We start from the raw sequence: 115,343 nt of genomic DNA on the forward strand, positions 1-115,343 counted from the left end.
GTAGACCAGCGTTGCCCCATCTTCCCCGATAAAATGAGTATTATCCTTGTTTATCCATAATCCTTGATTAAAATTAATGTAGTATCTGCCTTTCGGTAGGAAAACATTACCACCTAGATCTAATGCATTTTGAATTTTATTGGTTACGTTGTCAGATGGAGTTTCAGTTGTGTTTATTTCGTCGAGCGCTGTCACGTTCGGGAAAGCACCAAAATATCTTACATCAATTTCCGAGTTAAAATTGTGTTCCAGTGTTATTGTCCCTATTACAATTACGCTGCCTCCATTGTCAGTCGCCGTGGTGGTGGATGGATAATAGATGATAGGATCTGGAGTATCGCTGGCTAGATAATATCCTAGAAGTTGTATGCCATCATAGGTGTTATTTTGTAATCCAGTAATTTCAGCAGCAGATAACGCACGCATATCTGCCATTGTTTTTTTGATGAGAAGTTGATTTGCCATAATGTTTTTGTTTTTAAATGATAAACAAACATAGACTTTATGGAAGGCACGATTAAGTAAAAAGCAGGTTATCTTAGCGGTAAAAGCCAACAACCGAAAACTCCCCATGAGCAACGATTTAATGGAGGCTCCATTTCTTCAATATGATAGACATATACTTTTTTCGACCCATTTTGCTACACGCAGCTTGGACAGTACTTCTGAAGGGAGAACTTAAATCTTAAGCTTCGATACAGAGCAAAAAGCCGTTCCATAATAGCTTATGAGACGGCTTTTTCCCATCGAGAGACATTAGGATGCTAGTATTCCCGATGCACGCAATTTTAATTTTAGATCCCTCAGTTCCACTAAAATAGCTTGTATTTCTGCTTGAGTATATATCGCGGAGGGTGTACTTGCTGAATCTGGTGATGCAGCAGATTGTTTCACCCTTCCATAAGTTAAAGGACTGGCTGGTGCAAGCAGATCTCTCCATCCGTTATTGAAAAACCATTTCGGTCTTTCCTCATTAGCATCCCACACCATCTCACCATTTACTGCATTAGCGGTGGGTAAATTAATTGTATTGGCTACTTTAATGATTTGTAAATCTCTCCATAAACTATTTCCTGAAGCTGAATCTGATTTAAAGTTAATACCTACTCTTGAATTGACAGTTCTATTAGATTCTGCTACAGATGAAGGAGAATATATTCTCAGATCCCCAAAATCAGCATTCCCTGAATAAATTACATCAATGTTCTTCTGGATACTTGGTGCGCCCTTTTTATTGATTTTGAGTATATTGATAAGATTTCCGTTTATATAATTATCGCCAATGTATATGGCATCCATATCAACTGTGGTGCTCGGATCTGCACTTAAATGTAGGTAATACGTTGCAGTATTATTAATGTTTTCAAAACTGTTCCCTTGTATAGAAACATTTCTGACATCCGCGCCAGCGGGAATGTCCAATATTGTAGTTGTAGCCGCGTCCCTAAAGGTATTATTTCTAATTTTCAGACCATTAATATAAGAGAAGCGGAGGCATGGAGTTGATTTTCCCTGTTTAAATAGATTGTTTTCTATATGGACATTGATACACATTGTTGCCGATGGAATCCCACCGATAAAAGAAATAAAACCACCTTCTGTATATTTTTCAAAGATATTGTTGTTGATAATTATATCTTTAACACCATAAAGCAAAAATAGACGATCTCCCGTTCCTTCCTGTATCAAATTCCCTTCAAAAACAATATTATTAGATGGAGTGTTAGTGGTTTGATCTTTGGGGCTAGCTTTCATATCCACAAAAAATGAAAACTTATTTTTAGTTGTCCCGCCTCCTAAAATCTGATTATTCCTTATAAATATACTGTTTGGTTCAACAATTTTAGGATCGGGACTGCCATAACAACCTATCACACCTGCCATTCCACCAATATTACGTAAAATATTATTTTCAATAAAAATATTTCTAATTATGTAATTGGGTTTGTCATTGGGTTCTATGTCTATTCCGCCAGGCATATCTGCGCGTGTAAAATTTTGAATCGTATTATTAAAGATCCTAATACTTTCTCCATCTACTATACTTATACCATTTCGGTTTTGATTGTTTCTCCCATCTACGAAACAATCATGAATACTAACATTACTATTAAAAATTTTCTTTGTTAATTCCTCGGTTTGATTCGTGTTTCCTCCTAAACATATACCATCACCTAATGCACCAAATATTTTTACAGCATAGATATCTATATTTGAGCCACCTAATATATTAATGTGATGATAGAACTGATCTTGATCATTAATCCAGGCCTCTGCTTTACGTTCAAAGCAGAGGTCAAAAATTTTTACACTATCTACGTTTAAAGTATCAAAATTAACAATATTTAAAGTTCTATAATAAAACCCGTCAGATCTCCTATTTCTATTTCCTCCAACTAGTATAGATAATCCTTTATCACCATAAAAGTTTGTTCCACTTTTAGAAATAAAAAGCCCTTGATTAAAATTAATGTAGTATCTGCCTTTCGGTAGGAAAACATTACCACCTAGATCTAATGCATTTTGAATTTTATTGGTTACGTTGTCAGATGGAGTTTCAGTTGTGTTTATTTCGTCGAGCGCTGTCACGTTCGGGAAAGCACCAAAATATCTTACATCAATTTCCGAGTTAAAATTGTGTTCCAGTGTTATTGTCCCTATTACAATTACGCTGCCTCCATTGTCAGTCGCCGTGGTGGTGGATGGATAATAGATGATAGGATCTGGAGTATCGCCGGCTAGATAATATCCTAGAAGTTGTATGCCATCATAGGTGTTATTTTGTAATCCAGTAATTTCAGCAGCAGATAACGCACGCATATCTGCCATTGTTTTTTTGATGAGAAGTTGATTTGCCATAATGTTTTTGTTTTTAAATGATAAACAAACATAGACTTTATGGAAGGCACGATTAAGTAAAAAGCAGGTTATCTTAGCGGTAAACGCTAACAACCGAAAGCTGACGAAGAACCTGCTATATCTTGAGTTTTACCAACGAGCAGTTTTACGATCCTAAAAATTAAAAATTTAGGTTTGTCGACCTATTCAAAGCTTTTATATTTTTTGGGCATCTCATTGGTAGAAGGCGGACCAGCACTAATTTTGGAAGAAAGAGTTAGTCGGGTTTTCAAATGTCAAAAATTTGAAGAGTTTAATAATCTTGATAGAATCTACACAGAAAACAGTTACCGCTACTACTTAAATTATATCCAAAGGTTATATGATCTTACGAAACAAATGGAAGTCCGTCAGGATTAAATAGGGCTATTTCTTTTTACTTTTGGAAATAACCTTAAATAATCGGCCTTTCATTCCTAAACAATATTTCGGATATTTGGACAAAGGCCAGTTTTTAGTTAAAAGATTTTATCATGTCGGATATTCAGCAGTTAATAGCACAGATCAGAGCGTTCAGAGATGCAAAGAGATTGAGAGCAGTTTCACAATTCCAAGGATCTAGCGTTGGCATTGAGCATTGAGGCTTCCGAGCCACTGGAGCTTTTTCTTTGGAAAGGGAATGAGGATGCCAATCCTGATAAACTGAAGAACGAACTTGCAGATGTAATTATGTATGCGCTGTTGCTTGCCGATAAGCACGGACTTGATATTAAGCAGATCGTTGAGGACAAGATGAAACTTAACAACGAAAAATATCCAGTCGAAAAGGCCAAGGGAACGGCTAAAAAATATAACGAGTTATAGGGAAATCATAAAACTGAGTAAGGATATTATATTTAAGAAAAAGAACGATATGAGCATAGTTTTAATTGAGCTAGGTTGAATAAAATTGAGAACATATTCGTACGAGTATGAAATATATTCTCTGTTTAATATGTAATAATTTAAATGAATGGGATGATTAATGTATCAAATTAATCATCCCATTTTATTTTATACATAACTTATTACGGAAAACCGTAAAAATTATTAGTATAGATGCACTTATTTTGTTTCTGTACCTCTAATCGGGAAAATTATTAAAATAAGCTCATGTCATATGAAAAGTCTCTTATCTATACTATTGATCGTCTTCATCGCAGCTTGTGGAAGCACTGAGCCCGAGCCAACAAAAGAAATTTCATTAGCTATTCCCGAAGAATCAATAGCTGTTAGACCTGCCAGAAATTTAGTATACGACAGTTTGGACGTAGAATATAGAAAAAAAGGTTTCAATGGCTTTACCGATGCTATCGGGGAATTTAAAATGATCGATGCCATTGCAGCGTACTTGGCAAATCCGAATGACGGCAACTTCAATAGAAAAATCTTAGAAAGGGAAACTGAAATTAGAAATCAAATATATAAACAGTGGTTGGGTAAGCATAACTTACAGCAGCAATTATTTGAAAAAGATTCGTACAATGATGCAATCGAATGGGGTAACCTAGCCCATAAAAACTCACATGTGAGATATACAAGTTTTGGAGAAATTATAAGGAAAAAGCATTTTTCACCTTCAATGAGTATTCAAAGAGCTATTCAGTTGGTTGAAAGTAATTGATTCATTTTTTGATTTTTAGAAGGATCAATTTTTATTAATTAATTAATAAAAAATAATGCCTTTTTTTCATACAATATAGAGAGACTGCCATAAAGTCTTGAATGCCCACTTAAAATTTATGTCAATTCTTCTCTTTTTTAAAAAGGTCAGGTTTTTGTTTGTGTAATAATTTTAACCTAAAATATTATTATATATGAAAAAGTAATAATTATTCTCTCGCTGATGAGCCAGGTTCATATTGCGAGTTCAGAGTATTTTTATCTTTAAGTTTGGAAATGCAAAGGTAGGACTAAATCTGAAAAATCAAAATATATTTTATTCTGAATATTACTAACTAAATAATGAAAATAATGTCACTAAGTTTTACCAAGCATTATCAAATAAAAAAAGGAGTAGCCATAGGTTTCGCCAACATTCCAATCGATGAAAATGAGATACAAGCATTTATATGTCCATTCTTAATCGAAAAATATAAATATCAGCCTCTTATTTTGGAAATAAGTGAAAGAATGAAAAATTTTCTTAGAGAATTAAATAATAGTTATATTAAAAAAAATGATAAAATAAACGGTGTAAAGTTTCTGGATCACCTTCATGAGCCTAACGAATATCATTTAGGCTATTCCATAAGTAATAAGGGAAAGGCAGTTTCATCTTTCATTGCTAATGACATTTTTAGTTCTTTAAGAAACAATGCTTTTGCTAAACAGGGTTTTTCTATAACTAATGAAGCTCATAATGTATTATTGTTAGTGCACGGCATTGGTCAGGATATTATGTCTGATATTATAGCAAATGTATGTAGAGATATATTTGCTAAATTCACTCTAAACGAGTGTAATAGACTAAAAGTTCCCATTCAGATAGTTAATATTGAATTTTATAATGATAAGTCAAAACTCTGGGAAACTGCAAAAGTAGAGTTACCTGTTTTTGGGCGAAAAATTATTTTAGTGCCCTCTCAAATTCTAGCTGGAACACGTGCTTTTGTTAATAGGTATAATTGGTTTGTTTCTTCAAATTATATTTCCAAAGAAGTTATGAACATGGATAACCCGCCCAAAAAAATGGTTACTCAAATGAAAAATGGGACCAAAAAGGCTATTATTAAAGAAATATATAAACAATATAAGAAGCCCAAGAAAGAACTTGTTAATTTCGTTATAAAATATGTTAATTCTCTCGATGAATTTATTGAGTATGCAAAAATTAACTATCCAGAATTAGATTTGGATCATCTGAGGTAAAAAGAAAGAAGATTTAGTCGAAGAATACTTGTGAATTTTTCTGCCTAAATTAGTTTTCAGTTAAATTTAAATATATTTATTTTAAGTTTTGTTTATAGTGTTTATTTTTATTGTTTAGCCATAATGTATATCAACAGTATAAAAATTGAGGGATTTCGAAATTTTAAAGATAGTCAAATTAAATTCAATGAAGGTGTGAATGTTATTATTGGACATAATAACGCTGGAAAAACAAATCTATTAAGAGCACTGTCGCTTGTTCTGGACAATAAAACTTCAAGAAAACTAGAAATTGATGATTTTAATAAAAACATTCCAATTTCTGATTTACGTGCGCAACCTCCAAAAGTGACTATAACGTTGTCGATTTCAGAAAGTGAGAATGAAGATCTCGCGGCTGATGATTTGGTGACGGTGTCACCATGGTTGACAAAATTGGAATCGCCCTATAATGCAATGCTCACATACGTTTTCTTTTTACCCGAATCAGAGCACACTGAATATTTAGAAGCTTTGGCAGGTGAAACTGATATGAAGACAGCATGGTTAAAAATTAAACATGACTTTCTCAGGAAATATGTACATAAGATTTATGGAGGAAATCCCGTACTCCAAAGTCAAGCGGAATCAGAAAATCTACAAAAATTCGATTATCAATTTTTGCACGCAATAAGAGATGTTGAAAGAGATATGTTAACTGGTAGAACTTCTTTGCTCCGTGAAGTAATAGACTTTTTTATGGATTTTCAGATAAAAAATGACGTCTTAAAGGATAAAGCTGCTAAATACTCCGAAATAATAGCCCATAAGAAAACGTTTTCTGCTGATGCATTAAATCTGATAACCCAACTTCAGAATAGGATGAAAGAGGGGCGTGACCATATAATGAAATATGCAGATGAAACTGGAGCGGCATTCGATGGTGCAAAACCTGGCTTTGACGGACAGATATCTGAAATTGAAATGTACTCCGCTTTAAAATTGATAATAACCCATACAACAGGCATCGAAATACCTGCAACCCATAATGGATTGGGCTATAACAATTTGATTTACATGTCCCTCTTGTTAGCCAAAATGCAGGTGGATACCAATGGTGATTATCTTGGAAGCAATGCCAAAGTGTTTCCGGTATTAGTGATTGAAGAACCTGAAGCACATTTACACCCATCGTTACAATATAAACTGTTGCGATTTCTTCATTCAACAGAAACTCAGAATGCAAGACAAATTTTCATAACCAGTCATTCAACAAATATAACCGCTGCTGTTTCACTTGATCAGATCATCTGTCTAAGTGGCGATGCGGGAGGGAACGTAAACATAGGTTATCCGGGGAAGGTATTTACGAATGATGTAGCAGGAAATAATTCCAAAGCCTATGTTCAACGTTTCTTAGATGCGACGCGCTCTGATATGCTTTTTGCAAAGAATATTATATTGGTTGAAGGAATTGCCGAACAAATTTTGATACCTACGTTAGGTCGATACATCGGCAAAAATATCGAGGACACACACACCGTCGTAATCAATGTTGGCGGAAGATATTTTGATCATTTTCTTAAATTATTTGATTCGAATAATGCCTATACAATCTATAAAACTGTAGCGTGTATTACTGATCAAGATCCCTCCAGAAAAAAATTAGGCATTAACGAAAAGTATAAAAAATGCTACCCCTTTGAACTTAATCAAGATAATGCAAATTACGAATACAAGATATCCGGAGATCCACCGATTGCACAATATGCGACCCATCCAAATATTCGTTTTTTCTCTCAGGATGCTGTTTTTGGAAAGACCTTAGAATACGAGCTGATGTTTTCAAATCCTTCATGTGAAATGCTTATAACAGATAGCGTTTCAAATCAGGTAGAATTGACAGCAATATCAACACATATTGCCAAAGGTGAGAAGGTTGCTGACGTAGTAACAGCGAATACCATGCACAAAAGCGATGAAAATACTCGTATTACAGTTTCTCTGTTAAATTGTAATGCAGCCGGATGGGACGAACCTACTAAAATGAAAGCTCTACTGGCAGCAAGGTATTTGAACAGTTTGTCCAAAGGGGGAAATGCGCTAGAAATTGCCGCTAAATTAGAAGATAACCTGCAAAGCCAAACTCCTATTTCATTTGTTGTTCCAACCTATCTTAAAGATGCAATAATTTGGTCATGTCAGTAGTTATAGATTCAAATAGTATATTACAGAATATTGAAGAGCATTTCAAAGTATTTGCTGGGCCCGGCGCAGGAAAAACACAGTTTCTTGTAAATCATATAAAAAATATTCTGAATAACAGTAAGAGATTAAAAATTCAGGGAAAAATTGCTTGTATAACCTATACCAATATTGCCACTGAGACAATTCTTAAAAGAGTCGGCGATCATGGTGGAAGACTGGAGATAAGTACTATACATAGTTTCTTATATACGCATCTTATTAAACCATATATCCACATAATTGCCCATGATTATAATTTAGATGCGACGAACCTAAATGGACACGATGAAGTTGTTTTAAGCGGATATCAGACTATACAGGATTGGAAAGTAAGGACTGGTCAACAACGTTTGCGTGATGATGAAAAGATTGTTGAAACATGGCAGAGCCTGAAATGGAAATTTGACACAGCAAATCCAGAGCAGTTAATTATAAGACCTCCATATCCTGTACAATACTTCAGTAATGTTGGTTATCTGGAATATAAAAAAATGTTGTGGTCTAAGGGACTTCTGCATCATGATGATGTACTTTTTTTTAGCTACGAGCTGGTTAGAAAAAAACCATTCGTATTAAAAGTATTAAGGGCAAAATTTCCATATTTCTTGGTAGATGAATTTCAGGATACCAGTCCAATTCAAATTGCACTTCTGAAATTGATAGGTGTTGACGAAACCATTGTTGGTGTTGTCGGTGATGAAATTCAGTCGATATACTCTTTTTTAGGTGCCGTTCCTGGTCAGCTGAATAGTTTTTCATTACCAAACATAGTAGAATATGAGATCTCGGGAAATTGGAGAAGCACCAATCAAATAGTTGGACTACTAAATACAATCAGGCCAAATTTAACTCAACAACCTTTAAGGAATATATCCGGTTCAACTCCAACTATTATTGTCGGCGACAAACTTAGTGCCCTATCTACTATAGCCAATAGATATCCAGATCTTGAGGTGTTCTCGTTATGTAGAGAGAATACAACTGCTAATGCTTTACAGAGGGGCTTAGGTATTAACGTTCACAACGATCTTCTACAACAATTAAAATCTGCTGATAGTTCATCTGATAGGCGTCGAATAATTTCCGATTCGATCAAAGCGATAGAATATGCAAGACTTGGATATTTTAAAGATGCTCTTAAGACACTAGGACGATCGTTCAACAGAAATAAAACATTGGATAACCAGAAACAGACTTTAGAGGCTTTAAAAAAGCTGCTTAATAACTACGATAGCTTTGCCAACGATAATTTATCAGGTTTAGTAAATTTTGTTAGGACAAACATTAAAACAGTTTCGGCGCCCAGGTCAGGAGGCGCTTTCAATTTCTATTCATCAACACCTTACACACATGCTGCCATAGCAGTGAAAAACCTATATGAAACTGGTACATGTAGGACAATTCACAAATCCAAGGGAGATGAATTCGAATGTGTGCTTGTTGTTCTGGAAGCAAGGCGAGGTAGCGCTTTCAATGAGAATACAGTATTATCATTTTTATTAAATCCCAATTTACTTTCAAATGAAGAACATCGGGTAAATTACGTCGCCCTTAGTAGAGCCCAAAATCATTTATTCATATCTACTCCTTCTTTGTCTTCTGCAAATGAAATATCTTTAAAAGCTATAGGTATCGAAGTAGAGCGCCTTCCATAACTAAAGCTGTTATAAGAATTGGTTACGGAATAGTAGCGAATTAAAGGGAAGCATTAAATGATGAAAGAAGATAAAGAACTATACAAATAATATAAGGCTCTAAAGGACTATCAAAACAAGGGGTGCCGATACAATTGCAGGATCGCATTTGCTGGTTTTTTACGATGACGATAATTTTTTGCAGTATTTTTGTTTTGATTAGGTATTACATTTATCTTTATGAGCGTGAATTCCATAAATTAGCGATGAAATGGGGTACACATTTACAACCAATTGACCGGCATTATAAAAAGTGCTTTGAAATTCGGTCCATTTTACAAACAAGATCGTATGAGCAAAATTTCAATTTCCGTATATAAAATTACAATAAACAAAAAGAGAGTTACAGATGAGTTAGAGGTACTAAATGATTTTAATTCAGGGCAAGATCTTTTAGATCTATTGACAATGCTACCTGCCCAGTTTTTAAAAGCTAATTCTAACAAAAAGGTTCTTGATGAAGCAGAAACGAAGAGGAGAACAATAATATCAGATAATAATTTAGATACAACGGGACGGATAGTTTCTGGTTATATCGAATCAGGAGAATATGGGTTTGAGTCAGTAATTGTAGATGAAGAAGGTAAAAAAGTACATGACGTCCTAAAAGAACACTCTTTAATGAGACCCTTCTTTTTTCTAATATCTCTTCCGAAAGATAAAAGAGTTGGCTACTTGTTGATTCAGAGGTTTGAAAATTATGGTGTGTATACTATTCTTTCTAAGATGCTGAAAAGTACTTTTGCAAGTAAGTATTCAGATTATACATTATCTCTTAAACCAGATGGATTAGAAAGTTCCGAAGCATTACATTTTTTAAATGAAGGTAAAATTAGTAAGGCTTCATTTGCAATTTTTGATTCAGAAAGTATAGCCAATATATTTACCAATAATAACACAAATGATCAGTTTAATTACGAAGACATTAAAGCGGAGATAGTAATAAGCGCTAAGAGAAATAGATTTGTTGCGATGATGAATTCGGTTAAAGGAATGTTAAATAGCGGTAAGGATTTGAAAGTGAAGCTTACTGATAAAGATATCCCATATGAAAGACTAAAAATTTATGTAAAGGTTGGTAAAGAAGAAAAAGTTCTTGATCTATCCAAATGGGATACCTTTAGTCGAGATATAGATGTAACTCATAGGCTTGAATATGATAAAACAACTGGTCTTCCATTATCAAGTTCAATAAAGGAAGAATGTCATAAAATTATAGATCAACTGGATAAAAAGAATGATTAAGAAATTTACAACTATACTCGCCTGGATATTCATTTTTGTCGGATTGTCGCTGTCACTTTTGGTTATTTATACATTATTTGTTGAAGATAAGGTAAAGTTTGGTATTATTGATTGGGCATATGCTTCGAAATTGAATAATATAGCGAGCGTGTTGGCTTTTCTTTTTACTGGCGCAGGAACTTTTGCGATTTTTATTACATTAAGTAAACAACAAGAGCAATTTGAACAAGCTCAAAGGCAGGTTGTAACTCAACAATTTGAAACAACATTTTTCAATATGTTAAATCAACTCTTTAATATAAAAAATGTTGTACAGGGAAAAGTTGGTGGGGATAATTACACAGGGCAGATGTTTTTTCATCAAGTTATAGAAGAACTTAGAGAAAAATACAAAAATCACCTAAGTACTAAAGCGGATATCGTAGATATTCTAACTAGAATTGAAAAATTTGATATTTCATCAAAATCCCAAATTGATATGGTAAAAGATGATCTAAATAACATTTATTTGGAATCTTATAATTCCTATTACACCCAATTGAGCCACTACTTTAGATATTTCTATAATCTTGTTCGATTCGTTATAGAGAATCGTGAAATAGCTCCACATAATGATGCTTTGAAGTATATTCAGCTAATACAAGCGCAGCTATCTAATGATGAATTAGGATTAATTTTTTGTAATTCATTAAGCGATAAAGCTCTTAATAGCAATAAAGAAAATAAAATATTTTTATGGATAGAAAAATACAAGATACTTGAAAACTTAGATCAAAGTAGTTTATTGCATAGATCGCTTCATATGTTATATCCAAATACGTTGTTTAAGTTTTTAAATAGAGATGAGAAAAAAAATAAATCTTTAAATATATAGACAGTGTCTTTTAAAATGGCGTTACTCTTTAAGCTTCTGTTTCTATCTCGCTCCCAAGTCGGCTGCAATAGATTACTCTTTATATCTTTTTAAATCTATTGATCCAACGTTTGTTTTCGTACAAAGTGGATCTGTTTATCCTACTTTCTGGATTACCTTTAAGTCCTTTGAGATGATCTTTAATCGTCTTGTATATTGTGTCAGGCATTTGTTGACTTATCGTGATTTTGTTGATTATATCTAATGAGATGTCAATCTCTAGAAAGGTATCATTCATGTTGTTTGATACAGCGATTATTCTATACTCCTCTTCACACCTATAAGGCCACCTCTTTGTAAAGGGCATTTCTTCAATATCGATGATGCTATCTTTTTTTTCGATATCTCCAAGTTTTCTGTAAACTACTGCCTGATGTCTTAAATTCGGAATATTATCTAAAATTTCGAATAATGCTATCGCGTTGAATTCAATTACACATCCACTTGAACCTTGTGAAAATGCTTTCCAATTATGAATAGTTTCATCGGCATGAGACATGCATATCGCAAAAAGATTTCTAACTTTCTTTCTCTTTTTATACTCTAAAATAACTTCAGCATCATTTTTGTCTTCCCAAAGCTGTGGATTCAGCAGAGTTAACTTTTTGCGTTGTAATAGATCCAACAATATCGGAAGAGTTGTAAATCTATTTAGTCTCTTAATTGTCGGTTTTTTCATTATTAGGTTAATTGATTCTATTTTACTTTACTTTCAACCTCTTCACCTCTTCTGCCAAATCAGCAACAACTTTTGTCAAATCCAAAATCGCTTTGGTCTTAACAGCATCATCTTGAACGAGTTTTTCCAATAAGGCTTCTATTTTATTATCGGATTCATAAGTTATAGTAGGAAAATGGTTCAAATTATTTTGCTTAGAAGAGTCTCGATTATGCTGTATGTAATAGATAGCTTTTTCTTCATTGAAAGCTCGAATAAAATCAACCGTAACTCCTAAAGCATTCGCCAGTTCTTCTAAAGTAGGTTCAGGAATGGTCCATAAACTTTCAAAATTTGAAATCTTTCTTTGATCAAATTTGCTTTCGCATTTTTGTCCCAAAGCCTCCTGTTTCATACCCATGATTTCACGAATTCTTTTTAGATTTTTTCCTTCGTGTATTTTCTCTTCTTGAAATGCAACGCCCATTTTTTATAGATTTTAATACGTTCAGTAATTTACCGGTATTTTACCATTTTGCTCTAAATAATTGGTTCCTTACCTTTGATATAAAGATACGATTATTTGTCGATAAAATGAGGTTTATGTATAGTTTAAAGCCATTTTTAAAGTAAATTATTTGTCTTTAGTAGATTAAAACAATAAATTTGCACCATCTCATACAGGTGGATGCACTTATGAGTCTTGTCAGTGAAACCTGAGAAATTTCAATTTGGAACAAGGCGATAAGTGGATCAAAACGCCCGTCAGCAATGGCGTGGCGTCCGCTTACTCGTTCCAGGGCTTCTCAGGGCCTCATTGACAGTAGGTTGGATGTCACGCCATTGTTGGTTTCTCTACCTGCTAGAAGACTCGTTATAAACAAACGAGTTATGAACAAAAAGCAACGATCAAAAAACATCATCACTGCCCCCGAGTAGCTCGGCTGGTTTGGCCAAATAAGATTTGGTTCTCTTTGCCATGGATTGCGTAACGCCAATATTATACACCTTGTGACCCCTCAATCAAACGCGATCTGGCTTCCAGAATGAATTAATTATTACTAATGTGAACTGAGTAACATCAGGCTCCCAATAAAAAGCTGATTTCGATCGGATGGTGGACGCTATGTGCTTTCGGTTACGATTGACTTACTGAAAAATGAACAGGATTTTAGCGCTACAATTTTCTTTTGACTTGATGATTTATGATGTCCATAAGGTCGATTATGACCCTATAAAGGAGATTGAGGCATTCTGGAAACATTCTGCCTTAGAAGCTATTTCTGCTAACACACTACATCTTTTAAGCACGTATCTTGATGGTGGCGCAGGAGTGAATAGGCTCCTAAAAGATGAGGAAATGCAAGAATTTGCAACCGCATTGTATCGGGTGTTGATCGCTTATTGTATCGTCTATCATCGCAATATAGACCTGCGTAAAATGCAGATGTCAGCAGAAGCTGAAGAGCGCATCGGAAAAGAGCTAGAATTGAGCAAGAAAGTCGCTGAGTTTTTCGGTCGGTTGTCTGAATAACCACTAACAAAAAAATAATGAATATCCTGAAATTTTTAGCCTTTTTAAAGGGCTATATAACCTATATATTTCAAGTACCTGTGAAGCACTACTTAAGCACAGATATAGTACTAATTACGCAAAATTTGCGTAAGAAAATTAGACAAGGAAAAACGTACTTTAAAGGTACTGCGATCCTGCTAAAAAGGCGCTGTAAAATTAGCGCTCAGAACCTTCAAAAAAAAACAGATTCTTCGGGCAGCCTTCGGCTTTTGTTTGAGGATCGTTCGACACTGCGTCGTACCAGCGTCGCCTCTTCTTCGGGAACGCTTCGACTGTTGTTCGGCTGCGCTTCGGGTAGGAGTCGAAGCGTACTCGAAGCCCTGCCGAAGACGAGCCGAAGCGTAGCCGAACATGTCTCGAACAAGCCCCGAAGAGGTCCCGAAGCGTTGCCGAAGAGCACTCGAAGGCGAGCCGAAAGGCCATCTTCTTCTGACAATTTTCGAATTAACTTCGCCCCAACTTCTGCCTTTCATGCAGTGGGCTATCAGTTTTCTTCGAATTTTCCTTTGATTTTTCCCGAGGGTGACCCGAAGCCCACCCGAAGAAATTCCGAGCATCGCTGGGAGAAAGGCAGAAGTTGGTCAGGAGTTGGTAGGTACTTAAATGGTCTATTCCTCGGCGCAAAAGGTGCCGTTAGTTTACCGTTAAACTACCGGGAGTGTACCGAAAGGGTACCAAAAAGGTACTGTGAATGTACTAAAGAGCTACCGGAGATATACCAAAGAGGTACTAAACAGGTACGAGCTGTCAGGAGTTCAATGGTGGCTCTTGGGTATAAGTCTGATACTGCTGTAGCACAGCCGGCAAAAGGAGAGGATACCGAATTGGTCAATGGAAGAGGAGAGAGTTGTTTTAAATTTAATGGTTTTAAGACGATTTATGAGCGTGTTGTCTCTGTTATCGACTCTTTTGTTATCGATGGAATTTTAATGGCTCAGAGGGTTTTAAAATGCTTTGCTTATTTGTTTGGTTATAAAAATACTTTTCGCATGTCGCTGACATGCTTGGCTTTAGTTTTTAAATCATCTAATTTTTCTTTTAAGGCATTGAAGAGCATCAGAGCTCTTATGGTATTAGCTCTGATGGTTTCTATGTTTAGTTTATCGGCTCAGACGCCCCGCAAGGACAGCGGGGCCGATGGGCTATCCGGTGTCCTTGCACTAAAACCAGGGGACAAGATTCCTGATGCGGTATGGAGCCAGTCTCTCGAACTCAATTATTTCAATGGGAAGAAGAAAATAATTAAGTTCTCTGACCTGAAAGGGAAGCTGATATTGTTAGACTTCTGGTCTACAGGTTGCCCGAGCTGCATTGAAGGTATCCCCGACATGGAGTTGATCCAACAGCGCTTTAAGGATAAGGTACAAGTTGTCATGGTCAATAGTAAACGCAATAGGGATACTCCCGAGAAGATAAAAAGACGATTTAAAAAATATAAAGAGGACTTTGATTATACACCCGTATTGCCGACAATACTGAATGATACCTTGTTTACGTCGCTTTTTCCGCATAATACTTTACCAACGATAGGAATTATCAATCCTTCCGGGCAATTTTTGCTTAATTCATTTGCAAGTTCTATCACGGAGGATATTATTCAGGATTTTTTAAAAACGGGAGTTTCAAACAGATTTATTGAAAAATCAGAAATCAAAAATACTGCTCGGATAAACACGCAGCCTTTGGTGGATACCACAGGACTTATATTTTGCTCAGTGATGTCCGGGTATCGGGAAAATTATCTTGGTGTTTATCCAGCTGTGGCTTATAGCAAAGGGAATTCACTGTTTCAGGTGGGGAATTACTTTCTCAATACCTGCTATCAGTTGGCTTTTCCTGATGTCTTCCAAGGGGCACAATCGAGTCTTTTCGTTTTTGATGATCAGATCAATAAGGAATTTATAGATCTCATATACGATTTTAAAACAACAAAAGGACAGTTTTGGTATCAGCTGTACCTGCGTGATAGTATCACACAGGAGTTGGCATTCGATTATTTTAGAAATGCTTTGATTGAACGATTTAATGTTGCAGTTGAGCGAAAAAAAGGTATTGTTGCGGCATACGCGCTTTCGCTAGATGTATCTCGTCCGCTATGGAAAACCAAGGGCGGAATGTATATGAATAGTGTGGATAAAGGCAATGAGTCTTTGATCATGCAAAATATGCCCCTAAATGGTGTGATTGGTTTCATCAGGTCTATTCTGGATAAACCGGTAATTTTTGAAGTTAAAAGTGCTGAACGGATTGATCTGCGTTTGCCGGGAAACTTTCTTGATCTGTCTATCAAAGAAAAGATAGCTGCGCTGGAACAGCATGGCATAACGCTTACGCCAACACAATACACTGGTGAATATCCTTATTTCTACACAGTATCTACTAAACATACGAAGTAATGAGGGTGTTGTTGACGGCGCTTTTTACAAGCGTATTGTTTTTCATGAGCAAGGCTCAGGAAAAAATTTGGGTACAGGGTACAATTGTTTCAGCAAAAGATGGCAGGGAGCTAGTGGGGGCATCTATACGGAACAAAACGTTGCATAATCAGGCAGCAAGTTCACTGAAAGGAAAATTCGCTATTCAGGTAGGCAGTGAAAAAGATTCTTTATTGATCAGTTGTATTGGTTATCTAGATAGGACAGTAGCAGCCGGATTTTTTGAGAAGAATAAGGTGTTAGCCCTTTCTGTCAAAGAGACTTATCTCGAAGAGGCTATTGTCAGTACAGGTTATCAAACATTGAAAGCCAATGAGGTGACAGGTGCTATTGACGTGGTAGATAATAAGATGCTCAATCAGCAGGTGGGAACTAATATTTTGGATAGGCTCAATAACATGACATCAGCAATTCGTTTTGATAATCAGCCGATACAAAATGCTGACCTGCAGAAACTGAATATTTCCGTACGGGGACTGAGTACGATAAACGGAAATCTGGATCCGCTCATTGTGCTTGACGGCTTTATCTATGAGGGGGATATCAGTAATATTGACCCCAATAATATTGAAAGTGTCTCCATCCTGAAAGATGCTGCGGCGAGTGCCATATGGGGAGCACGCGCCGGGAACGGTGTTATCGTTATGACTTCAAAAAAGGGTGCTTTTTCTAAGGAGCAGAAGACAAAAATAACACTCGCAAATACGATAATCCTGAAAGAAAATAGCGATCTGAATAAAATCTATCAGCCCCAAAATGCTGATTTTATCGCACTCGAAAAATATCTTTTTGAAAAGGGGTACTACGATTCGGAATTGCTATACCAGCCGTATCTAGCACAGTCGCCAGTGATCGACCTATTGGATAGACGCAAGCGCAACCTTATTTCTGCAGCAGATTCGGCCAGCGGTATAGCTAAGCTCATGCGTCAAAATGGAAGACAAAACTATATGGATGCTTTTTATAATGTCCCATTTGTCAATCAGCACGCCTTGAATATCTCGGGCGGAGGGACACGCAGCTCGTATGGGTTTGGTATTGGATATACCGGGAATAAATCCGAACTGGATGCTTTCGATAGAAAGATCAATATCCAGCTGTCCAATAGTTTCAGACCTACCGACAATATACAGATAGACCTGCAGGTGCTTTATACCAATCAGGATAGCAGAAAAGGCAAACCTGAATTCTCATCGTTGAGCTATGGCAGTATGCAGACTCCATATCTTCAGTTTCTAAATGAGGATGGTACTGAAATCCCATTTGAAAAGGAATATAGGGGCAGTTATCTGAAAGAAAACTATGCGAAAGGTTATCTGCCATGGGATTACTATCCACTGTCAGAATATAAATATGCAAAAGACCGGCGGCAGAATAATGAATGGTTTTCGAGTCTGAACCTGAAATATAAGGTATTGCCTTACCTACACCTGAATGTCGGGGGACAGATTCAGCAGCAGCGTACAGAAAATAACGAATTGAATACCTTGGAAAGTTACGAAGCACGCAAGTGGATTAATCAGTTTACCACCGTCGGTACAGGAACCACAGCTACAAAATATAACATTCCCCTCGGTGGTATAAAACGCTACTCGGCTGCTGAGGGCAGGTCGTATACGCTACGTGGTCAAATTGATTTTAACAAATCGATTGATCGGCATCTGCTGGTCGGCATTCTTGGTGCCGAGGTACGGGAGAATAGGTCGAACACAAATTCTTATACGGCCTATGGGTACAATGAATTACCGATGTCAAGCACTTCGGTGGATTTTGTAACTCGCTTTCCAAAGATGCCGGATGATGATATGCGTCGGATACCGGGAGCGCCGCAATTTTTTAAAAATGTAAATCGATTCGTTTCGCTTTATACCAATATAAGCGACAGGTTTATGGACCGTTATGGCCTATCTATGAGTTTGAGAAAAGACGGGGCGAATATCTTTGGTGCTTCGACCAATGATAAATGGTCGCCGCTCTGGTCCATAGGCGGATCTTGGGATCTGCATAAGGAGGCTTTCTTTAAGCTGGCCCTGTTTGATTATCTAAAATTGAGGACAACTTACGGAACCAGTGGTAACGTAGATCTGCGACGATCGCCAGATCCAATTGCCTATATCGGTTCGGCAACTTATACCAGCTATCCAATGTATCAGATAAGTACCTTGAATGATCCTTTGCTAAAATGGGAAAGAGTGGCAACCACTAACTTTGGTCTGGATTTTTCATTAAGAAAAGGAAGATTGTCCGGACGTATGGACTACTATGTAAAGAAAGGCAAAGATTTATACGGACTGAGCGAATACGATTATACGGCATGGGGCTTACAGGGTACAGTTGTTAAGAATTTGGCAGGAATGCGGGGGCAAGGTTTTGACATTGACTTAAATTCAAAGAATATAAGCGGAAAGGTCAACTGGGATACGCGAATGATAATAAGCCTAAATAGGAACAAAACAACGCAATATTACAACCTACAAAATAGTGTCACATCCTTTCTCTCGGGAGGAAATACCATCACACCGATCGTCGGTAAACCGCTGAACGCATTGGCGGCCTATAAATGGATGGGGTTGAATGAATTTGGTGAAGGGCAGGGCTTGCTGGATGGGCAGCTAAGCACAGACTATACAGCCATACGTAATCAGGCCGATGCGTTACCAGAAGGAAATGAAAGTATCGTTTATTTTGGATCCTCCAAACCTCAGGTCTTTGGTAATGTAATCAATACCTTGGCTTGGAATTCTTTGATTTTTTCTTTCAACGTCAGTTTTAAGGGGGACTATTATGTAAGGCGTCCTGTGACGTCCTATTTTTCATTGTTTGCCAACGGTACGGCCTACCCGGACTTTGATCAAAGATGGCAGCAGCCGGGGGATGAACAGCATACGCAGGTTCCAGGTATGAAATATCCTATAAATTCAATGTCAGACACATTCTATCAATATGCTGATATCAATGTCTATAAAGGAGATCATTTGCGCCTAGAATATGTTTCGCTGACCTGGCAGGGTAAGTATACCGTCGGAAATCGTGCATTTAATATGGGGCTGTCGGCAAACGCGGCCAACCTAGGAGTACTATGGCGCGCAAACAAGATTGGTATCGATCCGGAATTTCCTTACCGATTAAGTCCACCGAAGACATTTTCCATCGGATTAAAAATTGATTATTGATCTAATATCATAAATGATGAAAAGATTTCTTAACATATTGTGGCTAGGAGTAGTTGTTTTCTCCTTGTCCGCCTGTCAAAAATATTTAGAAGTGCAGTCAAACTATGGTTTGGCTGTACCGACTAGTTTGGACGACTTACAAAAGCTATTGGATGATAGTCAGATCATGAATCTGAAGTTTCCTTCTTTTGGGGAAGCGTCGGCAGATAATTATTATCTGAGCCAATCCGTATATGATGCATTGCTTGACTATGGCCAGCAGACTTATGTCTGGCAGAATTATCATATGAATTTCGGAAATGACTGGTCCTCATCTTACAGCACTGTTTACAATAGTAACCTCGTGTTGGACCGTATAAAAAAGATCAATCGAGAGGAAAGTAATGCTAATCAATATGATGCCATTTATGCTTCTGCTAAATTTTATCGGGCGAGCCAATATCTGGTCTTATTATGGACCTATTCAAAAGCCTATACCCAAGAATCCAAAACAGATATGGGTATTGTGCTGCGAAATAATTCGGATTTTCATGAACAATCGTATCGGTCATCAATCGCGGAGTGTTACGAAAAAGTAATCACAGACCTGAAAGAATGTAGTCTTATGCTTCCTGAGAAAACCAGTCATGTCATGCGTCCGAATAAATATGCGGCTTATGCTACATTGGCTCGCGCTTACCTATCGATGCAAGTCTATGATTCGGCCCATTATTATGTTGATCTAGCCCTGAAATACAATGCTGAACTGCTTGATTTCAATAATTTATCGGAAGTAAAGATGACAGCGTCCTACCCGTTTACGCTTTTTAATAAAGAGACATTGTTTTACGCTGAATTATTAGTAAATATCAATTTGACTAGTTCGCGCGCTTTGACTGATACGCTCCTGTATCGCTCGTATGAAAGTAATGATCTGCGCAGGTCAGCATACTTCAAAGTAGCAGCCGATGGAACGACTACTTTCAAAGGCAGTTATGCGGGATCTTCTAAACTTTTTTCGGGAATAGCAACGGACGAGCTGTATCTTATGCGTGCGGAATGCAATGTGAGAATGGGAAATGTAGAGGCAGGAATGGCAGACCTAAACTATCTACTCGCGTACCGGTATAAAGTGGGCACATTTACTCCTTATGTGATAAAAGACAAAACAGAAGCACTAGCTATAATTCTAAAAGAACGAAGAAAGGAATTGCTGTATAGGGGGCTGAGATGGATGGATCTTAAACGGTTGAATGCAGAAGGAGGGGAGATTTCAATAACAAGGAAACTAAATGGGGAATTGATTACTTTACAGCCAAACTCCAACGCTTATGCACTTCCTCTTCCTGAAGATATTATTAGGTTGACGGGAATGCAGCAAAATCCGAAATAAAGAAAATGTAGGCACAAATAAGGAAGGGGCAGTCCGATCGGATTACCCCTTCCTTTCATTTATCCCCTATTGATTGGAGTAAATGTAGTTGAGCTGCTGCCACCGGTTCTAGATGGGATATAGTTTCCTCCAGAAGTTGCGGTAGCGCCAAGCTGAATCTTCGCTGGATTCAGCTGATCTGAAGAATTCAGATCAGATTCATCTACTACCTGAGAGCAAGCCATAACGTTTGCACTGTTACAGTCCTCATCATTGGGCGTGGTGTTCCAACGCGAGGCATCTTTAACCTGATCCTCATCTTGAGGATCACCATGGAAGTAAATAGTCACAGGATCTAGTTTTTTTCCTGCATAAGCCTCAGCACCTTTAAATGCTGAGAATCCGATAATCATGGCTCCGCCTAATATCATGTAGCCATAATTGTTTAAAAATTTGGTTAGCATGTAGCTACCCTCCTTTCTGTACTGCAAGCCAGCGATTGGTTGGTAAAAATACTGGCCTGCAAACTTTTGGTAAATAATTGTTGTCGGTACGGTTCTGTGTACCGATCGTATCTGAATGCCAGGCTGCCTACTATAGGCCTACTGACGTCGTTATGTGCTGGATCATAATATAGACTGTCTGGATATAGGCTGTCTGGCGTATACCACATATCTTTTGATTTTGTACCGCGGATATCCCGATAGCTGATGGCGCCGATTGCTATAAAGCCAATCAGAAATAATGCGATGTTTGTCTTGCCCGTGATTACTCGCTCGCCATAGTTAGCAACTATGCGATGCAACACCCATCCCGTTATAGAAAGCCCAAGAATCACGATATTTATCAATAGATGCGCAGTCCAGGAAATACGGCTCAGAAAGCTTGTGCACATACAGGGTTTCTGTGCATAAACATTGAATACGCCTAAGCCAATATAGATCGTAAAGGCGATGATCAATAGGGTGGAGGCTCTCCATCCCCAGGCACGCAGCCTTGCTAGTGGCATGGCCAGCAGTATCCCTACACCGATTTCCATAAGCGGAAGTGACCAAAAGAGTATTGGAGCCAGATCACTGATTACTGGCTGCTGCTCGAGGGCGATCCGAAACGCGCTCAGCTGCCAGATCTTGTCCATGCCTACATAGATCCAAAAGAGGATCATTATGCCCCTAAGGATTTTATACATTATGCTGCTTGTTTTATTCGCTTCCATAGCTTTAATTATTTGTACTGTGGTATTTATTATTTCTTTCCGCTGTTTTATTATTTCCGGTTGCGGTTTTATTATTTATTGCTTAGTTTAGGCTAACTATTTGTATTTCCCTTCTAACTATTTATATTCCGGTCGTAATTATTTGATTTGACCAGTTTACTATTCATGTTGTGCTCATCTTAATTATTTGTATTGCCGTGTTTATTATTTTTGAATGGGCTTTTATTATTTCTTTGCTTCTTTAAAAACAGGGCGCCGTACCTGCCCCTTCATGAGGTACAGCGGCCTGCCTGAGCGTCAGCTGCTACTTTCTCGTACGCCTTAAATCAAAGGTAGCCCAGATAATAGCGCAGTGTAGGGGTAGTATTTGAGTCTTGTCAAGGCTGCAAACAGGCTTAAAATAAATTTCAGGAAAGGGAAGGGGGTACTATGGGCGAAATGGTTGGAAATATGTTGGTAGGGGCGATCGGGTCTGGAAATAGTCTCGGCCAATATTTATGGCAGTGTTAGAAGGGACAATTGTAGGGGTACTCGGTGAATACCCCTACTTTTTATGATTTTTCTTTTTTTACCTTTTTAAATCGGGAAATAGCTCGCGTAGCTCGGCCTGCATGTTGTTTAATGTCCGGAGAATACGCACGGCAGCAGCATATTCCACACTTTTATCCATTTTCGTCAGGGTATGTGGCGTCAGCAAGATACCTTCTTTGGTCTTGATGAGTTTTGAAAACTCCGCAGCGACCTCCTTTTTCTCAGACGAACGTGTAATATTGGCTTTTACGCATAAATGTAACCAGAGCTTGAGCTCCTTGCCATTGAAGTTGCTATGTATAAATTGCTCATCATCTTTTTCTAATGATGTCTGCTGAGACTGGGATAGCTCCGTCTGCATATATTCGCACATCAGCTTCAGGAGACTACTGCGGTTACTATCGTAGGCAAAGCCCCGTATGCAGGAAAAATGTTTTGGAAACCGCAATAAATCTTCCATAAAGATGGGATCGGTCTGATAAAACTCCTTCCAACGATTGAAAAATCCCATGTGGTTAAAATTGAAATTGATCATCAGGATCAGAAAACGGCAATGCCAGTTTTTTCTTTGCCGGTTATCTTTGGCCAATTGCCTTAGTGCATCCAGCAACTGTATCAAATAGTCTTGATGACGGTATTGGATATAAGGGATCTTGCCCTCCTCAAATAGGCTGTCTATGGCTGAATGAATTTCATGAAGGTAGACCAGCGGAATATTTTTTTTAGCCAACTGTTCAACAAGAGCAGGAAGACGACTGTAGACATAGGTACTGATCTTGTCTTTATAGTGCCCGGGTAAGGTTGTAGCGGGATCGATATCATTTTTAAATAAAAATTCAACACGCTCCAGCAATTCCTCCAATGCATTTAGAGCACTCCGGTCTTCAATACCTTTCTCTGTACAGAATGCCATCAGCTTTTGGTGTAGCCGGAGCAACTGTAGATGATATAAACGTACGGTATTACTGGTGCTGTCGACTTTGCTGGCCTCTCTGTGGGCTTGCAGCGCTAAAGGAAAATTGTCCGAACAGGCTACTGATATACTATATAGCCGTGAAGGTATCTCCATCTGATCGACACGATACAGTGTTTCAATCATCAGGGTGAGCTGATATAGACTTACAATCATTTGTACCTCCTTTTGATATCTTTGTGGTACCAAGGCCAACCATATACACCGGGATGCAACTGGAGATTGAGCTTATCGCCTTCTTTTGCTTTTTCATAAAGTTTAGGATGTACGTCCATCGGTAGCTGATATTGTCGCCCTTCGTAAGAAAAAGAAAGTAGGAGCTCATGGATATCACAGCACAGAGGACATTTCTGAACGACAACAGCCGTAATCTGTACATTCTTGGCGTCCGCTGTATGCTGGCAATTATTGAGGATCAGAACCATGCGGATATACCAGGTACAGGCAATAAGCATAATGGGAAACTGGACGGTATATAGCTTTAAGATATTCACGTGCTTGAACAGAAGAACATTAGCTGCGGCACAACACAGTAGCGCGGCAGGAAGGGCATGTATAAAAGCTGGTCCAAAGGGCTGTGAGCTGAGCAGTAGCTCATAGGGCATACGGTCAAATAGTGCAATGCTACTGATCTGGATGCAGATAAAGAAAACAAAGAATAACTGGAGTACCACGCTTTGATTACGGATCTCTAAAAAAGGTATAAATAGTACAAGGACACCTATGCTATATACTCTTAATGGGAATGTTGGTGCAATGAATAGACCATATAGGGTAACGAGGACTGCTACACAGATCAGGATGTAATTGCGGGTGAACCGTTGTATCGTTGGCTTTGGGGTTTCCATACGCATGGCTTTTAATATCAGTAAATTGCTGTATGCTAAAATTACCTATAAAGGGGCTTATTCTGCCTGAAGATCATCTTTATTTCAACAAGCACATGTTTTCTACATTAAAGGATGTCTTTTTGCAACGAAGGATATTATCTGCACAATAAAGTACTCAATTTTCCTGTTTTAGCGTATTTTATTGACTTGCAAAAACCAGGTATGGGGGTAGTATTTCTACTTTTGTGGACTGATTATTAAAATATTGACTAAATTTATAATATAAATTCCTATTTGAAAGAAATTTTTGCTGGATTAAAATCTAACCTATTTTTTAGCTATGAGATCGGTAAGGTTTTTTGTCCTATATATATAAACGGAGATTATGGAAAGGATCCAACAGGTCAAGTATTCAAAAGATACGGAGGTGCATGTGCATTATCCGGATTTTATATGGGTATGCATTGCCTCGGTTCTTTTCGGGGGGATTTGTTGGTATATTGGCCACATCGCTGCGCTGTCGGACTGGTTTGAAGATAGTCCCTTGATCTTGAGTTATCTATTTTATGTGATGATCATTGCTGTTGCGCTCTTTTATACGCGCAGGGTGATAAAGCTATTGGACAAGCGGAAAAGCTGGCTGCATAATTTTGGTGACCGTTTGGGGGCACAGTTCTTCTTTTGCGTTTTGTTGCCTACGATATTTTTATTTGCAATCATAAGACCCGTTGCCCCGCCCAAAAGCGAGTGGATATGGCTACCGCTCCTGGTGATCTTGGGCGGGATGTTGTTTTTTAATATAGGCTATGCGATCTTTTTTTATTCGTCTGTGTATCGCAAAAGGGAGACTTATGTCAGGGAACTGGAAAATCGAGTGGAGCATCTGGAACAAAAATTATCAGAGGATAAAGAGCCGCAATCAGCACATTTGTCCGACAATCAGCTGGATGAAGAAGAGCCTTCCAAAACAGATGAGCACGAAAAAGAAGGGGATATGACCGAAGAAATTGATCTCGTACTGTTGAAAGGAATGGATACGCTTGAAGAAGAATTTTTGCTAAACAACAGATATCTCATAAAAAAGATTATGTACAATGAGCTAGGTATATTTTTATTCGAGAAGACCAATAATACGCCGATCGTCAAATTATTTTTGAATAGCGATATGAATGCGGGAATAGGCTGTGAGCAACGTAGTCTGAACGAGATTGTGCGCGATACGCACGGCTTTGTACAGAAAATAGACCGGCATCACGCGATCCCCTTGGATATGATTAAGGCCTGTTATCAATTGAAGGGCGGCCGGCTTCGGATCACTTTACATGTACCGTTTGGAGATAAAGACAGTTTTGTGGTTTCGTCGACCATCTCGCGTAGGATAAAAGACTGGGTAATGCTTCAGGTGCCCATTGAAAAGGATAATAGTACAAATCAATAATATAATATTGGCTATGGAAAATCTAAAAGGTAACACTTGGAAATGCCGTGCCACGGGTAAAGTAGCATTTCCGTCGTTGATCGAAGCAAAATGGAGGATGATCAATTTTAAATTCATGACACGCATCAGGAATAAAGACGGCAAACGTGTCAAACATCGCATGGGCAAACCGGCTTGCAAAAGAGCCTACTATTGTAAATTTTGTAAGGGGTACCACATTACGAAATGGGATAAAAGTCATTTCAAAAACTACAAAAATGTAGTGGTGACTTGGGATATCTCTGCTATAGTAAATGATTATAACTATTTATTGGAATAGTGTTATTAAAAAGGTTAAAACAGGCCTGTTAAGAGTTGAAAGGCCTCGGACAGTCCTTTTGGTCTTGCTATTTCGCAGGTTGATATTGCCAGAGGCTTTCTCTTCGTTAAGGTGGTTTTCCAGTTCGCCATCCATCATCGGTTCCAACATATGCTTCATTAATGGCGCTAGAACGTCATCATTAGGAGATAAACTTTTGCCTTCATAAAGACCTTACATAGCTCCTACCTTGAAGCGTTCAAAACGCCGAAGCTCTCTTGACTGCCTTTAAAAACAAACACTAACGAAAAATCGAATGGGCCCTTTTTTTCATGACCGTGCCTTTTGAATAATTGAAATTAAATAATCTTATTGAATTGTTTCTCTGACACAATTCATGTTACAGCCTCTATATAAGAGCGAAAATTTTTCTTTGTTAGTGCGGGAAATGAATATGTTTTAAGGTTGTACTTATTCAAAACTATTACTGTTTTTTAAATATGAAGTAAACATATGTTTGTTTCTGGTTAAAGTGTTTACTGTACACGAATACGTTTTCGCTATTAGCACAATCGATTGCGTTTGTTTTCGCTGATAACTGTTTGAATCTAATAAACTAATATTACAATAGAAATTCAAGCAAGGGGTTTGTTAATGCCGGTTTGGATTAAATAAGTTAATACCTGCTGGATGATCCAGGATTAAAAACCAATCGTATGTCAATTATGAAAAGAAAGAAGACTTTTTATACCTTATTTTTCCTATTTGGATTCAGCAATTCAAATTTGGTTTCTGTTTTTGCATCAGATGTCAAAAAGGTTATTTCCTTTAAGTTTATCAGATCTTTCATGTACTGTTTCAGAATCAAACAGATTTTTTTGTGCTTTCCTGGTCGCAGGCAAGTGATGGTTTTATAAAATTGAAAGCCTAAAAGGGAACATAAAAGTTTGAGTACATGCTATCTATAATCAAAATGCAGGATCTTTACTATATTTCAGCGCAACCCGTATCAGTTTATTTTATCTGGCAACTGGATTTATTAATTTTTAATTTTAAGAATCTGGGTTTAAACAAAGAAAATATCCATATACTTTTTGCATATAATGAGGAGGTTGACAAGAAGCAAATTTTAGAGGAATTCGTGAAGAGAAATTCTAAATATGCTTCCATCTTTTTGTATAATGATACAAGAAGCAAAAAGAACTATTTATCTTCTGTAAGGCCTCATATCATCGCCAAACATATTGCTCAACACCCTTATCTGGAGCAGTCTGTATTATTATACCACGATTCAGATCTATTGTTTAAAAGACTTCCAGATGTTAATCTTTTCATGGATGACGAGTACTGTTATGTTGCCAATACCAAATCCTATCTAGGGTATAATTATATAATGGATTGCCTCACTGAACGTGAATTCGGGAAAATGTGCAGTATTGTGGGGATTTCCTCAGAGCAGGTCAAAGGTCTGGATCAAAAATTTGTGGGGGGCGCTCAATATATCGTGAAAGGAACCTCTATTGATTTCTGGCAGAAAGTGGAAATAGATGCTGAAAATCTATTTAACTATATGACTGCGATTAATGAAAAAAAGAATAGAGATTTCCGTAGTAATAATGACGCCCTAGCCGGCAAAAAGATAGGCATACAGGCATGGTGCAGTGATATGTGGGCGATGCTCTGGAATCTCAGTCTAGGTGGAAAGGAAATTCGTGTTTTAGAGGATCTGAATCATTGTTGGCCCTGGGATCACATGAGCGAATGGGATAAGAAACCTATTCTGCATTATTCAGGCAGTATAACCAGTACAAGGTTTTTTAGAAAAGGCTTATATAATCTATTCCCGCCATACTATTCGAAAAACATCGCGGAAATAGACGTTGATACAGTAAGTTATGCGATGGCGCAAGGAATTAAAGATTTTGTAGAAGAGGAATTGAGGCCAAACACCTACACGGATAGTAAACATTCATTTATTCTGATCTATGACCATATCAGTGCCGACAGCTTAGATGTCAATTTGCTATGGTTTTATAAATATTTCAATATAAATCTCATCGTTTTGGATTTAGGTGCAAATTTTGGAAAGGAGCAGCTTGAGCTACTTTCCGGCTTAGGTTATGGATACTTTTCTTTCGATCATTATAAAAATGAAGAGTTGTTAATTGATGATCTGTCAGACGCCATAAAAACGCCATTTGTTGGCTGCATGCGCAATCATACAATACTCTCAGAACACCAGCTGATTTCCGCCATGAAATTCATGAGAAGTATGAAGGACAAGGAGGTAAAATCGGTCATTCCTTATAGTGAGAGTGCGGAAATTGCACAGGTGGACAGCTTATTTCATGCATTGTTTTCAGATTTTATAGATATAGATCTACTGGTTAAGAATTATGACAAATTTAATCTGGTGCAAAAAAACAAAAATGAAAGAATCGCAGCCTTCTTTACAACAACCGAAGAATTTCTGTCACAATTAAGGGGAGTTGATCTTAAGAATTCGGTGGATGATATTTTTAGTTGTCCTGTAGAATCCGGTTATATTGATGGACCTTGTTTTCAACTTTAATCAGAACACCGTGGAAAATACGATAATTAATCACCCGGCAAACAGGAGCTGCGAAAAATTACTGATCAAGGCGATCCAGACCGGCAAAACCAGAAGGAATAAAGATAGGGATCATCTGACGGAGAGTTTTCAAAAATTAATTGCCGAACTCTATGACGAAGAGAATACGACATTTGGTAGCGGGGTAGTCGGTATGGCCTGGAGGCTGGAATGGATCGTTAAGAAAAAGCTCTTTCTGGGGTTTGACCTGCATGAAGTTGAGGAAATTTTGGAAGACGTGGATAATTTTATCTATAAAAGAACGATTTATCAGAATGCATCTGATTTTTCACTGACAGATGGTCTTTTGGGAGACTTATATTATCTGGTTAATAGATTGGACAGGATCAGCCCGGAGGTTAAGAAAATTCCTATCGCAAAATGTATTTTTATCTTGATAGATAGGTTATCTACAGCCTTTTCTGCTATAGTTTCATCAAATGTCGGGAGCTCCAAAAACGTTAATGATTGGAGCAGTGATCAATTAAAATTCTTTTCTCAGCTGTTTCACATATTGTCTTTCGTACCATTCTTACCCTACACGGAATATGGAGTTATTCAGCAATTGATTGATAAGATGTCCAATTTCATAAAATATCTATTTATTGAATCATTGGATATGCATCCAGATGAAATCTCACAGGAGCGATATACCGACCTGTTAATGTTGAGTGTATGTTACCATAACGTCGGAAAGAAATTGAAGATTAGCAGATGGGAAAAAAGAGGAAAACAATATACCGCTCATTACATCGGCTTGATGAATTTTGATGAGATATATTCTGCAGCATTTTCGGAAAAATTTCTACGGATTTATGGTTTAATAGTAAGCAGCGGGATTACTATAGAAATTAACACTAAAGTTTTAATAGAAAAGTTATGGATTGAATACCAAAGTAATAATCAAGATAGGAGTGATTTGCTGGAGGCAATTATCGGTGGAAATACTAAACCTAGCCATGCTGCGATGATATCTGATTTACAAATAATATCCATATAGTGATAGTAAACCATCTGAAAAACAAAAAGGATAACATGCAAATAATTTCAATAGTAATTGCTACCTATAATAATGAGCATTCAATTGTCAACACTCTAATGTCGATCAAAAGACAGACATCTGATCTTTGGGAATGTGTTATTATTGATGATTGTTCCACAGATGGAACGGTAGCAACTGTAAGGGCAGAAATTGCAGGATATCAACGGTTCAGGCTATTTGAGAATCGAACAGTTAAAGGGGTAGGCTATTGTAGAAATCTAGGGGTAGATCATTGCCTGGGCGATTATCTCGTATTTTTAGAGCCTGGTAATTTTTTGTACAATACCTGTATCGAGAAAAGAAGTTATTTTATTAAAGGGTGGTCAAATATAGATGTTTTGGTTTCTCACACCACTTTGTTTAAGGACCAGGTAGACCATGTTATCGGTAGCATCAACCATAGTTTAATAGAAACGAATTACCATGATCTGATCAATAGTCTGATAAGATGCTGCCAGATATGGACAATGAGTTCAGTGACATGGGAAAAGAGATTTCTGTTAAAGATCGGAAAATGGTCCACTAAGTTTGAATCCTTTTCAGAAATGGATCTCTATATCAGGGGTCTTTTAGAGAGACCTAAGCTCCATTTTACTAAAATTGAAGATTCATTGATGAAAATAGAAACTAGTAAATCGGATGTTTTACAAGAAATTAGGGAACTTACTATGTTGCTCAATATATACTTTGAGGTAATTAATAGATTTTCGAACGGTAGGACGGTGCAAGATATTTATAATGCATCTTTTATGTTTCTTATCAAGAATATATTACGGTTGATCCTATCAAACGAGATCGAATTAGGAGAGGGTGATAAACAGCTGCTCTTTTCAATATTGGAAAAAATAACAGATGAGGAAGGTGTGCTCCAGGTAAGAGCAATTTTGCAATAAACATATCAAAATGAATCATATAAATAGTTATCTGTGTCCGTTTTGCTCTTTTTCTCTGCCGATAATGAATATTATTGGTACTGACTTTCCCGTGATTAAAGAAAAGAAGATTGTCGGAGGTGGAGAAAGGTACGGTGGGTGCCCCAATTGTCTCAGTACAGATAGAGACCGACTCGTTTTCGTCTATCTGAAATCCGTCTATAAGATATTTGAAAGAAATGACTGTAAAATTCTCCATATCGCTCCGGAGTTTAACCTATTGAGATCTTTGAATGATCGATTTGCTGCCTCAGATTACATATGTGGTGATCTTAATCCCGCTTACTATAACAGCGGTCGAAAGATGATCGAAAAAATTAATATTCTAGATATTCCTTATCCTGACAAATACTTTGATCTGGTTATTTGCAACCATGTACTGGAGCATATAGAGGAAGATATTTTGGCCATGAAAGAAATTTTTAGAGTGCTTAAAGCCAGCGGGCAGGCGATTCTGCAGACTCCGATTTCATTTGATCTGGATGTTACGTATGAAAATTTTGAGATTGTGAATGAAACCGACCGTGAGACTGCTTTTGGTCAGAAAGATCATGTTAGAATATATGGAAATGATTACGTGACAAGATTAGAAAGTGTTGGTTTTTCCGTTCAAAAGTTCAATCTATATCCGGATTACGACCTTTTTGGATTAAATAGTGAAGAGCGGTTATTTGTATGCAACCGAAATGATTAATGCAGCATGTATAAATAATATATGATGGAAAAAGTTTTTATTTCAATTGGCGAAAACTGTCTCGCAGATGCAATTTTAGCAAGGTTTGGTTTAAAATCATTCACGACTCCGTTTTCTCATGGTAAATCCAATATAGAATATCTATTGCAGCTTGAAAAAGAAAGGTATAAAGATATAGTCAATACCGATTATTTGGAGTATGGGGACCTAAACAATAATCCTTCCAGCAGAAAGGTTCCAGTGTTAAAAAAATATGTTAAAACCTGTAATGTATATCACGAGATGTTTATGGGCGGGGTGGTGTTTTCGCATAGTGATGTAATTGAAAGTGTGGTAATTAGGGATACCATCAAAAAACGCGCGGAGAGGTTAGTGGATATTAAAGGAAAAAAAGAGGTGTACGCCTTTTATCACCATAGATTTACGAATCATCGGTCTGATTTTGAAATGCTGATCGATGACCTGGATTCCTTTATACAATTATACTGTACGGATAAGGTTTCATCCAAATGCATATTGTTCACGCAGCATATTATTGAAAACGGCCAGGAAAGGGGGGTAAAGTATGCGTCTCACAATCATGTCCATATATTCATGTTTTACACGCTTCAGGAATGGGAGGGGACTGACGATGACGTTTTCTGGGCAAAATGTGATGAAGATTTAATTGCGCAAATGATTGCCCATGTCCATAATATCTAAAATTTGTATGAAATGTAATCAAATAGGTGAAGTCAAATACCACGAACAGTGTTGTTTGGGGTTTTCTTCCGATATAATAAGTTGTTAATTATTTTAAAAATGAAAAAAAACAGGATTCAAATTCTTTTAATGTTAGCTATGTTAACCCCGTTGAGTTTAGTTAAAGCGCAGTGGACCGGTAAAAGAGAAAAACCAACCAAGACCGTTGAAGTCAAATATGGTACGATTACTCCACCAAACAGAGCGGACTCCGCCATGGCGGCTTTCCGTAATTATGGGCTCGGACAATTTATCCATTGGGGATTGTATGCTATACCCGGCAACGAATGGAATGGCGTAAGTGCGAGACAGGGGGCTCCAGCATCTGAGTGGATCAGAACCTGGGGCGGACCGACTGCACCCAAAGACTGGCTGAACATCTATGATAACCTTTATAAGCAATTCAATCCAAAAAATTTTGATGCTAAAATCTGGGCTAAACGTGCGAAAGAAATGGGAGTCAAATATCTGATTTTTACTACAAAACACCATGATGGATTTTGTTTATGGCCTTCTAAATATTCTGACTATACAGTGGCTAACAGTCCCTATAAAAAAGATATAGTTAAACAAGTCGTAGACGCTTATACCGAGCAAGGTATTGATGTCTTCCTTTATTTTTCCGTGACGGAATGGACCAACAAAGATTGCATTACATCCATCCCGAAAACCGCCGATGAAAAAGCAAGGTTTGACCGTTTTCTAAAATATACCAAGAACCAATTACTGGAGCTGCAAACAAATTATCCCCAAGTAAAAGGGTTTTGGTTTGATGGCACCTGGGATAGGTCCTGGGTGAATTCCTACGAATTTACTTACAACTTGGAAAAAGAACTCAGGAAAAATAATCCAAATTTAATCATCGGGTCACGCTTTCGCAACGATGAACACGGAAGTAGACATTTTGATTCAAATGGGGTACTGTTAGGGGATTACGAACAGGGATGGGAACGTAAGATGCCTGCAAGTATGGACATTCTTGATGGGCATGATTGGGATTGTGTGATGACGATACCTCCAAATGGATGGGGCTATGTTAAGAACACCGATGGTATGTACCTTAAGTCCACCGATGATATTATCGACCTATTGATGAGGTCCCGTTCCATGAATGGTAATTTTGTTCTCAATTTCGGACCTGACGGGGATGGAAACATGAGCACGCACGAAAATGAACTCATCACAGATTTAGGAAAATGGACCAAGGTGAATGCCGAAGGTATCTATAATGTCAGTCACTTTCCACTTGAGAGTAAGTATGGATACTATACTGTCAGTAAAACCGATTCGACATCGTTGTTCTTAACCGTTATGAATAGGCCCGTCAATAATATTTTAAGAGTGGTCTTCCCCAAGAATTCCAAACTGATCCCTGCTTCAGCCGCACTGCTGGACTCCCACCAGGATTTAATTTTAAAAAAGGCAAATATTGGTTTCGATAGAGATAAAAATATGTATTTCGATATTATCATTCCCGAGAATTTGCAATCCAAACGAGCCTTTTTGGTAAAGATAAAATTGGGGAGTGCGAAAACTGTAGAAGACAAATTGATGGATGCAAAAATCTAAGATAAAGATATTATGAAACAATTATTGTTCTCTCGAAACTGTCGATAGTTTATATATTTTATTATTAATTATTTAAAAATTCAAAAAAAAATGAAAAAATTAAAATTAAATTTCATTAATCTAGGAGACGCAGAAGTCCTATCAAAAGATCAACTTAAAAAAGTCCTAGGTGGCGGCTATGGTGCAAATAGTGGAACTTATAATGGGGTTCCACCAACAGACCCTGGTTCAGTCACCAATCCTAGTAATCCTGTAACTGATCCTGTTACAAGTCGGTATGGTAATTTCTAGGCTTAAATTTTAAGTTTTAGTATTTCAGGGAAGCTGCCTCCTTTGATGGAGGCAGTTTTTTATTGATCATGACCTCTCAAAATAACAATGAAACCAATTTCGATTATAATTCCGACGCATAACAACGAAAATACGATTGTTGATACAATAGAATCTGTTCAAAAGCAGACCTCCCGATCCTGGAATTGTATCCTGGTAGATGACCATTCGAGTGATCGGACGATAGCGAATATAAAATCCAGGATTGTCAATGATGAACGGTTTCAATTGGTTGAAAACTCCGCCAATCGAGGCGCCAATTTTTGTAGAAATATAGGCTTAAAATTGTGTAAAGATGATCTTCTCATATTTTTGGATGGCGATGATATCTTGTATCCTAATTGTATTGAAACCCGAAGTTCTTTCCTGAGGGGGAGGATGGATCTGGATATGCTTGTTTCTCAGACAACGTATTTTAAGCATGATATCAATAACGTAATTGAAGTATTCCGGAACTCCGAATCGGACAATAATAAGGAAAAATTAATCGTATCATTTTTAAAGCATCAGATCATATGGACCACTACAGCCGTAACCTGGAATAAAAATTTTTTAGTAAGAATACAGGGCTGGAACGAGGATTATCCACGTCTTCAGGATGTTGAACTGAATATCCGCGCCCTTATGGAAAGTCCTGTGATAGCATTTACCGGAAGGGCGGATTCTTATCTGAGAAAAAGTGAATTCACTCAGGCAAAGAGGGTAGCTGCATTTTGGGGATTCACGAATCTGATTTCTTCGTTTTATGGAAAATTAATGGTCAGTACTGATGACGAAAAAACGTTAAATGACTATGGTGAAGCTTTTCAGCATCTTATACAGACGATCGTCAAGTACTATTTTCTAGATGAGAATAATTATGATGAAGAAATGAAAGCCTATTTTTTAAAAACGGTCCACATGATCTTGGATGAGAGTTCCTATGAACAAATCTTTGAGGCACTTTCCCTTCTTAGTGCTGATTGATTTTGATTGCGCATTTGAACTGGACCTTTACGATTTGAAATAAGTTTTTACAGCATCAGTTTATTTATATTATTTGTAGACTAGAATGAAAATTCGACTTACAACATTTGCCCGCCCCGATGACGACTTGTTAACCCGGTTTACTAACCGTTATCTTTCAGGAGGAAAAACATGGAAAGATCTTGAGTTTGTCTCTGATGAATCATATGATCGCTTGGTTATCTTAACGTATCCCCATAAAGATACCCTAGAAAAAGGCTATGAAAAAAATAAGGCACTTACATTCATGACAGAACCTACGCTTTCCTATTACGCGAAGAGTCATCCGACGGAAGTGAAGATGAAAATACATCTTCATCTGCCTTTTTTTCCTAAAAATTTTTCATTGTATCGGGAGATCGGCGAAAAAGTTGATATTGATATTATAGAACAGAAGAAAGATAAGCTTCTTTCTGTAGTTGTGAGTGAATTATCAGGGCTGCCGGGCCATAGGACCAGATTGGAGTTTGTTCATGTGATGGATCAGCTTATCGCTGATGGTTTAGATATCTATGGAAGACCATTTAATGGCAATTATTTTTCATTGTTAGCTAATTATCGAGGGTTCTTGCCGGATAAATACGATGGACTATGGCAATATCTTTATCATCTGGCCTGCGAGAATAGTTTTGAAAACGGTTATTTTACAGAGAAATTAATCGACCCGATTGTGACCGAAACACTATGCTTTTATGACGGGTGTCCAAATATAGAGGAATTCGTTGATCCCCGGGCTTACGTGAAAATTAACATTCACAACATTGAAGAAGCATTAGGTACGATAGTAAAAACGATAAATGATCAGGAGTGGAAAAAAAGATATCCTTTTATTGCTCGCCAGAAGACAAGATTTTTAACGGACTTACATCCGCTAAATTTAATTTGGATGGCCGTTCACGACCGGGATGTTGACAACATCTATACATGTTCTTAATCAAATGAAAAATTTTGCTCATTCAAGCCTACGTAGGTGTCATTCTGAATCTTATGTATATTTTGTTTCCGTTATCAATTAACCAACCATAATCACTAACTAAGCGTGCTAAAGAAATTTCCACATTATAAGCAGATGGATATGATGGATTGCGGGGCAACCTGTCTCCGTATGATTTTTAAATATTATGGACAGATGGTTTCTATCCACAAGATTCGAAAACTATGTCAGACCACCAAAAATGGCGTCAATCTGTTGGGTATTTCCGAAGCTGCGGAAAAGCTAGGGTTCCGTACCTATGGCGTTCGGTTAAGCCTTGAACAGCTGAAAGAAGTACAACTTCCCTGTGTCCTGCACTGGAATCAAAACCATTTTGTAGTTCTGTATCGAATGAAGAAAGGACGATATTCCATTGCAGACCCGGCAACCGGACTTGTTACTTTCCAGGAAAGGGAATTTTCAAAAAACTGGTATTCAACAAGGGAGCTACATTCAGGATTATCGCTTCTTTTGAGTCCCGGCCCCGATTTCTATCAGTTAGATGATGATGAAGCTTCGGTTGCTTTGAAGTGGGGTAAGATGTTTACTTATTTCTACCAGTACAAAAAGCTTTTCCTACAGCTGTTCCTTGGCATGATCTTAGGCACGATTTTGCAGCTGGTCACCCCATTTCTTACCCAATCAGTAGTAGACATAGGAATCAATACAAAAAATATCAGCTTTATAAATTTAATACTGATTGCTCAACTTATGCTTTTTATCGGCAGTGTGTCAGTTTCTTTTATTCGTTCATGGATTATGTTGCATATCAGTACACGAGTAAATATTTCAATTTTGACAGATTTACTGATCAAGATCATGAAGCTCCCAATGTCATTCTTTGATTTAAAAACACATGGAGACTTGATGCAGCGGATGTCAGATCAGCAGCGGATAGAATCTTTTCTAACAGGAAATACCTTAAATACCTTGTTTTCTTTAATCAATATGCTGATTTTCGGAACCTTGCTGATTATTTACAATAAGACAATTTTTTTGGTTTTTTTTATTGCAACAACATTGTATACGCTTTGGATCTTGTTTTTTATGAAATATAGAAAGGAACTTGACCATAGGAGGTTTAAGATAGGCTCGGAAAATCAAACCTATATGGTGGAAATGATCCAGAGTATCAAGGATATTAAGCTTAATAACGCTCAAAAGCAGAAACGCTGGGGCTGGGAGGCTCTACAGGCCAAGCTCTTCCAGTTCAAGGTAAAAAGTCTTGCATTGGCACAGTACCAGTCACTGGGGTCAATGGCAATCAACCAGACAAAAGGAATATTCATTACCTACATTAGCGCTAAAGCGGTTATCGATGGTGAAATTACATTAGGGGGAATGATGGCGATCCAGTACATTGTCGGAATGGTCAGCAATCCCGTAGAATCTTTATTAAGCTTTTTACAATCTTATCAGGATGCCAAGATTAGTATGGAACGACTGAATGAGATCTACGAAACCCCGGAGGAGGAGGATATCCAAAAGGACTACCTATCCAAATTGCCAACGCAAAAAGACATTGAAATTCGAAATCTAACATTCCGATATTATGGCGCCGGAAATGAACCTATATTTCAGAAGCTCAATCTGACTTTCCCTTCCGGAAAGACAACAGCCATAGTTGGAACCAGCGGTAGTGGGAAAACGACGATATTAAAGTTGTTATTGAGATTTTATGATTATGAAGAGGGGGAGATTCTTGTTGGAGGTAAGCGCCTGGAACAGATCGATTTTTCCCTATGGCGGGACAGTTGTGGTGCGGTGTTACAGGATAACTATATATATGCTGATACGATCCAACGCAATATAGCCATTAATGACGAATTCCCTGATGAGCAGCGACTGCAGAATGCCATCACCGTTGCCAATCTGGATGAATTTATCGCTGAACAGCCCTTTGGAATAGCAACGAAGATTGGGACCGGAGGGAAAGGGGTTAGCCAGGGGCAACGGCAACGTCTTATGATTGCAAGGGCTGTCTATAAGGAACCCGATTTTATCTTGTTGGACGAAGCTACCAATTCGCTTGATGCCAATAATGAGAAAGTAATTATTGAAAATCTGGATCGTTTTTTTCGAAATCGTACTGTGGTGGTGGTTGCTCATCGGCTGAGTACGGTAAAAAATGCGGATAACATTGTAGTGATTGAAAAAGGAGAAGTTGTGGAACATGGTACCCACTCGGCCCTAACCCAACTAAAAGGAAGATATTTTGAGCTCGTTAAAAATCAGTTGGAACTAGGGAATTAAAGATGAAAAAATTAAATTGGCTGGAAGAGGACCTTCATTCAGAAGACTTACAGGAGATTATCACCAAACCTCCATCTTGGTTATTGAAAAGAGGAATCTCCCTGATACTTGGAACTATTTTATTGATTTTGGGACTATCTGTGTTTATACGTTTTCCGGAAATAGTGACAAGTTCGATGAAATTCAATAGTGTCAATGCACCAAAGATTATCGTGAGCCGGAATAACGGCAACCTTGTAAAATTATTGGTAATGGATGGCGATTGGGTTGAACAAGGTACAGATGTGGCCTACTTGGAAAGTACGGCAGATCATGGTCAGGTGGCCATGTTACTGGAAAGATTGCTGAATTTGAGAAAAGTTGAAAACGAACGTTATAATTTAGAAAGCCTCATAGATCCTAATAAGTTAAATTTAGGGGAATTACAGAGCGGGTATCATAATTTTTACCTTGCTTATCTAAATTATATTGCTGCGAGTGAGAATGGCATCTACCAAAAACGGAAAGGAGCTCTGGAAGAGGAAAGGGCTAATTTGACCCGACAGCAGGAAAAAGCCTCCCAATCATTTAGACTTCAACAGCAACAATTAAAACTTGCAGAGGAAGAGTTCGAAAAGTATCAGTTTCTTGCTCAAAAGAAAATCATCAGTCCTTCTGAATTACGGGAGAAAGAAGCATTATTGCTTGCGAAGAAACAGACCATTCCTCAAATGGAAAATACCTTGATCAGTTATGAAGGAAATATGCTTTCTAAAAATAGGGAGCTGTCTGATCTTGGTAATCAGATCGATGAAGAACGTAAAAAGTTTAAACAGGCTTTAAACAGCTTTATAAGTGAAGCTGAAACCTGGAAAAGGCAGTATATATTAACAAGTCCAGTCAGTGGTAAACTCATTTATGGATCCTTTTTGCAGGAAAATCAACAGGTTAAGATTGATCAGCCTCTTTTTTACGTCAATCCAAAAAATGAGCAATACTATGGGGAGATGTTGCTCCCTCAGATTATATCTGCAAAAGTTAAAAAAGGACAGGATGTAATGATAAAAGTTCGGAGTTATCCCTACCAGGAGTATGGATATTTAAATGGAAGAATAGGCTATGTTTCAGATATCCCGATTCAGGATAGTGTATTTTTTGCTAAAGTGATCCTAATTCGATCTGTTAGAGATTCATCGATTATCTTGAAGCCAGGCATTTATGGTGATGCGGAAATCATTACGGAGGATAAATCCATTTTTAGAAGAATATGGGATAATCTAACCAAGAGTCTGAAGTTTTAGCTTAGATAACAAAACCTACAATAATTCCCAATAAAATTGTGAGTCATTTTCTCGAGTGTACTAACTTATTGATGTGTGTTAATTTGTTGGTTTTCAAGATGTTTAAAATTTAAACATCTTGATCCGTTTTGGTTGCAAAGAATTTATAACAGATGCTGAAGCTGCGGAGATTAAAAGAAAAGCTGTTCAAGATACCAAGGCTTGCCCATGTCCGTGATATCTTTGTTTTTATAGCGGACTTTCCTATGCAGATGTAAGGAAATTAAAATGGACAGACATTGCTGAGCGGGTGGATGGAAAGCTCCGGTTTTTCACAAGCAGGGAAAAGACCGAAATTTCATCAAATATTTCTTTGCTCCCTAAGGCACTTGAAATAAATGAAGGGCAAATGGTAGAATCTTAAAATTGCTTTAAACCCTTGTTAAATGGGAGCCATGTTGAAAAGGGCAGCCTATCTTTTAAGATAGGCTGCCTTTGGTTTTATGTAAAAAAGTTGCTCGAGGACTGTAAAATGAGGCAACCGCTACTTCGCTTCGATCTTATACACATAGATCGGTATCTCATCCCTTTGTCCTGAGGGTAAAACAAGATTTAAATTATCTCTGCCCTGTGTCCATTTCACCTTAGACCGGTCTCCGAGAAGGCTGATCGAACTGATCGCAAGTTTATTTTTCGCAAGCTCCGGAATATCAATCCTTGCCGTTGAGGGGCTCCGTACAAAGAGGTAGACAACATTACCTTTCTGGGTAAAACGGTAGTCCGACACAATTACTTTGGGAGTCGCATCATTGACGGCATCTTTCATCCCTCCTTTATCTTTTTCGGATTCTTTTTTTGCCACTTGCGCTGTAGCGACTTCCTTATTGCCGTTCCAAACGGTTGTGCCGTATAGGGCTTCGCCGTTGACCTTCATCCAGGCGCCTATGGCTTGTAGGTTTTGCTCACTTTCAGCCGGCCAGCTGCCGTCACCTTTGGGCCCCACATTGAGTAGGAGGTTGCCGCCTTTGCTGACTACTTCAATTAGATTGCGGATCAGCAGTTCGGGGCTTTTCCATTTCTGATCGTGCCGGTTATAGCCCCAATTTTCACTCATCGTAATGCAGGCCTCCCAGTTCTTCCGCGCTGTTGAAACCAGTGTTTGCTCGACCACGGCATAATCGCCCAGACCATTGCCAATCCGGCTATTGATAATACACTGGGGTTGAATGGAGTGGATCAGATCACGGATCTCCTGGCTCTGTTTTTTGGTAATCAGCTCGGGAGTGTCAAACCAAATAATACCAATGGGACCGTACTGTGTCAGCAGCTCACGAAGCTGCGGTTTGACCTTGTTCTCAACATACTTGTTCAGGTCTTTGGCATCTTCATCGGGGTAGTCCCAGGTATTGCTGCGGCCGGCTTTAGTCGGCCAGTTGGTCGGTACATCGGGGTTCTCCCAATCGCGGCCCAGGGAATAATAAAAACAGAGCTTTAAGCCATATTTCTTGCAGGCTGCTGCAAGTGCCAACATCGGATCTTTGGCCCAGGGGGTTCGCCTGACGATATTATAATCACTGACAGCCGAATTGTACATCGAAAAGCCATCGTGATGCTTGGCGGTGATCACAATATACTTCATGCCGGCATCATAGGCCATCCGCACCCAGCGGTCGGCATCAAAGCCGGTCGGGTTAAACTGATCGGCGATCTTGGCATAGGTCTTAACGGGGATCCGCTCGTAGAGCATAAAATGCTCACCGCCCTTGGTGGGGTGCCCATTCCAGTCCCCTGCCGTCTGGGAGTACAGCCCCCAGTGCAGAAACAGTCCAAATTTGCCATCGGTAAACCAGGGGGCGGGCTGGCCGAACAGGTTCAATCCTGCCAAAGCAAATAGCAGAAGCAGGATTGTTCTTATGTTATTAAAAATTAATGTATTCATCGTCGCTATCAGCCTTTTCTAACGGTTCTGTACTTTCATAGATGAAACTTTATCGTTGAAAGTCGAAAGGTAGGAAGACGTAGATGTAACGACGAGACTATCGCCAGTAAAATTATTTCCGTTGTATAACGTGACTTTAACATTGGCGCCAACTTTAATGGAAGAGATGCTATTGTCTGTCACGCCTTTTGCCAATAAATCCGATGTGGTATATTGCCCTTTACCAAAGCTTCCTTTCACGCCGGCATAGGATGCATTGGAATAGGTATACACCGAATCTTGATTGGTCGTCATGAGCCCGTTGACATAGTTGAAGTCGTAAACATTGGACGTGGTGTATCCATTTTGCAATAATAATTTTACTTTAAGTTCGTAAGGTGTATTGCCTTTGTAGTAAAGTTCATTGAGGTCTATTGTTCCTTGGATGCTACCTGAAGAAAGCGGCGTAAATTTCCATGTGACTGCATTGTAATCTTTGTTGGCTCCGGTACCTTCGTTGTTCGCATTGGGATCCATATAGACCAATATCTCGCTCACAGGTAAATTAGATGTATAATTTCCTGTAATAAAGATTTTTTGCTGACTGTTGTCAATGGCAAATTGAGGTTGTATGGAATAAGTAGGCGCTTGGTAAGGACTAGCTGTCGCCACGGCAGATTGAAAAACTTCATTTCTGCTGAGAATTGCTGCATCGGAGCCGGTTAGGAAAGTAGGCAGTCCCTTGCTAAAGCTCACATTGCCACTTCCCATCAGTGATGTGCCCAATGTAGGTTCTTCACTGACATATTTAGCATGGTTATGAGGTAGGTTTAATCCATGGCCCAATTCATGTAGCATACCGCCAAGGTAGTTTGAGCTTGGATTTGGAATTCCATTGACGGACATGGAGGAATTGTCCACCGCAAAGCAGTATTTGCCATAGCCATAGAATGGCTGGCTGCCATCGCCGTCTGTCCTTGCCGGCAAAAGGACTAAATAGTGATTGTTGGATGAAAATTGGCCCGGATGGCTGGTTTTGTACGCATTGATCTCATTGATAATTTTACCGGCTGATATCGCTGAGCTGTACGGGTAGTCCGCTTGAGCTCCTGCCGCCGGAATTTCAATAATGTTGACCAGACCTGTACTATCTTTTGCCAGGCCCAGATAATTGCTATAGCCATAGCGCCCCATTTCATTGTGTAGCCAGTCCTGAAAATGGACAAACAGCTGCGATAGCCGGGTTTTGTAGCCGGGTAAGGCTGGATTGTCTGTAGGTACAAACATAATGATATTGAGGTTTACTGGATTAGTTACAAATTGGAGATTGGCTAGGGAGGTGTCTATAACGCCACTCGAGGACGCCTTTGACCGTCGGATTTCTGTGGTATTTTGTTCTGACAATGGCTTTGAACAAGCGAAAAAAAGTGATAGGACTGTGGCGGACAATGCAATTCCTTGAATGATTTGCATCCATTTTTTTGTTTGTTTTTTCATAATTTTTGAAATAAGTATTTATAATTGTTGATGCGTATGGGTTACTTAGGATCTACCCAAACACAAATCTATAGTAGAGAATATATTTTGATTTATAGTGATTTGCGTTTAAGTCAAACGTTTGCGTAACTTACGAAAACGTTTAAATTGATGTACTTTATTCAGAGGACTTGCGTGTCAGGATAGAAGCTTGTAATTCAATGTTTTGATACTGTGTTGCAATCGCGTTATCCGAACTGTCCAAAATTTTATGGAGAATAGCGAAAGCCTGAGACCCGATTTCACGCGAAGGCTGTACAATGCTTGACAATGACGGCTGAAAAATATTTGTGTATTGAAAATTAGCGAAACCGATCAGGGCTAAACGATCCGGTACGGCTATTCCGATAGCCTGTAAAGCCTCTAAGGTTAAATAGGTGAGTTGATCTGAGGCGGTAAAAATTGCTTCGGGTGGGGTGCTTGAATTAACGAGATGTGTGAGCTGATTTTTTAATTGATCCAACACATCCGTTCTTTCGCTATTGGTTTCTATCGATAGGAGGTAATCCGAATTATAAGCGATGTCAAAATCCCGCAGACATTGAATATAACCACGTCGGCGCTCGGTTGATGTTCCTGGCGACAGATTGGAAATAAACAGAATTTTCCTTTTGCCCCGATTGATCAACTGAGAAATACCTTGGTAAACCACTTTAAAATTATCTATTCCAATTTTATACGTATTTATATTATAATTGGTCCGGTCAATAAGGACAATAGGGGTACCCTCATCTTTTAACCGCTGGAGATATTTTAACGAAATATTATTCCCTGTAGCTGCAATGACGACAGCGTCTGCACCCTTTTTAGATAACATTTCTAAATGTTTCAATTCAAGCTGCGGGTCGTCCGCGCTCTGCATAATGACCAGGTTATAATTCGTTTCGGACATCTCTCTTTCAATACCTTCGAGAATCTGCGAGAAAAATGGATTGCCGATCGAAGGAACAATCATACCGATAATATTTGTTCGCCCCTTACGCAATAGTTTAGCATATTGATTGGATTGATAACCATTCTCATTAGCAAATTGTTGAATTTCAGCTTTAGTTACCGGGCTGATTTCGTGACTATTCGAGAGCGCTTTGGATATAGTGCCTATGGAGTAGCCCATGGCCTTGGCAATATCTTTTATCGTTATTCTTTTCATGTGTTGGAATTGCTTTTATCCCTTTCATTTACTATCGCTTGTCTATCGTTAGTTTTTGGCGGTGCTATTTTCGGGGGTCAATAAAAGAAGACTATCAGGCCATCCGGCCTGATAGTCAAACTAAACACGCTAAATTAAAGCGATGGTCACCTCTACCATTTTTTTGACCGACTGTCGGCTATTAGTTCGTGACATTGACAATATACCAGACATTCAATTCGCCGGACTGTATGGTAACGGTATCTCTGCCAACGCTGAGGCCGGTAATAAGCCCTGTCGTACTATAGCTGGCAATTTCTGGATGTTTGTTGCTGTACGTGGCCGTGGTTACGGTACGGTTTCCAGGATTGACTGCCAGATTGATCTGCAGCGGTGTTCCGATTTTAACGGGAATCTGCATAAATCCTCCCGAAAGTATAGCTTCCCTTACGGTTAAATTGTCTTTGATGGGACCGAGGTCTTTTTTGCAGGAATGTAAACCCAGGCTTCCGCACAGGCAGCTTAGCAATAGGTATATATTTGATCTAATTTTCATGATATTATTTCTTTTTTATCCTCATTATTTTGCGCCCAACCATCCCGGATTCTGAACCAGCTGATTGCCCTCCAGGGTCAGGTCGTATAAAGGCAAGGGCCAATAGTAGCGGTAATCTGCCCACAGCGCGGTGCCATTGCTGATGTTCGGGCTCCTTGGATAGGCGATGATAAATCCATTGTTATCCAAAAAGATATCTTTATTGACTTCTTCTTTGAGGGCAATAATCGGTTTGGCGGTATGTGTACCATCGTATAGTTTTCCTTTTTCGGCTGTAAATTTCATTCCACGTAAGGGAACGGTCATCAGATTGCCGGCTTTCCAGCGCATCAGGTCTTCGTAACGGCGGTCTTCCAAGACCATTTCTACACGACGTTCACGCCTGATTTCACGGATGATAGGGCTAACGGCATAATCAAGTTTGGACGCGTAGATCTCATCAAGCCTGGGGTCTGCCGGCGGGTTGCCAAGCTCTAATTTGCTGCCAGGATATTTTGCAAAGTCAAATCCTGCGCGCTGGCGCAACAGGTTGACCGTCCGGTCCAGATCATTCTGAGTCAGCGTACCTAAGATTGCTTTGGCTTCCGCCAACATCAGTAGCACTTCGCCATAGCGAAATTCGATAGCTGTTTGCTGGCCGTTTGTTGTCGCTTCATTTTCGGTCCGGTCGCCCATCCAGTGTTTAATGGGAAGGTAGCCCGTTACTGTAGTGCCGCCGCCTACATTATAGGATAGTCGAGGATAGGTAATCCCATTTTTTTCGAGGCTGGTGGTCCCATCCGTTCTGTTAAACAGGGAGCGGTTTTCACCTGGATAATTAATGGTCTGCTTCAGGCGCGGATCGCGGTTTTCAAATTCGGACCATAGCCCGTCATATCCTTTGAATAGGGGACTGGCAGTGTAGTTGCCGGCCGAGCCCGAAGAATAAATCGGTTTGCCGTCGATACATAGATACTCGTCTACGAGACCTCGTGTGGCCCCGCCTGCTGGCCGTGCACCCGAAAGACTGTTGTTCTGGTCCCAATAACGTTGGGTCGCATGGCCTACCACAGTACCATCGTATACCCGGGCCAGGATGGCTTCTTTGTTACCGTCCGAAGTCGGGTCTTTCTTGAAAGTAAACATTTTCCAATAGGGGCTGTCACCTGTGGCATAGAGCTGATAACGTCCGGTGGCGATGATTTTTTCGCAGGCATCCACAGACGCTTCCAAGAAAGATTTTGCTGTACTTTGTAAAGACAATTCGTTATGATAGGTGCGGAAGGAACCTTCGAACAGACCTATCCGCGCTTTTAAAAACAAGGCCATGTCCTGATTGATGCGCCCATCTGGACGACCGGTAATGCCTTCCAGTCCAGCTATGGCCATATCGATGGTCTTCATTAATGAATCGGCAACTACAGTGCGCTTATCTCTCGGTTTGTATAATTCCTTGCTGTCAATGTTGAGGTCACTTGAAAACCAGGGCACATCCCCAAACAGCATAAGCTTGCGGTAGTAATCCATGGATTTGAAGAAATAGGCTTCCCCAAGATATTTGTTCAGTCGGGTAATGTCGTTATTGACCGCTGGCAATGCTTTGCGGTAGTTTTGGATAAAATAATTGACCGAACGCAGGTTTTCCCATGTCCAATCGACCGAGGTGCCTGAATTTGGCGGAATAAAGGTGTTGTCTAGTATACGGTCGATATTGCCATAGCGGACCATATTGTCGGTCATAAAATCGCTAGCCAGTAAATGGCTGCCACCGACTACATTGGGGTTTACCTTAGCATCTGCCCAGACCGTACCATGCCCTAGGATATATCGGCCATATAGGTTATTCAGGTATAAAGTTAATTCCGTTTCAGTAAATAATGAGTTGTCCTTCGACAGATCAGTTTCGGGACTTAGTTGTAAAAATTTATCGTTACAGGACTGGGTCAACAACAGGGATGATGCGGCAGCCATGACGATGAATCTGAATATGTTCTTTTTCATAATAGTTTAGTTAGAAGACAATTTGAGCACCAAAAGCAATAGACCGCTTTTGTGGATAATCGGCAGAGATCTGGTCGACGTCAAAAATTGTAGGTATTTTTGTGACTTCAAAGATATTGTAACCGGCAAGTGTGAAGCGTAATCGCTCGACGCCAAATCGTTTGGTCAGCTGATTGGGCAAGGTATAACCCAATACGGCCTGCTTAAGTCTGAGGTAGGCACCATTGATCAGGTACCGGTCCTGCACGTTTACCGAAGAGCCATACATCGGAAACTCAGCATCTGTACGCTCAGGCGTCCAGGACCGTTCATACATCCATTTTGACCCGGCGCCACCGCCCCAGTAAGATGATAGGCCTGCCCAGATATCACGCTTGAGTACACCCTGGAACAAGAAATCAAGATCAAAATTTTTGTACTGGACATTTCCGGTGATCCCGAAACGATAACGTGGCGTGGAATTTCCGATGACGACACGGTCACCCGGGTTGGCCAGGGTATTCAGTCCGGCATCTATTTTACCGTCAGGAATCCCTTCGGGGCCACCAAGATCCTGATACCAGATATAACCCGGAAAAACGTTGCCCTGATTAGCACCATTGTAGATCCAGTTGCCATTTGATTCGTTTCGTCCGGCAAAATCACTTTCCTGCAGTATGCCGCCGGTACGGTATCCCCATATTTCACCGATCGTCTTACCGTCATACATCACCTCCCGGCCCGAAGAATTGGCAATCATCATGCTGGTATTTGCAGCATAATGCTGTACTTTGGTCAGATAGTCAGAGAGGTTAAGGCCTACACGATAGCGGAGGTCACTGTCAATCGTCTGCTTCCAAAGGAAAGAAAGCTCGAAGCCTTTTGTTTCGAGTATCCCTGAATTTTCCAGAGGTGCTGCCGTCCCCAATGTCGTCGGAAATGAGGCGCTGCCATCGGTCAGGATATCAGTGGTCTTTCTGTTGTAGTATTCAAAAGTTACGTCAAGTCTGTTTTTGAGAAATGTACCATCTAAACCGATATTCCAGGTTCTGGCTTTCTCGAAGGTCAGGTAGGGCGATACAAGTCCCGGCGGATTGATATAGACGATCTGTTGCCCATTGATCAGGTAAGGAGCCTTTCCCGTACCCATTGTTGCCTGATACGGATAGATGGATGAGGGCTGATTGCCCAGTTTTCCCCAGCTTCCGCGCAGTTTAAGTTCGTTGAGCCAACTTTTTGTGCTTTCCATAAAATTCTCCTGCGATATCCGCCATCCGGCGGAGAAAGAAGGAAATGTTACAAATCGGTCTTCTTCAGTAAACTTCGCACTGCCGTCATAGCGCAGATTGCTCTCAAAGAAATACTTTTCGGCATAGTTGTAGTTCACCCGTCCAAATACTGCACGGCCGGCAAGCGTATATGCATTTCGGGATACGGTATGTAAAGATGGATCCTCTGCAGCATCAGGGTTCTGTATATCTGGAGAGATCAATTTTCGGAATGTATTGGTGATCTGATTAAATTTTGTCTGATCCTGATTGTAACCAACTACAGTGGAGAAATTATGTTTCCCGGCCCAGGTCTTCTTATAATCAGCATAGATATTAATTAAATATTTGTTGGTATTGTTGTTGTCAAAATAGGCGCGATTTTCCGCGGCTTCGGCCTGCTGGGAGGTATACTGCCAGGAGTCCACGACTTGGTTGAACTTGGGACTGTACCTGCTCAGGCTGTAAGACTGCGGCTGATAGCTGAGGTCTGCCTTTAATTTCAGGGCATTTGGAATTAAGGTAAATTCGGGCGAGATCAATAATGATACCCTTCTGTCCGTGGACTGATTGTTGGCACCATAACTCAGCCAGGCCAGGATATTATCGGTATAGGTATTAGGTAAAGGATCATTTGGCCCGGTTTGGATGGGCATATTGATATTTTTGTTTGTCTCACCCATCATGGCAGACCATATACTTCCTTTACCACCAACGATATACGGGCTATTGAAATTTGTCTGGTCAAAACCGATCTTTCCAAAAACACTGAACCAGCTATTCACTTTGGCATTGATATTCATCAGGGCATTGTAGCGTTTCAATTTGTCGGTGTTGATTTTGTACATCCCCGATTGATTCTGTAAGCCTCCGGAAATATAGTAGTTAATGGATTCGGCACCGCCGCTGAGGTTAAGCGTATGTTTTTGCATTGGAGTCCATTTTTTGACCGCTTCCTCAAATGGATTAACATTGGCTACCCAAATGATGCTGTTTCCCTCCTGATACCACGCATTTTCAGGCGTGGGATTATCCATATACTTTTGTATCATCTCCAGTTTTTTTTCATCTGCGGTACCGGGTTTACCATTTGTCCATAATGTTCTGTCCATGCCGGATTTCTGGATCTCATAGGCATTGAGGATATCAGGTAGCCCGGAGGGTGTATCAAAGTTGGAATCGAAGTTGTAGGCTATCTTGCCTTTTTGATTGAACTCCCCCCGTTTGGTGCGGACCAAGATGACCCCATAGGCGGCTTTGGTACCATAGATCGCAGCCGCAGAGGCGTCTTTGACAAAAGACATGTCCATGATATCATTCGGGTTGAGCTGATTGAGGGCACCTGTGGTGCTCTCAATCCCATCGATGATCACCAAAGGGTCGCCATTGACGGATTCAAAGACCTGCGTATTCGCGTTATAATTCATAGAGGTACCGCCTCTCAGGTTAAACCCCGGTGTGCTGTTCGGCGAACCATTCCCAAAGGTAATGTTCAAGTTGGGGACGAGGCCCTGTAAAGCCTGCCCGATATTGGCGACCGGACGATTCTCAAAAGCTTCTTTGCCTACATGTGAAATGGCCCCCGTTAAGTTGACTTTCTTTTGTGTACCGAAGCCGACAACAACAACTTCCTCCAGTGCGCTGTCGTTTTCTTCTAATGATATGTTCAAATCGCCGGCTGTCGTATTGTTGAAGGATACTTGCTGTGGCTTAAACGAAAGATGGGATATGGTCAAGGTTCCTGCTGGTTGTGCGGAGATTAAAGAAAAGTTTCCTTTGCTGTCAGAGGATGTTCTGCTTGTACTGCCATTTAAACTGATCGTGGCATTTTCAATAGGCGCTCCGTCTTTTTTGGACGTCAATCTGCCTTTAATGCTGTATTGTTGTTGCTGTTGCACCTGAACAGTTTTTTTTGGTGCATTGGGCAGCACGACAACATGTTTCTTGTGGATCTCAAACTGAAGCGGCAGCTCATCCGATAGTTCTTTAAGCACCGTTTCCAGCCGTTGATTGCTGGCATCGATGCTGACTGTCTTTAGTCCATTAAAGAGGCTTTCATCATAAAAGAAATGATAGCCGGTCTGTTTCTTGATTTCCTGAAAGATGGTTTTCAGGTCGCCTTTGTTGACATGCATGGTGACTTGCTGGGCTTCGGATTTACCGTATACGCCATAGGTAAAAAGTAATCCCAGAAACAGGGTTGCTTTGACTTTTTTTGAAATGAGGGGTGCAAAGCTAGGTTCGGTCATTCGACTCCCGAACAGGTAATCTTTACATTTGATAAAGTAATTCATATATTCAGCAATAGGGTTGGTTTTTTTTGGTTTTCATTTAGGTGCTCAGGCACCTTTGACTAGCCCGAATAACACGGTGGGGCTAAGTTTCATTAGGTAAATTTTAAATCATAAATAGGTCCTCCTTTAATAATTGCTTGTCTTACTTGTTTTTGTTCTTGACGGTGACGGTTTTCTTGTCGATGGTGAATTCAACACCGGCGCCACGTTTTATCAATTCCAAGGCCTCGGCCAGGCTCACGCTTCGGCTGATGCTGCCCCCAAAGGTTTTCTTGGTGATGGGCCCCTGATAGATGACTTGGATATCATACCATCTCGCCAGCTGTTCCATAATATCCTGGATCTGGTCATGCTCGAAGTAAAAGTAGCCCCGCTGCCAGGCAATTTCCTTTTCAATATTCGCCTGGGAAATACGCATGTCGCTGCCATCGAATTCAACTTTTTGCCCAGGTATAATTTGTTTTGTGGTCTTGTTTTTATTGGTTAGCTGGATACTTCCATTGATCAGGGTGACATTGGATGATGCATTGTTGTATGCCCTTAGGTTGAAAGCTGTCCCCAACACTTTTATATCACCATGGGCAGTGCTGACTAGGAATGGCCGGTTTTTTTCGTAGGCCACTTCAAAATAAGCTTCCCCGCGTAGCTCTACTTTGCGGATTGATTTGCCGAAGGCTAGCGGATAGCTCAGTTCTGAAGCTGAATTGACCCAGACTTTGGTGCCGTCTGGCAGCACCATGCGATAGAATCCCGATGCAGGTACGGTCAGGGTATTTTTTAAGGTAGCAAGTTCCGCTTGCCCATTGTTTGGTTTATAGTGTAGCTGTCCATCCGTAATTTGGAGCTGTTCACCATGCTGTTCGTTCAGTGTAGCCTGTTCCTGCGATAGCTCCACAGTTTTACCATTAGAAAGTGTGAGTGTCGCTTTCTGTCCACCCGGTAAAACGTCATTCTTATAATTATACACCTGATCGGCGACAATCTGCTTATCCTGCTGTGTTTTATTCAGGAACAGTGCGGCACCAATAATAAGGAGCAGGCTGGCGGCCAAGCCCACATAGATTTTTAGGTTTCGGATGCTGCGAATGCCGACTGATCGAATAGCGGATTTGGCCGATTCATGGGTTAAGATTTTAGTTCTTGCCTGATCCAGGTCTAGGCTATTCCAAAACTGGGCATCGCTGGATTTGACACCCTGGCTGATATAGCTGTCCCATTGATCGCGCAGGGTAGGATCATCTTCAAAGATCTTTTGGAGGGATTGTACATCAGTCTGACTTAATGTCCCACTAAAATGCTTTACTAAGTAATCTACTAGTATAAATTGGTGATCCTTCATGTTCTTCAATCGGTTGTTTGATTAAAAGAGCCACAAGGGATGCAAAAGGATGGAAGGAAAAATGGAAAAAAGTGTAAAATGTTGTTAGTCAGGGAGTAAAAATAGCAGGAGTGCTAGCATCCGGCTATCCAGGCGCGCGCGCAGAAGCTGTATCGCTCTTTTTTTCTGACTTTTGACCGTGTTAATGGAAATGGTCAGGTTATTGGCAATTTCATCGTTGGAGAGCTTTTCAAAAATTGCCATGTGCAGCACCTGCTTGCAGCCCTGAGGCAATTGATTGATCGCTTCCATCAGCTGGTTGATGACTTCGGCCTGCATCATGGCATCCATGATCGTCTGTTCTTCGATCATGTCCTTATCGAGCTGATCAAAGTACTTGCTTTTTATTTTTTCACTTCGGATCTGTTTGAGGCAGTTGTTGCGGACGGCAATAAAAAGATAGCCCTTGCGTGCAGCTTCATCTTCGGGCAAGGCATTCCGCCCCTCACAGAGTCCGGCGAAAAAGCTCTGGACAATATCTTCAGCCAACGCTTCGTCATTCAGCAGATTGTTTGCAAATAGACAGAGCTGTTTGTAATACTGCTGAAAAAGCGATTCGATATCATAAGGTAGAGATGTCTGCAAATTTTCCAAGTGATTTAAGATGTATTAAGCAATTGACATAACAGGAGCTCTTGGAGCATGGCATAAATATAGGAAAATATGCTAAGTTTTTGAATTGATAGAAAATTAGACTTAGATAGTCGTGTTGGGATCAACCGGAGGCATCAATATTTTCTTCGCTGATTTTCCTTTATGCGTTCAAGTACATATGCATAGATATAAGGCAACGAAACAATAATAGCCAATGCCACGATGACTTTTAAAAGCATGAGGATGATCTGAAAGGGAAGGGCGCCCCAAAAGCTAAAATAATCTAGGGGAATAAATAGTCTGGAACGATCCGCTCCATCAAACAGTATGTTATAGTTTTTATGCTTGACATAGTCCCTTACCTGGCTGTCAAGCGCCAAGTTATGGCCTTCGATATCGCTGTCTGTATTCCATAAGTTATTGGAGTAACGGCGGGTTGCCTCCGAAGCGTAAACTTGCCGCTCTTTGTCCCCGGCCCGGTACGTGTAGGTAATGGATGCGGTAGACGAAGCGGCAGACTGCTTTGTCGTTGGCGTCCAACGGATTTTGTAATCAATAATTTTGCCCTCCACTTCCGTCCATCGGGGATGAAAAAAAAGAAAGCTCCGGTATTGAAATCCCGGTAAGCAGGAGTAGATCGTTGACCCGGTCAGATAGACCACAAAGGAAAAAATAGCGAACTTTTTGCTGAAGATCTTGCGGTTAAAAAATAGTATAAACAACAGCGGGGACAAGACTATCGTAAAGATAAGAACAGGTGGCGGACTGACGCACAGGAATACAATATATAGCACCGGCATCAGAAATTTGTACGTAATTTTGTCGTACAATTTCCTTGTCTCTTTTAGATAACTTTCGTTTGAATTATTCATCGCTATTGATCATCATATTAGATTATTGGCCGTTTGACTTGCGACCAGACTGCCCAAAGAGACCGTTGAAAGATCCGCTAAATTTTAATCGTTCATGCCGTCGTAATATACATCTGTTTTGGTCAGAATATCCTGAACCTGTTCGTACTGTTTTTTGGTAAAGCCTGTCTCATACAGGAAGAACAGTCCGCTCCATTTTATCTTTTTGACGGAGGCCAGGAATGGCTCCCATTTCATGGGATTATTGGTAAAGGGGACATAGACCAGCTTGGGATTTGTAGCCAGTACTTCGGGAAACGATTTAAATTGGTTGTAGGAAAAATTAGCTTTTTCCAATTTTTTTAGTGTCGCGATAGATTTGGGCAGGGAAGATAATCCTGCATTTTGTATCCCCAGTTCTTTCAGTTCAGGTAGCTGCTGAAACAGGTCAGGTAGTTCCCCCAGTTTCGTTTCACTTTTGTAATTGCCTGATAGATATAATATGGAAAGTTTGCTCAGGCTAAAGATTTCTTTTGGAAAGGCCGTAAATAGGTGGCTGTTCAATCCGAGCTGCTGTAGATTTTTGAGCTGCGCAAATGATGCCGGCAGTGCTGTCAAGGGGTTGTTGCAATCGAAACCTTCGAGTACAGTAAGATTGGAAATACTGGCCGGAAGTATTTTTAACTTATTTTGACTTAAGGTCAGCTTTTTCAACCGATGATTGGGCGTTTTGATTTCCGGAAAAGCATCCAGGGCGAAATTTTCGATTGCCAAAACTTCCAATTGTATGCCCTCGTTTAGGATCTTCTGCAGAAGGCTACTTTCGATCGTTTTTCCCGAGACCATGGTACTAAAAGACAATTCTTTCAGCTTCGATAGATCTGCATTTTTAAATTCGTCGATATCCTGGAAGTGTATTTCCTTTCCGCCGGTTGTTGTGGCATGAATAGCAGGGGTACTCGTTGTGGGCATCGGCGCAGCAAAGATGGCAGGCTCTGTAGCGTGCTCCCCCTCATGCACGGGCAGCACTTCCGGAATGACCTCCACCTTTGGTGGTTCGGCGATAGCCTCCACTTTTGGTGGCGGGATCTGCTTTTTCTTCTTTTTCTGTGCGGAGACAGTAAGGGCGAAAAGTGATAGACTAAAAACGAGGATATATTTTTTCATGTTGATCTGCTTTTTGTTGAAGCAAATATGCGCATTAAGACTGGGCATTTTTTTGTCTATTTATATCCGTGAGACTTTGTTTACGATTCGTTTTGTTTGATGTGATATTTGCGCTAAATAATTCGATGGACAGTTTTATTTAATCTCAGGTAGAAAGGCTGCGGATAATGGCCTGTTTATGATGACATTTTTGGGATTGTAGGTTTTTGCAGTTGATTTGTAGTTAAAACATTACAAGTTCGAAATTTTATCGTATAATTCTGATTAAGAGTGGTTATGTCGTTCTTTAAAGAAGCGGAAAACCCCTACTTTTGAGCCATCTATTTATGTTATAATTAAACGCATGTTTTATGGTTACGGGTATTCTAGTTATTCTATTCATTTTTTTGGGAGCTTTTTTTTGGAGAAAAAAACAATTAGTACAACGGTTTAATGAAAATGTCAAGATCGCGATCGATTATATGATTCAGGAACACCCCGGACAATATAGCGGTGATCGAAATGCAAAAAGTGGCGTCTTTATTTTCAATGCCGAGCGTACAAACGATACATTGAAAAATGTCGTCATAAAAAAGGTAAAACCTTTACATTCGGCATTGGATGTCAATCTCGAACATATTCTACTGGTCTCATTAGAGGGAGCTGCTGCACCAAAAAATGTATCTGTCCGTTTTAAGGTCGTAAAGAAAGGGGCAAAGATTGAAGATCTAAAAGGTGTTCATATCCGCATATCTGGAGTGCTCAACTTTAAACACGGGAACCCAAAAGATTTTACGGCTGTTTTACCGATTGCGGGCCTGTATCAGGTGGCGCGCACAGCAAAAAGTGTTGATCTAAATGATACTCAGGTGTTGGGGGACATCGCCGAGCTCAATCTTTCGATATAAATTTTCCCAAGGCTGGAATTCTTTGGGTTTGCCTATTTGCTTTTCCAGATACTATAAATGTTGCTGGCCTAACCGACCTAGGGAAAGTCATGGGCCGGTAAGCAACTATGAGTCTCGAAAACCTCGCTGGCTAGACGGAACAGGGAGGTTATCTCCGTAAGAACTCTTCTAGGTCGACATCCTTATCCAGTCCGAACTTTTGTTTTAACCGGTATTTAAACATACGCACACTATGCTGCTCCACGTGAAGGACCTGTGCAATCTGTGTTGTATTCATTTGTAGATGTAAATAGGCACAGTATTTTAAATCAAGGGGTGTCAGTTTTTTGATGGCTTTGGCCGAAAGCTGACTGAAAAAATCGGGATGTAGCTGCTGAATCCGCTTCGTGATGTCTTCAAAATCGGCACTCAAGAGCATTTCCTCCTTCAACAGCTTTTTTATAGGGGTAGCATCATCAGCACTCAATTGTTTTTTGATCTGTTGCAGCGTTTCGTTTTTATGTTCAATCATCAACGAGTTGACCAGGGCCTCTTTTTCCAGTTGCTTGCGTTTGAGCTCTAATAATTCTTGTTCCGCCCGGAGGCGTGCTTGTTCCTCCTGATCCAACTGCAGCTGAATGGCTGCCCTTTTTTCGGTTTCTTCATTTTCCTGTTGCAGTTTTCGTTCACGCTCGATGGAATAACGTAGTTTAAAGTGATAGGAACGGAACATAAAACACAGCCCTGCGAGCAAAGCCAATGCAATGCCGCCATACAGGTAATTCTGTTTTTTGCGAAACTCCGACTGCTGGCTTAGCAATTTCAACTGTTGGTTTTTCTTTTCGCTTTCGTATTGCACCTCGAGTTTCTGTGCATTGAAAATCTGTTGCTGGTCGAAGGTGTTCTTCAGGAGCTGTTCGGCAGTCGTTTGGTAGTGGAGTGCAGCCCTTAGATCATTCTTTTTGTTGGCAATATCGGACAGTTGCTTGAATACTGTATATTCTGACCTGTAAAAGTTATTACCATCTTGCTTGATCTGGCTGATGCACTGCAGGAGGTAGCGCTCGGCAAGAGACAGGTTGTTTTCCTGTACGGCAAAGCCACTTTTGATGCCAAACACATTGACCCAATAATCTGCATCTGCATGATTCGTTTTAAGTTCTTTTTCAGCAAACCCCAGGTAATGGAATGCCTGCTTCCTACGTTCAGGTAACGGATCTTTGGAAAACTCAAAGTAAAAGTTGGCCAGATTGATGCAGGTAATCACAAAACTGTTTGCACTGATGTCAGAGGGGTATTGTTGATGAAGATCAAATGATTTTTGAAGATAGCTGAAACTACTGTCAAGTAAGGCCTGCTGTTGCTGTTTTTCATACCTGGCCTGAAACATACTTGATAAACCGTTGTTGACATTTACCAGCGCATTGTAATTGCTGTCTTGTAAAGCATACTGTTCGCACTTGCGAATATAATGATTCATTTTCCCGTCATCCCCCCAGCGGCTGTAGACGCCATAAAGGAGGTAGTTAAGTGCATATTTATTAGGGAGGTCTTTATCGCTTTTTTCCAATAACTGTAATCCTTTTAGGGCGCTTTTGGCGACTTCATCAGATAGCCCCAATTGACGGTTTAACGCTGCCTCTGCACGAAAAGCGATGGCTTTGGCTTCCTCTGTCTTGGCCTCCTGAGCAAAGCGCTGGCTATTGTCTAGACTTTTTTTGCTTAAGAGCAAACTGTCTATGTTACCATAGACCAGGCTCTGATGGGCATATAGATAGGCTAGTTCATCGGCTGTATTTTCTTTTTTTTCTATTGATTTTTCGAGAATATTCAGTACCTCCTTTGGTCGGTTCCGGATCCGGAGTGTTTCCAGCGATTCAAGTGTTTGCTGTATTGCAGGACGTAATTGTGCCTGGATGGTACTACCCAGCGACAGTATCGAGATCAGGATAAAGAAGTTCTTTAAATACATTTTTGCTTATACCATTAGTCGTTCTAAAGACCAAATTTAAGATTTATATCTGTAACCATTTTTTCAGAAGCTAAAATAAGTGGTTTATGAAAGGTGTTGGTTTTCAATGTTATGAACGATTTGTAGATGTTTTGTATATGCCGTTTTTTCGTGATGTAGATGTTTTGTGATTGCTTTTGGAGAGGTTTTTAATCTGGATTCTGACATATTTGTTCTGAACAAAAAAATATAAAATTATGAACCCAAAAGTGCAATCTATTCTTAGCTATATAGGTATCCTATGGCTCGTCGCTTATTTCGGCGGAAAATCTGAACGAAATGATTTCAGTATCTATCATCTCAAACAGGGATTAGGGCTTCTACTTTTTTCTTTTCTGTTTGGCGTGATGATCAACATTGTTGCTATCGTTTCATCATCGCTGGCAGGTATCCTGAGTTATGCGGGCATTTTGTTTTTTATCGTGATGGTATTAGGGATCATCAATGCCAGCAATGATGTAAAAAAGCCACTACCACTGCTAGGTGAAATGTTTGACCGGCAATTTCCATTTCTGGATAAGGAAAAAGATTTAAATTAAAAACAATCGCGGTTATGGGCAGGAAAGATATCGGCAATGGCTTTGCAGTCATTGATGACAAATTTATCTTGCATTTCGACAGCGAAGTGTACCGTAAATTTTATGGCATCATTGAATTTGCCAGCTTTGAGATCATACAGAGCAATGGATCTACGTTTCATTATTTTAGGGACCGGAACCATATTTATCTCGAGAGCTACATGAATGCGTTCTGCGTGCTGACAGATGCTGATGTCACGAATTTTCATATCATTGATTTTGAAAATGGCATGGCCTCATCGTTAGCGATGGACTATGTGTTTGATAAAAAGCTGACTTATCGCCTGGCAGATGTAAAGGAACTTGGAGGACTGTATCAGCAGGTGGGCGATGCCATTTACTGTGCATATTTCCAACAAGTAGAAAGTGCCGATGCTGAGACATTTGAGGTGCTTCATGGAGAACGTATCGGCAATCTGGCCAAGGATAAAAACCACATTTATTTCCGACAGGAAATTGTAGCGGATGCGGATGCAGCAAGTTTTCGAATATTGGAGCAATGTGTTTCGGGAAATTATTACCGCGAATGCGATCATACGTTCTATGCACTGGATAAGCAGCGGGCTTTTTATATTGATACGATTGCAAGATCCATAAAACCGATCAGAACAAAAAGTTTGGAACAGTTCCGTTTTGAGGTACGGGATGGACTGGGCTATGCGCTGGATGCGGAATATCGCTACATACATGGCAAAAGAAGCCGTTTGTAATGGGGAAACTAATGAGAACAATGTCAGCAAATAAATATTTGTTACTGCAATTGGAAAGGAGTAAGTAAGACTTAAATAAATAAGGATATGTCCAAAAGAAAAATAATGGGAATAATCGTATTAATCGGAATAACTGCGGTGTTTATATTTTGTTTTTTTCTGTATGCCTGCATCAAAACAAAATCTACTGGAATAAGCCAATACAGTCCATTTAAAGAGTGGATGGGTAAGACGGTGACAATGGATAAAGAGACCATTGTGCTTACCGAAAAGGTGAAGCAGTACAATGATAAGAATTATCCGTACTTGCTGCTGGACAGTTTACATCCTAGCTGGCCTTATCTTGATGAACGTATTGAATTGGGCGATTATATCCTGGTGGAAAAGTTTCCCGCAGGTGCAAAATTTCATATCGAGAAAGCCGTCCAGTTTACTGCTGGTGTGTCGGGGAATTCTACACCCTTTGTTTTTGGAACGATCAGCTACAACGGTAAAAACCACAAAATAGGCTACCAATGGGGAACAATGGATATCGCCAAGTTTATGGACAAGGTGAAGGCCTGTTGGCAGTTTCATCCAACCCCCTGGCAGTCCCTGGCTGATACAGCATATTACGAACTTCCAGAGGCTGAATGGTGGTAATATTTCCAGAAAATAATGGATGACCCAAATAATAAATATATGGAATCTCTTAACTTAAAAAAATGAAAATGGCAATAGCAATACACCTCATCTTACTCCTCATTGGGCTAGCGCTTTTAGTCATGGGGATACTAGCCTTCCTCAGCTCGCGAAGGTTAAATGTAAACGGTTATACGGTAGAGGCTACTGTGGTCGAAAATATCCCTTCGCATGAAAGTGAGGGTGGTACAATGTATACCGCATTGATGGAATACCATATCGGCGATAAGATAAAGACCTTTTCACCCAATGCGAGGTCCAATCCTCCAGCCTATAATATTGACGAAAAGGTAAGACTTATTTATGATCCAAATAATGCGAACGATGTGCGCATACTATCTTATTGGGGCTTGTACTTGGGCAGTATTATTCTACTGGCTTTCGCCTTGCCAATGTTGCTGATCGGTAGTGGTTATTTTTTGTTTAAAGCGGGAATTATTTAAAAGAATAACGGATGGAATTACATACACTTTACATTAACATTCAAATCAAAAAGGAGAAATTGAATGAGTTTTTCATCGCGAAGCCAATGACGAGTGGAATTGATGACAATTGGAAGCAATGGTGGGACAGTTGCGAGATGTACAATAGAACAGGCTTGAAAAATATTCCTACTTATACAAAAGAAAACAACCGCAATGTACTAGATGATTTGCTGAGCGATAGTTTTTTCTGCTCGAAAGAGCAATATGATGATAAAAGACAATATTGGGGCTTTACTTCGCTCAACTTCAGTGAAAACTATTACGAAATATTGCCTATGCTGGCATTTTTGAAACAGTTGGGGCTGTATGCTGAAAGTGGTTATGCCCTGATCTATGACTGGATGTGGGGGGATGAAACAGTCATGGCTTTTGTAGAATTCAGGGAGAAACAGTCATGGCTTGCACCAGTTACAACACATGCACAGATAGCGCCGAAGATTCTCGAAGAAGCAAATAATCATTTGCAGGAAGTGTCAGACAGCTTTTATATATAAAAAAGGGCAAGACTGAAGCATTTTTCCGAAAATGTTTCAAGAGTTAATCGTATAAAGAATAAAAAATCTTGACAATATGTTTTTCTTAATTCAACAATACCAAGCAGCTCGCTTTTCAGCGTCCGAACTGCAAAATCCGCAAACAGCCGGGCAAAACATGGATCTTGTTTTTCTGCGTACGGAGATGCGTATGGCGGTGTGTACCGTGCATTCTCGAAAAGCAGCTGGTGAATTCAGGGATGTAAACACGGGTAAAGTCATTCGCCGTCGCTTATGGACACCGGAAATGAAGGCTTTTTACCAGTCAAAGACAAATGAAGTTCCCAGTCCGCCATTTGTGTTCAAACTCACGATTGTGGGTTGGATTTTCACCGTGCTGATCATCGCCTTTTTTGCGATGTTGACCTACGATGTGGTAAAACCACCCTTGCCGAAATCGGCTGTTAGCTTGGCCATGGAGCAAAAACCATCGGTCGGAGATATTTATTTTGGGCATTTTGAAGCTCGTCAGGGTACAGGAGACCGTTTGGGCTTTGGCTGGTTCCGGGTGACTAAAGTGGAAAACGATACGTATTTTATTGCCAAATCGACCACAATGAGCAAAACCAGCAAGCCCAAAGAGCAATTGGAAAGCAATAGTTTTGAAACGGAGGGTACCCCCGTGAAAATTACGGAACAAGCAAGTTATCTGATCAACCTGAAATCGGAAGATGGGGGAATGGAAATGTATTTTGCGGATAAAAAGTAAGCTGAGGCAGGTGTCTGGCACTGGGGTAAATACGAGTATTTTTGCCTGAACCGGCCAAGGAGGCATATGGAGCAAATAAAGCTTCCTATGTCTGCTGCTTATCTGCTATTAAAACATGTCGTGAAACGGTTTTGAGATATGATTATTTGAACTTTAAAGGATTAATTTTAAATACTTTGTAACAATAGTATTTAATCTTTAACACTTCCGTATCTAAATTGCTTGCATCCTTTTTAAAGTTTAATTACATTTGTTTTAACGATGCAAGGAAGATTCCGTCAATATCTGTTCGGCGTATGGTGCGCAATACTTGTCAGTTTAGGCTGGCATGATGCAGCAACAGCAGAATCTCCCGCAGCGATCAACCGGCATGCTGTCGAACACTTCAATCGACAGGTAAAGGGCGCGCAGCAGGATAACGACGTCATCCGTAAAGGTAAACACCGGCACCATGAAAAACTCAGGGCTTATTTTGCTGAAAAAGACGGTGAAAATGATGATACCGGAAGCGATCCTGACGCGCCAAATTTATTTGCTCTTTCCCGGAATGATTTTGGCAATCTGAGCGCCCATATCCACCCCGATTTCTACAACAGGCGTACCGCAGTCTCGTTGGCCCATGCCGAAAATCTTACCCCACAAAAAAACGCACTCTATATCCATTACAGTGTTTTCAGGCTGTGATTTTTAAGTAATTTTTTAAAAAGAATATCAAAATAGCTTTCACTTATTGTGGAAGCTCGTCACACTATTGTTCAATTTTTCGAAAATTATTATAAAAATCTATGATCATGGTCATGAAAAATTTCATGTATATCAACCTGTGCCTTATTATACTAGCTACAAGCTGTCAGTCCGAAAAAAAAGAAAAGAAGGAAGCCGCAGTTTTTAACGTGACAACACCGCTGGTGAAAGACACCATCGTCAATAAAGATTATGTCGCCCAGATCCGTTCGATCAATCATATCGAGCTCCGTGCCCAGGAGAAAGGCTATATTCAATCTATTTTTGTGGACGAGGGGCAGTTTGTACAAAAAGGACAGCCACTCTTTAAAATTATGCCCAACCTCTATGAGTCCGATGTCAATCGCGCAAAAGCAGAGGTGAAATATGCGGAAATCGAATATCAGAATACTAAAAATCTCTCCGAAAAAGATATCGTTGCCCCCCAGGAAACAGAAATGGCCAAAGCAAAATATGAAAAGGCCAAAGCCGAACTGGCATCTATGAATACGCACCTTAAATTTACAGATATCACAGCCCCATTCTCGGGTATTGTTGGTAAACTGCATTTACGTAAAGGTAGTCTAGTGGATGAAGGGGAGCTGATTACGGAACTATCTGACAATAGCAAAATGTGGGTCTACTTCAATGTGCCCGAAGTAGAATATCTCAATCAGATGGAGGCGAAAAAGGATAACAGCCCAATGCATGTGCGGTTGAACATGGCCAACGGAAAGGAATTTGGCCAGGAGGGTATTGTCGAAACAATCGAATCGGACTTCAATAACGAGACGGGAAATATTGCCTATCGGGCCACATTCCCAAATCCGAAAGGCTTATTGCGCTTTGGGGAGACGGGCAATATCGTCATTACCTCACCTTATGCGAACGCGATGTTGATCCCGCAGAAAGCGACATTTGAGGAGCTTGAAAAGAAATATGTCTATGTCATCACAAAAGATAATAAAGTAAAAGCAAGGGAAATAAAGGTTGCTGCTGAACTGCCACATATCTATGTAGTCTCTTCGGGCTTGAGTAAAGACGAAAAGATTTTACTGAATGGACTTCGCATGGTACAGGAAAATCAGACCATTGAATCAAAGTACCAGACCCCGGAGAAAGTCATGTCAAACCTAGATTTATATGCAGAGTAATTAAAAAGCAGCATTATGTTTAAAAAAGTAATACATCGACCGGTATTTGCTATTGTCATATCGGTTGTCATCTTATTTATTGGTGGTCTGGCTATCAAGCAGCTTCCTACCGAACAATTTCCGAAGATAGCCCCTACCACCGTGGCGGTTTCCATCGCCTATCCGGGTGCAAGTGCGGATGTGCTTGTAAAATCTTCACTCATTACCTTAGAGAATGCCATTAATGGGGTACAAGGCATGCGTTATATCGCAACGGATGCAACCAGTGCCGGTGAGGCTACGGTAAATGTGGTCTTTGATCCGGGGACGGATCCCAATGATGCGGTCGTACTGGTCAAAACGAGAGTGGATCAGGTGATGCCGCTGTTACCTGAGCTGGTGCAAAAGGAAGGTGTGATCGTCAATCCGATCCAGCCCAGTATGTTGATGTACGTGAACCTGTACAGTACCAGTAAAAGTATGGATGAAAAATTCCTGTACAACTATGCGACCGTAAACATCATTCCCGAAATCAACCGGATCCATGGGATCGCCAAATCTCAGATCTTGGGGAGCCGGCGTTATGCGATGCGGATCTGGTTAAATCCCGACCGTATGCGTGCCTATAGCTTATCTGTCGATGAGGTGATGAAGGCTATCGGTGAGCAAAGTATCATTGGTCGGCCAGGACGATTGGGCCAGAGCTCAGGTATTGCTGCCCAGTCGCTGGAGTATGTATTGACCTATAAAGGCCAGTACAATAAACCCGAGGAATATGAAAATATCATCGTTCGGGCAAATGGCGAAGGTGAAAATATCAAGTTGAAAGATGTTGCCAAAGTCGAACTGGGCAGTGAGTTTTTTGATATCTACTCGAATCTGGATGGGCATCCTTCGGCTTCCATTGTGCTCAAACAGAATTATGGAAGCAATGCCAATGATGTCATTAAGGATGTAAAAGCTAAGCTGGCGGAGATGAAAGGAAATTTCCCTCCAGGTGTCGACTATAAGATCAGCTATGACGTATCCCAATTTTTGGATGCCTCGATCGAACAGGTGATGCATACCCTGCGTGATGCCTTTATTCTGGTGGCTATCGTTGTATTTATTTTCCTGGGCGACTGGCGCTCTACCCTGATCCCGATCATTGCGGTGCCGGTGTCGTTAATAGGTACATTCTTTGTCATCCAGTGGTTCGGCATGTCGATCAACTTGGTCACGCTGTTTGCACTCGTTCTGGCGATCGGAATTGTGGTGGATAATGCCATTGTCGTGATCGAAGCCGTGCATGCCAAGATGGAGGAGAGTGCGATCTCACCTTACAGTGCCGTCAAGGAGGTAATGGCTGAAATTGCAGGTGCGATCATCGCCATTACGGCGGTCATGGTGGCGGTATTTATTCCGATTTCTTTTATGACAGGCCCCGTGGGGACGTTCTACCGTCAGTTTTCAATTACTATGGCGAGTTCCATTGTGATATCGGCCGTGGTGGCGCTGACACTCACACCGGTGCTTGCAGCCATGCTCTTGAAAAACAACCATGGAAAACCTAAAAAATCAAATCTATTTACCAAAGCGCTCGATACCTTTAACCGTACCTTCGATCGGGTGACCGGCTCTTACGCTTCTTTTCTCCGAAAAATCGCCAGCCGTAGGATCATCACCTGGGGGATATTGATTGCGTTTTGTGTAGGCACGTTCCTGATCAACCGAACGCTTCCGGGCGGTTTTATACCGAGTGAGGATCAGGGGACGATCTATGCCATTATTCAGACGCCACCGGGATCGACGCTGGAGCAGACCAATAAACTTTCCCGCGAGTTGCAGAAGATCTGTGAAGATGTGGATGGGGTAGAGTCTGTATCCTCCTTAGCTGGTTATGAGATCATGACCGAGGGTCGTGGCTCAAATGCGGGAACTTGTTTGATCAACCTGAAGACTTGGAGCGAACGGGAGCATTCGGTGAAAGAGATCATGGAGGAACTGGAAGAAAAATCTAAAAATCTGGGTGCAACCGTGGAGTTTTTCGAACCGCCGGCTGTTCCGGGTTTCGGTTCCTCAGGTGGTTTCTCCATGCGCTTACTCGATTTGAATAGAACCACAGACTACCAGGATTTTGATAAGGTCAACAAAGCTTTTATTGCTGAACTTAAAAAGCGCAAGGAGCTGACAGGTGTGTTCACCTTTTTTGCTGCCAATTATCCACAATATGAATTGGTATTTGACAATAATGCCGCCATGCAAAAAGGGGTCTCCATTGGTAAGGCCATGGACAACCTCAATATCCTGATCGGTAGTACCTACGAACAGGGCTTTATCCGTTTTGGCCAATTTTTCAAAGTGTATGTGCAGTCATCACCTGAATTCAGAAGGCTGCCTTCGGATATCTTGAACCTCTATGTCAAAAATGACCATGATCAGATGGTGCCTTATTCGGCTTTCATGACCTTGAAAAAAACGCAGGGCCCCAATGAGATCACACGTTATAATATGTACAACTCTGCTGCGATCCGCGGGCTGCCGGCCAATGGGTATACCACGGCCGATGCCATTCAGGCGATCAACGAGACTGCTCTTGGCTCCTTGCCGCATGGCTACAAAGTGGCCTGGGAGGGGCTGTCCTATGATGAGGCACAACGGGGAAATGAGGCGATCTATGTCTTCCTGGTCGTATTAGTCTTTGTCTACTTGGTGCTTGCCGCACAATATGAGAGTTTTATTATTCCTTTTGCGGTATTGCTGTCCTTGCCGGTGGGGGTGTTTGGCTCATTTTTCCTCTTAAAAGCCATGGGGCTTGAGAACGACATCTATGCACAGGTCGGTTTGATCATGATCATTGGTTTGTTGGGTAAAAATGCCGTACTGATCGTAGAATTCGCCGTTAAGCGCCGCCAGGCTGGGGATTCGATCCTGGAGGCGGCCATCGAGGGCTCACGGGCAAGGTTTAGACCGATTCTGATGACTTCGTTCGCCTTCATTGCCGGACTCGTACCGCTGGTCTTTGCGAGTGGGGCCGGAGCCATCGGAAACCATACCATCGGGGCTTCTGCCTTGGGCGGTATGCTCGTCGGAACAATCTTTGGCGTGATCGTCATTCCGGGACTTTACTACATTTTTGCAAAATTGGCTGACGGAAGGAAAATGATCCAGGCCGAAGACGATTCACCTTTAAGCGAAGACATGATACATTATGAATAAGAATAGATTCTATCAATATACGGGTTTCGCGCTTTTCTTGCTTAGTTTTGCGGCCTGCAAACCCTTGGAAATACAACAACGTGCTGAAAACAGGATGGTGCCGGCGAAATATGGTACCGCTGAAAACGACTCTACAAATACGGGAAAAATCAAATGGAATAGTTACTTCAATGACCCCAATCTCCAGGCACTGATTGGTCTAGCACTGTCCAACAATCAGGAGCTCCATATTATGCTCCAGGAAATCGAGATGGCTAAAAATGAAGTCAGTGCCAAAAAGGGGGAATATTTACCCAGCGTGGGGGTAAAGGTCGGTGCCGGTGTGGACAAAGTGAGCCGATACACTAATATTGGCGCGATGGAGAAAAATACGGAAATTGAACCGGGCCGGGAAATGCCCGAACCGCTGTTTGATTTTGGTGTCGGTGTACAGGCCAAGTGGGAAACGGATATCTGGGGCAAACTGCACAATGCGACCAAAGCACAGCTGCAACGCTATTTTGCCAGCGTAGAAGGGAAAAACTTTATGGTGACGCACCTGATCTCCGAAATTGCGGACGCGTATTATGAGCTGCTGGCCCTGGATAATGAGCTGCTGGTCATCAATGAGAACGTGAAAACCCAAAATGATGCCCTTACGGTAGTCAATGACCTGAAAAAAAATGCCCGGTCCAATAAGCTCGCAGTCAAAAGATTCGAGGCGCAGATCCTGAAAACACAGGGGATGCAATACGATATCAAACAGCAAATAACCGAAACAGAAAACAGGATCAATTACCTGGTGGGACGTTTTCCGCAGCCGGTACAACGGGATCACGAAGCGTTTGATAAGCTTGTTCCGCAGACTGTATATACGGGTATCCCTGCTGATCTGCTGGAAAATAGGCCGGATATCAAGCAGGCAGAGTATGAACTGGCGGCTTCCAAACTGGATATCAAATCGGCTAAAGCACGTTTTTATCCTTCCCTGGATATTGCTGCCGGTGTGGGCTTGCAGGCTTTTGATCCGACTTATCTCATCAAACCGGAGTCTTTTCTGAGTTCGCTCGTCGGCGAGCTGACTGCTCCCCTGATCAACAAAAGAGCGATCAAAGCGGCGTATTACAATGCCAACGCAAGGCAGGTGCAGGCGGTCTATCATTATGAGCAAACGATACTGGGTGCTTACATCGAAGTCGCCAACCAGCTTTCCAAAATTAAAAACCTCGAAAATGGGCTGGCGATCAAGACCAAGGAGGTCGATGCACTTAGAGAATCCATAGATATTTCCAACGACCTGTTTAAATATGCCAGGGCGGATTATATGGAAGTTTTGCTGACACAGCGTGATGCATTGGAATCCAAATTTGAACTGGTGGAAAAAAAAGCCAATCAGCTTAAAGCCAGCGTAGCGATCTACAGATCCCTGGGCGGCGGCTGGGAGCGGCAGGAATAAATTGTTAATGTTTGTTTTTTACTCGTTGGGGACTTATCAGCTGATAAGTCCCTTTTTTGATGGTTCGCCCTAGTCATCAAGACCTATGAAATTGCCATCGGCATTAAATTTTAAATCCAGATCATTGGACAGATCAATCTGGTAACCATAGGGTTCTTTGTCAATACCTTCGATAAATAAAGGCGTTGGGTATTGCTTAACGACATAACTCAATATAGACGCGGGGATTAAGGCATCTGGTAGTCTTTGATGATTGCCGTCAATATCGGTCCAATTACCATCTTTATCTAAATCGATCTCTATACCACTGTTCAATCTGACTTCATAGAGACTGCCGTCTGTATCGGTATTGTTTTTTCGTGTAACGCTGGCTACTGTGTTTGCTCCAAAATGAGATTCAATCATCGTTTTTCCTGCCTGTGGTAGTTCGGAATACGTGATGCCACTTTCAATCGCATCGTCTTTGTCACATGCCATAAATGTCAATGCGCTGCCTGTTATCAGTACAGCTGCTAACCAAGTTAATTTCTTCATGTTTGCTATTTTACTAAATTCTATTACATCTGTTGTCGGCTTATTTTTTGTCGTCCAGGCTGTCTTTAGCTTGGAAACAGAAAATGCCACAGGGTAAAGTTTCAGATAGATTCTGGAAACATTTGGGAAAGAAACTTGGAATCTAAATATATAAGCGGATAAATCTACAATTCGATTTGATTGAATTTATTAGTAACCACCTTGGCATATTGTTCCTTATATTCATCGGTTAAAAAGCTACGATCAATCCAATGAGGAATTTTATTGGCATGTTTTGAAAAGTCGTTGTAGATATTATTCCGAACTAAATCAGAAATTCCTAAACTTGAAGCTAATTGGTTAAAGTCAGATTGCTTAATCTTTCTTTTGCGACCTCCCAACGTTAAGGCCATATCGTCCTTATCTTTCGGGAAGATTAAGTTCACATTTAGGAGATCATACGCAGGCGATAGAATAATATTGTTATTATGATGGATTAATGAAAAGTTTTTTAGGTGCATGTCATTATTACCAGTGAGGAAACTAAACAGCACTAATCTAAAGTATTTGATAGCATCTAGTCCTGAATTTGTAGCAAATTGTCTGATGATTTTCCCCACTCGCTCATAAGAGCTATTGTATTTTTGCTCTGTCAGTAGCTGCGATAATTGGCATAAATCTTCAATATGAATTTTCTTCCCCTTTTTTCGGTCAAATCGTTTTGTGATATATGCTAATTCTCCAGTGGCTGTTCGTATCAGTGAGTGCTCAGCAGTTTCTATCTTAAATAGCTTAGCCAAATGCATTGTTAGATCTTCTACTTCAGGCATAAAAAGAAAATCTGTAGATTGGGGCTTAAGGATATATTCGCCCCATAAGCCGACAAGTGTTAGTCGCTTACTACCCTTTTCCCCATTTAAACTAAGTGATATCTTGGGTTGCACGCCCGTTAACGCTAGTCTTTCATTTACAGTTATTTGAGCTAATTTATTTAATTTTTCCCTATCTAATTCCAGATAGGGAACTTGGGCTGTGCCAAAAAACTTTTTTGAGCATGCAATATGGTATTCCCCACTTTCAACTGGCTGGTAGCAAAATAAACAATTAAGCATGATCTTCCGCCTCCATCGGATAGACGGAAACGGCGCCAATGGTGTCCCGACATAGATTAATCAATAATTCAAAGCGGTCTCGGGGATTGAGTTTCCAATACTTTTCACCTATTTCCAATAACCATCCCTCAGGAATCAGACCGTCAAAAAAGGGAAAGAGCACATTGCTGTGGTATGCGTGTTCCGAAATTGGTAGGGTTAAACTGATAGGCTTAGGATCGGCTGTTCCGATATACTTTTGATCGTAGTTGAATGAATAACCGCGATCAGTTTCAATTAGATATCCTGCTAATTGATCTTGAAAATATATTTTTGCTTCACGCGCCATTATGTTCTAATTTTATCCACTACGCCAATCTCTTTACCAAATAAAGCTAATACATCATTTACTTTATCTAACCGAAGTGTTTTTTTTCCTTGTTCAAGGTCACGGACAAAACGTAAACCTACCCCAGCATTAAATGCCAAATCTTCTTGAGTAAGCTTGAGTTCCTTTCGTTTCTGTTTTACAAATAATTGCAATGAATCCATATTTATACCTTTTCTGATATAAATATAAGTAAAAACAAATTATTTATACCCGAAGTGGTATAAATAATTTGTTTTTACTGTTTTTTATACCTTATCGGGATTATTTTTAAAATCTTATTTGTCCTTATCAAACTATTTTCGCCCTGTACTGTCTTCTAATAAAAGGTTATGGAAAAATCCTGTTTTAAAAAGATCGCGCGCTATGGCTTAGGTGTTTTTTTAATGGTAGCGGGAATTGGTCACCTGACTTTTGCGCGGAAGGAATTTCAGGCGCAGGTACCGGATTGGGTGCCAATCCCCAAAGACGATACGGTGGTCTATTCCGGTTTTGCTGAAATTGCCCTGGGTACGGCGCTGCTATTGGCCAGGGGTAAACAGCGTGCTACCGTGGGTAAAATTGCAGCGGCTTTTTTTGTTGCGGTGTTTCCGGGCAATATCGCACAATATACTGAACATCGGGATGGTTTCGGACTGGACAGCGATGGGAAGCGTCTTGCCCGTTTATTTTTCCAGCCAGTATTGGTTGCCTGGGCATTAAAGAGTACGAGCAAACGAAAATAGGTCATAGAACCAGGTATGGAAAACGTAGAAGTTTGGATGCGGGGACCGATTGCCGGGATTCCCGATCTTTTGCAGCCGGTGGCTCATGCGCTGCTGCAAGCAGAAGAAGATATTGTAAAATATACCGCGCAGCTTTCATCTGAGCAACTCTGGGCGCGTCCCTGTGGCAACGCCAGCATTGGATTTCATCTGCTGCATATTCGCGGTGTGATCGACCGCATGTTTACCTATGCTGCGGATAAATCGCTCTCCGCCGAACAATTCGATTACCTCCAACAGGAGGGGATCGTAGATGCGGAGCTCAGCGTAGCTACTTTAGTCGAAAACTTACATCTGCAGATTGAGCAGGCCTTGCAGCGCTTATCGGCAATTGATCCTAAGACCTTGACCGAAGAACGTTTTCTGGGAAGAAAGCGTATACCAACAACCCTGATCGGTCTCTTATTTCATGCGGCTGAACATGCACAGCGCCATGTCGGCCAACTGTTGGTCACGGTCCGTTGCCTGAAATAAGGGTTGACTACGAATTGATCCACTTTGGCTTTCTAGTCCTGTTAAGGTCTCAGTGAAGAAACTGGTCCGGGATCAGCGCTGCACGAGATATGGATAAACAGGTCGATATGATGTAATATGGGACTGTGGCCTGTCTAGGGATTAATTTGTAATTTCGTATACTTGTAGATTCCATTGGGAAATTCGTAATTTTTATAACCCCGTATAAAAATAAACTCCGTTTATGCAGATACTTTTGGTAGAAGATGATCGTCGTATCAGTAGCTTTGTGGTGAAAGGGCTGGAAGAATTGGGCCATCAGGTCATTTTGGCGGAATCCGCTGAGGCGGCGCGGGAATGGGTCAATGCCGAATCCCTAGATATAGTGGTATTGGATATTATGCTGCCGGGAATCGATGGGATTCAGTTTACAAAAACACTACGCTACCGCAAAAACCATATTCCCATTCTGATCCTTAGCGCACTTGGTGAAATTGAAGATAAAGTCGATGCCCTGGAAAGTGGTGCCGATGATTACCTGGTCAAACCTTTTTCGTTTAAGGAACTGGTCAGCCGCATCAAAGCCTTGGTACGCCGCGACAGCTATAAAAATACGACCCATGGGAATGATAGCTGCATCGAAATTCGTGATCTCAAAGTGGATCTGGATCGTTATGAAGTCTATAAAGGTGGTGCAAATGTCGATCTCTCCCCCAAAGAATTTAAGCTATTTAAGTACCTGATCGAAAACCGCAATAAGACCCTTTCACGTACCGCGATCCTGCAGGCGGTCTGGGGAATTGATTTTGATAACAATACCAATGTCGTGGATGTGTACGTCTCCTATCTGCGGGGGAAAGTAGACGACGGAAGTGATACATCCATTATCAGGACGGTCAAAGGGGTAGGTTACATGCTCAAAACGGACCGACCATGAATCTTAAGATCAGACTGACACTTTTTTCTTCCTTGGTCTTCACGATCATTTTTGGACTTGCCACGCTGGTCATCTACTGGATATTTTATAATTCTTCGGAACGGCATCTGATCAGTTCGCTGGAAAAAAATGCAAAAATCGCCGGTATCTATTATCTGGAGGCAGATGAACAAAGTCCTTTAAAGCATCTGGAATCCAAAAATCAATATGAAAGTCTGGTCAAACGGGCCATGGTAGCGGTCTACAATGCCGAAGGCCGGGTGAGCTATGGCGGCCTGAAATACGATAATCAAATCAGTAAAAGCTTGTTGACGCAGCTGAAATCTCAAAAAACAGTTTATTTTAAGACGGAGGATAGCTTTTATTTTGGTCTGTATTATCCAGATAATCAGGGTGATTTTTTTGTCTTTGTCAAAGAGTCTAATACGGACTTTAATCAGCAGCTAAATCGCCTGCTTTTTATTCTCGTGCTCGTTTTCTTGGTCGCGCTGATTAGCATCGTCCTGCTGTCGCTCTGGCTGAGTAAATATGCCTATCTGCCCATCCGGAATGTCATTCAGGAAATCCAACATAAGGATTTAAATACTATCCAGGAGCCGTTGACGGTTATCAAGACAAAAGATGAGCTGCAAGACCTGATCGAAAGCTACAATGCGCTCCTCCGGCGCATCAGTGAAAACATGATTATCAGAAAGAATTTTGTGAGCTATGTATCCCATGAGTTTCGTACACCACTCGCCGGTATTTTGGGGTCCATGGAGGTTTTTGGGACGAAAGCCCGTAGCCAGGAAGAGTATCAGGAGCTGGCAGCGACAATCACCGAACACGTCAATTTTCTAAATCACCTGATCGGAAATTTTCTATTGCTGACAGAAGATCAAGCCTTGAAGCGATCGATGGAGGTCTTTCGCATCGATGAGGTGGTCTGGGACCTGGTGCCTAAATTTGCCAGAACATTTACTGTACCCTTGAAAATCGAGCTCGAAGTGGATGAACCACGTTATTTTAATTTTCGGGGCAATCGCATGCTCCTGGCATTGTCGATCTCCAATCTGATCGAAAACGCGCTTAAATATGCCAATGGTCAGGAAGTGCTGGTACGCATGACGACGGCGGATGAGCGCCTATCCTTGCAGATCATTGATCAGGGTATCGGAATTCCGCAGGCGGAGCTGGAGGCAGTGAAGCAGACCTTTTACCGCGCGACAAATGTCGGCAAAGTCAAGGGCAGTGGCATCGGTCTTTCTTTTGCACAGATCGTTTTTAAAGATCAGGGCGTGGACTTTGCTATTCATTCCAATGACCTGGGGACGACGGTATCGCTGCTGTTCCCAAAATTCTAACCATTCTCTAATCTCTTCTAATCAAACTTTAATTTACCTTAAAGTTGCCTGTAATCCCTGTCGCTTAGTTTTGTGGAAATACAAAATAGAGTGAGAAAAATACGCATTACATTAGTTATTCTTCTTGGTCTGAATAGCAGACTATTTGCACAGGAAATGCCCGAAAAGCGCTTGCAAAAATCGGAGATTGAACAGGTATTCCTAACACACAACCTGTCCCTGATGGCGCAGCGTTTTCAGCTAAAACAGGCTGAAGCAGCGGTATTGCAGGCCAAGCTGTGGCCCAACCCCAAGATCTCCATCGGTGAGGTCAACCTCTGGAAAAACTCTTCCAGTGAGGAGCTGCCGGCGTTGATCGGGAACTACGGACGGTACCAACAGGTGGAAATGGAACTGGAGCAGACGATTGAACTGGCCGGTAAAAGAAAAAAACGGGTACAGCTGCAACTCCTCGAAAAGGAGAATGCACAACTTCAGTTTGAGGAATTGCTCCGCAATTTGAAATATGACCTCCGCAGTCAATGCCTGGAATTGCAGGTGCTGCAGGAAAAGGAGCGTCTTTACGCCAATCAGGTTGGCATCTTCCATAAACTGGCGCAGTCTTACCAGAACCAGTGGAAGGAAGGCAATGTCAGCGAAATGGATTACCTCCGGATCCAGAGTGAATCCATGGCTTTTGGAAATAAGCTGAATGAAATCCAGCAGGAGAAAATTGCAAAAATGAACGATGTCGCACGCTATCTCGGGGCAAAGGTAACTGCACTTTCCATCGCGGATACCATCGGCAACCCGGCCTTTATTGCGAATAGACAAAACGAATGGAAAATCATGGCTATGGATAATCGCAGTGATTATAAAATCATCCACAATGAATTCAAGAAAGGCCAGGCACAACTTCAAATTGAGAAAGCCGAACGTGTACCTAACCTGGAGGTTTCGGTGAACTATGATCGGGGTGGAAATATTATGCGTGATTTTATTGGTCTCGGCCTGTCTATGGATCTACCCCTATTTAATAGGAATCAAGGGAATATCAAGATCGCTAAGCTGGAACTGGAAAAAAATAAGGTTGAAATCGAGCAGTTCCGTATTGATATCGAACGGGAGATCGATTTTCTTTCGGCACGTCTAAGCAACCTGGAATCTAGTCTGAAGGCTACAGATAATGGATTTGACGGTAGACTGGATGTGGCCCTGGAACGCTACGTCCGAAATTTTCAGGAACGCAGGTTGACCATCGTTGAGTTTATAGATTTTATCAATAATTATATGGAAAACAAAGAATCAATATTGGAACGAAGGGCAAAATATCTTCAGTATGGCGAAGAACTGAGCTATTTAGTCGGAAAGGATATCGCCCAATGAAAGGAAATGTTTTAATGCCATGGACGCTTTTGTCTATTTGTCTCCTGTTGGGCTGTCAGTCACAGCAAAAGGAGGGACAGCACATTGTGGGGACAAAAGGCTTTTGCCTCAGTGATGATTTCAAGCGTCATATTAAAATTGATTCGATCCAAAAGCGGGAGGTGTCTGAACAGATCTCCTTAAATGGCGCAATTCAATATAACCAGGATGAACTTGCGGCATTGAAGAGCCCGATTCAGGGCATGGTTCAGTCCGTTGCTGTAAAAATGGGTGATTATGTGGAGAAAGGGCAGGTGCTGGTGTCGCTCAAAGGAACTTCGGTCAATGATCTAGGAAAGGAACTCCGCGAGCTGGAAAACAGCAGTCGCCTGGCGGAAAGTAAAGTGAATAGTTTACGCAGCATGCTGAAAGACGGGATGGCTTCCCAACGTGAGCTGGAGGAAATGGAGAGCGAGCTGAAATCGGTACAGATCGGCATCCGGAACGTGAAGGCAAATATGAAGCTGTTGAATGGATCGGCCGAAAACGGCATTTTTTATATCCGTGCGCCCAAAGCTGGGTACATCGTTGACAAAAAGGTGAGTCCGGGCATGACGGTAGGCGATGATACGGATTTATTGTCTATCAGCAACTTGAATGAGGTCTGGGTGACTGTCAATATTTACGCAAATAACTTACCCTTTGTCAAAAATGGGGCTCATGTCCGGATCACAACACTGGCCTACAAAGGAGAATATTTTGAAGGTTATATCGATCAGGTGGCCAACTTTTTTGATCCCGAAGAACGGGTGGTCAAAGCGCGTGTCAAGCTGCTCAATAAAGATCTGAGGCTCAAACCGGGCATGAGCGTGGATGTATTGGTCGAGAAGGGATCCGCAGGACAGAAACAACCTTTATTGGCGATCCCCAAAGATGCGGTGATCTTGCATAACAATCAGAATTATGTCGTGATCTACAAAAGCGACTGTGATCTATCCGTGAAAGCTGTCGATATCGTATCGGAAAACGAAACATATGCTTTCGTCGAAATGGGGTTGGAGGAAGGAGACCGCGTGCTGACAGAAAATGAACTGATTGTATTTGATGAATTGATGAATAGATAGGATGAAGAAAGTTGTACAAAATATCGTTTCATTTTCATTGAAACATTCCCTGGTGGTGCTATTTTTTACGCTGGCATTATTGTTCGGCGGAATTTTCGCTTACCTGCATACGCCGATCGAAGCATTTCCGGATGTGACCAATACCCGTGTCCGGATCATCACGCAATGGCCGGGACGCAGTGCCGAAGAGATTGAGAAATTCGTCACGCTGCCCGTCACCAAGGAAATGAACACCATCCCCAAAAAGACGAATGTACGGTCGATCTCCTTGTTTGGGCTCTCTGTCGTGACGGTGCAGTTTGAGGATGGTGTGGAAGACTTCTATGCGCAGCAATATGCCGGAAACAAGATGCGTTCCATTGAATTGCCGGAAGGGGCGGAAAGCTCCATTGAACCTCCTTCGGGGGCGACAGGGGAGATCTTCCGCTATGTGGTCAAAAGCAACCTGCCGATCAAAGAGGTATCTGCCATTCAGGATTGGGTGATCGAACGGGAGCTCGTCGGGGTGCCCGGGGTGGCCGACGTGGTGAGCTTTGGTGGTGAAGAAAAGATCTATGAAATAAAGATCAATCCAACGGAACTGGCCAACTACAACCTTTCGCCCTTGGATGTATATGAAGCGGTATCGCGCTCAAATATCAATGTGGGCGGGGATGTGATACAAAAAGGAAATCAGGCCTATGTTGTGCGCGGCGTGGGGCTGCTGGACAAAATAGATGATATCGGCAATATTTTGATCAAGGTGGTAGGAAATACGCCCATTTTGGTCAAGCATGTCGCTGAAATAGAATTGGGAGCCAAACCACGGCTTGGGCAGGTGGGGCTCAACGAGGAAGATGACTTGGTACAAGGCATTGTTATTATGCTCCGGGGTGAAAATCCATCGGCAGTAGTGACTCGCCTGAAAGAAAAAATTGAGGAATTGAACGGCCGTATCTTACCGGAAAATGTTAAGATTGAACCGGTGATTGACCGAACAAAATTGGTGAATAATACGGTGCATACGGTGTCGAAAAATCTGATTGAGGGGGTTATCCTGGTTTCGATCATTGTCTTTATCTTTTTGAACAACTGGAAGACGACCTTTATTGTGGCCTCGGTGATTCCATTGGCCTTCCTGTTTGCGATCATCTTATTGAAAATACAGGGGCTGCCGGCGAATCTGATTTCCATGGGGGCATTGGACTTTGGCCTATTGCTCGAGGGGACGCTGGTGATCGTGGAGACGGTTTTTGTCTCCCTGGAAAAGGAGGCACATCGGCTGGGGACGGCCCGTTTCAACAAGGTCTCCAAGCTGGGCATCATTAAAAAAAGTGCAGGCTCGGTGGCAGGGTATATCTTTTTTGCCTTATTGATCCTGATTGTCGCACTGACGCCAATTTTCTCTTTTCAAAAGGTGGAAGGAAAGATGTTTTCACCATTGGCCTTTACCCTAGGTTACGCCCTGCTGGGCTCTTTGGTCCTGAGTCTGACCTATGTACCTGCCATGTGTAAATATCTGCTGAAGAAGAACATCAAAGAGGATGAAAATAAAATAACTAGGGTCAGCCGAAAGGTAATTTTTAAAGGCTTCAAGAAGGCCTTTGATCATCCCAAATGGACCCTGGGGATTTTTGGACTGGCGCTGGTTGTCTGTATGGTGCGGTTTAGCTATTACGGTTCGGAATTCCTGCCCAAGCTCAATGAAGGGGCCATTTATGTCCGGGCGACATTGCCCAATAGCGTCAACCTGGAGGAATCCGTCAAGCTAACCAAAACGATGAAAACCAAATTGATCAAGCAGTTTGATGAGATTGATTTTATTATGACGCAGACGGGTAGACCCAATGACGGAACGGATCCGACAGGTTTTTTCAATATCGAATTTAATATTGAATTGAAACCAGAGGGGGAGTGGAAGCGGAAAATATCGAAAGAGAAACTGATCGGGCAGATGCGCGACAGCCTGCAGACTTTCCCGGGAATCAATTTTGGTTTTAGCCAGCCGATTCAGGATAATGTGGAGGAATATGTGGCCGGCGTAAAAAGTCCGCTGGTGATCAAGATTTTTGGTGAGAACCTCCAGGATCTGGAGAATAAAGCCAATAAATTTGCCGAATCACTTCAAAAGGTCGATGGAATCACGGATGTAAACGTGTTTAAAAATATCGGCTTACCCGAATTACGGATTCAGCTGCATGACTCCAAAATGGCAAAGTATGGGGTGTCGACCAGGGATGTACAATCCGTTATTGAGATGACTATCGGGGGGCAATCGGTGACGCATTTTTATGACAATGAGCGTATCTTTGACGTCCGTCTCCGCTTTCAGAAGCAGTATCGCGATAGCCCCGAAAAGATCGGAAATATCATCATCCCGACGATGAACGATCAGAAGGTACCACTGCGGGAAATAGCGACCATAGACTATCATACGGGGCCGGCCTTTATCTATCGTGATGGCAATTCCCGCTATATCGGGGTTGGATTTAATATCGAGGGTCGGGATCTGGGCAGTACCATTGCGGATGCAAAAAAACAGATCGCGGCTGACGTTAAGTTGCCCAAGTCTTACAAGGTTGTCTGGGCCGGTGAGTTTGAAAGCAAGGAAAGGGCTACCAAACAGTTGATGCAGGTGGTTCCGGTTTCACTGCTATTGATCTTGCTCTTGCTCTATGCTAATTTTGGCAATCTAAAAGATACACTAATCTCCTCCCTGACGCTTGCCTTTGCGTTTATCGGTGGGTTTGTATCCCTGTGGATGACGGGGACGACATTTGGGATTTCGGCTGGGATCGGTTTTATTATTCTCTTTGGGGTGGCCACGATCGACGGGATTGTTTTAATCGGTGTCATGAAAGAAAATCTATTAAATAAAATGGGCTTGAAGCCTGCAATTTACGAAGCCGTAAAAAGTCGGATCAGGCCAATCTTAATGATTGCGCTTATGGGTGCGATGGGCTTATTGCCAGCGGCACTGTCCAACGGAATGGGGTCCGAAATTCAGAAACCATTAGCCATTATGATCGTCGGTGGGTTGATTATCTGTATGATTCTTTCGTTTTCGATCCTGCCGATTGTCTTCTACAACGCATACAAAAAAGAAAATAGAGATTAAGCACCCATTTTTTATTCATTATATACTTGATAAAGGCTGCCTGCTCATAAAGCAGTGCAGCCTTTGTTGTTTTACTATAGACAAGAGATGCGATTAACTCCTTATTTCCCTCCGCATAAAAATGTAATAAGACCAGGCAAAACAGATCATCATGGCGGCGGTGAGTCCACTGATCTGGGGCCAGACCATCAGAAAACTTTCCCGAAAGGAAAGGGGTGAAGGGATGGCGCCTACCATTTGTTCCATGGTAATAGGACCTAGGCTGCGCACCGAAGGCATCAGTAAGGTGGTGGTTGCATCGGTATAGAGCTGACTTGGTGATAAACGAAGCAGATTTAAGATCAGCTCATTATAGCCAATGTATTCCTGCTCCGAAATATAATTGGGATTGGGTAAAAATGGTCGAATGGCCAAATTCACCAGGATAGGAAAGAAGACGGTGAAAAACAACCAGATACCGATTGCGGTAAGTGCTGAAGTGGCCGGCTGGCGAAAGCGAATCGACAACAGGATGGAAAGGCTCAGCCAGAAGGCAACATACAGCACACTGGTCAAGGTGAAACCGAAAATACGGAGCAATTCCTGGGGTTCTATCCGCACGCCGGTACCCATGAGTCCGCCACCGATCATCAACAGGACCAGGGCAATAAATAAGGTGCCCACAACAACCAACGGCGCCAGAAATTTGGCAAATAGCAGATTGTCGCGGTAAATTGGTTGTGCCAGCAAGCGGGTGAGTGTCCCATTGTTATATTCTGCATTGACGGCGTCAAAACCAAGGGCTATGCCCAATAATGGTGCTAGAAAGTTTAAAAAAACATGAAAGGGCGGAATGGAATTATCCGTTGTGGTCAGGAGCTTTAGATATAGAAATGACTGATCGGGATCGCGCAGATTGCTGACAGCGTCTTTGAGTCCCATGGATGAAACATACAGGGATGCTCCGAAGGTCAGTACGATGAGCAGGATCAGTGTAATAAAACGCCAGCTGCGGATATGTGCCGCGATTTCTTTGCGGACCAGCACCTGCATCGGAACGGATGGTCGGTTATTGATATCTTTTGAAGAAACCGTTGGATTTTTCATAGACAGTATTTGTTGTTATGCTGTTCTCAAAATATGTATTATAAATATCGTCGAGCTGGTAGTCGTTGCGGTTTACGGAAACAATGTCAGCGCCATTGTTGACCAGAACGCGTACGGCCGCCGCGGTGGCATCGTTGTCAGTTATCAATTCGATCGAATGCCCTGTAATAGCAAGCTTGCGAATTCCGGGCAGCACATGGAGTGCTTGTTCAATTGTTGCACTATCGCCCGGGGGCTGTTCAAGAGTAATAACTGTGCTGACTCCTTGCTGTTGCTGTAGGCTTTGGGCCAGGCTTTCAATAGATCCTTCGACCAGTAACTTACCGCCAACGAAAATGCCCACCCGATCGCATACACGCTGTACCTGATGGAGGTGGTGTGAAGAAAGTAGTACTGTAAGGTTATGCTCTCGGCTGAGCTTCTTGATGAGTTCCAGGAATTCATCGACGCCCTTAGGGTCAATGCCTAGCGTAGGCTCGTCAAGGATAGCAACTTCGGGCGCCTTGATCAGGACTTCGGCTAAGCCCAAACGTTGTTTCATCCCGCGGGAAAATGCGCCCGCTTTTTTATGCATTTCCCGTTCGAGTCCCACGACATGCAACATGTCTTTGGCGGCAGCTTGAGCATAGGATTTTGTAAGTCCATTTAATTCGGCAATGAAACATAGGTTTTCCAAAGCCGTCATATCCGGGTAGAAACCTACATTGTCGGGCAGGTAGCCAACTTTGCGTTTTACAGCGATGGGATTGCGCGTGGCATTATGGCCACAGACATAGGCCGTACCGGCTGTGGGTTCGGTCAGGCCCAGCATCATTAAAATACTGGTTGTCTTTCCGGCACCATTGGGTCCGAGTAGGCCAAAGATCTCTCCGGGATAAATCTGCAGGTCCAACTTGTCTACGGCAGTAACTTTACCGTAGTTTTTGGTCAGGCCTGTCAATTGAATGATAGGATCCTTCATAATGATAATCTTTTTTTCGCGCTCTTATCTGCGGCCATATTTGCGGATGAGATAATACACCAAACCTATTGCCAATAGGATGACCAGTATGCCGATCCAGCCAGAAAGCAAGGAGGTCTTGACGATCATACGGAATGAAATATCGGCGTTGCTGTTGGATGACTTGATCTCGAATTTGGCCGCATAGTCACCGGCGATGGTTTTATCGGGAACTTTTAGGTTGACCTTGACGTCGATAGATTTACCTGCTTCGAGCTGTTTGATATTTGAAGGATCGAAGGTCGCTTCCCATCTGCTGGGGAGCTGGGAACTAAGTTCCAATGCATTGAGCGGAAGAGTGCCTGTATTTTTGACTTTGAGCAAAATCTCCTTGCTACCACCGGATACGACTTCGTCACTAAGTCTGCCACTTGGTGTGGTAAGCTCGAGTGCATAGGAGCCTTTGACGACTGCCTCCAGCTCAAGCTGCAGCGTATCTGTCGGGGATATGGCCCGTACTGGAATTTTATATTTATCAGGCTTAGCTGTGATCGGACAGCTGATTTCAATGCTGATTTCCGATACCTTATTTGGCTGCATCTGAAGAGAGGTCACTTGAGAGCCTTCTACGCGATAGCTGATCTGCCATCCATCGGGTAGCTGCGCGTTAAGGTTGTAATTGACCAATTGTGCAGATCCATTCGTTAGAGTCGTGGTATAACGAAATGGTTCATTACTGGGGGCTTCAATATTGATCAGCCTCGCTTCAAAGCTAGATTTGAGCGGTTTCACGGTTTGCCCCGATAAGTAGAAACTGTTTGCCAGCACGATAAGTGCGATAAAAAATGGCTTGAAAGAAAAACGTCGGTCTGTTTTTGTAATTAGTAATTCTGTTAACATGATCCAATAACTAAAATTTATATTTAAATAGAATATTAGCTTTTAAAAAATGCCGGTTTGGGTATCAGATACCTTTTTTGAAAAAACCGCTCCCAAATTAAAAATGAATTTGATAAAAATCAAGGGTGAAAGAAAAAAATGATTGTAAAAAAAATGTGCTTAAATGATCTGTAAGCGGATAGTTAATGCTGAATATTGGAGCAGTTTGCCATCAGTCGAAATTCACTGCCCTGAAAGTTTTCTTAATGATAATCTTGGTGTTTTCTGACAGTTCATCCAGTGTACAGTGTATTGATCTTAATTGTGTTTTTGAAACCGCTGTATCATTGAGCAGAAGATTGATGCGCAATCGTCGGATATCCGAGGCCTCATGGTCACCAAGTAATTCATCAAATAATTCATGAATAATCTTTTCGCAGCTGTTCTGGTCGAAACTGGCGATAGTGATGTAACGTCCATGGCAATACATCTGTAATTCAATATAATAATTTGACCTTTTCATAATCCTTGTATTAAAGACTGAAAAATAGGTTAGCCTCCATTGGAGGCTAACCAAGTTAAAGTTGCTATTTGGATCTTTAGGATATTTCGATTAGCTGCGGTTCTTTCTGTTTGGCTTCTTCTTTTTTAGGTATTGTCAATCGTAGCATACCATTTTCATAGCGTGCCTGGATATTATCCTGATCAACTACATCCTTCTGAAGCTCAAAGCTACGCTGGAAAGATTGGTAACTGAACTCCCGGCGTGTATAGTTGTCCTTATGTTCCTCATTTTGTTCCTCCTTAGCTGAAGCTATGGTCAATAGGTTGCCGTCGAGCGTCACCTTGAAATCGTCTTTTGCCATGCCTGGGGCAGCGACCTCAACTTCGAAGGTGTCTCCGTTTTCCTTGATGTTGACCGCAGGAACGGTGGTTCTTGTGGATGAGTAATTTTTGTTGTCCCAGTTTAAAAGCTCACGGTTATAATTATCAAACATGGGCGAAAAAAGTGAAAAATTGTTCCAGTTTCTTTTTGCAAGTTTCATAGTAACCTCCTTTTAATGAAGTATAACAATAATTTAAATTTGCCAGCCGGCCGACTGTGTTAAATAAGTCCACAAAAAAAATACCGAGCTTAAAAAACTGAAATTTTTGCACCAAAACTGTCAAATTTTACATGATAAATTGGCAGAAAAAATAGAGCTTTTAGCGAAAAGGGGCCTAATTGTAGCTTTTTTAAACTATTTCCAACTGAATATTGTCCTTATAATAATCCATTTGATGGATAACTTAGTTATAAGGTCAGGATTCTTGTATGTTCCTGGCCTTTTCTTTTTTAGTGGGAAACTTTCGGCTCCCACCGATTGTTTATAGGATAGGTAATCAGCACATCGGATCGTACAAGCTGTCGGATTTGACCTGGTTCAATGTGCATCTTTTGATTAGGGAGTAGGTATTTATTAAAAAATTGATATATGAAACGGGAACAAATTGAAGCCTGGATAGCCGAGGGATATAACATCCTGGAACATAAGAAGCCCAAAATCGTTCAGGGGGATGTCTGGGAATATCTGAATAAATGTGATGGACATGGCACCGATGTGTATGCCCTGTCGGAGTTGGCAAACTGGTCTGATCGGGAATTGTCGGAATTGGAACTGCGTAAATACGCGAAAGAATACGGACAATTGGGGGAGAAGCAATTCTTGCGCAATGAGGCCATCCGCACGAAACATGTTGATAAATATGTTGCATTCCTCAAGCTGTTTTATCCCAATAGTGTCGAAAAGGAGCTTGAAGAAGCTAAATTTTTGGCTGAAAGGGTACGGCAGGTTACCAAAGAAGAGATGGAACAATGGGTCGTATCCAACAATATCAATGTCCTATTGTCTGATTTGAACTGTCTGGATGAATCAGCTATCATGACAGGAATGGTTGTCCCCTCCGAAGAACTGGTCAGCTATACTGATGGGGGATTACAGGATACCATGGACTGTCACGTAACACCCATGGAATTTTTTAGCCATACGAACCACACTGCTTACTGGATAGATCCAAAAATAAAAGCCTAGCGTATTCATGCTAGGCTTTTATAGATAAAGCTGGCTGTCTGGATTTATATGTTTAGCTTAGCCGATGAAATGAGACTATAATTGTCTTTTACCAAATACATTATATTTGCTATAAAAAAGCTATGTCAAACGCCAGATTGAGCTTGATCGCGACTTGCCTACATATTGCCGTGGCTATACTGCTGTTTAATTACATGGAGCAGCTGAGTCGGCATGATCTTGATGGGATAGGTATATTTCTAATATTCCTATTGGTGATACTGGCGCTCATTTTTGCAATAAAATCAAGATTGACGACTTTGGGCTTGTTCCTGCTTTTTGTCAACAGTGTCTTTCTCCTGATGTGGCTCGTACTATTGTATTTTGCGTTAACTTTTACCTTTAAGGTATAACTCTGGTGTCAACAATATTTTACTGAAGTTCGCGAATCGTAACTGAGCTAATGCGGATATTAAAATAGACCTGCCTTCCGCGATGTTATCCCTATCTTTATGACCAAAGAGATTATAAAAGCAAAAAATGAACGTGAAAATAGCAAAGTTGTTAAGTCTGCTGATGTTGATATGCGGTATGGGCAAAGGCTTGTTTGCGCAGCAATTCTATCCAAGAAATTTCATTCTTCTATATACGGATGAAGGAGTTCAAGCGGATAAAATTGCCCAGTTAAATGAAACCTACCTGCTACCAACGGGATTCCAGCGGGTGAATGATAGCCTTTATATACATCCGCAAACGAAAGAAAGACTGTCACTTTCCACCAGACAGCAGGACAATAAAAATGAACTGCTGCTGACCTACCTTACTGCTGTTGATCTTAGCGTTTTTAGAGCGCGCTTGCTCGATTATGAGCCTAAGCTTGAGCAGATCGACGCGAATACCTATCAAGCAAAATTTAGCAATCCGGTGGTTAAGTATATGATCGCCGGGGATACCGTCATTGACAATAAGCGGCTTCATACCATAAAATTCCTGTTGATCTATGATAAAGGACAAAAATTTCCTTTTTCTTCGGATGATTATACCTTTCCGGTTACGGAGACTTATCCGCTTCAAAATACTGCCTGGTATTTTACAGCCAAATACGAAAGATCGCCATCAAATTCGGAGTACAACGAGATGAGGCTGATATTTAGCAAAGAAAAGACGGTCTACAAGATTGATTTTGTGGATGATATCAATTTTAAGATAACGTATACAGATCCGAAGAAAAAGGCACATGTGTATCAGGGGCAATATCAAAACTACAAATCTGACATCTCCTTTTTTAACCGTCAGGGGGGATGGTCGGACAAGGATAAAACGGGTAGGGCACTTGCAACCCCGAGCGAACAGTATATGGGCAGGGAGTCATTTTATGATGAACCGAAAAAGTTTGCGGAGGCCGCAGGAACGGCCAGATACTTTCGGTTTATCTTTTCAAATAACTACCAATCTATTTACCATCCTGATTTAGGTCTGATGGAATTGAGTAAACAGGAAGCTAAGGACCAGGAAGATATTTTAAGTATGCCTAAGCAGGTGGAGAAATGAGGAAACTACTAATCTTATGTAAGCTGACTGTCTTGCTGTGTATCTCATGTAAACAAAAGCAATTTGATTTGTCTGATCTGCGATTTCCAATCGAAAAGAAACAGCTCAATACGCTGGGGGTGAAAACAGATCCGTACAAAACTTTTCTTGAGGAGGAGACAATGAAATTCATCAGTGACAGTAGCTCAGTTATGCGGTTTGGTGGAATAGCTTTGGCCGGCAATCTCAATCGTTATGACAAGCATATCTATGCGTCCAATAATGTGGAATTTTTTGAGGATCGTGAGGATAAGGCTATTCAGGCTTATAAAATAGCTATTCAGACAACTGAAGAAACGGAACTATTAGCTGGTTATTTTGATCAGCAATTTGGGAAAACAGACTTTTACTACAAAGATAAAGAGGTGAGCTGCAGAGTATGGGAAAAAGAGGGGATGTTGTACTATCTTGGAATAAACTTCGATGTATATGACCCCGAGCGGATAGCTAAACATCTTAAAACTGCGCTGCTATTTGTGGTCAACAAAACCAGTCAAACTCTCATCAAAGAAGAGGCTCCCCAAAGTAGCTATTTCCGCTTTTATAAATATTATCTCGAAGCGAAAGAGCAGCCTGAATATAAAACATTTACCTATCGGCAGTATATGCAGCTAAAAAGTAGTCAAGATCAATCCGAAGGCTTGGAAACTATATATGTTGGACATTATATCAAGCAATAGCAGGGGCTTTTTCATTTTCAACCAATGGTGATCTTGTCGTGTGGAGTTTAATCGACCAACAAACTATCGATGATTGTTGTAAACTGTTGCTGCAAGTCTGCTGAATATCCCGCTACACTTTTTACAACCTTGCCCTTTGGATCAATAGAAATATAGAAAAAGGGAGCACCAGGGGCATAGTAGGCATTCTTGATGGAAATGCCATCGGTTTACCGGACAACGGATATCACTTAGGAACAGTAGCATTACTTTTCCTTTGAACAGCTTTGAAGTATAAAAGATAAAGATTAAAATGATTATTTAAATGCCCGATTAACGATTTTGGCATAATATCTGTTAATATAGTAGCGTATATTAATATAACTCTTAAATTGAGAAAAGACTACAAGTAATGACTAAGAAGTTTTTTGCCGTTTTATTGTTTTGTATCGTTACAGCAGTTGTGCAAGCACAATCAATGAAAATAACACCGAAGGATTTTGTAGATGCTAGCGATGAATCCAAAAACTATGTTGTGTTGAATTTCGCCGGTAGATCACAAAATGATCTCTATAAAGCGGCGCTAAAATATGTGAATTCATATTATAATAATCCGGAGAAAGTTACGACGAAAATAGAAGGTGAGCAGATTGTGATAGATGCCATGGAGCAGAAAGCAGTTTATACTACCTATCTGGGATCAAAAACATACTATGATTTTTATTACAAAATTACATTAGACTTCAAGGATGCGAAAATAAGACTCGCACCGAATTACAAATACTTTGAGTCACGGGGCGGGATTGAATATCCTCTGAACGGTACGAATAACTTCATGTCAAAAAATGCATTGTATGGTAGCAATGGTAAAGTGGCCCGGAAGAGTTTACAGGAGGGATTAGATGCGTTCATCAATAAGTATATTGCTGAATTCTCAAGGAGCATCAACGATAGCAAGTCCAATGACAATTGGTAGAAAAAAACCACCAAATAATATATAATGAGAGAGCCTCCGGATGGAGGCTTTTTTTTGCAGCCGGATTTATTCCCCCAGATTGTTGGATATTTTTGCTAATTTAATTATAGAAAAATATCACGTTAGTTATCATATTAGTTAGAAATAATTAATTATTCCAAAACAGAAATACGATAAAAGGTATATGGCTACTTCCTGTTCCCCCAATAGGCAAAACGACTATTATGTTTTGTCGCGATAGGAGTTTATTGCGACAAAATGGAGTAAAAAATGTCGTAATAAATCTATATTACGACATTTTTATTTGTAAATTTGTCGTAATAACTGTCGCAAATAATGCAGCTGTATTATGGGAAAACAACGAGAAATTGAACAGCAGATCTATCGGATCTTACAGACTTTAGGCAAATTTGAGCAAGGAGCTTCATTGAAGGAGATTAGGGAAGCATCTGGATTACTTATTGAGACAAGATCGCTGCAAAGGCGTCTAGAGAAATTGAAAGAGGAGGGAGCGGTATACCTATCCGGTAACATGCGCTCCACGATTTATCATCTTTCACCGCTGACGGAAAAAGGAGCTATGCTAAAGGAACCCTCATTTCCGTTTGAAAAGTCAGCAGAAATTCCCCTGTCTTTTGAGGGGGAGGAAATTAAGATGCTTGTTGGCCGCCCACTGACTGAACGGATTCCCGTTGGTTATCAGGCTGACTTTCTGCTGAACTACCGTCCCAATGTGGATAGTTATCTAAGTCATGATGAAAAACGGAAGCTTGTCGAGATCGGCCAGACAAATACGTTAAATCAACCCGCAGGAACATATGCGAGATCGGTACTGGAGAGACTGCTGATCGATCTTTCGTGGAATTCAAGTCGGCTGGAGGGAAATACCTATAGTCTATTAGATACCCAATATCTGATCTCTTTGGGTAAAAGAGCAGATCGAAAGGATGACGCTGATGCCCAGATGATTCTTAATCATAAGGAAGCCATTGAATTTCTTGTTCAGGGGGGTGAGGAGATAGATTTTAATGTCTATACAATTACCAATCTGCACGCACTGTTAGCCGATAATCTTCTTCCGGATTCTGCCGCTGCCGGTCGACTGCGTACATTTGGGGTGGGTATCACAAGATCTGTTTTTACACCATTGGCCATACCTCAGCTCATTGATGACTTGTTTAGGACATTACTGAGTAAAGCGTTGGCAATTGATGATCCATTCGAACAGGCCCTCTTTATCATGGTACAGCTGCCTTATCTGCAGCCCTTTGATGATGTCAATAAGCGCGTTTCCCGCCTGGCAGCGAATATACCTTTTAACAAATGTAATCTGTCACCATTGGCATTTGTGGATGTCCCCGAAGAATTGTATGTTAAAGGGTTGCTTGGAGTTTATGAACTTAATCGTATAGACCTGTTAAAAGATGTTTTTATATGGTCTTATAAGCGTTCGGCAATGCGTTATGCTGCCATCAAACAGTCTCTGGGAGAGCCCGACCTGTGGCGGATGCAGTATCGTGATGATATCCGACAGGTGATCCGGGAGATCATCCTTGAGTCTATGGCTCATCAACAGGCCGTCAACACCATCGCACAGTACGCTGAACGGATTGCCGAAAGCGACCGACAGAAATTTATAACGGTTGTCGATACGGAACTGTTGTCCCTACACGAAGGGAATTTTGCCCGTTTTCGCATCAAACCGTCTGAATTTACAAGATGGCAAGAAGTGTGGAAGAGAGAGTGATGTCAGAAGATCTTCTTTTAGCTGCTAGCTTTACAATTTTTTTCTAACTTTAGTAAAACAGTTTATGTTCTATACAATATAAATGCAAACGAGGTTGGTAGTTATGAAAAAGATCGAACTTATCCCGCTTGTCGGGATTGATATTGAGCATATAGGGGCAGTGGCTTTGGGCGCAGGACAGATGGAGGTGCAAGCTATTCTTGGACCGCCGTCGGATGCACTGGATGGCCAGTATTATTATGATGAGCTCGAATTGCGACTGGATTTCAATGATCATGGGCAACTCGAATTTATCGAAAGCATTAACGGACCATTTCCGGAAAAAACGGAGATCAGTATCTATGGGCTGAACCCTTTTAAGGTGGAGGCTGAGGAGCTGCTCAATATCCTGAGTGAAAAAAACAGTGGCCCCGTTGATGATTCCGAAGCGGGATACTGCTATACCTTTCTGAATAGTTCAGTTGGTGTCTGGCGACAGATGACCGAAGAGGATATCCAGGAAGACATCGAAGCAATAAAGGCTGAAGGTGAGTATGAAGATAATGTGGATATGTTGCTCGAAGACCTGGAAAAATCCAAATTCTTCTGGACAATAGGAATCGGTGTGAAAGGGTATTATTCGGGTTAATAGAACAGTGGTTAGTATCGCTTTTTGCCGTAAAGATTTAAGTATACTTAGGCTGAGAAAAAGCTAAAGTAAAACTGGTGGATGCGCATAAACTTGTTTTTTTGAGAGGAGATTTAATGAAACAGCTGCCTAAATTCAACAGGACTCTGTTGCGTAGTTTTCTTAAATACCTTGCTGAAAGATTGTGGATGCTCAAATCCAAGTTCGTAAGCGATTTCGCTGATTGACAAGGAGCTGGTGCTCAGACGAACTTTGGCATATTCAATCATTTTGTGTTGGATATGCTGCTGCGTATTTTGTTGCGTGTAGACTCGGAGGACGCTGCCTAGATAATTGGGGGATAAATTGAGCTGCTGCGCCAGAAAACTGACCGTTGGAACACCGTGCTCCCGCAATTTGTCCCGCTCAAACTGCGCTGATAGGAGTTGCTCAAATCGTGTGACAAGTTCTTGGGTTGATTTTTTTCGTGTGATAAACTGACGCTCGTAAAACCGCTCGGCATAGATCAGCAGCCGTTCGATCTGCTTGAGAATCAGTTCGCGGCTGAATTTGTCGATATTAGACTGATACTCTTTTTCGATATTCTGAAGAATATCCACGATAGTAGCTTCTTCCTTATCCGAAAGAAAAAGGGCTTCGTTGACTTCATATTGAAAGAAATCGTATGTATGGATATGCTTTGCCAATTCGCTATTCCACAAAAAATCAGGATGTACCAGGAGAATCCAGCCACTAGGCTCGGTACGGATCTCTTGATTGATCTCAACTTTTAGAAATTGTAGGGGCGAGACAAAGGTCAGTACCCCCGAATCAAAATCATATTGCTGTTGTCCATAATTAAATTTGGCGTTTACATTTCGCTTTAATCCGATCGAATAAAAGTGCTGGATCCAATTTAATTTAGTGTCATTGATCGGGTAGTGGACCTGACTATAATCTACCAGACTGATTAATGGATGTTCTGGCTTGGGCAGTCCGCAAAAGCTATGGAACTCCGAAAGGGAATGAAAGCGAAATGTATTCTCCATAATTGTAAATTTACGTATTTTATCCTTTGTTATTACGGGTTATTCTTCGATACGATCGGCTTTAAAGCGCTATTAAACGGACTGCTCAAAACCCGTGGATACCGTATAGCTTTTCCATTTTTCAATCTCGGCAGTCAAAGCATTGATTTTATTTTTAGCGAGTTCATAAGCATCTTCACCCATCAGAAAATGGAATGGTGGATTGGACATTGTACTCAATTCGATCAATAACATGGCTGCTCTTTGTGGATCATTAGCTTGATTGCCGTGAATCTGTTGTAGATGTGCGGCTTCGGTTTCCCTTGCCGAGATATAGTCTGCTATTGGATTCGCTGCGGTGTGGATGGAATTTTCAGATAGAAATTCGGTCCTGAAATAGCCTGGATAAACGAGTGTTGTATGGACGCCAAAAGGCTGCATTTCGACCGCGAGGGCTTCTGTAAAACCAGCAACGGCAAATTTAGTGGAGCAGTATACGCCGAATGCCGGAAAATTACCCACCAGGCCGCCGATGGATGCAATATTGAAAATATGTCCGGATTGTTGGCGACGGAAATAAGGTGTAATATGCCGGATGAAATTGAGCGAGCCAAAGACATTAACATCATAGTTGCGCCGTGTTTCTAGATCACTGAGTTCCTCTAGGGCACCTGTTTGCCCATATCCAGCATTGTTAACGAGGACATCGATCCTGCCGAAATAGTCAATGGCGGAAAGCACTGCCCGGTTGACATCTGCATCATTGGTGATGTCTACTTCAAGGGGCAGAAAATTTTCATGATCGCCAATTTCATCTTCTAGCGCTTGTTTTGTTCGTGAAGTCGCCACAACAAGATAATCCTGGGCGAGAAGTTCTTTTACTAAGGTTAACCCAAGCCCTTTAGAGGCACCAGTGACAAACCATACTTTTTGTGATTTCATGCGTTTTTCTGTTTTGGATAATTTGATATTACAAAGGTGATGATTTGGCGTTTTTTGGATGTAGGCAAATCGACGGATCTTGTAGTCAAATCGTGGGTAGTCTATTTTTCAACGATTGCTTTCAGCTATTTCAAGAATTTTCCATATCAAACTCTCTATTACTCCTCTGGAATGGTGAAAGATTAAATTATAACTTATGTTATCTATAAGTTTATTTTTCATTAATAAATAGTACGCTAAACCTGTTTAGTTTGGATATGTATAGGGATTAATTAAATATTTCTTAATATTAAGGTAAATTATAAACCAAGTGAAAGCGCCAATTTTGGTGCTGAATTCTAAACCAGACTAAAAATGCAGAAAACATTACTAATCAGTATGGCATTGGGTCTCTCTTATCCCACATGGGCTAATGTAGAGCGTAATTATGTCAAATTGAACAGAGAGACGCAAGCTATTGCAGTCCAGTCTACCGTGAAAGGTGTGGTAAAAGACAAAAGCGGTGCAGCTATGCCCGGTGTTACCATCACCAATTTATCCAGTCAGAAAACGACATCTACTGATGCATCGGGAATGTTTACCATCGAAGCTGCCATCGGCCAAAAGCTTAAATTAACCCGGGTGGGGTACAATGAGCAGGTCCTGATTGTCAATACAGCTCAATTACAAATTGTAATGGAGTCCAAAGATACCGAGTTGGAGGAAGTTGTCGTTGTAGGTTACGGGACGCAGAAGAAAGCCAACTTGACGGGAGCAGTAGATCAGGTCGGTTCGGAAGTATTCGAAGGCCGCGTTCTTGCTAATGCCAGTCAGATGCTACAAGGTGTTGTTCCCAACCTAAATATCATCCCGGCTGATGGTAAACCCAACCGGGCACCGAGTTTCAATATCCGCGGTACCACGTCAATCGGCCAGGGCGGAAGTGCCCTGATTTTGATCGATGGAGTAGAGGGGGATCCAGCTTCACTCAACCCCAACGATATCGAGAATGTCTCTGTACTAAAAGATGCTTCTTCAGCTGCAATCTATGGCGCAAGGGGGACTTTCGGTGTGGTATTGATTACAACTAAAAGAGCGAAGTCGGGAAAATCATCCATTAACTATTCCGGAAGCGGATCCTTTCAGAAACCAATTGCTAGACCCAAATTCGTAACGGATGGCTACGAGTATGCATCGCATTTCTTTACGGCCTATAATGCCTGGAATAATTATTCCTCTATCCCAAGCAAGCTGAATAAAACACAGATCTTTACAATGGATTGGCTCAACGAGTTCAAACGTCGCAAAGAACAGGGAATCACAGATGAAATTACAGTAGATGATAAAGGAAATTACGTTTACTACGGTAATGAAGACTATTATGATGTCTTGATCAAGGATAACACCTTTGTACAGGATCATAACCTTTCTGTAAGTGGCAATACCGAAAAGCTGGATTACTACATCTCTGGACGTGCCTATGACTATAATGGGATGTACCGTTTTAATAGTGATAAATACAAGACTTACAATACCAGGGCAAAAGCAGGCTTACAGGTAAATGACTGGTTGCGTATCGCCAATAACATTGACTATAACTATGCGAAATACCGCGACCCAACGACGGGTGGTGAGGGGGGGAATATCTGGCGTAATATTGCGGATGAAGGGCATCCATCTTCGCCGATATTCAATCCTGATGGTTCGCTTAGCTTCTCGGCAGCCTATTCTGTAGGGGATTTTATCTATGGAAAAAATAGAACCGAAAGTGAAAACAGGGATCTCCGCAATACCACTTCTTTTGAGACCAAATTTCTTAATAATACCCTTCGGATAAAAGGAGATCTGACTTTTAGAAATCGTGATTTTAATTCGACTCGTGTACGTGTGCCAGTCCCTTATAGTACTCAGGAAGGTAAGATGCTCAAGCTGGAAACAGATATGAACAACAATATTTACCAGGTAGATCAAAACTGGAAATATCTATTTGGAAACCTTTACGGCGAATACGAAAAGACAATAGGTGACCATTACGTTAAAGGTTTGCTGGGGTATAATTACGAGCAACGTGTCTATAACTCTTCCTATATCACGAAAACAGGCTTATTGACCGAAAATGTGGATAATATCAATCTGGCTCTTGGGCAAAATACAACCGCTACCGCTGGTTATAATAAGTATCGCAATGTTGGTGTATTTATGCGTGCCAATTATATTTTCAAAGATCGTTATTTATTTGAATTCAATGGGCGTTACGATGGTTCTTCCAAATTTCCAACCAACCAGCAATGGGCATTTTTCCCTTCTGCTTCTGCGGGCTGGCGCATTTCTGAGGAACCCTTCTTTACGGTAGACAAAAAGATTATTTCTGACCTGAAATTCCGCGCTTCTTACGGTTCACTGGGGAACGGTAATGTAGACCCTTATACCTACATGGATCTCTACGAAATCAAGATCATGGATCGCTTGTTGAATGGACAGAAACCTTCCTATACTATGGTACCCAAGGTTATTCCCGACAATCTGACCTGGGAGACGGCCCGTACAGCTAATTTTGGATTGGATTTTTCCTCCTTGAATGGCAAACTAACTTTTACGGGGGATCTTTACCAACGTAAAACATTGAACATGTATACCTTCAGCGTGGAATTGCCGGATATATTCGGTGCGCAATCGCCAAAAGGTAATTATGCGGATATGACAACGAAAGGCTATGAATTGAGCATTGCCTATAAAGACCGTTTTGATTGGAACAACAGCCCATTTAATTGGTCAGTAAAAGCAACTTTAGCAGACTATCGATCGACTATAGACCGCTATGAAAATAAAGCCGGTCTGTTACAGACTGATCGTTACCAAACTGACCGATATTATGAAGGACAACGACTCGGCGAGATATGGGGTTATGTTACCCAGGGACTTTTCCAAAATCAGGCGGAAATAGATGCGGCTCCGACACAAAAGGTCATCAAATCGTCCAATTCTGGTATTATCTATCCGGGCGATGTACGCTTTGCTGATCTCAATGGCGATGGGGTAATTGATTACGGAACAAATACAATCAATAGTCACGGTGATAAGACCATTATCGGTAACTACGAACCTCGTTATATCTATAGCTTCAATATCAATATGGACTGGAAAAATGTCTATTTCTCTACCTTCTTTCAAGGGGTTGGAAAACAGAATTGGTACCCAAGTAATGAGTCTATCTTTTGGGGGCAGTACAATAGACCGTATAACAATTTGCCCGAATGGCACCTCAATAATTATTGGACAGAAGACAATCCTAATGGCTATTTTCCGCGATATGCTGGTTATAACGAGTCGATTAAAGCAACACCCCAGACAAGGTACCTGCAGAATATCGCCTATATCCGGATGAAAAACATTCAGATTGGCTATAATTTCCCAAAATCTGTAACCTCTAAGCTCAAGATCAGCAGTCTGCGGGCCGGATTGTCTGGCGAGAATTTATGGACTTGGTCGCCTTTGTACAAAAAAACAAAAGATCTGGATGTGGGCAATCTCATGAAGTCTGACCCGGATATAAGTGATTCCAATAGTGGTGACGGATTTAACTATCCTGTGATGAAGAGCATTAGTTTTAATTTATCCATTGGATTATAATGTATTAAAAATGAAAAGAATCTTATTTATACCTATAATAGCACTTTTATTCAGTTCATGTGAATTGAACGAGCTACCTAAAGCATCGGCAACTGAAGAGGATATCTTCGGAACGGAGAATGGACTGAAAAATTACAGTAACTCTTTTTACCGCGATATCACTTCCAGAAGTGATGCCTTTAAAGGGGATGCCATGGCGGATTATGCTGCAGTAAACAGCTTGAATGATTTTATGGTGAAAGGTGCTTATTCTGCCGAAATCAGTACGGGCTGGAGCTGGACAGCCTTACGGAATATCAATCAGATGATCGTCAAATGTACAAGTCCCCAATTGAGCGATGCTGTCAAAAACAATTATATCGGTATCGCCCGCTTCTTTAGGGCCTGGTTCTATTACGATAAGGTGGTCCGCTTTGGTGATGTGCCTTGGGTAGATCATCCATTGACCGTTGATGAGACAGATATCCTCCATGCGCCAAGGGATTCACGCGAACTGGTGATGAAGCGTATTATGGAAGACCTGGATTTTGCCTATGCAAATATTACTGGAGACGGTGGGGACGGTACCTTAATTAATAAATGGACTGCATTGGGTTTAAAGACACGTGTGGCACTGTTTGAAGGTACGTTTAGAAAATACCACAAATTAAACTTGGCGACAACACCGGCAGATTTTTTTAAGATGGCCGCTGATGCCGGAAAGATCTTAATGGAAACGGGGCCGTATAGTCTATATGTGGCCAATGATCCCAAGATGTCACAGCGTCAATTATTTGTGAGCAACCAACCTGTGAAACAGGAAGTCATGTTTGGACTTGCTTTCAGCAAAGATCAGGCATTGATGAACGACGCCAACTGGTGGTGGACCTCAGCGACCTATGGACCTAGACTAAGTTTGGTCCGAGCGTTTATAAACAGTATTCTAAATGTTGATGGAACACCTTACACGGACCGTCCAAATTATCAGACGGAGGAATTCTATGAGGAATGTCAAAACCGTGACTACCGATTGGCACAATTGATCCGTACACCAGGGTATAAACGCGGGGGGGAGGCTGCTCCACCAAATTTTGCGAGTTATACCTATACAGGTTATCAACCGATTAAATACACCTTGGACGATCCTTACTATGACAATGGTGCCTATAATATCAATGCAGTACCTTTGATGCGTTATGCTGAAATTTTACTGAACTATGCTGAGGCAAAGCAGGAGCTTGGACAGTTGAATTTAACGGATTGGACTAAAACTATTGGCGCCTTGCGTGCAAGAGCAGGAATCACTACAGGAAATAATAGCTTGCCAACCAAGGTGGACAACTATTTGAAAAATACATTTTTTCCTGATATAAATGATCCCGTATTATTGGAAATCCGCCGTGAAAGGCAGGTTGAGCTAGCTCTGGAGGGCTTCCGTTTCAATGACTTGAAAAGATGGAAACTGGGATCCTTGATGGCCAACCTTGCTTGGACAGGGATCTATGTGCCAACATTGGAAAAACTGATGGACTTGGATCACGATGGCAAGCCGGATGTGATTTTCTATGATGGTAGTAAATCGGCTTCGTCCATTACGGCACCAAGTGGAGTGGCTAAAGTAGCGATTGGCGGAGGTAGCAAAAATTTCCAGACGATGACAACGGATAATCACCTCGAATGGTATAAGGCTGTTCCGAGAAGCTGGGAAGATAAACAATACCTCTATCCACTGCCGGCTACGGCGATTGTCAAAAATTCCAACCTCGTACAGAATCCCGGATGGACAAAATAGAAGCTTTGTTTCTAGTTAATATAAAAAGCATCTCCTTTTGAGATGCTTTTTATGTTGTTATCGGCTAGAATTGACCGTGCATTAAGTTAATAGTGGTAAACTCAGCGTTATTTGACTATTTTTTTGATTACTAATGGACCTATTTACCGCCTTTCCTGATAAACACCTACCTCATTCAGGACTACACGCTCTTTTTCGGGCCGGATACTCAAGCGTAATTTTTGCCCCAATACTTCTTCAAAGCGAAAGATCTTGATACGCCCCTGTATAATCGGACTCGCCGCAAGGGGAGTCCATTTTCCATCTTTCAAATAACTCAGACTATAGGCGGAGGGATTGTCCTTGCCTTCGGTAATGACAACGCTGTTGAAGTTTTTGCTGCGTTCAAAATCTAGTTCATACCAGATCTCCCCTTTGGTAGAGGGATTGGATACCCATGCGCTGCCGAAATTGTCATCATTAGCGAAATCCATAATACTCATATCTTCACCCCAACTGCTATTGGAAGGAAGCTGCCTAGCGATGTTATGATCCACAATCGGAGCCTGGTAACTTGGTAAAGCTTTGTAGTTGGGTGTTTTCTTGTATAGTGCTCCGATGGTTTTTAGCGCTTCCAAAGCGTTTTGATCCATCAGACCGTCGCTGTTGGGTGCGACATTGAGCATAAAGTTGCAATAGGCATCGTTGTAGGGAATGACGAATTTCTCTACGAGTTCCTTCACATCTTTTACCGGCGTCGTAGGAAAGGATGTTTTCCAGAACCAGCTTTGTTGTAGCGGCAAACAGGCCATTGCCGGCAACTTATTATGTTCTTTGGAGATAAACTGTCCCGCCCCCTGTTCGTAAGATTTGATATCTGTGTAAAATAGCGCATCCCCAGGATATTTTGCCGAATTGAGATCCATCAATAGGCACTTGGGCTGTAGGGACTTGACCAGATAATAGATGTCGTCAAAAGGGACGTCATCATACGAGATACGTGACCAAGGGGCATCCCAGCCGTCGATTACCAAAGCATCTATCTCACCATATTGCGTCAACAATTCGGTCAGCTGATCTTTGATCAACTGGATGTGGGTTTTGGTGATGGTATGTGGACGTATCCCCTGATGTATGTCCAGGATGGAATAATAGAGCATGACACGCAGACCATTTTTACGGAAGGCTTCTGTAAATTCCTTGACTACATCGCGGTGCAATGGAGTGTTCATCACATTGTAATCGGTGGTTTTTGTGTTCCAGATCGGAAAACCGCTGTGATGTTTTGTCGTTAGACAACCATAGGTCATGTTGGCCGACTTGGCTGCCTTGGCCCATTGGCCGGCATTGAGCTTTGGGGATTTGAAAAGCTCAAGTGGTGCATTTGGATCGGACCAATCCTGCTCCATAAAGGTGGGCATGCCATAATGAATAAACATTCCGAACCCCAGATTGACAAAATCAAGCTGGCTCTGTTCAAGTACTTTCTTTGAGAAATTTGACTGTGCATATACGATATTGCTCAGCAACAGGTAACATAAGCCGTAAAGTAAGGTCTGTGAAATTTTGGACATAATTTGCTAATTTGTTAGCTAGTAAAGATACGGTGCAATAGCATACACTGTGCTTAACGGAAACCTAACGAATGCCTAATAAAAGGTTAATAGCTATTCCGAATAGATAAATAGATGTTATTTTTAACAGATGAACAGCGCCGATAGAAATATATACCCTTGGGCATTTGGTACCAGCTTCCTAATCCTGACTGTACTAATCGGCTTTCTGATATTTAAGACCTATCAGCTCGAAGACAAGAACTATCAGATCGGACAGCTCAATTTGGTCCAGAATGCCTATGGTACAGCCATTATGGATGACAAGATCTTTCCGGGAGGAGATGCCGTATTTCAAACGGAACTGGTGCCTTACCTGAACACCTGGTTTAAGAAAGTGACAGATAAGTCGCCCGATGCAGTACAGTATGGTGAGACCCGAATGGAATTATTTCTTAAAACTATGCGTACGAAACAGTCCTTGGACAGTATCTTTAAGCAAATCGTACAGCAACAACAGCTCGATCCTACACTCATTTACATGTTCCATTTCGATAAGTTGGAACTTTACAACGTAAAAGACAGCACATGGAAGACCTTTTATGAAAGCTCCAGCGACAATCGAGCGGGCGCTATCAGTGGCTCGCTCAGGAAGACCTCGCTCAACAATAGGGTATTCCAGCTGGCGGTCAGTGATAAGGAGCCCATACCTTATCGCTTTACCTATAGTCTCTATGTGGATTATGAAAACCGGAACTGGCGGATTATTCAGCAAATGGCACCCGTATTTTTGCTTTCCTTGGCCTGTATTGCTGTTATCGTACTGCTGAGTTTTCGAACATACAAAAACTGGGTCAACCAACGTAAGCTGGCCGATCTGAAAACGAGTTTCTTAAACCACATGCGGCATGAATTTAATACTCCTTTGACAACAATCCTGGTCAGTGCACATAGCTTGATCGACAGGGACGCTAGTCTGGATAATAAAGAAGTGATACAATTGGGACGGATTGTGGAACGACAGGCTAAAAGGCTCCGCGATTATTTTGAGCAGGTAATGGGATCTGTTGCATTACAAGAACAGCAGGCTAAAATCATACAGGCCCCTGTCGACTTATTGACAACGGAGATCCTGGATGAATTGTGTCTTCGTTATCAAGGGGAGATTGAAATTGAATATGTGCCACTGGAGCCTGGGATTTCACTACAGCTGGATGAATCCTACTATTTTTCTATTTTGGATAATATGGTCTCCAATGCCATCAAATTTAACGATCAGGTCCACAAGACTATTCGATTGACTTGGGAGAAGCGGGCAGATGTATATTGTCTTAAAATCGAGGACAATGGAAGTGGGATTGCCCCGTCGGACCGGGACGCGCTGTTTACAGCATTCTATCGTGGACAGTCTTCGGTTGGCAAGCCAGGGCTTGGATTGGGATTATACTATGTGAAATCTTGTTTGGATCGGTTGGGATGGACAATTCGCATCGAAAACAGCCTAAGTGGCGGTACTATTTTTTATATTTACATGGACAATGGGTCTTTCAATAGCAAAAAACAGGATTGATATTCTTTTGATCGAAGATGAACCTGATCTGGGGGAGGTTTTCTCGCGCTATCTCCGGTACAAGGGATTTACGGTGATATGGGAATGTACTGCCAAAGGAGGGTTGGAAACCCTTCGGGAATACATCGCCAAATTGGTGATTATCGATGTGCAATTACCGGATGGAAATGGTTTCGATCTGGCCCAGGAGATCTTGCGGCTTAGAGCCGGGCAGCCGATTTTCTTTTTGACGGCCCTGCATGAGCGTACATCGCGTCTAAAGGGACTCTCGTTGGGTGCAGTTGATTATATCGCCAAACCCTTTGACATGGATGAAATATTGCTCAAGATCCGCAATTTATTGGCTGTGGCCTCGGCTCCCGAAATAGCGCCCGAACGTAGGCTACAGATCGGTCAGCTGTCGCTGGATATGGAGCGCCATAGCTTGACTGATAGGCAGGGCAAAGCGCAAAAGTTGACTGTCCGCGAAGCGGAATTATTGCGCCATCTGATTCTTAATAAAAACTTATTGGTCAATAAGAAGGATCTCTTATTGTTATTTTGGGGAAATACGGACTTCTTTAATGGTAAAAGCCTAGAGGTTTTTATCTCACGTATCCGTAAATTGCTCCAGCTCGATAATAAACTCCATATTGAAAGTATCTATGGTGCGGGTTATATTTTACACGAAAATAATTAGGCTTAACGAATTGCTATGCTATACGAAAATATCCTTAGGAATGTATCAAAGTGCATAACCTTGACAGATGAGGAGACTGAACGGTTCACCGATCTGCTGACCTTACGGAAGGAACCCAAGAAAACGATGCTTCTGCAGGAGGGGGAAGTCTGCCAGTTTGAGGGATATCTTCAGAAAGGCTGTGTACGTATTTTTTATCTTGATGAAAATGGTTTTGAGGTGACCTTGGCCTTTGCGGTCGAAGACTGGTGGATCAGTGATATCGCCTCCTTTCATTACCATACACCTTCGAGTCTGTATATGGAAACATTGGAAGAATGTGAATTTTTGATGCTGACACCTGAGACTAAAGAGAAATTACTGGAGACAATACCGAAATTTGAACGTGTCTTTCGTATGTTGGTACAACGTAGACTTGCGGTATTGCAAAATAGACTGATCCATACCATGGCGAAACCTGCGGCTGAACGCTATCTTGAATTTATCGACTTGTATCCCACAATATCACAACGGGTACCGCAATATTATATCGCGTCTTACCTCGGTGTTTCGCCCGAATTTGTCAGTATCATCCGCAAGCGGCTCGCCGCAAAAAAGTAGTTGTCAACCTATCAAAGAAAAGTGATTATGAGTATCGAAGAAAAAGATTTTGGAAAGGCTTTTTTGTATTCTTGTTACGTAGATAAGGCCTTTGGTCATGAACAGTTTATTCCCGAACATGTGGTGATGTTCCAGATATCCGGGGAAACACACTTTGACCATGAAAAGGGAAAGCTGGTGACAAAGGAAGGGCAGCTACTGATTGCCCGAAGAAATCAATTGGCAAAGGCATTCAAATACCCATCGAAAAATGCGGACTATCAGTCTATCGCAATCTTGCTCCACACCGACCGGCTCAAGAAGTATGCGTTGGATCATCAGCTCTCTTCGGATAAAAAGCAGTCGGCAGACACCAATATTCTCCTTGAAGGCGATGCGTTTATCAAAAGTTATTTTGAGTCGCTAGCACCCTATGCGGAAGCTTCGGATCGAGTCAGCCCGCAAATGGAGACTATCAAAATATACGAATTGACCACTTTACTATTGGAAAGATATCCCTCGTTAAAGGATTTGCTGTTTGATTTCTCCGAACCCTTTAAGATTGACCTGGAGGAATTTATGTTAAAAAATTATAAGTATAATGTTCCTTTGGAGAATTTTGCCAAATTATCCGGTCGTAGCCTGGCGAGTTTTAAACGTGATTTTGAAAAAATATTCCGCACCTCGCCCCGGAAATGGCTACAGGAGAAACGTCTTTCCGAGGCGTACTATCTGATTGAGAATAAGCGGAAAAGACCCGTGGATATTTACCTTGATCTTGGTTTTGAAAACCTCTCTCATTTTTATGCTTCCTTCAAAGAGAAATTTGGAATAACGCCGGCGACAATTAATTCCATTGCTTAATCAGTTTTTCCACCAGTAGTTGGGGCCATTGTGGGTATCATCCAGATCAACTACTTCACCGATACGGGGGGTAAGCAGGGCTTGTTGCTGTTTGGATGCTTCTTTGGAAATACGCTCCAAGGGTTCGTACCAGGCATGGTTGGCAAGGACAAATTTGGAGGAGTGAACAGGTAATAATTTTGCGGCCTGTAAATCTTTTGCCGCCTGTACCACTTCTTCGGGCATCATGTGGATGTATTTCCAACTCAGGTCATATTGTCCATTTTCGAGTATGGCCAAATCAAATGGGCCTAGTTTATCGCCGATTTCTTTAAAATGGCTGTCATAACCACTGTCTCCACCCAGGTACAGTTTCAGGCTCGGCGTCTCCAAGACATAGGAGGCCCAAAGTGTATTGGCCGACCAAATGCTGCGACCTGAAAAGTGTCTTGCCGGTGTGACCGTTACATGAAATCCATTTCCTAGATCCACCTGATCCCACCAATCTTTTTCGATAATCTGATCGTTGCGGTAGCCCCAATACTCCAAATGTTCACCTACACCAAGTCCAACGATTATCTTGCCGACTCGGGGTTGCAGTGCTTTGAGTGTTTTGTAATCCATATGATCGTAGTGATCATGGGAAATAAATAGGTAATCGATGGCCGGAAGTGCATCCGCTGTTGTTACATTAGTGCCCGCAAAGGCTTTGCCACTGCCCGGTATAGGCGATATGCTGCCGCTTAGTACCGGATCGACAAGGATAGTTTTCCCGTCGGCACGCAACAGATAGGAGGAGTGCCCCAGCCAAACCAAACCATGGGATCTGGTAAAAAGACTGTCCCAATTGACTGGAACCGAAGGGATCTTATGTTTGGGACTGGTCTCAGCTGATCGTTTGAAGAAATAATCGGAAAGGGCTACCGTCCAGCTTTGTGTCAGCTGTGGTGTTGGGCTGCTGTTGCGAAATTTTCCATCCTTGAATTGCTTCGATTGTTCGATACGTTTAAGCCTTTCGCCTGAGGGTCTTTTGCCAAATTGGGGATGCATCATATAGCTGCTGATTAATCCGATGAGAACAACAAGCGTTAGGGCTGACCATTTCAAAAATCGGAAGAAACCTGTGGCTTTGTGCTTTGTTTTCATCTTTACTTGTTTTACAATACAAAAATAGGTAGCCGAGCCATCTTTTGTTTTTGTGTAAAGCTCAATTTTAATGTTCTGTACGGCTCATGATCCTCCGTATGGGTATACTACGTTTTTCAAGATTAAGTCACTGTAGATCTATCAGCTGGTTACAGAAGCTGATGAACTCGAGCTGATGGGGTTTTCTGGCTATCTGATATCCTTATCCTTCTTAATGATATATCAGTTTCATAAGATTTAAAATAAAAGCCTTTGTGATCTGATCGCAAAGGCTTTGTATAAAGATTGACGCCAACTAAAAAAAACTATTTTGTTGACCATAAAAGCTATTGGTTAATAGGTTTGAGCTGATCGGGATAGGGGATCTGTTGTCCAGTAGTTTTGTAGGTCGGCAACTGAGCTTTCCATGTCCGCAGCTGATTGGAAAGTAGCTTGCTGAGCTCGCTGGTTTTCCCTTTCATTTTGGGAGCAAGGTTATTCAGTTCACCGATATCATCCTGAAGGTTATAGAGTTCCAGTTTCCCCTGTTTCATATCGTAAAGTAACTTATAGTCACCTTGGCGTACAGCGGAGAAGAAATTGATACCTGGACCATCGGGAACAGTCCATTTATTGGGGACATTCCAGATAAGGGGGCGACTATTCCAACTTTCGTCGTTCTTCCCCGTTAGCAGGTCTGTCAGGTCCTTGCCGTCTGGTTCTTGCTGTACAAGTTGATACGCTTTTACTTTTGCCATTTGGAGTATCGTCGGAAATAGATCTTCGACCATGACCGGTGCCGAGGTGCTGCTCCCGCTATGTCCGCTGGCCTGTTTAATTAGCAGTGGAATACGGATGCCACCTTCGTAAAGAGAGCCTTTACCGGCCTTCAGTGGCAGATTTTGGGTATGGGGATCACCCGAACGTGGCGGGCTGAGACTGAGTCCGCCATTATCGCTCAAAAAGATAATCACTGTATTATCGTATATACCTTTGTCTTTTAAAAACTGAATAATATCACCCATACTTTTGTCATAGCCTTCCACTAAAGAAGCGTAGGCGGCTTCGGTAGAATCCAGACCACGGTCAAGGTATCGCTGTACAAACCGTGGATCGGGCTGAATCGGGACATGGACAGCATAGTTGGAGAAATGAAGGAAAAAGGGTTCTTTGCGGCGAATAGGTTCGGCAAGTGCTTTCAATGCTTCCTGCGTCAATGCTTCGGTCAGAAAAGTGGATGTACCATGATACTCCATCAGATCCGGAACGGCTTGATAGCTTGCCTTGCCCGGAAGATTTCCGTAGTTCTGCTCCCCATAGTAGTTTTGTGGATGCCCGGCCGAATGGCCAGCTACGTTGACCATAAAACCCAAATTGAGCGGACTGGCGCCCGGAGTACCAGCTGATCCCCAATGGGCTTTACCGATATGGATGGTATAATAACCGTTGGCCTTGAGAATACTTGGAAATGGCGTAGCATAGACCGTGTGGGGAATATTGGGTACGGGGCTCAATCCATTGATATTCCAGTCCGGCGGATTCAATAACTCATCCTTACTATCTGTGGGTGTATTGGCTTTGGGACTTGTCCAGTTTGTGACCCGGTGATGTGCTGCATTTAAACCTGTTAGAAAGCTCACACGCGAAGGTGTACACACCGGTGTCGCATAAGCATTGGTAAACTTGACGGCATCTTTGGCCAGTGATTCGATATGTGGCGTATGAAACTTCTCGTTAATAGCTGTTTTGGCAGTATAAAATGGTTCGGACATGTCCTGCCAACCCAGGTCATCGACAAAGAATACCACAATATTGGGGCGTTCGATTGTTCGCCGTTCCTGCGTGCGGCTGACGCTCTGGGCATGGATCCCCGATCCTATACTGCTGCATAGCAACGATAAGATCAATAATTTGTTGTTTCTGAAGGATAACATAGCGACAAATGGTTTGCTACTGATCTAATTTGTTAACTCACTTTTCTTGCCATCAATGGTGTTGTTTGAAATTTCACTGTGCGTAACACGTTCGAAGAATACGTTTTTTTTGTTCCAATGGAAAGCTGGATAGGCTTTATTTGTCTTGATTCGATTGCCGCGAAAAACAAGACCGTCAACCGACTTTGCATAAAGTATGGGCTTATCAAAGGTCTCAAAAAGATTGTCTTCAATGACAATACCGCTATGAAAATACTTCTGTTGATTTTTAAGATCCGGAATTTCAGGATAGATCGAGATAATCGCATTGGTAAACTGGAACATATTGGTTAGGGCATTGATAAATGTATTGTGTCTGATCACAATGTCATGACAGCTGCCGGTTTCATACCAGCCGTTGGCGTCGCCACAGAGCAGGATCGCGGTGCCGGAGGTGTGGTCAAAGAGATTTCTTTCGACAAGGGTTTTTCTAGGCGTGCTGAACAATGCACCACGTGCACGATTGTGACGAATGGTATTGCCACTGAAAACCACACGTGGCGTCCAGCTCAGATTTTCAACACCAATAGCTGTTTTCGCTGGGTCGATCGCTGGATCAAGAGGCTTTTTAAACGTAATCTTAAATTCACGGATCGGATCATCTGCTTTATCCCGCAAGATGTGAATGGATTGAATCTGGTTTTTCTGATCCCAAAGTTCCATTGTGCCTGACCGGATAAACTGGACGGTATCGCCGGCATCGCCCCAGTCGAATCCGTAGGATTGGTCGTGCATATAACGGCCGACCAGTGTTTTATCATCCAGTCGCTTGGTGATTTTGAGGTAAGTACCGTGGATGTTGATCGCGTCGTCCATCATATTTTCATACAGCCCATTTTTGGAGAGGATGACACCTTTACAACCTGAAAAATGGGTCGCGTCAGCTTGTGCGGTAAAATACCGGGGATCTTGGCCACCGCGCAGTGCCACTTGGAATCTGTCGAGGCTGATATTTTCGGTGAGCTGAGCCAATAAGCCCATGCCTTCCGCATAATGCACGCTGATATTTTCAAGTCGAATATCTTTTCCTTTATGGACAAAAACACCGGGGCTGGGACGATGCCACGCACGCATAGCCACGACGGTACCCGGAATAAGCTTTGGATTTTTCCATTGCTCGGCTTGGATAACACCCGGCGAAAGCTCGGTTACTCTTTTTGTTCCTACCCCAATATCACTGGTATTGTAAACAATGCGTTTGGTTTTTTCCTCAAAGGCGATTCCGGATGTTGGACGCATGGCCCAACCTTCGCCGGTATTGTAAAATACACTGTCTTTGATTGTATAAGTCACCCAGGGAGCTGTTTTGTAAACGATTGTACCATTGATTGTGTCGTTCTTCAGGATCTGGACCTGACAGATCTGTGGACGTTCAAAATCAATATGGATATTTTTAAGGGTCAGGTTTTTATTTTCGATCAAGGCAATCGGTAACATCCGACCATGGTAGATGAAATCGGAGCCTTGGCCATCGACTGTGAGGTTGTTGCATTGTTCGAATGCGATACCCACTGTCTTGGGATTGTCCTGATCGTGGTTGGAAATATAGTATGTTCGTGATAATGCGCCCTCGGGATAAAAGTCGTAGCGCCCTTTTCTGAATTTTAAAACAAGAGCCTGTTTTTTATCGGTCTTTCCGAGAATTGTCTGAAGGACTTTATTGATTGCTGCGGAGCTGTTGGTCCCGGTATTTGGAAGGATACCATAGTCGGAAAGATAAACGACCTTGGGGACTTGTGAAGCAATGCTGTTCAGGTAAAAGGATGTTGCCAGTAAAATAATCAGTGTTGATCGGATCCAGCAGGTGGGTATTTTCATATTGATTGTTGGTTTATGTGCTATTGAAGCCAATTGGATAATGCTTGCCGAATATAGGTATTATCACTTAACATGCAAATTTTCATCCTGATATTTCATCAAAAAAAACTAACTTTAGGGACGAAACCTTAGTTTTCCCTTAAACCATTGATCACTTAATTAATTATAATGCTAAATAGGAATCTCAATTTGAAATCTAAAGCAATTTTACGCACAATCTGTTGCTGTACTTTTTTTTCAATCTTTTTGCTAAAAGGTTTTTCCCAAGCCAAAAGCACGAAAGAATTTGTGGATTATGTCAATCCATACATGGGGAATATCAGCCATCTATTGGTTCCGACTTACCCGACTGTTCACCTGCCGAACAGTATACTGCGTGTATATCCTGAAAGAGGGGATTTTACTTCGGACCGTTTATATGGTCTTCCGCTTATCGTAACGAGCCACCGTGGGTCGTCGGCTTTTAATCTGAGCCCAATGTTGCGCTTGCCAAGCCAGTTGAGTCCGGTACAACTGTATAGTTATGATCAGGAAGAGATCAAGCCCTATAGTTATTCAGTTGTTTTGGATCAGGAAGATATCAAAGTAGATTATGCACTATCGCATCAGTCGGGTATGTATACCTTTACTTTCCCGAATACGTCTACTAAATACTTGCAATTCAATTCACGTGATGGGGAACTGGAATGGGATGGACAGGCGCTTTCGGGAACACAGGAAATTGGCAATGGGACTCGTGTGTATATCTATGCGATTCCTGAGACAAAACCTAGTGCTGTAAGCAAATTGCAGGGACAACAGCTAGAAAAAGGAATGGATGCCAAGGGAAGAAATGCTTGTCTGGTACTGCAATTTGATCAGCCTGGAGCTATCTTAAAAATGAAATATGGCGTTTCATTTATTGATGCTGCACAGGCCAAAGCAAATCTGAACCGTGAAATTGCTGATTTTGATCAAAAGAAACTAGCGGAGAATGGACGTAAAATCTGGAATCAGGCCTTAGGGAAAATCGCCGTTGAAGGTGGCAATGAATCAGACAAAAATGTATTTTATACTTCTTTATACAGAACTTATGAGCGTCCGGTAAATATCTCCGAAGGTGGACGTTATTTTAGCGCATTTGATGGCAAGATCCATTCGGATGAAGGTAAACCTTTTTTTACAGATGACTGGATCTGGGATTCCTATCGTGCGCATCATCCGTTACGGGTCCTGTTGGAGCCGGCTACAGAATCTAATATCCTCAATTCTTTTGTACGGATGTCGGAGCAGATGGACAAACCTTGGTTGCCGACCTTTCCGGAAATCACGGGGGATAGTAGAAGGATGAATTCCAACCATGGGGTTGCAACTTTGCTGGATGCCTACCGTAAGGGGATCCGTGGTTTTGATATAAAGAAGGCTTATCTGGCAGCAAAAGGAGCGATTACGGAAAAGACTTTGGCTCCATGGTCTGATAAACCTGCCGGAAAAATGGATGATTTTTTCAAAGAAAAAGGTTATATCCCAGCTTTGCATCCGGGCGAACAGGAAACTTATCCTGAAGTACATGGCTTTGAAAGACGTCAACCTGTGGCTGTCACACTGGGTACATCCTACGACCTCTGGTGTCTGGCGCAACTGGCTAATGAATTGGGTGAAAAAAGCGATTATGATCTGTTTATGAAGCAGTCTTTCAATTATCGGAATCTATTCAACGAGCAGACCAAATTTTTCCACCCTAAAGATGACAAAGGTAATTTTATCATGCCTTTTGACTATGTTTTTGCCGGAGGACAGGGTGCCCGTGAATATTATGGTGAAAATAATGCCTGGATATACCGTTGGGATGTACAGCACAATATTCCGGATCTGATCAAATTGATGGGTGGTAACCAGTTGTTTGTACAGTATCTGGATGAAATGTTCCAGCAGTCGCTTGGGCGATCTAAATTTGATTTCTATGCACAGCTGCCAGATCATACAGGCAATGTCGGTCAGTTTTCGATGGCAAATGAACCTGCGTTGCATATTCCTTACCTATACAATTACGCTGGACAGCCTTGGATGACGCAAAAACGGATCCATAAGCTGATCGGTGAATGGTTCAGAAATGATCTGATGGGTGTACCGGGTGATGAGGATGGCGGTGGTATGTCGGCTTTTGTGGTTTTTTCTCAGATGGGTTTCTATCCGGTTACTCCGGGACTGGCTTCCTATAGTATCGGATCTCCATTTTTCGAGAAAACACGCATCAGCTTGCCTGACGGCAAATCTTTTGTAATTATCGGAAAGAACGCTTCGGCAAAAAATAAATATATTCAGTCGGCTACCCTCAATGGAAAACCATTGAATAGCACACAACTAAACCATGCTGATATCCTAAAAGGTGGTACGCTTGAGTTTGTGATGGGGGATAAGGCCAATAAAAATTGGGGAAATTGAATTTTACAATCATAGGACCTCCTATACAATTTTTATTAGGAAGAAGTCCGTTGGTCAATCGATCAACGGACTTTTTTGTATGGTGAGATGCTCGTTTTTTTGATATTGGTTTTATGCTATCGGTTGCATGCGTTTTTTGAATAAAGAAGTGACATAAGCTAGTTTTTTGCGGTTAAAACAATCGATTGCGTGATTTGCGCAATCGATTTCGTTTATGATCTGTTTTGTTCCCGGATAATATCCCTCTAATTTAAGGGACTAAACTAGTCAATCTTAAACTGAAAAAACAGGCTGACGCAATAATAACTAACTATTTAATTATGATTTCAAAATTTACAAGTAACCAAAAGGTAAGCTTGCTTGCTGTTGCCCTTCTCGTTGCGTCTTCGCAAAGTACATTTGCGGTAGATCGGCCCATTGTATTTATGAATACGACTAAAGTAGTTGAACAAAACCCGATTGCGGGTAAAGTCACTGCAGAGGACGGGCCGTTAGCGGGTGTTACGGTTTCGGTGAAGGGTACCTCTGTATCAACATCAACTGATGCGAATGGTGCATTTTCGATCAAAGCAAAGGCAGGTGATATTTTGGTTGTGAGTAGTGTAGGCTATAAGTCCAAAGAAGTGACAGTAGCTGGTAATACGATTTCTATTCAATTGGAAAGCGACAATTCGGCATTGGAAGAAGTTGTCGTGGTCGGTTTCGCCAAGCAAAAGAAAGTAAATTTAACAGGTGCGGTGCAGGCGATTACCTCAAAAGATCTACAGGATCGTCCAGTAACGAATGTTTCATCTGCCATTCAAGGTAAATTTTCGGGTGTAACGATCACACAAAATTCCGGTCAGCCTGGTAAAGACAATGGCACCATACGGATTCGTGGTCTGGGTACCATCAATAATGCTAATCCCCTTGTGATTGTGGATGGAATCGAAAGTTCGATGAACAATATCAATCCAAATGATATTGAAAGTGTATCCGTATTGAAAGACGGTCCGAGTGCTGCAATATATGGTTCGAAGGCAGCCAATGGGGTGATTTTAATTACAACAAAAAAAGGTGGTAGCGGCAAACCTCAGCTGAATTATACAGGCTATGCTGGTATTCAGGATCCAACGCGTCTGCCGGAATATATGAATGCGTACGATCATGCGGTGATCTTAAATGAGGCAATCAAAAATGAAACACCAAAAAATGAGGTTTACAAGCCTCGTTTTACAGCAGAAGATCTTGAACTTTATAAAGACGGTACGGATCCCGATGGACATCCCAATACAGATTGGTTAGGTTTGTTGTATAAAGGTTCGGGATTTCAACAGTCTCATAACATGCAGGTAACAGGTGGAACTGAGGATGTACAATATATGGCTTCCGGTGGCTATTTAGGCCAAAAAGGTGTGATTAAAGTTGCAAGCTCCGATCGGTATAACTTACGGACCAATGTAGGTGCTAAAGTATCAGAAAGATTGCGTTTTGATCTGGGATTGGCTTATAATTACCAACGGATTACTGAACCGGTAAATCCATATACAGGTGATATGGCGCAGATCTTTAGACAAGTCAACCGGATCCCTGGTTTTATTCCATATAAATACAGCAATGGTGTGTACGGTCGTGGCAGTGACGGTAACCCAATCGCCTGGATGGATATGGAATCGAAAGACAATATGACCTATAAACATACACAGGTTAATTTCTCAGGGGAATTTAAAATCTTGGAGGGCTTAAAAATTAAACAAGTTATTGGATTTCAACCCATCGACAATATGTCTTCTAAGTATGTTAAAGACATTCAATATTACAACCGAAATGGGGAATTAGGACCAAAACAGGGAGTAAATAATTTGACCGTTTATAATTTTCAGTCGGAACGATTAACTTTTCAAACTTTATTGACCTACGATAAAAAAATTGGTAACCATCAATTTAATGTCTTGGGCGGTTTTATGGATGAGACATTCAAGGCTGATTATTCTAGTGCCTACGCGCAAAATTTTTTAAATAATGATTTTTCAGAACTGAATTTAGGTAGTAAAGCAGGGATGAAGGTAGATGGTGGTGCGAAGAAGTTAATTTTGCGTTCTTTCTTTGGCCGGATCAATTATGCTTTTGCGGACAAATATCTTGTAGAAGCAAATGTCAGACACGATGGTACGTCGCGTTTCCTAGGAACAAACCGTTGGAGCACATTTCCTTCTTTCTCTGCGGGATGGCGTATCTCACAGGAAGATTTCTTTAAAGAATCATCATTGGCCGAGGGAATATCAGAACTTAAATTGCGTGGAGGCTGGGGTAAATTAGGGAATCAACAGCTTTCAGCAACCTCAGACAATGCATATCCAACAGGGGATGCATTTTACCCAGGTATATTCACAATTGCGCCAGGATTTAATTATCCATTTGGCCCAGAGCCTAGTTCAGGCGGTGCGACAGTGCAGTCCGCAAACCCGTTGTTAAGTTGGGAAGAAACTGCGAGTACAAATATTGGTCTGGATCTAAACCTGAAGAATAATTTGGGTTTTGTCTTCGAATATTTTGACCGTCGTACAAACGGAGTCTTGTTAAAACTTCCTGTATCAAACCTATATGGACTACCAGCGCCATACCAAAATGCAGGGAAAGTACAGAATAATGGCGTCGAATTGCAGGTCAATTATCAGAATAGCTTAGGTGACTTTAAATATAGCATTGCCGCAAATGGTTCATATATCAACAATCAGATTAAAAAATGGGCAAGCGACGAAGCGCAAGTGAACGGAACGTTTTATGTTTATGAGCAAGGGCGACCAATTCGTTCCTTTTATGGCTATGAATCGGCTGGAATTTATAGATCGGACGAAGAATATAAAAATAGTGGAATTGAAGGGGTAAACGGTACTGTTGGAGCGGGTGATATTATCTACAAGGATCAAAATGGTGATAAGAAAATTGATGGCAATGACCGGGTATATTTAGGTTCACCAGATCCAAAATTCATCTTTGGCTTGACTTCAAGTATGAGCTATAAAAATTTTGATCTGAGTTTATTTTTCCAAGGTGCAGCCAAAGTGAGTGGTTACCTATGGGGCGAAGCCATCGGTGGAATTTCCGGTTCGGATAAACCTACCACCATCTATGCGGACCGCTTTAATGCCGAAACTAATCCAAATGGATCTATGCCACGTGCATTAACCAGCTGGGCACAAAATAGTCCTTCGGGCACTCCTTCGGATTTCTGGATTCAAAATGCGAGTTATGTACGTTTAAAAAATATCACTTTTGGCTATACGCTGCCGAAAACATTTACGGATAGAATTGGGATCAAGGGGGCTAAACTCTATTATAGCGGACAGAACCTGTTGACTTTTACTGGTTTTGCGAAAGGATTTGATCCAGAAGCGCCAGCAGATTCCAGAGGTAACTACTATCCACAGGTAAAAACAAATGTCTTTGGTCTTAACGTAAACTTTTAATTGTAAATCATGAAACTTAAAAATATAACAATCGCATTGGGTGTAGCTGCATTGATGGCATCTTGTCAAAAACTTGATCAGGAACCATTGGATGCATTTAACGCAGATAATTTTTGGAAAACAGAAGCTGAGGCTGATTTTGCTGTGACTGGCCTGTATAGTGGTACAAGCAATTCGGACGGAAAAATTAACGAAGGCTCAGCCTGGGAAGATGGAACGCAAATCTTTTATATGGATTGTACCTCCGATAACTCCAATAGCGATTTTCCATGGGAGGGCTTCCAGGCACTAGGTAATGGCACAGCAACGCCGACAAATTCTGGAAATGCTGAGGCAAGATATACCTATGAGCATATTCGTCGGGCTAACTATATCTTGGAGAATATTGATAAAGCTCCTATGGCGGTAGAGAAAAGAAAGAAATTGATTGCTGAAGTACGTGTGATTCGCGCTTATAGATACTTTGATATGGCCACTTTATTCGGTTCTGTGCCGATTATTACCAAAACAATGGCCAAGGAGGATGCTTACATTCCGGCAAATACTCAAAAAGAGGTGCTTGAGTTTGTGGAAAAGGAATTAAAAGAGGCGGCGGTTGATTTGACTTATTCAAAAGGTGGCGCAAGAATGTCAAAGGGCGCTGCTTTGGGCCTATTGGCGCGTTGTTATGCCTTTCAAAAGAAGTATCAGGACGTAATCAATACAACACAAGAAATTATTTCATCTGGAACCTACAAACTATTCGATAATTATGCGACATTATTTGAAGAAGCGAATGAAAATAATAGCGAGGTGATGATGAATATCGAGTACGTAGTAAATGTACAGGGATATACCTCACTTGGCATTATGTTGCCTAATTCTATGGGCGGCTGGGGATCTATTGTACCTACCCAAAGTTTAGTTGATGCTTATGAAACAGCTGCGGGAAAACCAATTGGAGAATCGACAAGTTATAATCCAGCAAATCCTTATGAAAATAGGGACCCACGTCTGAGTGCAACAATTGTTTATCCGGGAGCATCTTATAATGGTAAATACTTTGATCCATTAAGCCGTAGTTCAGACGATTACCCTACTGCGGCAGATAATGCCTCAAGTACGGGATATAACTATAAAAAATATATCCAAAACCCAAGTAGCTATGCTAACCTGTGGAATGTAGGCACCAATATTATTGTGATGCGTTATGCGGAGATATTATTATTAAATGCTGAGGCAAAAATTGAGCTGGGTAAGATCGATAATAGCGTATATGAAAATATAGATCTGGTACGTGAGCGTGCTAAAATGCCAAAAGTGGATAAAGCTATTTATGCTGCACAAGGCAAATTACGTGAACTGGTGCGCCGTGAATTTCGTGTGGAACTAGCCGGTGAAGGGCGTCGTCGTTTTGATATTATCCGTTGGGGAATTGCCAAAGATGTGATGAATGGTACTGTCTATGGCTCGTTGTCAGAAGGAAAGGTTGATCCTGCAACCGGTAAAGTCACATTTAATTCATTGACTGACCGTTTTACGTCAGAAAGTAGAACATTCAAAGCTGACAAAAATGAATTATGGCCAATTCCGCAAGCTGTAATTGACAACAGTAAAGGAACGCTAAAACAAAATCCGGGGTACTAATCGCGCGATAAACACAATTCAGGGATAATTGTTGAGCACTATAACAGCGCTCCTTAAAAACGGTTAAGCATAAGATGCTTAACCGTTTTTATTTTCGAAATAATAGATGATTTTTATTAATTATTTATGGAAATGACAGAAATTATCATCTTATATTAGAAGTTGTTCGGAATAGTGTATCATTAATGACTTATTCCTGGAAATATAAACCGAATTAATCGTGCAGAATGAAGCGTATACTTCTCGCAATAACGGCTCTTATTGCCATTGTTTTAATTTTTAATAAACTTATTTATAATGATCGGCTTCCACCGAATTATCAGGCCCTGCGGGTGGATGTGGATCGCAATAAAGCGGTAATCAATAGTATTTCCATGATGGATAGCAACTTTTCCGATCTCCGTGTATTCGATCGTATTTTAAAGAATAATAGGATACTGATGTTAGGGGAGATGCAGCATGATGATGGGGAAACTTTTCGGGCCAAATCGAGGTTGATCCGCTATCTCCGCGAAAAATTAGATTATAACATTGTACTCTATGAAGCAGGACAATATGATATGTGGGTCATGAACAGAGAAATGGACCGTCCGACTATGCAGCTTCCTAAACAATCTTTGGCTGGTCTGGGGTTGTTTGATTTCTGGTGGCGGAACAACGAAACGGATCCACTGATAAACTACTATCAAAAGTCCAAATTATCAGGCAAGCCAATTACTCTCGGTGGATTTGATATTCAGTTTTCCGGTCGTTTACTTGCTGATAAACGAGCAAAGTTGCTAGCGGATTTTTGCCTTAAAAATAAGATCGGTCTAAAAGATTATCCCTTATTAAAAAAAGAACTCAACAATCTGGAGTATCTGGCCCTAGCCAGGTATGCCAATAGAAAGCTTGATTCTACAGCTAAAAGACAGCTCTTAAGTGAAATAGGGAAATTGAGACATGCTTTACGGGCCTCTGGCGGAAACGAGGAACAGCGGGTTTATAGTCGATACCTCGCGGATATAAAAACTAATTATGAAAAATCTTGGTCATATGCGCCAGGATCCATGGCGAGTATGCAGCTACGCGACTCACTGATGGCCCAAAATCTGCAGTACCAAATAGATTCTTTATATCCAGGAAAGAAGATCATTGTCTGGTGTGCCAATATCCATACCTTTTCAACAGCTTATAACAAGGAATACCTTCCTTTAGGTGCCTATATTAAAAAGAAGTATGGCCATCAGGCTTATATGCTTGACTTTAGTTCTTACGGAAAGAAAAATGATGCCGGTCAAATAGTGGGGAAACCCGGTAAATTGGCCATTGAAAATTTATTCCATCAAACAGGGGTACCTTATTTCTTTTTGGATCTACG

At 41.3% G+C, this 115,343-nt stretch carries 93 protein-coding genes (2 of these 93 cut by a window edge); 59 read left to right on the plus strand and 34 right to left on the minus strand.

Annotation, left to right across the window (positions count from 1 at the left end):
* A protein-coding gene (locus OGI71_RS26220; protein WP_282253123.1) for a hypothetical protein crosses the window boundary here: on the minus strand, positions 1-465 show its beginning. It extends 1,671 nt beyond the left edge of the window; only the first 465 of its 2,136 coding nucleotides appear in the window; its start codon is at positions 463-465; the stop codon falls past the left edge of the window.
* Positions 466-756: 291 nt separating this feature from the next.
* Entirely contained in the window at positions 757-2,859 is a 2,103-nt protein-coding gene (locus OGI71_RS26225) for a right-handed parallel beta-helix repeat-containing protein (RefSeq protein WP_282253124.1), read from the minus strand.
* Positions 2,860-3,462: 603 nt separating this feature from the next.
* On the opposite strand from OGI71_RS26225, the gene OGI71_RS26230 reads away from it, so the two are divergent.
* From OGI71_RS26230 to OGI71_RS26260, 7 genes are all read left to right on the plus strand, one after another.
* Entirely contained in the window at positions 3,463-3,702 is a 240-nt protein-coding gene (locus OGI71_RS26230) for a MazG-like family protein (RefSeq protein WP_282253125.1), read from the plus strand.
* 295 nt (positions 3,703-3,997) lie between these two features.
* Entirely contained in the window at positions 3,998-4,501 is a 504-nt protein-coding gene (locus tag OGI71_RS26235; RefSeq protein ID WP_282253126.1) for a hypothetical protein, read from the plus strand.
* Between the two features lie 341 nt (positions 4,502-4,842).
* A complete protein-coding gene (locus OGI71_RS26240) occupies positions 4,843-5,748 on the plus strand; it encodes a hypothetical protein (protein ID WP_282253127.1) in 906 nt (301 codons plus the stop codon).
* A 123-nt stretch (positions 5,749-5,871) separates the two neighbouring features.
* Positions 5,872-7,935 carry an AAA family ATPase gene (locus OGI71_RS26245; protein WP_282253128.1) on the plus strand — a complete coding sequence of 688 codons (2,064 nt, stop codon included), beginning with the start codon at positions 5,872-5,874 and terminating at the stop codon, positions 7,933-7,935.
* Complete coding sequence (locus OGI71_RS26250; RefSeq protein ID WP_282253129.1) at positions 7,926-9,629, plus strand: ATP-dependent helicase; 1,704 nt, start codon at positions 7,926-7,928, stop codon at positions 9,627-9,629. The genes OGI71_RS26245 and OGI71_RS26250 overlap by 10 nt, the downstream gene beginning before the upstream one ends.
* A gap of 330 nt (positions 9,630-9,959) precedes the next feature.
* Entirely contained in the window at positions 9,960-10,913 is a 954-nt protein-coding gene (locus tag OGI71_RS26255; protein ID WP_282253130.1) for a hypothetical protein, read from the plus strand.
* The gene (locus OGI71_RS26260) at positions 10,906-11,787 is read left to right on the plus strand and encodes a putative phage abortive infection protein (protein ID WP_282253131.1); all 882 of its coding nucleotides are present in this window, start codon (positions 10,906-10,908) and stop codon (positions 11,785-11,787) included. The genes OGI71_RS26255 and OGI71_RS26260 overlap by 8 nt, the downstream gene beginning before the upstream one ends.
* A 79-nt stretch (positions 11,788-11,866) precedes the next feature.
* Here OGI71_RS26260 and OGI71_RS26265 read toward each other — a convergent pair whose 3' ends face one another.
* On the minus strand, positions 11,867-12,505 hold the full coding sequence (locus OGI71_RS26265; RefSeq protein ID WP_282253132.1) for a hypothetical protein: 639 nt from the start codon (positions 12,503-12,505) through the stop codon (positions 11,867-11,869).
* 22 nt (positions 12,506-12,527) lie between these two features.
* Complete coding sequence (locus OGI71_RS26270; protein WP_282253133.1) at positions 12,528-12,971, minus strand: helix-turn-helix transcriptional regulator; 444 nt, start codon at positions 12,969-12,971, stop codon at positions 12,528-12,530.
* A gap of 672 nt (positions 12,972-13,643) precedes the next feature.
* Here OGI71_RS26270 and OGI71_RS26275 point away from each other — a divergent pair.
* The 4 genes from OGI71_RS26275 to OGI71_RS26290 all read left to right on the plus strand — a co-directional run bounded on the left by OGI71_RS26275 (position 13,644) and on the right by OGI71_RS26290 (position 21,040).
* Positions 13,644-14,018 (plus strand): hypothetical protein, encoded by a 375-nt coding sequence (locus tag OGI71_RS26275; RefSeq protein ID WP_282253134.1) that lies wholly within the window; start codon positions 13,644-13,646, stop codon positions 14,016-14,018.
* 125 nt (positions 14,019-14,143) lie between these two features.
* Positions 14,144-16,456: a TlpA disulfide reductase family protein gene (locus OGI71_RS26280; protein WP_282253135.1), complete on the plus strand. Its 2,313-nt coding sequence runs from the start codon at positions 14,144-14,146 to the stop codon at positions 16,454-16,456.
* Positions 16,457-16,500: 44 nt separating this feature from the next.
* Complete coding sequence (locus OGI71_RS26285) at positions 16,501-19,668, plus strand: SusC/RagA family TonB-linked outer membrane protein (protein ID WP_282253136.1); 3,168 nt, start codon at positions 16,501-16,503, stop codon at positions 19,666-19,668.
* Positions 19,669-19,681: 13 nt separating this feature from the next.
* A complete protein-coding gene (locus tag OGI71_RS26290; protein ID WP_282253137.1) occupies positions 19,682-21,040 on the plus strand; it encodes a RagB/SusD family nutrient uptake outer membrane protein in 1,359 nt (452 codons plus the stop codon).
* A gap of 59 nt (positions 21,041-21,099) precedes the next feature.
* Here OGI71_RS26290 and OGI71_RS26295 read toward each other — a convergent pair whose 3' ends face one another.
* The 4 genes from OGI71_RS26295 to OGI71_RS26310 form a co-directional block, all read right to left on the minus strand.
* The gene (locus OGI71_RS26295; RefSeq protein WP_259255682.1) at positions 21,100-21,483 is read right to left on the minus strand and encodes a hypothetical protein; all 384 of its coding nucleotides are present in this window, start codon (positions 21,481-21,483) and stop codon (positions 21,100-21,102) included.
* Entirely contained in the window at positions 21,477-22,208 is a 732-nt protein-coding gene (locus OGI71_RS26300) for a MauE/DoxX family redox-associated membrane protein (RefSeq protein WP_282253138.1), read from the minus strand. The genes OGI71_RS26295 and OGI71_RS26300 overlap by 7 nt, the downstream gene beginning before the upstream one ends.
* A 595-nt stretch (positions 22,209-22,803) precedes the next feature.
* Entirely contained in the window at positions 22,804-23,895 is a 1,092-nt protein-coding gene (locus OGI71_RS26305; RefSeq protein WP_282253139.1) for a hypothetical protein, read from the minus strand.
* Positions 23,892-24,587 carry a hypothetical protein gene (locus OGI71_RS26310; RefSeq protein WP_158656110.1) on the minus strand — a complete coding sequence of 232 codons (696 nt, stop codon included), beginning with the start codon at positions 24,585-24,587 and terminating at the stop codon, positions 23,892-23,894. Before OGI71_RS26310 ends, OGI71_RS26305 begins: the two co-directional genes overlap by 4 nt.
* A gap of 367 nt (positions 24,588-24,954) precedes the next feature.
* Here OGI71_RS26310 and OGI71_RS26315 point away from each other — a divergent pair, with 367 nt between their 5' ends.
* From OGI71_RS26315 to OGI71_RS26375, 13 genes are all read left to right on the plus strand, one after another.
* Positions 24,955-26,007, plus strand: coding sequence for a hypothetical protein (locus tag OGI71_RS26315; RefSeq protein WP_282253140.1), 1,053 nt, complete (start codon positions 24,955-24,957; stop codon positions 26,005-26,007).
* A gap of 13 nt (positions 26,008-26,020) precedes the next feature.
* Positions 26,021-26,326 carry a hypothetical protein gene (locus OGI71_RS26320; RefSeq protein ID WP_282253141.1) on the plus strand — a complete coding sequence of 102 codons (306 nt, stop codon included), beginning with the start codon at positions 26,021-26,023 and terminating at the stop codon, positions 26,324-26,326.
* Positions 26,327-27,260: 934 nt separating this feature from the next.
* Positions 27,261-28,877 carry a hypothetical protein gene (locus OGI71_RS26325; RefSeq protein WP_282253142.1) on the plus strand — a complete coding sequence of 539 codons (1,617 nt, stop codon included), beginning with the start codon at positions 27,261-27,263 and terminating at the stop codon, positions 28,875-28,877.
* A 10-nt stretch (positions 28,878-28,887) separates the two neighbouring features.
* Positions 28,888-29,916 (plus strand): hypothetical protein, encoded by a 1,029-nt coding sequence (locus OGI71_RS26330; RefSeq protein WP_282253143.1) that lies wholly within the window; start codon positions 28,888-28,890, stop codon positions 29,914-29,916.
* A 35-nt stretch (positions 29,917-29,951) separates the two neighbouring features.
* Positions 29,952-30,851 (plus strand): glycosyltransferase family 2 protein, encoded by a 900-nt coding sequence (locus tag OGI71_RS26335; RefSeq protein ID WP_282253144.1) that lies wholly within the window; start codon positions 29,952-29,954, stop codon positions 30,849-30,851.
* Between the two features lie 64 nt (positions 30,852-30,915).
* Complete coding sequence (locus tag OGI71_RS26340) at positions 30,916-31,584, plus strand: class I SAM-dependent methyltransferase (RefSeq protein ID WP_282253145.1); 669 nt, start codon at positions 30,916-30,918, stop codon at positions 31,582-31,584.
* Positions 31,585-31,605: 21 nt separating this feature from the next.
* Positions 31,606-32,286 (plus strand): DUF1796 family putative cysteine peptidase, encoded by a 681-nt coding sequence (locus OGI71_RS26345; protein ID WP_282253146.1) that lies wholly within the window; start codon positions 31,606-31,608, stop codon positions 32,284-32,286.
* 129 nt (positions 32,287-32,415) lie between these two features.
* A complete protein-coding gene (locus tag OGI71_RS26350; protein WP_282253147.1) occupies positions 32,416-33,894 on the plus strand; it encodes an alpha-L-fucosidase in 1,479 nt (492 codons plus the stop codon).
* Between the two features lie 90 nt (positions 33,895-33,984).
* Positions 33,985-34,185 (plus strand): hypothetical protein, encoded by a 201-nt coding sequence (locus tag OGI71_RS26355; protein WP_282253148.1) that lies wholly within the window; start codon positions 33,985-33,987, stop codon positions 34,183-34,185.
* Positions 34,186-34,272: 87 nt separating this feature from the next.
* On the plus strand, positions 34,273-35,190 hold the full coding sequence (locus tag OGI71_RS26360; protein WP_282253149.1) for a glycosyltransferase family A protein: 918 nt from the start codon (positions 34,273-34,275) through the stop codon (positions 35,188-35,190).
* 85 nt (positions 35,191-35,275) lie between these two features.
* Positions 35,276-36,163: a glycosyltransferase family 10 gene (locus OGI71_RS26365; protein ID WP_282253150.1), complete on the plus strand. Its 888-nt coding sequence runs from the start codon at positions 35,276-35,278 to the stop codon at positions 36,161-36,163.
* A gap of 105 nt (positions 36,164-36,268) precedes the next feature.
* Positions 36,269-38,455, plus strand: coding sequence for a peptidase domain-containing ABC transporter (locus OGI71_RS26370; RefSeq protein WP_282253151.1), 2,187 nt, complete (start codon positions 36,269-36,271; stop codon positions 38,453-38,455).
* Between the two features lie 2 nt (positions 38,456-38,457).
* On the plus strand, positions 38,458-39,735 hold the full coding sequence (locus OGI71_RS26375; protein ID WP_282253152.1) for an HlyD family efflux transporter periplasmic adaptor subunit: 1,278 nt from the start codon (positions 38,458-38,460) through the stop codon (positions 39,733-39,735).
* Positions 39,736-40,258: 523 nt separating this feature from the next.
* Here the strand turns inward: OGI71_RS26375 and OGI71_RS26380 are convergent.
* The 10 genes from OGI71_RS26380 to OGI71_RS26425 all read right to left on the minus strand — a co-directional run bounded on the left by OGI71_RS26380 (position 40,259) and on the right by OGI71_RS26425 (position 54,364).
* Positions 40,259-41,653, minus strand: a complete 1,395-nt coding sequence (locus tag OGI71_RS26380; protein ID WP_282253153.1) for an alpha-L-fucosidase — start codon at positions 41,651-41,653, stop codon at positions 40,259-40,261.
* A gap of 18 nt (positions 41,654-41,671) precedes the next feature.
* Positions 41,672-43,129, minus strand: coding sequence for a hypothetical protein (locus OGI71_RS26385; RefSeq protein WP_282253154.1), 1,458 nt, complete (start codon positions 43,127-43,129; stop codon positions 41,672-41,674).
* 157 nt (positions 43,130-43,286) lie between these two features.
* On the minus strand, positions 43,287-44,318 hold the full coding sequence (locus OGI71_RS26390; protein ID WP_282253155.1) for a LacI family DNA-binding transcriptional regulator: 1,032 nt from the start codon (positions 44,316-44,318) through the stop codon (positions 43,287-43,289).
* Between the two features lie 181 nt (positions 44,319-44,499).
* Positions 44,500-44,853 (minus strand): hypothetical protein, encoded by a 354-nt coding sequence (locus OGI71_RS26395; RefSeq protein ID WP_282253156.1) that lies wholly within the window; start codon positions 44,851-44,853, stop codon positions 44,500-44,502.
* A 24-nt stretch (positions 44,854-44,877) separates the two neighbouring features.
* Positions 44,878-46,833, minus strand: a complete 1,956-nt coding sequence (locus tag OGI71_RS26400; protein ID WP_282253157.1) for a RagB/SusD family nutrient uptake outer membrane protein — start codon at positions 46,831-46,833, stop codon at positions 44,878-44,880.
* A 10-nt stretch (positions 46,834-46,843) separates the two neighbouring features.
* Positions 46,844-50,374 carry a SusC/RagA family TonB-linked outer membrane protein gene (locus OGI71_RS26405; RefSeq protein WP_282253158.1) on the minus strand — a complete coding sequence of 1,177 codons (3,531 nt, stop codon included), beginning with the start codon at positions 50,372-50,374 and terminating at the stop codon, positions 46,844-46,846.
* A gap of 142 nt (positions 50,375-50,516) precedes the next feature.
* Positions 50,517-51,713 (minus strand): FecR family protein, encoded by a 1,197-nt coding sequence (locus tag OGI71_RS26410; RefSeq protein WP_282253159.1) that lies wholly within the window; start codon positions 51,711-51,713, stop codon positions 50,517-50,519.
* A gap of 84 nt (positions 51,714-51,797) precedes the next feature.
* Entirely contained in the window at positions 51,798-52,346 is a 549-nt protein-coding gene (locus tag OGI71_RS26415; protein ID WP_282253160.1) for an RNA polymerase sigma-70 factor, read from the minus strand.
* A 134-nt stretch (positions 52,347-52,480) separates the two neighbouring features.
* On the minus strand, positions 52,481-53,218 hold the full coding sequence (locus tag OGI71_RS26420) for a hypothetical protein (RefSeq protein WP_282253161.1): 738 nt from the start codon (positions 53,216-53,218) through the stop codon (positions 52,481-52,483).
* Between the two features lie 84 nt (positions 53,219-53,302).
* On the minus strand, positions 53,303-54,364 hold the full coding sequence (locus OGI71_RS26425) for a leucine-rich repeat domain-containing protein (protein WP_282253162.1): 1,062 nt from the start codon (positions 54,362-54,364) through the stop codon (positions 53,303-53,305).
* Between the two features lie 350 nt (positions 54,365-54,714).
* Between OGI71_RS26425 and OGI71_RS26430 the strand changes: the two genes are divergently transcribed.
* Positions 54,715-55,251 (plus strand): hypothetical protein, encoded by a 537-nt coding sequence (locus OGI71_RS26430; RefSeq protein WP_282253163.1) that lies wholly within the window; start codon positions 54,715-54,717, stop codon positions 55,249-55,251.
* A 148-nt stretch (positions 55,252-55,399) separates the two neighbouring features.
* Here the strand turns inward: OGI71_RS26430 and OGI71_RS26435 are convergent, their stop codons facing one another.
* Positions 55,400-57,202 (minus strand): hypothetical protein, encoded by a 1,803-nt coding sequence (locus tag OGI71_RS26435; RefSeq protein WP_282253164.1) that lies wholly within the window; start codon positions 57,200-57,202, stop codon positions 55,400-55,402.
* 236 nt (positions 57,203-57,438) lie between these two features.
* Between OGI71_RS26435 and OGI71_RS26440 the strand changes: the two genes are divergently transcribed.
* The 10 genes from OGI71_RS26440 (at position 57,439) to OGI71_RS26485 (ending at position 67,426) form a co-directional block, all read left to right on the plus strand.
* Positions 57,439-57,780 carry a DUF4870 domain-containing protein gene (locus tag OGI71_RS26440; protein WP_282253165.1) on the plus strand — a complete coding sequence of 114 codons (342 nt, stop codon included), beginning with the start codon at positions 57,439-57,441 and terminating at the stop codon, positions 57,778-57,780.
* A 14-nt stretch (positions 57,781-57,794) separates the two neighbouring features.
* Positions 57,795-58,529 carry a DKNYY domain-containing protein gene (locus OGI71_RS26445; protein ID WP_282253166.1) on the plus strand — a complete coding sequence of 245 codons (735 nt, stop codon included), beginning with the start codon at positions 57,795-57,797 and terminating at the stop codon, positions 58,527-58,529.
* An 87-nt stretch (positions 58,530-58,616) separates the two neighbouring features.
* The gene (locus OGI71_RS26450; RefSeq protein ID WP_282253167.1) at positions 58,617-59,171 is read left to right on the plus strand and encodes a hypothetical protein; all 555 of its coding nucleotides are present in this window, start codon (positions 58,617-58,619) and stop codon (positions 59,169-59,171) included.
* A 68-nt stretch (positions 59,172-59,239) separates the two neighbouring features.
* Positions 59,240-59,653: a DUF3592 domain-containing protein gene (locus tag OGI71_RS26455; protein ID WP_282253168.1), complete on the plus strand. Its 414-nt coding sequence runs from the start codon at positions 59,240-59,242 to the stop codon at positions 59,651-59,653.
* 11 nt (positions 59,654-59,664) lie between these two features.
* The gene (locus tag OGI71_RS26460; RefSeq protein ID WP_282253169.1) at positions 59,665-60,189 is read left to right on the plus strand and encodes a hypothetical protein; all 525 of its coding nucleotides are present in this window, start codon (positions 59,665-59,667) and stop codon (positions 60,187-60,189) included.
* Positions 60,190-60,346: 157 nt separating this feature from the next.
* The gene (locus tag OGI71_RS26465; protein WP_282253170.1) at positions 60,347-60,937 is read left to right on the plus strand and encodes a hypothetical protein; all 591 of its coding nucleotides are present in this window, start codon (positions 60,347-60,349) and stop codon (positions 60,935-60,937) included.
* A gap of 261 nt (positions 60,938-61,198) precedes the next feature.
* A complete protein-coding gene (locus tag OGI71_RS26470) occupies positions 61,199-61,621 on the plus strand; it encodes a hypothetical protein (RefSeq protein WP_282253171.1) in 423 nt (140 codons plus the stop codon).
* Between the two features lie 107 nt (positions 61,622-61,728).
* Positions 61,729-62,814, plus strand: a complete 1,086-nt coding sequence (locus OGI71_RS26475) for an efflux RND transporter periplasmic adaptor subunit (protein ID WP_282253172.1) — start codon at positions 61,729-61,731, stop codon at positions 62,812-62,814.
* Between the two features lie 15 nt (positions 62,815-62,829).
* On the plus strand, positions 62,830-65,991 hold the full coding sequence (locus OGI71_RS26480) for an efflux RND transporter permease subunit (protein ID WP_282253173.1): 3,162 nt from the start codon (positions 62,830-62,832) through the stop codon (positions 65,989-65,991).
* Positions 65,984-67,426: an efflux transporter outer membrane subunit gene (locus OGI71_RS26485; RefSeq protein WP_282253174.1), complete on the plus strand. Its 1,443-nt coding sequence runs from the start codon at positions 65,984-65,986 to the stop codon at positions 67,424-67,426. The genes OGI71_RS26480 and OGI71_RS26485 overlap by 8 nt, the downstream gene beginning before the upstream one ends.
* A gap of 69 nt (positions 67,427-67,495) precedes the next feature.
* Here the strand turns inward: OGI71_RS26485 and OGI71_RS26490 are convergent, their stop codons facing one another.
* The 4 genes from OGI71_RS26490 to OGI71_RS26505 all read right to left on the minus strand — a co-directional run bounded on the left by OGI71_RS26490 (position 67,496) and on the right by OGI71_RS26505 (position 69,582).
* Positions 67,496-67,960: a PepSY-like domain-containing protein gene (locus OGI71_RS26490; RefSeq protein ID WP_282253175.1), complete on the minus strand. Its 465-nt coding sequence runs from the start codon at positions 67,958-67,960 to the stop codon at positions 67,496-67,498.
* Between the two features lie 164 nt (positions 67,961-68,124).
* Positions 68,125-69,051, minus strand: coding sequence for a HipA domain-containing protein (locus OGI71_RS26495; protein WP_282253176.1), 927 nt, complete (start codon positions 69,049-69,051; stop codon positions 68,125-68,127).
* Positions 69,044-69,379, minus strand: a complete 336-nt coding sequence (locus OGI71_RS26500; RefSeq protein ID WP_282253177.1) for a HipA N-terminal domain-containing protein — start codon at positions 69,377-69,379, stop codon at positions 69,044-69,046. Before OGI71_RS26500 ends, OGI71_RS26495 begins: the two co-directional genes overlap by 8 nt.
* Complete coding sequence (locus OGI71_RS26505; protein WP_282253178.1) at positions 69,379-69,582, minus strand: type II toxin-antitoxin system Y4mF family antitoxin; 204 nt, start codon at positions 69,580-69,582, stop codon at positions 69,379-69,381. The genes OGI71_RS26500 and OGI71_RS26505 overlap by 1 nt, the downstream gene beginning before the upstream one ends.
* A 168-nt stretch (positions 69,583-69,750) precedes the next feature.
* Between OGI71_RS26505 and OGI71_RS26510 the strand changes: the two genes are divergently transcribed.
* The 7 genes from OGI71_RS26510 to OGI71_RS26540 all read left to right on the plus strand — a co-directional run bounded on the left by OGI71_RS26510 (position 69,751) and on the right by OGI71_RS26540 (position 78,480).
* Positions 69,751-70,143, plus strand: a complete 393-nt coding sequence (locus OGI71_RS26510; RefSeq protein ID WP_282253179.1) for a hypothetical protein — start codon at positions 69,751-69,753, stop codon at positions 70,141-70,143.
* Positions 70,144-70,158: 15 nt separating this feature from the next.
* Entirely contained in the window at positions 70,159-70,656 is a 498-nt protein-coding gene (locus OGI71_RS26515) for a DinB family protein (protein WP_282253180.1), read from the plus strand.
* A gap of 223 nt (positions 70,657-70,879) precedes the next feature.
* Positions 70,880-71,572 carry a response regulator transcription factor gene (locus OGI71_RS26520; RefSeq protein WP_282253181.1) on the plus strand — a complete coding sequence of 231 codons (693 nt, stop codon included), beginning with the start codon at positions 70,880-70,882 and terminating at the stop codon, positions 71,570-71,572.
* Positions 71,569-72,915, plus strand: coding sequence for a HAMP domain-containing sensor histidine kinase (locus tag OGI71_RS26525; protein ID WP_282253182.1), 1,347 nt, complete (start codon positions 71,569-71,571; stop codon positions 72,913-72,915). Before OGI71_RS26520 ends, OGI71_RS26525 begins: the two co-directional genes overlap by 4 nt.
* Positions 72,916-73,005: 90 nt before the next feature.
* Positions 73,006-74,280, plus strand: a complete 1,275-nt coding sequence (locus tag OGI71_RS26530; protein ID WP_282253183.1) for a TolC family protein — start codon at positions 73,006-73,008, stop codon at positions 74,278-74,280.
* Positions 74,277-75,383, plus strand: coding sequence for an efflux RND transporter periplasmic adaptor subunit (locus tag OGI71_RS26535; protein WP_282253184.1), 1,107 nt, complete (start codon positions 74,277-74,279; stop codon positions 75,381-75,383). Before OGI71_RS26530 ends, OGI71_RS26535 begins: the two co-directional genes overlap by 4 nt.
* Position 75,384: 1 nt before the next feature.
* Entirely contained in the window at positions 75,385-78,480 is a 3,096-nt protein-coding gene (locus OGI71_RS26540; RefSeq protein WP_282253185.1) for a CusA/CzcA family heavy metal efflux RND transporter, read from the plus strand.
* A gap of 93 nt (positions 78,481-78,573) precedes the next feature.
* Here the strand turns inward: OGI71_RS26540 and OGI71_RS26545 are convergent, their stop codons facing one another.
* From OGI71_RS26545 to OGI71_RS26565, 5 genes are all read right to left on the minus strand, one after another.
* Positions 78,574-79,566 carry an ABC transporter permease subunit gene (locus OGI71_RS26545; protein ID WP_282253186.1) on the minus strand — a complete coding sequence of 331 codons (993 nt, stop codon included), beginning with the start codon at positions 79,564-79,566 and terminating at the stop codon, positions 78,574-78,576.
* Positions 79,529-80,527 (minus strand): ABC transporter ATP-binding protein, encoded by a 999-nt coding sequence (locus tag OGI71_RS26550; protein ID WP_282253187.1) that lies wholly within the window; start codon positions 80,525-80,527, stop codon positions 79,529-79,531. The genes OGI71_RS26545 and OGI71_RS26550 overlap by 38 nt, the downstream gene beginning before the upstream one ends.
* Positions 80,528-80,551: 24 nt before the next feature.
* On the minus strand, positions 80,552-81,406 hold the full coding sequence (locus OGI71_RS26555; protein ID WP_282253188.1) for an NEW3 domain-containing protein: 855 nt from the start codon (positions 81,404-81,406) through the stop codon (positions 80,552-80,554).
* Positions 81,407-81,617: 211 nt separating this feature from the next.
* Positions 81,618-81,908 (minus strand): hypothetical protein, encoded by a 291-nt coding sequence (locus OGI71_RS26560; protein ID WP_282253189.1) that lies wholly within the window; start codon positions 81,906-81,908, stop codon positions 81,618-81,620.
* Positions 81,909-81,984: 76 nt separating this feature from the next.
* Positions 81,985-82,431, minus strand: coding sequence for an Hsp20/alpha crystallin family protein (locus OGI71_RS26565; protein ID WP_282253190.1), 447 nt, complete (start codon positions 82,429-82,431; stop codon positions 81,985-81,987).
* 429 nt (positions 82,432-82,860) lie between these two features.
* Here OGI71_RS26565 and OGI71_RS26570 point away from each other — a divergent pair, with 429 nt between their 5' ends.
* The 7 genes from OGI71_RS26570 (at position 82,861) to OGI71_RS26600 (ending at position 89,036) form a co-directional block, all read left to right on the plus strand.
* The gene (locus tag OGI71_RS26570) at positions 82,861-83,457 is read left to right on the plus strand and encodes a hypothetical protein (RefSeq protein WP_282253191.1); all 597 of its coding nucleotides are present in this window, start codon (positions 82,861-82,863) and stop codon (positions 83,455-83,457) included.
* Positions 83,458-83,579: 122 nt separating this feature from the next.
* Positions 83,580-83,849 (plus strand): hypothetical protein, encoded by a 270-nt coding sequence (locus OGI71_RS26575; RefSeq protein ID WP_282253192.1) that lies wholly within the window; start codon positions 83,580-83,582, stop codon positions 83,847-83,849.
* A 127-nt stretch (positions 83,850-83,976) separates the two neighbouring features.
* Positions 83,977-84,987 (plus strand): hypothetical protein, encoded by a 1,011-nt coding sequence (locus tag OGI71_RS26580; RefSeq protein ID WP_282253193.1) that lies wholly within the window; start codon positions 83,977-83,979, stop codon positions 84,985-84,987.
* Positions 84,984-85,706, plus strand: coding sequence for a hypothetical protein (locus tag OGI71_RS26585; RefSeq protein WP_282253194.1), 723 nt, complete (start codon positions 84,984-84,986; stop codon positions 85,704-85,706). The genes OGI71_RS26580 and OGI71_RS26585 overlap by 4 nt, the downstream gene beginning before the upstream one ends.
* A 391-nt stretch (positions 85,707-86,097) precedes the next feature.
* Positions 86,098-86,661 (plus strand): DUF4468 domain-containing protein, encoded by a 564-nt coding sequence (locus tag OGI71_RS26590; protein ID WP_282253195.1) that lies wholly within the window; start codon positions 86,098-86,100, stop codon positions 86,659-86,661.
* 349 nt (positions 86,662-87,010) lie between these two features.
* Positions 87,011-88,408 carry a Fic family protein gene (locus tag OGI71_RS26595; protein ID WP_282253196.1) on the plus strand — a complete coding sequence of 466 codons (1,398 nt, stop codon included), beginning with the start codon at positions 87,011-87,013 and terminating at the stop codon, positions 88,406-88,408.
* A gap of 103 nt (positions 88,409-88,511) precedes the next feature.
* A complete protein-coding gene (locus tag OGI71_RS26600) occupies positions 88,512-89,036 on the plus strand; it encodes a hypothetical protein (RefSeq protein WP_282253197.1) in 525 nt (174 codons plus the stop codon).
* Between the two features lie 113 nt (positions 89,037-89,149).
* On the opposite strand, the gene OGI71_RS26605 is transcribed toward OGI71_RS26600, so the two are convergent.
* Both OGI71_RS26605 and OGI71_RS26610 read right to left on the minus strand, forming a co-directional pair.
* Complete coding sequence (locus OGI71_RS26605; RefSeq protein WP_282253198.1) at positions 89,150-90,064, minus strand: helix-turn-helix transcriptional regulator; 915 nt, start codon at positions 90,062-90,064, stop codon at positions 89,150-89,152.
* Between the two features lie 72 nt (positions 90,065-90,136).
* On the minus strand, positions 90,137-90,985 hold the full coding sequence (locus OGI71_RS26610) for an SDR family NAD(P)-dependent oxidoreductase (protein ID WP_282253199.1): 849 nt from the start codon (positions 90,983-90,985) through the stop codon (positions 90,137-90,139).
* Positions 90,986-91,339: 354 nt separating this feature from the next.
* Here OGI71_RS26610 and OGI71_RS26615 point away from each other — a divergent pair, with 354 nt between their 5' ends.
* Positions 91,340-94,594 (plus strand): TonB-dependent receptor, encoded by a 3,255-nt coding sequence (locus tag OGI71_RS26615; protein WP_282253200.1) that lies wholly within the window; start codon positions 91,340-91,342, stop codon positions 94,592-94,594.
* Positions 94,595-94,604: 10 nt separating this feature from the next.
* A complete protein-coding gene (locus OGI71_RS26620) occupies positions 94,605-96,365 on the plus strand; it encodes a RagB/SusD family nutrient uptake outer membrane protein (protein WP_282253201.1) in 1,761 nt (586 codons plus the stop codon).
* A gap of 143 nt (positions 96,366-96,508) precedes the next feature.
* Here the strand turns inward: OGI71_RS26620 and OGI71_RS26625 are convergent, their stop codons facing one another.
* Complete coding sequence (locus OGI71_RS26625; protein ID WP_282253202.1) at positions 96,509-97,918, minus strand: alpha-L-fucosidase; 1,410 nt, start codon at positions 97,916-97,918, stop codon at positions 96,509-96,511.
* 130 nt (positions 97,919-98,048) lie between these two features.
* Between OGI71_RS26625 and OGI71_RS26630 the strand changes: the two genes are divergently transcribed.
* The 4 genes from OGI71_RS26630 to OGI71_RS26645 are packed head-to-tail and all read left to right on the plus strand — an operon-like array spanning position 98,049 to position 101,589.
* On the plus strand, positions 98,049-99,467 hold the full coding sequence (locus OGI71_RS26630) for a HAMP domain-containing sensor histidine kinase (RefSeq protein ID WP_282253203.1): 1,419 nt from the start codon (positions 98,049-98,051) through the stop codon (positions 99,465-99,467).
* Positions 99,436-100,146, plus strand: coding sequence for a response regulator transcription factor (locus OGI71_RS26635; protein ID WP_282253204.1), 711 nt, complete (start codon positions 99,436-99,438; stop codon positions 100,144-100,146). The genes OGI71_RS26630 and OGI71_RS26635 overlap by 32 nt, the downstream gene beginning before the upstream one ends.
* Positions 100,147-100,161: 15 nt before the next feature.
* Positions 100,162-100,746 carry a Crp/Fnr family transcriptional regulator gene (locus tag OGI71_RS26640; RefSeq protein ID WP_282253205.1) on the plus strand — a complete coding sequence of 195 codons (585 nt, stop codon included), beginning with the start codon at positions 100,162-100,164 and terminating at the stop codon, positions 100,744-100,746.
* Positions 100,747-100,773: 27 nt separating this feature from the next.
* Positions 100,774-101,589, plus strand: a complete 816-nt coding sequence (locus tag OGI71_RS26645; RefSeq protein WP_282253206.1) for an AraC family transcriptional regulator — start codon at positions 100,774-100,776, stop codon at positions 101,587-101,589.
* Here the strand turns inward: OGI71_RS26645 and OGI71_RS26650 are convergent, their stop codons facing one another.
* The 3 genes from OGI71_RS26650 to OGI71_RS26660 form a co-directional block, all read right to left on the minus strand.
* A complete protein-coding gene (locus OGI71_RS26650) occupies positions 101,590-102,714 on the minus strand; it encodes an MBL fold metallo-hydrolase (protein ID WP_282253207.1) in 1,125 nt (374 codons plus the stop codon).
* Positions 102,715-103,040: 326 nt separating this feature from the next.
* Positions 103,041-104,627, minus strand: coding sequence for a sulfatase (locus OGI71_RS26655; RefSeq protein WP_282253208.1), 1,587 nt, complete (start codon positions 104,625-104,627; stop codon positions 103,041-103,043).
* A gap of 24 nt (positions 104,628-104,651) precedes the next feature.
* Positions 104,652-106,484: a right-handed parallel beta-helix repeat-containing protein gene (locus OGI71_RS26660; protein WP_282253209.1), complete on the minus strand. Its 1,833-nt coding sequence runs from the start codon at positions 106,482-106,484 to the stop codon at positions 104,652-104,654.
* Positions 106,485-106,652: 168 nt separating this feature from the next.
* On the opposite strand from OGI71_RS26660, the gene OGI71_RS26665 reads away from it, so the two are divergent.
* The 4 genes from OGI71_RS26665 to OGI71_RS26680 form a co-directional block, all read left to right on the plus strand.
* Positions 106,653-108,908, plus strand: a complete 2,256-nt coding sequence (locus tag OGI71_RS26665) for a GH92 family glycosyl hydrolase (RefSeq protein WP_282253210.1) — start codon at positions 106,653-106,655, stop codon at positions 108,906-108,908.
* A 320-nt stretch (positions 108,909-109,228) separates the two neighbouring features.
* A complete protein-coding gene (locus OGI71_RS26670) occupies positions 109,229-112,357 on the plus strand; it encodes a TonB-dependent receptor (RefSeq protein ID WP_282253211.1) in 3,129 nt (1,042 codons plus the stop codon).
* A gap of 9 nt (positions 112,358-112,366) precedes the next feature.
* Positions 112,367-113,983: a RagB/SusD family nutrient uptake outer membrane protein gene (locus OGI71_RS26675; RefSeq protein WP_282253212.1), complete on the plus strand. Its 1,617-nt coding sequence runs from the start codon at positions 112,367-112,369 to the stop codon at positions 113,981-113,983.
* Between the two features lie 227 nt (positions 113,984-114,210).
* Positions 114,211-115,343: the 5' portion of an erythromycin esterase family protein gene (locus OGI71_RS26680; protein WP_282253213.1), read on the plus strand. Its footprint extends 145 nt past the window's final position; only the first 1,133 of its 1,278 coding nucleotides appear in the window; it begins with the start codon at positions 114,211-114,213; its stop codon lies beyond the right edge, outside the window.

Source organism: Sphingobacterium sp. ML3W, assembly GCF_029542085.1.
Classification (GTDB): Bacteria; Bacteroidota; Bacteroidia; order Sphingobacteriales; family Sphingobacteriaceae; genus Sphingobacterium.

Coding starts and splice junctions, on each gene's coding strand:
- OGI71_RS26225 (WP_282253124.1), bottom strand. CDS start 2,859: ATGGCAAATCAACTTCTCATCAAAAAAACAATGGCAGATATGCGTGCG.
- OGI71_RS26235 (WP_282253126.1), top strand. CDS start 3,998: ATGAAAAGTCTCTTATCTATACTATTGATCGTCTTCATCGCAGCTTGT.
- OGI71_RS26240 (WP_282253127.1), top strand. CDS start 4,843: ATGAAAATAATGTCACTAAGTTTTACCAAGCATTATCAAATAAAAAAA.
- OGI71_RS26245 (WP_282253128.1), top strand. CDS start 5,872: ATGTATATCAACAGTATAAAAATTGAGGGATTTCGAAATTTTAAAGAT.
- OGI71_RS26250 (WP_282253129.1), top strand. CDS start 7,926: ATGTCAGTAGTTATAGATTCAAATAGTATATTACAGAATATTGAAGAG.
- OGI71_RS26255 (WP_282253130.1), top strand. CDS start 9,960: ATGAGCAAAATTTCAATTTCCGTATATAAAATTACAATAAACAAAAAG.
- OGI71_RS26260 (WP_282253131.1), top strand. CDS start 10,906: ATGATTAAGAAATTTACAACTATACTCGCCTGGATATTCATTTTTGTC.
- OGI71_RS26265 (WP_282253132.1), bottom strand. CDS start 12,505: ATGAAAAAACCGACAATTAAGAGACTAAATAGATTTACAACTCTTCCG.
- OGI71_RS26270 (WP_282253133.1), bottom strand. CDS start 12,971: ATGGGCGTTGCATTTCAAGAAGAGAAAATACACGAAGGAAAAAATCTA.
- OGI71_RS26275 (WP_282253134.1), top strand. CDS start 13,644: ATGAACAGGATTTTAGCGCTACAATTTTCTTTTGACTTGATGATTTAT.
- OGI71_RS26285 (WP_282253136.1), top strand. CDS start 16,501: ATGAGCAAGGCTCAGGAAAAAATTTGGGTACAGGGTACAATTGTTTCA.
- OGI71_RS26290 (WP_282253137.1), top strand. CDS start 19,682: ATGATGAAAAGATTTCTTAACATATTGTGGCTAGGAGTAGTTGTTTTC.
- OGI71_RS26295 (WP_259255682.1), bottom strand. CDS start 21,483: ATGCTAACCAAATTTTTAAACAATTATGGCTACATGATATTAGGCGGA.
- OGI71_RS26300 (WP_282253138.1), bottom strand. CDS start 22,208: ATGTATAAAATCCTTAGGGGCATAATGATCCTCTTTTGGATCTATGTA.
- OGI71_RS26305 (WP_282253139.1), bottom strand. CDS start 23,895: ATGATTGTAAGTCTATATCAGCTCACCCTGATGATTGAAACACTGTAT.
- OGI71_RS26310 (WP_158656110.1), bottom strand. CDS start 24,587: ATGGAAACCCCAAAGCCAACGATACAACGGTTCACCCGCAATTACATC.
- OGI71_RS26315 (WP_282253140.1), top strand. CDS start 24,955: ATGGAAAGGATCCAACAGGTCAAGTATTCAAAAGATACGGAGGTGCAT.
- OGI71_RS26320 (WP_282253141.1), top strand. CDS start 26,021: ATGGAAAATCTAAAAGGTAACACTTGGAAATGCCGTGCCACGGGTAAA.
- OGI71_RS26325 (WP_282253142.1), top strand. CDS start 27,261: ATGCTATCTATAATCAAAATGCAGGATCTTTACTATATTTCAGCGCAA.
- OGI71_RS26335 (WP_282253144.1), top strand. CDS start 29,952: ATGCAAATAATTTCAATAGTAATTGCTACCTATAATAATGAGCATTCA.
- OGI71_RS26340 (WP_282253145.1), top strand. CDS start 30,916: ATGAATATTATTGGTACTGACTTTCCCGTGATTAAAGAAAAGAAGATT.
- OGI71_RS26345 (WP_282253146.1), top strand. CDS start 31,606: ATGATGGAAAAAGTTTTTATTTCAATTGGCGAAAACTGTCTCGCAGAT.
- OGI71_RS26350 (WP_282253147.1), top strand. CDS start 32,416: ATGTTAGCTATGTTAACCCCGTTGAGTTTAGTTAAAGCGCAGTGGACC.
- OGI71_RS26355 (WP_282253148.1), top strand. CDS start 33,985: ATGAAAAAATTAAAATTAAATTTCATTAATCTAGGAGACGCAGAAGTC.
- OGI71_RS26360 (WP_282253149.1), top strand. CDS start 34,273: ATGAAACCAATTTCGATTATAATTCCGACGCATAACAACGAAAATACG.
- OGI71_RS26365 (WP_282253150.1), top strand. CDS start 35,276: ATGAAAATTCGACTTACAACATTTGCCCGCCCCGATGACGACTTGTTA.
- OGI71_RS26375 (WP_282253152.1), top strand. CDS start 38,458: ATGAAAAAATTAAATTGGCTGGAAGAGGACCTTCATTCAGAAGACTTA.
- OGI71_RS26380 (WP_282253153.1), bottom strand. CDS start 41,653: ATGAATACATTAATTTTTAATAACATAAGAACAATCCTGCTTCTGCTA.
- OGI71_RS26385 (WP_282253154.1), bottom strand. CDS start 43,129: ATGAAAAAACAAACAAAAAAATGGATGCAAATCATTCAAGGAATTGCA.
- OGI71_RS26390 (WP_282253155.1), bottom strand. CDS start 44,318: ATGAAAAGAATAACGATAAAAGATATTGCCAAGGCCATGGGCTACTCC.
- OGI71_RS26395 (WP_282253156.1), bottom strand. CDS start 44,853: ATGAAAATTAGATCAAATATATACCTATTGCTAAGCTGCCTGTGCGGA.
- OGI71_RS26400 (WP_282253157.1), bottom strand. CDS start 46,833: ATGAAAAAGAACATATTCAGATTCATCGTCATGGCTGCCGCATCATCC.
- OGI71_RS26405 (WP_282253158.1), bottom strand. CDS start 50,374: ATGAATTACTTTATCAAATGTAAAGATTACCTGTTCGGGAGTCGAATG.
- OGI71_RS26410 (WP_282253159.1), bottom strand. CDS start 51,713: ATGAAGGATCACCAATTTATACTAGTAGATTACTTAGTAAAGCATTTT.
- OGI71_RS26420 (WP_282253161.1), bottom strand. CDS start 53,218: ATGAATAATTCAAACGAAAGTTATCTAAAAGAGACAAGGAAATTGTAC.
- OGI71_RS26425 (WP_282253162.1), bottom strand. CDS start 54,364: ATGAAAAAATATATCCTCGTTTTTAGTCTATCACTTTTCGCCCTTACT.
- OGI71_RS26430 (WP_282253163.1), top strand. CDS start 54,715: ATGGTTACGGGTATTCTAGTTATTCTATTCATTTTTTTGGGAGCTTTT.
- OGI71_RS26435 (WP_282253164.1), bottom strand. CDS start 57,202: ATGTATTTAAAGAACTTCTTTATCCTGATCTCGATACTGTCGCTGGGT.
- OGI71_RS26440 (WP_282253165.1), top strand. CDS start 57,439: ATGAACCCAAAAGTGCAATCTATTCTTAGCTATATAGGTATCCTATGG.
- OGI71_RS26445 (WP_282253166.1), top strand. CDS start 57,795: ATGGGCAGGAAAGATATCGGCAATGGCTTTGCAGTCATTGATGACAAA.
- OGI71_RS26450 (WP_282253167.1), top strand. CDS start 58,617: ATGTCCAAAAGAAAAATAATGGGAATAATCGTATTAATCGGAATAACT.
- OGI71_RS26455 (WP_282253168.1), top strand. CDS start 59,240: ATGGCAATAGCAATACACCTCATCTTACTCCTCATTGGGCTAGCGCTT.
- OGI71_RS26460 (WP_282253169.1), top strand. CDS start 59,665: ATGGAATTACATACACTTTACATTAACATTCAAATCAAAAAGGAGAAA.
- OGI71_RS26465 (WP_282253170.1), top strand. CDS start 60,347: ATGGATCTTGTTTTTCTGCGTACGGAGATGCGTATGGCGGTGTGTACC.
- OGI71_RS26470 (WP_282253171.1), top strand. CDS start 61,199: ATGCAAGGAAGATTCCGTCAATATCTGTTCGGCGTATGGTGCGCAATA.
- OGI71_RS26475 (WP_282253172.1), top strand. CDS start 61,729: ATGGTCATGAAAAATTTCATGTATATCAACCTGTGCCTTATTATACTA.
- OGI71_RS26480 (WP_282253173.1), top strand. CDS start 62,830: ATGTTTAAAAAAGTAATACATCGACCGGTATTTGCTATTGTCATATCG.
- OGI71_RS26485 (WP_282253174.1), top strand. CDS start 65,984: ATGAATAAGAATAGATTCTATCAATATACGGGTTTCGCGCTTTTCTTG.
- OGI71_RS26490 (WP_282253175.1), bottom strand. CDS start 67,960: ATGAAGAAATTAACTTGGTTAGCAGCTGTACTGATAACAGGCAGCGCA.
- OGI71_RS26495 (WP_282253176.1), bottom strand. CDS start 69,051: ATGCTTAATTGTTTATTTTGCTACCAGCCAGTTGAAAGTGGGGAATAC.
- OGI71_RS26500 (WP_282253177.1), bottom strand. CDS start 69,379: ATGGCGCGTGAAGCAAAAATATATTTTCAAGATCAATTAGCAGGATAT.
- OGI71_RS26505 (WP_282253178.1), bottom strand. CDS start 69,582: ATGGATTCATTGCAATTATTTGTAAAACAGAAACGAAAGGAACTCAAG.
- OGI71_RS26510 (WP_282253179.1), top strand. CDS start 69,751: ATGGAAAAATCCTGTTTTAAAAAGATCGCGCGCTATGGCTTAGGTGTT.
- OGI71_RS26515 (WP_282253180.1), top strand. CDS start 70,159: ATGGAAAACGTAGAAGTTTGGATGCGGGGACCGATTGCCGGGATTCCC.
- OGI71_RS26520 (WP_282253181.1), top strand. CDS start 70,880: ATGCAGATACTTTTGGTAGAAGATGATCGTCGTATCAGTAGCTTTGTG.
- OGI71_RS26525 (WP_282253182.1), top strand. CDS start 71,569: ATGAATCTTAAGATCAGACTGACACTTTTTTCTTCCTTGGTCTTCACG.
- OGI71_RS26535 (WP_282253184.1), top strand. CDS start 74,277: ATGAAAGGAAATGTTTTAATGCCATGGACGCTTTTGTCTATTTGTCTC.
- OGI71_RS26540 (WP_282253185.1), top strand. CDS start 75,385: ATGAAGAAAGTTGTACAAAATATCGTTTCATTTTCATTGAAACATTCC.
- OGI71_RS26545 (WP_282253186.1), bottom strand. CDS start 79,566: ATGAAAAATCCAACGGTTTCTTCAAAAGATATCAATAACCGACCATCC.
- OGI71_RS26550 (WP_282253187.1), bottom strand. CDS start 80,527: ATGAAGGATCCTATCATTCAATTGACAGGCCTGACCAAAAACTACGGT.
- OGI71_RS26555 (WP_282253188.1), bottom strand. CDS start 81,406: ATGTTAACAGAATTACTAATTACAAAAACAGACCGACGTTTTTCTTTC.
- OGI71_RS26560 (WP_282253189.1), bottom strand. CDS start 81,908: ATGAAAAGGTCAAATTATTATATTGAATTACAGATGTATTGCCATGGA.
- OGI71_RS26565 (WP_282253190.1), bottom strand. CDS start 82,431: ATGAAACTTGCAAAAAGAAACTGGAACAATTTTTCACTTTTTTCGCCC.
- OGI71_RS26570 (WP_282253191.1), top strand. CDS start 82,861: ATGAAACGGGAACAAATTGAAGCCTGGATAGCCGAGGGATATAACATC.
- OGI71_RS26575 (WP_282253192.1), top strand. CDS start 83,580: ATGTCAAACGCCAGATTGAGCTTGATCGCGACTTGCCTACATATTGCC.
- OGI71_RS26580 (WP_282253193.1), top strand. CDS start 83,977: ATGAACGTGAAAATAGCAAAGTTGTTAAGTCTGCTGATGTTGATATGC.
- OGI71_RS26585 (WP_282253194.1), top strand. CDS start 84,984: ATGAGGAAACTACTAATCTTATGTAAGCTGACTGTCTTGCTGTGTATC.
- OGI71_RS26590 (WP_282253195.1), top strand. CDS start 86,098: ATGACTAAGAAGTTTTTTGCCGTTTTATTGTTTTGTATCGTTACAGCA.
- OGI71_RS26595 (WP_282253196.1), top strand. CDS start 87,011: ATGGGAAAACAACGAGAAATTGAACAGCAGATCTATCGGATCTTACAG.
- OGI71_RS26600 (WP_282253197.1), top strand. CDS start 88,512: ATGAAAAAGATCGAACTTATCCCGCTTGTCGGGATTGATATTGAGCAT.
- OGI71_RS26605 (WP_282253198.1), bottom strand. CDS start 90,064: ATGGAGAATACATTTCGCTTTCATTCCCTTTCGGAGTTCCATAGCTTT.
- OGI71_RS26610 (WP_282253199.1), bottom strand. CDS start 90,985: ATGAAATCACAAAAAGTATGGTTTGTCACTGGTGCCTCTAAAGGGCTT.
- OGI71_RS26615 (WP_282253200.1), top strand. CDS start 91,340: ATGCAGAAAACATTACTAATCAGTATGGCATTGGGTCTCTCTTATCCC.
- OGI71_RS26620 (WP_282253201.1), top strand. CDS start 94,605: ATGAAAAGAATCTTATTTATACCTATAATAGCACTTTTATTCAGTTCA.
- OGI71_RS26625 (WP_282253202.1), bottom strand. CDS start 97,918: ATGTCCAAAATTTCACAGACCTTACTTTACGGCTTATGTTACCTGTTG.
- OGI71_RS26630 (WP_282253203.1), top strand. CDS start 98,049: ATGAACAGCGCCGATAGAAATATATACCCTTGGGCATTTGGTACCAGC.
- OGI71_RS26635 (WP_282253204.1), top strand. CDS start 99,436: ATGGGTCTTTCAATAGCAAAAAACAGGATTGATATTCTTTTGATCGAA.
- OGI71_RS26640 (WP_282253205.1), top strand. CDS start 100,162: ATGCTATACGAAAATATCCTTAGGAATGTATCAAAGTGCATAACCTTG.
- OGI71_RS26645 (WP_282253206.1), top strand. CDS start 100,774: ATGAGTATCGAAGAAAAAGATTTTGGAAAGGCTTTTTTGTATTCTTGT.
- OGI71_RS26650 (WP_282253207.1), bottom strand. CDS start 102,714: ATGAAAACAAAGCACAAAGCCACAGGTTTCTTCCGATTTTTGAAATGG.
- OGI71_RS26655 (WP_282253208.1), bottom strand. CDS start 104,627: ATGTTATCCTTCAGAAACAACAAATTATTGATCTTATCGTTGCTATGC.
- OGI71_RS26660 (WP_282253209.1), bottom strand. CDS start 106,484: ATGAAAATACCCACCTGCTGGATCCGATCAACACTGATTATTTTACTG.
- OGI71_RS26665 (WP_282253210.1), top strand. CDS start 106,653: ATGCTAAATAGGAATCTCAATTTGAAATCTAAAGCAATTTTACGCACA.
- OGI71_RS26670 (WP_282253211.1), top strand. CDS start 109,229: ATGATTTCAAAATTTACAAGTAACCAAAAGGTAAGCTTGCTTGCTGTT.
- OGI71_RS26675 (WP_282253212.1), top strand. CDS start 112,367: ATGAAACTTAAAAATATAACAATCGCATTGGGTGTAGCTGCATTGATG.